This window comes from Bradyrhizobium sp. Gha (assembly GCF_900113735.1).
Lineage (GTDB): Bacteria > Pseudomonadota > Alphaproteobacteria > Rhizobiales > Xanthobacteraceae > Bradyrhizobium.
In genome coordinates this window covers 1-113313 of sequence record NZ_FOQM01000001.1, presented here as the reverse complement: position 1 = coordinate 113313, position 113313 = coordinate 1, and the positions used below count along the sequence as shown (strand labels likewise).

Sequence of the window (113313 nt, the reverse complement as noted above, 5' to 3'; positions counted from 1 at the left end):
AGCGCCTGCTCTATCCCATGATCAACGAAGGCGCGAAGATCCTCGAGGAGGGGATCGCGCAGCGCGCCTCCGATATCGATGTCGTCTGGGTCAATGGCTACGGCTGGCCGGCCTTCACAGGGGGACCGATGTTCTGGGCGGACGGCATCAACCTGCAAACCATCGTGGCCGGGCTCCAGTCCCATCAGGCGCGGTTTGGTGCCGAATTTGCGGTTTCGCAGCTGCTTCAGCGCAAGGCCAGTAATGCTGGCCGCTTCAACTGATCGGGAGCGACACTTCCATTTTGCCATAGACGGGTGATGTCCGATCGGCGCCTTTGGACGCGAGTCCGCACCCACATCGGCGATGCGGTTCGGTGGACGACAGACGCGGAAATCGGGCTTAGCGAAGGCCTGATTGCCGGCCTGAGCTTCGTCGGACCGATCCTGTTCGCTGCGGCGCTCGGAAACCTTCCACTGGGGCTGATCGCCTCGGCGGGGAGCCTGCCGATCGGCCGGGTCGGCCCAGGACGAAGCCTTTTCGATCAAGGGCGGAGCCTGGCGCTGTCCGTGCTGCCCACGATCGTCGCGGCCGCGATCGCGGAATTCCTCGTCGGTGGCGGGCTGGCGGGAAGGCTCCTCACAATCGTCTGCGCGGGCGTGGCGGCCTTGCTCGGCGGTTACGACCGCACCGCGGCAATCGTGACCACCCGTTTCACGCTCTTCCTCATCATCGCGCAGAGCATGTCCGCGGCAACGCCCCACCCTGCTGCGATGATGGCGCTGTTGACTGCCGGCGCGTTGTGGACGGCGCTGTTATGGCTGCTCTTCGGCGCGGTCGTGCGATCGACGACCAGCAGGACGCCGATACTCGCCGAGCAAGGCCCCGCGGCGGCGGCACCTGCGAAACTGGCCCGATGGAGGGCGTCGCTCGGACGGCCGGCCGGCTGGCATTTCACTCTCAAACTGGTTTCATGCCTGGTTGCGGCGGAAGCGTTGGACCAGACCTTTCCGAACCATCATCTGCAATGGATCGCGCTCACCGTGGTGATCCTCGCGCAGCGTCGCACGAACCTGTTTCCGATCAAGGTCACGCAGCGCGCGCTGGGAGCCGGCGCCGGCGTGCTCCTGGCTGGCCTTTGTCTTGCCGCGCATCCATCAGCCTGGACTCTGACCGGCTGTATAGGGTTGATCGCCGGCACGCGTCCACTGCTGAAGTCGCGCCACTATGTTCCTATACCGCGATGATGACTACGCTGATCGTGCTGATGATGGACTTCGATCAGCCGCCCGCTGCGTCGGTCCTGACGGATCGCGTTCTCGCGACGCTTGCAGGCGCCACGCTTGTGATCGCCGCGAACCTCGCCGGGAAGCGAGTTTTCGACCGGGGTGGGTCATGATCCCTTCCTGAGACATGCGGATCTCATATCGCGGACTTGACGGGCGCGCCATGGCGATCGCCTCCTTCCACGAACAGGAGCGTCGCCGCGCCGATGGCGAGCAGGACCGCTACGGGAATCAGGCCGATTGACTGGGAGTGGAAATAGGCGGTGAAGAAGCCGATCAGTGCCGGGGCGATCCACGCCGTCGCGCTCGCGCTGACGTGAAACAGGCCGAAGAACGAGCCCAGCCGGTCCGGAGCGACGATCTCCACGACCATCGCGCGTCCGGACGCCACGGTGGCGACAGCGAACGCCGTCATCGACGCAGAGATCAGCAGAAAGGCGAGTTCAGGAAGGGTCCGGAACACGGGGCCGGACCACAAAGCGGCGTGCGCGCTCGCGTCGTAAGCCCAGAAGAACAGGAGTGTCTTCGGCGTCGTGCCCAGGACCATGACGAGCAGAACGATGGTACAGCAGAGCTCGAGGATGAGTGCGCGCCGGGTTCCGATGCGAACGTTCAGGATGCCGGCCAGAAGGCCTCCACAGCTCGCGAACACGATCTTGACGATTGCGAAGGCCAGCAGGTCGAAGGCGTGCCATCCCATCACGCCGGAAGCGTAGATTCCTTCCAGCTTGATCAGCGTGTGCAGACCGTCGCCATAAACGGTTCTGGCGATCAGGAATTTGAGGATGTTCCTTTGCTTCGGCAGACTCCTGATCAGGACAACGACATCCTTCAGACCGAGACGCACGGCGGAGCCGAGGCTGACACGAGTCGACGGCGCATCGATCGAGAATCCGAGCAGGCCCGCCGCTCCCAGCGATATGAGAATCGCGATGAAGGGCCCGAGCAGGCGCTCCATGTCATGTTGTGACTGTGACAGCCCGAACAGTGGTACGTCCGGCACGCCGAGCCAATGCGTACGCCCGGGTAGCGCAAATCCCCCACAGCAGGAACACCATGATGATGACGCTGACGAGGTTTGCCACGCCGAGACTGATTCCGGAATAGCGGCCGGCGCGTCTGATCCCGACCGCGGTGCCAAGCATCGCGTTGTGGAGGATCTCGGCATAGGTGAAGAGCAACCCGAGCGCAGTCAGAACCACGATGACGGCCATTGCGGACAGTCCGGTTCGGTCGGGCTTCGCCCACCACAGGCTGATCAGCAGCGGCATCTCGAGCAGCACGAAGACCGCGATCCAGGGCTTGCGCGGCCCCATGCGATCGAGCGCCGCTCCGAGAAATGGGACGGTCAATGCCGCAACGATGCCGGCCGTGACTCCAAATGCCGCGAGCAGCGCCTGCGCCGTGACGGCGTCGCCGATAAGCACCTTCGTGACATAGGGCGTGAAGATGTAGATCTTGATCAGGATGACATAGGGGACCCGTCCCACTTCGTAGCCGATCCAGGCCCATGTGCTGAGTGAGAGCGCATGACGGTCGAGCGTCGTGCCGGCGGAGGCCGGGGACGCGACCAACGTTCTTTCTGACATGTGGCGAAACTCTCCCCGATGCGACCGTGACGATGAAATCGTCGGTCGCAACTTTCCATTGAGCGTCAATTGGTATGGTCGTTGTTGTGGGAAGCGAGTCTAAGCGAGCGGCAATCCGATGCACATCGAGACGAGGGCGGCGTGCCTCGTCGACGAATGCGTCGAAGTCGCCGTCATCGCCCAACCGCCGATCGATCTGAAAGTGATCGATCGTGTCGTAGCCATGCATCCTGCTGGGGCCGGTCTTCGCATCGTCCAGCCATCGCGCTCCGCTCCGACAAAGCCCAGCGGATAGACGTGCCACCAGACGGCGTGTTCGATCCAGTCTCTCACATTCCCTCGCCCATGGCGTGGCTCGACGATCACGGAATCACGAAGCTCGCGCCGAACCTGACCGAGGCGGCGTCACCTCGTGTCAATTCGATCTGCTTCTCTGGACCGACCTTGACGCCTCCACCTTCCGTCTTGCGAACTCCATACTGCTTGACCCAGAGCGCTCCCTGCTCGGCAAGCGCATGCCGGATCCGGCTTGCGCCCCTGCCCGGGAATTTCAACAGCTCGTCGCGCTGGATCCCGAAGATGACGAGATCATCGCCGCGACGGTGGTGGAAAAACACGGCTTGATTTGCCTGCCGAGCCGTATCCATCCAGAACACGACTGAAGCAACCAGCACGACGGCGACTTTCACGGCCATTTTCAGGGTTCTGGACATGCGCCAACTGCAGAAGATCCAACAGGCGCATAGCATTATCCTGGATCCGGCCGTCGCCCAGTTAAGATCGCGTCATGATCGGCCAGGGGCGGCTTTTCCATGGATATGGAAATCCTGCGCGCGCCGTGGACTGCATGTTGTTCTCGACGGCGTGTTCAATCATGTCGGTCGCGATTGCCCGGTCTTTCAGCGCGCGCTTGCCGAAGGCCCAGTCTCCAGGGAGGCGTCGTGGTTTCACCTGAGCCGGCCGGGCGAAGGTTCTCCGGCGCAGGAGCCGGGCTATGCGACATTCGAGGGACATAGCCAGCTGGTTGCGCTGAACCATCAGGAGCCGGCTGTCGCCGACTATGTGACGCGCGCCATGACACACTGGCTCGACCGAGGCGCCGACGGATGGCGTCTCGATGCCGCCTACGCGGTCCCGCGACAGTTCTGGAGAAGTGTCCTGCCCGCGGTTCGTGCGCGGCATCCCCAAGCCTACATCTTCGGCGAGCTGATTCACGGCGACTACAGCGGCTTTGTTGCCGAGACGGGGGTGGATGCCGTCACACAATATGAATTGTGGAAGGCGATCTGGAGCTCGTTGAACGATCGCAATCTGTTCGAGCTCGCCTGGGCGCTGAAGCGCCACAGCGAAATGCTCGAGACCTTCGTGCCGCAGACATTCATCGGCAATCACGATGTCACGCGCATCGCGGGCCAATTGCGCGATGAGCGGTATCTCGCCCACGCGTTCGTCATTCTGATGACTTGCGGCGGCACCCCTTCGATTTATGCGGGCGACGAGCAGGGCTTCCGCGGCATCAAGGAGCATCGCGCCGGCGGCGACGACGCGATCCGTCCGCAATTTCCGGGGGCGCCCGCTGACCTGGCGCCGTTCGGCTGGCTGGTCTATCGGCTGCATCAAGAGCTTATCGGGCTTCGGCGGCGACATCCCTGGCTTTGTCGGGCACGCAGCCGCGTGATCGAGCTTCGCAACGCAGATCTCCTGCTCGAGGCGTTTCACCAAGAAGCCCGGCTGCTGGTCGCGTTGAATCTGGCCGATGCGCCGGTCGTCCATGCGATCAATGGAAGCGTCGAAAGACTGGCAGGCGACCTCACGACGCGACGGAGAGGCCCTGCGACCGAGATTGCATTGGCGCCGCATGGCTGGGGAATTCTGGCGTCAGATCCAACGTGATTGCCGCAATGTCAGCGGAATTCGGCTGAGTTCGATTACTTGGGTTCAGGTTCGACAAAACTTCCAACGCCTTCGACGCCTGCATCTCGGTAGCGGATGCCCGACCAGAAGCAGTTAGCCAACGTCCGGACTGGCCGCCGATGTCGCGTTTGAATACACGACCAGTGTTCATTGGAATTCACTGGGCGATTTTCCGCAAATGTGCGCCGTTGGCCTCGAATTGCTCCACCCGGTTTCCTTCGTCCAGCCTGCCAGCTCAGGTGTCATGCACGTGGATCTCCTGGCGGCTGCGAAGCTCCCTCTCACGCCGCGCCCCAGAACCGCGACCATTGGTACGGGATAGGGGCACCGAGCGAGAGTCGGCGTCAGTTTTCACCGTCGGATTGACACGTCCAGATATGTAATATAGTAATTACATCATGACGGAAAAGGAGATGGACGCTGTTTTGCACGCGCTGGCCCACGCGCACCGGCGCAGGATTCTCGATCTCGTCGGAACCGAACCGGGCGTGACGGTGGGCCGCCTAGCTCGCAATTTCGATGTCAGCCGCATCGCAATCATGAACCATCTGACCGTGCTGGAGCGCGTGAGCTTGGTGCTGAGCGAGCGGGATGGCACGGCGCGCCGCCTGTATCTCAACACGGTGCCGATCCGTATGATCTACGAGCGGTGGACCGACGCGTTCAGCGGCCACTGGGCGGGCCATCTCCTCGGGATCAAGCAGGCGGCCGAGAGCGCCGGCAAAGGAGGAAAAGGCGATGGCTGAGCGCAAGCGCCAGATGTGGAAAGTGGTGATCGCCGCGCCGATCGAGACCGTTTGGAACACACTGGTCAGGACCGACGAAGTGCTTCCTTTCTTGTTCGGTTCGGTCTGCGACACTGAGGATGGCTTGCAGGTCGGCAAGCCGATGCGGATGCTGTCCGCGGACGGCAAATTCGTGATCTGCTACGGCGAAGTGCTGGAATTCTCGCCGCCGCATCGCTTCTCGCATGCGATCAATTTCGCGATGGCCGCCGACGAGCCACCGGCGCGGACGACCTACGAACTGAAGAAGGTGTCCGGGGGCACTGAGCTTACGCTGATCTCCGAGGCGCTCGACGGTACCAAGACGGCAAAGATGGCCCGGAGCGGCCAGTTCATCGTCGACAACATCAAGGCCGAGATCGAAACCGGTTGCCCGACCTTTGGCGGGCGCATGATGCTGCTGATGAACCCGCTGGTCGGGCTGTTCACCTCCGCGAGCTGCCGAACCGAGAACTGGCCATTGTCGCGGGTTCCCATCGAGGGAGAAACGCAGGCATGACCACGACAACCATTCGCTTCATGACGCGCCTTCAGCAAACTGGCAACACGGGGATCAAGGTGCGGCCGGACCATCATCGGACAGCTCGGCGGAGGTGCGCGGCCCACGTTCGCGGGGAAGGTCAATGGTTACCGCACGACGGTCGGCATGATGAGCGGCAAGTCGCTGCTGCCGTTCAGCGCAGCCGGCAGAAGGCGGACATCGACAATGTTCTCGGCGCCATGGCGACCGAAACCCGCGCAGGTCGGATCACGGCCATCGTCGCAAGTCTGCAGCAGTGACAACGACAAAGAGCTGAAAGCCGGCAACGTCCGGGAGAAATGCGCATGCGACTATTCATTGTCGGGGCGTCGGGACGGACCGGCCGCCACGTTGTGACGGAGGCGGTGTCTCGCGGACATGGCGTGTCGGCACTGATGCGGCCGGGATCGAAGGGCTTTGCCGATAGCAGCTGCAGAATTCTGGTCGGCGATGCGCTGGACGCGGAGATCCTCGCGCAGTCCATCCCCGGCCATGACGTGATCATATCCTGCCTCGGTCAACGAACATTCAACGACGCCCTGCTGCTGCGCATGGCGACGCAGGCCATGCTGCACGCAATGCAGCGCGCGGATGTCACGCGCTATCTCGTGCTCTCGCAGGGACTCCTGTTTCCATCGGACAAGTTATTCATCCGGTTGCTGCGATGGATCCTGCGCCGGCACCTGCGAGACAGCGAGGCCATGGAGGCAATCGTCCGCGAGTCCGGATCAGACTGGACGATCGTCCGGCCGCCAAGGCTGCTCGATGGTGGCCCACGACGCGGTTACCGGATCTCCGTCGGCGCGCGCGCTGACGGCGCAGCCTCGATGCAGCGCGCCGACTTGGCGGCTTTTCTTCTTGATGAAGCCGAGAAACGCGAGCACGTCTGCAAGATCATCGGGATTACTCAGCAGGATGGCCATGCGTGAAGACACTGTCGTCCCGAACAGATACCACGGCAAATTCTGGAGGCGGCTTACGCCCATCATGGGAGGTTTGCTCGACGGAAACAGCCGATTGTGCCCGGTATGAAACATGGGCTGCGCATCATCCTGGAACACTGCGCCGCCGAGACGGGCACTACACTTGAGTTCGGCATGGAGGCAGGACCTACTCGTACTGAACTATCTCGTTCGCACCGGCCACGGCTGGACGCTCCTGCTGCTCGCTCCGATAGGCGGGTTCGCTTTCGCCGAATCTGATTCTCACGATTGTTGGCAGAATTGATTGTGGTAACGTTCAAGCGGAATTGGGATCGTGATCAAGCGGGGCAAAGCCACTAGGGGAAAGCCATGAATAGAGGGTTAAGGCTTGCTTTCGACATCAATACTTTTCTCACGTTCATGGCGTTCATTCTTTTGGTGCTTCGCCCCACACTCCTTCCCGCCGCCGTCGGAGTTCACGTAGACAAGAGCGGGTATTTCATGGGCTATATGCTGGGCGCCGCGGAATGGGGACTTGCCGCAATGACTTTCTTTGGCAGGAAGCTGACCGATGTTGCCGCCTTAAGAGTTATTTCCATTGCGTGCATAGTCTTCCATGTGTCGTCGGCCGCAGTCATGGTAAGCACGTTTTTCAATGGCGGGAGTGACTTCGCTTTAGGACTTTGGGTAAACGTTCTGATCCCGCGCGGCGGTATTAGCCTGCTTTGCGCATATTTCGGCTTATTCAAAACGTCTGCTAGCTATGGCACTGTTAAGTAGCTTTGATGTCTCTCAAGTTGGGGGCTTCATCGCGTTGTGAATCTAGTGGATTGACTCCAACGCTTGGAACCGTCGGTTTCGAGCTGCGATGATGGTATCGGTACTGACCGCCGGACGAAGGGCTTTGACGTCTGGTTGTGTTCGGCGATGAAGCGATTGATGGCGGCCTGAAGATCCACGGCCGAATCTTCCCATTGAATGGCGGGAATGCGCATGGCCCTTTTCATGCCTCGCTTGACCTTGAAGGAGGTTGGCCCACCTTTATTGGCTGCGCGTTCGCTTTCTGCGCAATGGCGGTCACGCGGAAGGAGTGGGCAGCGCTGGCCGCGGGGTTGGCTGCTGCAGCGACCGCTTCGGCATTAGGCCTTCGACGAACACAAGGTGTCGATCGACCTGCGAAATTTGCGAGCCGATCTCCAGACAGGCAGGTGGGAGTGGGTTTGGGGTGGCGATCTATCGTCTTTTGCAGAATGTGCCGAAGGGGCCTGAAGAGATTGCACTCCTAATAAAGGACGTTGATGAAACTCGGCTTTGTAGACCGCAATGACTTCTGACCGAGCTGGTCAAGAACAGCGCGGTGTGCGCGATCCTAAACAAATCACCGAGCTGGTGGTCGGAGTTGGGCAAAATGAAAGCATCGGTCTCGCCATCGAGCGCATGCCGAACTTAGTGACCTACATCGGAATGGGTGTAGTGTCAGCTATCGTGCGAACCCGCTTCTCGTTCTCCCGCAAAGCCAGTTCTCGAGCTTCGCATCCGACGCACCGAAATACGTGCCGATGAGGCGAATGGGCCGACCGGCAGGAACAGGCTCGCTCGGAGCCGCAACCCGAAGCCATCGCGTCTGGCCGTCGCTGGGCCGAAAATATTCGGCTGTGTAGTCGAGGGCCACCCCGCTATCGAACTATAGAATTGATAATTTACTTCTCGACCCGTGCCTCAAACCCCTGCCAAATCCAAAACTCGTGTGTCAATCGGCCTGCAAATATTGCAAGCCGAATGACAGGGAGGTGAGAGGCGAAGCGTCGCTGCAGCGTCGACTGGAGTCGTGGGCGTCGGCGTGACCTTCCGCGGTCGATCCAGTCTGTCGTTGCTCTCCGGGCCAGAGGCGGAATGATGTGCCACATTTAAGGTGGCGAGGCACCAAATTGAGTCCACATATGCCGCAACGATGGCCCATAGCGCCGCTGAAAGCAGGCGGGTGGTTTTCCGCTTTCAGCAGATAAGATTTGAATATTTGCCCAATGACCGGCCAACCTGATCGGGATTGACCACAGGACTCGGTCGCTCACGAGCTTCTCCCCGAGCGACGTCAACAACACGGCGTTGCCGCCGGGCGCCAGAACGCGCATCGCTTCAGCCACGGCCATGCTCATATTCCCCTTGATGGCCCCTTTGGCGGCGACGCTCCGTCCCCAAGGCAGGTTGGCAACCACGCAATCGGCAAAGCCGTTGCGATAGGGCAAACGTCCAAGGTCTGCCTGGATCCATTGGCATCGTGCACCCCCTCCGTTCCTAGCCGCGGCCAGCAAACGGTCGCGGTCGATGTCGGAACCGATGGTGATGATGTCAGGCATCAGCCGCCTGGCCTCGATCAGCAGTGTTCCGGTTCCGCAACATGGGTCTAGGACATTGCAACCCGGATACGCACCACTAAGCATGCTCATCGCATAAGCCACCGGCGGATGAAGCGCGCCGGGCGCCGACGACATCCTGTAGGCGCGTCGATGCAGCGGGCGGAGCGCGACGCGCAGGCCTACCATGGCCTCCCCATCTCTGATGTGAATCCGCCAACTCACGTCGCGCTCCGGGGCGGCATCGGTCTCGTGGTCGTGGAACGCCATGCCGGTGACCTCGGAGATCACCGCGCCGGTGCAAACTTCGATCTCCGTACGTTTGTAATTTCGCCGTCCCAGAAAACTGGCGATTACCTCAAAACCGGACGATCGGTGGATCGGCCGCAGGCGGCCGACTCTAGCGAGCGCACGAGCCAGGGGAAGCTTGCGCACTCCCGCCGCCAGCTTGGCAAGGCTGATACGTCCGCGATCGATTTCCTCTATTCGTCCACAGAGGAGGAACAGATCGTCGATACTGCCGAGTGCAAGCACGCGGGAATCGAGAGCTGCGCTAAAGATAATTTCCCTGTGGCCTATCGCGAGCACGGATGCGTTCAGACCGGATTTGATTTCCGCCGCGGCGAGCCACTCGAGTCCACGGACCGAGCGGGCGAGAAAGATTGGGGTTTGTGGAGTTGACGAAGTTGCACGCCGATGCCGCGCGCCGCCACGGGCGCGCTCCGGCTGACCTTGGGGTGAAGGCATGAAAACCGCGATATCGCTGCTGCAGCCGCCATCGCCCGTGGACGACGGGTGTGGCCGGGCTGACCTGGTCTAAGACACGTGCTGGCCGCGTTGCGGCAAGGCACGAACTTCCATCCCGCACGGTGCGGGTCGCGCCGTTAGCGGTTCAGGAAGAAGACCGAGGCGATATTGGTACGGATCATCATGACGCACCCAAGATAGCATTACTGCCCGTGGCGGCTCAAGGCGCCGTGTGCCTAGAGGCCGAGAATAAAAATATACGTCCCTCTGTTTTCCGACTGATGATAGTGCAAGCTTTTTATGGCTTCGACATATGCCTTCAGCAAGGATCAAGCAATGTCGTCGGGTGGCGACGCGCTAGGTCTTCATGGGTCAGCGTCCTAGAATGTCGCTGTTAGGCTGTTGATCGTGACCTATCGGGCGGGCTCACGGCCAGCTGCATTCAGCAGATCTGACGGTACTCTTCACGGTGCTCTTCGTGCGCGGCCAACCGTTCGGGAGAAATTCGGTCATCAGTTCAGGCCTGACGGTACTTTTTCTCGAAGGCGAGAATCTCTCCTCGACGATGAGGCGGCGACTGCCGGGGTCAGACAATGCCGTGCCAAGTGTGTGTGATTTTCGACTTGGGTGCTCGCTCGGCGGGCGAGCCGGTGGGTGGTTCACTCCCTACGCTCCGCTGAAACGTCAACGATGCTTCCGACCGGCTGGTAGCGCTCGCCATCGAATCTGATCAGTTGCAACTGCTCGATTGGATAATAGTCGGCTGGACCAGTGTTGATCGTAATGCCGGGAAGGAGCATCTCGGCGCGGTAACCGTGCAAGTTGGCTGCCTGCTTCATTATGTTTTCGCGAGTTAGGTCGTCACCGCACTGTCTGAGTACCTCGACAAGGACCTGGGCGGCGATGTGGGCGGCGACATTGTTGCCGTTTTCCTTGCTACCTTCCGGATAATACTTATCCATGAAGGCGATCCATCTCAGCATCTCGGGATCGTCTTTCCAGGTGGGATCGGAATATCCCTTCATAAACGCGGCCGAGATCACCCCTTTTGCGTTATCGAATCCGGCGGGTCGCAATACCGCAGAGATCGATGCCGATGTGCTCGACTGGAAATAGGTTGGCTTCCAGCCTAGCTCGGCCACCTTTTTGATCGCTTGCGCGGCGGCCTTCGGAGTCGACATAGAAATCATGATGTCGGCGCTCGATGCCTTCAGGCTCGTGATATGAGAGTCCACGGTTGGCTCGACAATCTCATAGCTCTCGCTGGCGACGATCATGTCGGCTCGTTCGCCGAGTCCAGTTTTGACGCTTTGTAGCTGTTCCTTCCCAGCATCGTCGTTTTGCCAGAGGATCGCGATTCTTCCGTTTGGATAACGCTCCAGGATATGCTTCGCAAAGACCCGGCCTTCGCTCCAATAGGTCGGAGCCAGCCCCATGGTCCATGGAAAGTGAGCGGGATCTCCCCACTTGCTTGCGCCCGAGCCAACGAAAAGCTGCGGCACCTTCTTCTGATTCAGGTATTTTTGAACCGCAGTGTTTGTCGGCGTGCCCAGGGCCTGGAAGATGAGCAGCACTTCGTCGCTCTCGACCAACCGTCGGGTTTGCTCCATCGTCTTCGGGGGGCTGTAGGCATCGTCATATGAAATGAATGTGATCTTCCGCCCGTTAATCCCGCCCTTATCATTGATCATCCTGAAATAGGCCGCTTCCGCCGCTCCCGTAGAAGCATATGCGGATGCCGGGCCGCTGTAGGGCATCGTGTTTCCTATCCGGATTTCGGCGTTGCTTGCGCCAGGGCCGTATTTAGGTTCGGCGCTTGATGCTGGCACCGAAACGACAAGGAAAACTAGAAGTGCGAACCCAAGCCGAATTTCACGGAACATCTCTCTTTTCCTTATTGTTTCAGGGCGCCGCTCTGATGTCTTGCAGGATCGGCGATCGAGTATGTCTCATGCCCCGACGAAGCGCCCCGGCCGGCGCTCGACCACCGATCGGACGCCTTCACGGTAATCGGCAGCGGCGAATAGCTTCGTCTGTTCGGCCCGTTCGTGTTCGGTCTGGGCGCTCACCAGTTCGGTAAGGCCTTTGCGGAGCGTCATCCGGGTTGCCGACACGGCAAGCGGCGCCGCTTCGCCAATTTCGGCAGCGATCGCTCGAGCAGCAGGGCGCAACTGATCTTGCTGGGCTATGGCGTCGACGAGGCCCCACAAATCCGCCTCTTCGGCCTTGATCCGACGGCCAGTGTACAGCATGAGAGCAGCACGTTGTTGCCCGATCAGTCGCGGCAGCGTCAGGGTAATCGCGAAGCCAGATGGATGCCAAACTTGACAAAATTTGCGGCGAACCTTGCTTCCGGCGCTGCAACGCGAAAATCCGCAACCGGCGCAAGTCCGAGTCCACCGCCGATCGCTGGACCCTGCACGGCAGCCACGATCGGTTTTGGACACTCAAACAATCGCAACGCGTCCCGATACAGGTCACTCCTCGAGCCCTGGCCACCGCTGCCGGTCCTTTTCGCGAAATCTGCGCCAGCGCAGAACGACTTCCTTCCGACGCCAGCACGATTGCCCGGCAGTTCCGCTCCTCTGCCAAGAGCTCGAATCCCTCAGCGATCCGTTCGATCAGGCCGACATCAAAGAAGTTGTTGGGTCCCCGCCGGATTTCGACGAATCCGATCATGTCGTCGATGCTAGCGACCACTTCGCCTCTTGCGAGGAGTTCCATCTTTCGCTTGCCCTCTCTTGTCTAAGCAGGGAAGCTTAAGCAAGCTCCCGACAAAGGAAAGACATTCTCATTTATAGGTGCGATTTCCATATATGAGGAACCGTCATGAAGGAGAGTCATGGCAAACGCAATTATCAAATCCGCTCGGCGCGTCATCGAGATAATGGAGCATTTTGATCGCAAGAGGCGTCCTCTCGGTCTCAAGAGGAAATCCGCGACGAGCTCGACTATCCCGTGTCAAGCGGTGCAGCGATGCTGAAAAGCCCGGTTACCTCGAATACGACCGAGCGAGCCGAACCTATTTGCCGACCTTGCGCATTGCCGTGCTTGGGCGGTGGGTTTCTGATCAGCTCTTCAACCAATTCAAGATGCTGCCGCTCATGGAAGAGCGATATTTATGGGCAGGTGATTGCGAAGGGTAACGCGCCGGAGGCACGTGAGGTGATGGTTGCGAAGATTGCCGCGGTGGCGATAGGCATCGTCACGGTGGGCCTAGCCATCACGTTCGAGAACCAGAATGTCGCGTTCATGGCCGGCTTAGCGCTATCGGTCGCGGCAAGCTGCAATTTTCCAGTGCTGGCGATGGCGATCTTCTGGCGCGGTACCACCACCCGCGGTGCGGTTGCCGGCGGCCTCGTCGGTCTGTTCAGCTCCCTCATATTTGTCGTGCTGAGCAAGACTGTCTGGGTCGCGGTGTTCCATTTCGCGGCGCCGTTATTTCCCTACGACAATCCCGCGCTCTTCTCGATGCCGTTGGCCTTCCTGGTGATATGGCTTGGTTCGCTAAGTGACCAAACGGCCCGTGCCTCGGCCGAGCGGCGCGCGTTTGATGCTCAGTTTGTCCAATCGGAAATCGGCATCTGGTCCTCTGAAGACAACAAGGCGTTGGCGGGAGCTGCATGATGAAAGCTACGATCGACGAGACCCACGATCCGGCACGCCGCAGTTTTGTGTCGACCGCCAACGACCCCTCCGGCGACTTCCCCATCCAGAATCTGCCGCTCGGCGTCTTCAGCCGTGGCAAGGAGGGAAAACTGTCCGCGGGGGTTGGGATCGGCGATCAGATTCTTGATTTTCATGCGGCACACAGGGCCGGTCTCCTGCCGAGAGAAATTCCCGAGTGGACCGTCGCCGACTCCTCGCTCAACTCGCTGTTTGCGTTGGGGCCTGGCTCGTTGCGAACTTTACGAAAGGCAATCAGTGCCGCGCTTGACGCGGGTTCAAACGGTGAGGCTGCGCGCCGCCATGCGTCGGACCTGCTGGTCCCAATGAGCGCTTGCACGATGTATCGTCCGACCGCGGTGCCGAACTACACGGATTTTTATGCCGGCATAAATCATGCGAAGGCGGCGGGCGCACTTCTCACGCCTGAAAATCCGCTGCCCGCCAACTACAAATGGGTGCCGATTGCCTATCACGGACGGGCGTCTTCGGTGCAAGTCGGGCAGGGTGTTGTTCGCCGACCCATTGGACAGCGGATGCCATCGGTGGACGGAGGCAGCCCCGGCTTCGGCCCTTGCGATCGGCTCGATTTCGAATTGGAGATGGGATTCTATCTCAGCGGCGGCAACGAGCTCGGAAGTCCAATCCCGGTTGCGCGCGCAAGCGAACAGATTGTCGGCTATTCACTACTCAACGATTGGTCGGCGAGGGACGTCCAGCGCTGGGAGATGTACCCACTCGGCCCGTTCCTCAGCAAGAGTTTCGCAACGTCTGTGTCGCCGTGGGTTGTTACCGCGGACGCATTGGCGCCGTTCCGCATTCCGGCGATGGTTCGTCCTCACGGGGACCCCCAGCCGTTGAAATATCTGCTCGACGACGATGATCAGAAAAGTGGCGGGCTGGACATAAGCCTGAAGGTGTTTCTCACGACCGAAAAGATGCGGGCCGCAAGGGACGTTCCGGTCGAAATTCTCAACTCGAACGCCAAACATCTATATTGGACACCGGCGCAGATGGTTGCGCACCACACGATCAATGGATGCAACCTTCTACCGGGGGACCTGATCGGCACCGGCACGATTTCCGGACCTACCGACGCTGAACTGAGCAGCATGCTCGAATTCACGTCTGCCGGAACCCGCCCCATTACGCTTCCCAACGGAGAGCGTCGCGGCTTTCTACACGACGGTGACGAGATCCGATTTGAGGGCGCTGCACTCGTGAGGGTTTTGCATCCATCGGCTTCGGAGTGTGCGTCGGAACGATTGCGGCATCTCATCAGACGGAGCTTGAAAGCAGGGCGGCCTGATCCGCGCGTGTTAAGCGAAGAGTCGCCCCTCGAGCGATCCGCTCCGAGCGGGTTGGTACTGCCCGGAAGACGGCAGAACGATAGCTAGGAGAGGAACTGCCATGGACAGTTGCCACATGATCGCATACGCCATGATCACGATGCCGGACATCGACATGGAAGAGGTCCAGTTTTTGGGCAACTTCTCGTCGTTCTCGTAGCCTTATCGGTCGCGGTGGTGGGCCGCTTGGCTGCGTTTGTCTTCTGAGCCCTCACGAGGTGGTTGATGTAGCCGTGGGGTCAAGCAAACTCGGCAATCGTGTGTGGGAGCCTGCGTGATGGAAACTGCGGCGCTCCCTGTAGATTGTGCGCGAACTTTGAATTGGCCTGCGCGGCAGCGGGTCCCGATTTTGGTCTCTCGGCGCACTCGTTTAGTAGCTGTCAAGCCGCTGCTTCAAGGGACGCTTTTGACGAACTACCAAGGGTCTAGGTCGCGGGTTGGCTGCCCAATTGCGATCCGCGCTGGGCGCTTTTCCATTTGGAAAAGCCTGCTAAGCAATTGATCTCACTAGGGGCCATTTCGCACATTTTTTTCCAAATGCGCCTTGAAATCATTGAACAATCAATCAGATTTTGATTCCGCCATTCGGAGGTTCGATCCCTCCCGCCCCAGCCAGCGCTCAAGCTGCTGAGTTCGTTATATAAGTAAACTCTGTTCCCACCAAATTTTTTGGCGCGTTTGGAAATAGAGCTCCTGATGCTCGTTCGAGAATCGAACTAAACGGCGTCGTGCATTACATCGACCTATTGGTTTATCTCTGCGGTTTCATCGCAACATATACCGCGGAAGCTACTTGGGCACGTCTGTTACGCCCTCATCGTAGAATAGAGTATTACGGCGAACAGATCGTATCGCTCCGGCGAAGACCGCCTTGCGCGGTTTGATGGAGGATGAAGACATAGGCGTGTGACTGACCATATGCCTATGCCGAAGGTTTCCCGACTTGAAGTCGTCTCGACGGGCGCACGGCGCCGTTGGACATTGGAAGAAAAGCAGCGGATCGTCAGCGAGAGCTATGGCGGGTCGCGTCTGGTGTCGGTGACTGCGCGACGTAACGGGCTGTCGACAAGCCAATTGTTCACGTGGCGCCGATTGGCGCGCGAAGGCAAGCTGAGCGGCGATGCCACGCCAGTGCTTTTTCCGGTTGAGATCACGCCTGCGGCGGCTCCGATCTCGAGTGGCGCGCCACAAGCGGTGTCTTCACCGCCTGCGCAACGTGCAAGGGCCGGCATTATCGAGATCGAGCTTGGCGGCTGTCGTGTTCGCGTTGACCGCGACGTGGACGTTGAGGCGCTGCAGCGTGTTCTTGAGCTTCTGAGACGGCGATGATCCCGATCCCGAGCGGCGTCAGGGTCTGGATCGCCACCGGCCACACCGACATGCGCCGCGGGATGCAAAGCCTGGCGCTTGCTGTTCAGGAGAGCCTGAAGCGCGATCCTCATGCTGGCGATCTTTACATCTTCAGGGGGCGCCGCGGCGATCTGGTCAAGATCCTCTGGCATGACGGGTTGGGCATATCGCTCTACGCCAAGCGGCTGGATCGCGGCAAGTTCATCTGGCCATCGGCGTCGGACGGCGCAGTATCGATCTCGGCGGCGCAGATGGCCTATATGCTGGAAGGGATCGACTGGCGGAATCCACAACTGAGTTGGCGCCCGCAGAGCGCAGGCTGAGCCCAAAATCCAGCATATTTTTTTGCATTTTTGGGGAGTCCCAACGCTTCCAATCTGTGATTCACTGTGACGCATGGATGCTGAGCGCGACGCTGTTCCGGATGACATTGCCGCCTTGAAAGCGGTGCTGGCAGTCGAGCGCGCGAGAGGTTTGGAGATTGCCGCTGAACTTGCGGTTGCTCGCGCGAAAGCGTCGGAAGACGAGGCGCTGATCGCCCAGCAGAAGCTGCAGATCGCCAAGCTAAGGCATCAGATCTACGGCCAGCGGTCGGAACGTTCGTCGCGCCTGATTGAGCAGTTGGCTCTGACATTCGAGGAGATGGAAGCCGACGCCACCGAAGACGAGCTGGCGGCGGAACGGGCCGTAGCCAGGATAACGACGGCGGTGCGCGGATTTACCCGCAAGCGCGCCGAGCGCCAGACCTTCCCCGAGCATCTGCCCCGGGAGCGGGTGGTGATCGATGGGCCTACGGCTTGTGAATGCTGCGGCAGCAATCACCTGCGCAAGCTCGGCGAGGACGTGACGCGCACGCTGGAAGTGGTGCCGCGTCAGTGGAAGGTGATCGAGACGGTCCGGGAGAAGTTCTCCTGCCGCGACTGCGAGAAGATTAGCCAGGCCCCGGCGCCATTCCATGCCGTCGCACGGGGATGGGCTGGCCCGAGCCTGTTGGCCATGATCATGTTCGAGAAGTTCGGCCAACATCAGCCTTTAAACCGTCAAGCTGAGCGCTACGCCCTGGAAGGCGTGTCGATCGCGCTGTCGACCATGGCGGACGCCGTGGGATCGGTCAGTGCGGCGCTGGATCCTCTGCTGCGCCTGGTCGAAGCCCATGTCATGGCGGCCGAGCGCCTGCATGCCGATGATACGACGGTGCCGGTGCTGGCTAAGGGCAAAACCGATACGGGACGATGCTGGATCTACGTCCGGGACGACCGGCCGTTTGGAAGCACGGACCCGCCGGCGGCGATGTTCTATTACTCACGCGACCGCAAGGGCGAGCATCCCCAGGCGCATCTGGCGGGGTATGCCGGCATCCTGCAGGCCGACGCCTATGACGGGTACAACCAGCTCTATCTGGCCGGACGCCACCCAGGACCGATCCGGGAAGCGGCGTGTTGGGTCCATGCGCGGCGCCCATTCTTCGCCATGGCCGATATCGAAGAGAATGCCCGTCGCAAGGCCACCGGCAAGAAGGAGATCCCGCTCTCGCCCATCGCGGTCGAGGTCGTGCGGCGGATCGATGCGCTGTTCGAGATCGAGCGCTCCATCAATGGCAGGAGCCCCGAAGGGCGTTTGGAGATGCGACAGACGCTGAGCCGGCCTCTGGTCGAGGATCTTCAGGTCTACATGCGGGAGCAGCTCGCCAAACTGTCCCGCGGTCACGACCTGGCCAAGGCGTTCAACTACATCCTGAAGCGATGGGCGAGCTTCACGCGGTTCCTGGAAGACGGACGCGTGTGTCTATCGAACAATGCCGCCGAAAGAGGCTTGCGAGGCATCGCTCTTGGACGAAAATCCTGGTTGTTCTGCGGCTCTGATCGCGGCGGACGGCGCGCGGCTTCCTTGTACAGCTTGATCATCACGGCCAAAATGAACGGCGTCGATCCGCAGGCTTGGCTCACGGATATCCTTGCCCGCATCGCCGCCCACCCAGCTCATCGGCTCGAGGAGCTACTGCCCTGGAATTGGACGCAGGGATCAGCGATTGCTGCACAGGCGGCGTGATCTGCGAGTTGATGAGGCTGCTGCGTGACGACTATCGTATCATGTTGCCAGCATTGCTAGAGAGCTATTCGCGAAATGTCTCTAGAGGGGGCAACCGGCCATGAGTATCTATGCGGCGCTTCAGGAAATGGTCAAGCTGATCGGTGAGTACGGGTTCTACGTGTATCTCGTTCTGATCGCTGTATATGTCGCTTTCATTGCGAGTATTCGGAGAGCTGCTTTGAACGACATCCGAAATAGCGGAAGCGGCTGGCAGGAAACTAATCGCATTGTTCATGCGATCCTGATCGAGCGCTATTCTAATCGGCGTGCGCCGGCCCTGATCGTGTTTTATGGCATGCCGATCCTCACCTTATTCCTAGCGCTTCTGCCTTTTCTGATTTCCTCGTCAGGTAAGGGCTAACCCGCCTGTGGCCCACACCGGATGCTTACAACAGATCGGACACCTAGTCGAATGATGCACTTGTGCGCAATTCGCGCCGTGCTGCAGTTCGCTCAGCGGATAGCCGCAGGGTTCGAGTCGCTCTCCCGCTACCAATCATACAATTTTGCGCGCCAAACTGCGATCCTCCACGATCTTGCGCTCATAATGGTGGCGCTTGGTCGCCGTGCGAGACTGTCTGGGATCGACTGATCGGCTCTTGAGAGCGGCGGCGAATGTTGCAAGCGGACGCGATTCCAAGTCTCAGGCAACTTCGTGCAGCCTTGTTGCCATCGCGGGATAGCCGTATAGCCACATGTGATCGAATCGAGGGCCGTCGGCAACGGCTGTGAGGAGACGAGGGCCTAGTGGTAAGGGCCTCCCGCTTCGCCTTTCTAATATTTCCCACGCCGATTACGAATTTCCTCGGTCTCGTGCGATAGGCGGGCGAGCTGGTGGCGGCCTGACGCCAACACCGCCGAAGGCTGAAAACATCGCCTGGTCAGATCCAGATATGGAAATGCGGCCGGCCGCGTATCGACCGGTCGCTGACAAATCCGATTTGAGAACCTCGACGGCTCGATCGACCTTACACCTGCAGCGATCGCGCCTTGCAGATATTGTAGTTTTGGTGCCACGGCTGAAGGCGTTCGAATGCTGCACTGGCCGCCAGAACGTCGCTATCGGCGTTTCGGCGACCAACGATCTGCATCCCGATCGGCAGGCCGTCGAATAGTCCAGCGGGCACCGATGCCGCCGGGTGGCCGCTGAAATTGACAAAGTAGGTCATGGCCCAGCCGACAAGCGGGTCGATTTCCACACCGTTGATCGAGCTCGGTCCGACCGTATTGCCGTCCTTCGCATTGTCCACGGGCGGGCAGGCTGTGGTTGGCGTAACAAGCAGATCATAATCGTTCAGTACGCCTTGAATCGCGCTATAGATCTCGCCGCGGATAGCCTGACTCCGGAAGAAATCGAGCCCCGAAAGCCGCTTGGCCTTCTCGACCCACTCAAGATACTGAGGCGGGAAATCCTTCTGATGTTGGCCGAGCAGATCTATGCCGTCCCGCTTCATGTTCTCGAACGCCTGCAGGTTGAGCAGCATGTAGAGTCCCGACCAGGCATCGGTCAGCTCCTTGTGCGAACGCTTGATACCGAGCTTGACCTGCTCGACGTGCGCGCCGGCATCCTCGAAGATGCGAACTGACCGCTCGACTGTTTCCGCCACGCCTCGATCCACGGGAAAGATGTCCAAGTTCGGGCTATAGCCGATCTTGAGGCCGCGGATGGAGCGGCGGGTCGCCGCCGTGAAATCGACTGCCGGCTCGATGATGCTGAAGGGGTCCCGCGCGTCCTGGCCGGCGAGCACGTTCAACGCTATCGCCGCATCCTCCACGTTCCGGGTGATCGGCCCCTCGAAGAGGAAGGGCGAGTCGGTAGCGCCGAATGCGTTGCCACTCACCACGAAGGGCACTCTGCCGAAGGAAGCTTTGAATCCATAGGTGCCACACCATGCCGAGGGAACGCGAATGGATCCGCCTGCATCGGTTCCCTCGGCAATGGGCAGTAGTCCGTCGGCCACCGCCGCAGCGCTGCCGCCAGAGGAGCCGCCGCTGTTCTTGGCAAGATTGAACGGGTTGCGCGTAGGCCCGAACAGATAGTTGTCACAAGTCGCACGGAATCCCATAAGGGCGCTGTTCGTCTTTCCCAGGAGCACTGCTCCACCGCGCTTTTCCATGCGTTCGCAGAACACGCAGTAGGAATTGACCACGTGGTGCTTGAGCGCGCTGAAGCCGCCCAGGCTTGCAGGCCATCCCGGCTTGAAATCGAATAAGTCCTTGAGAGCGGACGGAACGCCATGCAGGGGTCCCAATTGGTCACCAGCCATCAGGGCCCTCTCGAGCTCCTTGGCCCTTTTCCGCGCGCCCTCGAAATCGAGGTAGATGAAAGCATTCAGGCTCGGATTGCGCGCCTCGATGCGCGGAATGAATGCCTCAACGACTTCAACAGGCGACAAATCGCGACGCCGGATCCGAGCGGCAAGTTCCTGGGCCGAGACGTATGCGAGTTCGTCGGAAAGCGAGGCTGTGCTTTGGGTCAACATGACTGTTCCCTTATTGGCTGTCGATGGTCGATGCGGCTGACGGTGAATGTACGAGTTTCACTGGCCGGCGGTCGCATGGTGAGCGCATTGAATTCACCCAAGCCGCCTCCGCTCGGCGATCAGCCGGAGCATGCTTTCGGTTTCGCTTGCTCACAATCTCTCGATTGTGATGGGTGAGCACCGACCTTGGTATGGGTTTCGCGAATGCCGCAGGCCGAGTCGAGTGTGAAATCGCCGTGCCGAGCATCGGAGAGGGCAGAGGCCTCGTCAGGATCGCGCAGACCTATTCAATGCGTCGGAATTGGGAAGGCGATCGTCACGAGTCGGCGCCAATCGGCCGCTTTCGTCTCCGGAGAAGTAGAGGGATAGCGGCCCGGTTCGAACATCAGCGCAACGTGCTCGCGGCGGCTATCCAGCCTTCCTCGAACTCAACCAATTCGAAGTCCATCGACGGGGACTGTAAACTGGAAAATAGCTCCTCGGGGCACATTTGCATCGGCCCAGAGCCTACCGCCGTGCGCAACGATGATTGAACGGCATATCGATAGTCCGATGCCAAAACCGCCCGGTTTGGTCGTGTAGAATGGCTCGAAGAGACGCTCAAAGCTTTCCGGCGCCAATCCCGGACCTGTATCCGCAATGGATACGAGTACGCTATCCGAATCGGCTCCCTCGGTGCGGATCAGAATTTCTCGCGCCCCTTTGTTTGTTTCGCCCATTGCCTCGATTGCATTCAGGATCAGGTTAACGGTGACTTGCTGCAGTTGGACGCGATCTCCGATGATCTTGGGCAAGCCTTCCGCGAATGTAGTTCGGACCGCGACGCCGTTTCGTGCTGCTTCGGTCTGAGTGAGCTCGATGACATTGCGTATTACCTCGTTGAGCGCCAATGAATCCCGTTTGGGCGGCGCTTTCTTTATAAGATCGCGTATTCGTCCGATCACTTCGCCTGAGCGGATGCTGTTCTGCACGACGCGTGTGAGCGCGTTGCGCGCCTGCTCCAGGCCAGGAGGGTCACGCTCCAGCCAACGCAAAGCCGCCTGGGCGCTGGCGATGATAGCGGTATTTGGCTGGTTGACTTCGTGGGCAATCGACGCCGTGAGCTGCCCCGTCACTGCGACGCGGTTTGCGTGAGCCAGCTCCATCTGCGCCTCGCGGTAGCGCTGCTCGCTCTCACGCGCTTCAGCTTCCGCGCGCTTGCGCTCACTGAGATCCAGCACGAAGGCAACACCCTGCTCGCGCTCATCCTCGAACAACGCGCCGCCGGTCAGCACCGGCACTCGGCTGCCGTCCTTGCGAAGGAACTCTTTCTCGAAGGGCTGTGCAACTCCGGTCGCCTTTAATTCCGCCCGGGCGCGAGCGGTGCGGTCTTGCCATTCCGGTGGCGTCAACTCGGCCCAGCACAACCGCCCCGCCTTGAGATCCTCCCGGTCGTATCCGATGGTCTTGAGGAACGATTGGTTGGCCTCGAGGATGTCAGGCGCATGATCGAAGATAAAGATCCCGATGATATTGGAATCAACCAGACGGCGTATCCGAGATTCTCGCTCCTGGAGTTCCCGGTAGAGGCGCGCATTATCCAGCGATGTGGCTGCCTCGGACGCAAGAAACTTCAGAACCGCAACGCGGGCGGGCGTGAACACGCGCGGCGCGAGATTGTTTTCGAGATACAGGAAGGCTACTGCCCGGCCTTGCTTGACGAGTGGCAGACATAATACCGATCGGGCGCGCTTGCGATGAAAGTAGCGGTCTGCGGCAAAGGCGCTGCTGGCCGAGGCATCGTCGAGAATGACACTTTGCTGCGTGCGCGCAGCGTAAAGAACGAGGGAATCCGGTATTTCGGCGCCGGAGATCGGCATTTCGTCAAGATCGACCGCGATCGCCCGGCCAGTGGTTGTCGCTTCCGCCTGGATCCGCAGCTGTGAACCTTTCGGCAAAATCAGAAGACCGCGTTCGGCGCCGGCATGTTCGATGGCTGTGCGCAGCACCGTATCGATGAGCTTCTCCTGTACGATCTCACCCGATACGGCCTCGGATACTTTGAGCACCGTTGCAAGGTCCAGATGTTCTGCCGGCGTCGCGATCGTACGCGGTCCAGCCGGTGTGGCTTCTCTCTCTCGGAGGCTCGGATACATCTCGTCGAGCTGCCGTACTTTCGCCTCAGCCCCCCAACGCAGGTAGCTATCGCGTGCTTTTGCCATATAAGAGAGGACGACCGTTTTCATGCGACGCGCTTCATGGAAGTATGCAGCGCGCTCTGCGGCAATCGCTTCTATCTGCACGAATCCGGCTTCCTCGGCCAACTGGATCGACTCTTCGTAAAGCCGCTCCGCTTCAAGTTCGCGACCCTCGATGCGTGCGATCTCCGCTGCTAGCAGCGCCTGTCGTCCGGCGAAGTTCGCCGGGCAGCGGGCGGACCAGTTTGTGAGCTTGCGGTGATGTTCACGGACTCCCTTGGCGTGCTTTTCACAGTCTTCAGGCAGACATGCATGATAGGCAACAGCATGGGCGAGCCCCGTATAGAATCGATATTCGGCGAACTCCGAATAGGCCCTGACGCACCATGAGAGTTTGTCTGCGCGTTCGGCGAGGGCAAGCGCGAGCTCGTGACGTCCTGCAAGCAGGTTCAGCTGGATTTGCATCGTGTAGTAAAAAAAGGCGCTTAACGGCTCCTTGCCGTCCGAAGGATGAGGCCCGATGCTGGCTGGTACTTCGAAACTGTGTTCCTCATCGTGCCCCATCAGGCCAAGTGCTAGATTTCTTTGTAGGACTGCAAACTCGGTGGATAGCCAGTTGCCCGAGGCTTCCGCGAAGGCAATTGCCTGCTCAGCGTGCAAACAGACCTCCGAGAGCGGATCACCGCAGAAGAGCGCCACTGACAACAGTCCGCGATGCGAGTACGCAGCAAAAGCCAAATCTCCGACCGCCAAGCAAATTTCAAGACTGCGCTGCATGAATGATCGACCGGATCGGATCGGACGAACCCATGGCGTCACATGCAGACCGAATACCAGAAGCGCCCGTCCGCTCAGTCCCAGTTGCGGCTGCTTATCGGCAAGGGCAGCTCCAAATTGTGATAGCCGGAATCCAAGCTCTGCATCGGCTGAATTGCTGGCCAGAACGCCGAATACGGTGGTCAATGGATAGCAGGATTCGGGGCAGATCCCATGCTCGAGCGTAAGCCGCGTGGCTGCCAGAAGCATCATATCGGACAGGTTGCGATCGGTAAGAAACGCTGGCGTGACGAGGTCGGCCAAAACGCCCATGGTTGCATGGTGGCCGGCATCGGTCATTGATGGCAATGCGCGAAGCTGGTCGTCGGACAATTCTCCGGCCAGATTTCGCAAGTGTTGCCGCTCATCGTCTACTTGGCTACGGCTCGGGTGACGGGACCAGTCGATCCCGACCTGGCGCAAGAACGCGAGACAGACATCGACCGCATGCTGAAGCCCACCTTCCACGGTGTAGAGCTGTGCCCGAAGCCGGGTTACATTCGCGCTCGCCTGAAGGTCCGAGCAGCTCTGCGACAGGACGATCAATTCCGCTTCGGCGACGTCTAAGTGACCGACAAGAAATTCGCACTCGGCATGCAGCAACGCGACAGCGAAAGCGGTCCGGCTGCAGCGCGGATGGGCTTCCTCTCCGAGCAGCTTGCGGGCGATTTCAAGGTAAACTATGGCGGCATGGTATGCCGCTGCATTCCGCGCGCGACGGCCGGCAGCGAGATTGACGGCAATGATCTGTTCCCGTTCAGACTCGCTCGACAAAGCGGTGATTCCGCGGTTGAGCTGGTTGGCGACGGCGTAGAGCCTCTCGCTCGTCTCTTGCTGTCCCTGGTCTGCTGCCAGTAATCTGCCAATCCGAAGATGTAGAGCCGCCCGCTTGACTTCGTCCGGCTCCAGCGCATAAGCGGCCTCCCGCACGCGGTCGTGAACGAAGGCGTAGGAGCTATTGAGAAGTCGAACCAACCCAAGACGAGCCGCGTCGCGCAAATCCGCATGAACCTCTTGCTCTGATGTCCCGTGCACGACGAAGAGCGTCGTCACCTCGGCGCCATCGCCCAAGCAAGCCAATTCAAGCAAGGCCTGCCGTGTTTCGCGGCGCAAGCCGCTCAGCTTCTCGACCATCAGGTCCGCGACGTTCTCCGTGTAGCCTTTGGCATGGATGTGCTCGAGATCCCAACACCACAGCGCCTTTTCATGATCGAATGCGAGCAATCCCTCTTCTGCGAGCGCGGACAAAAATTGGATCAGGAAAAATGGATTGCCGCCCGATTTCTCATGCATGAGCTGCGCTAGTGGCGCCGCGCGCGCCGGCTCGCAGCGAAGTGCGTCGATCGTATACTGCTCCACACTGCCGCGGGTGAGAGGTGCGAGGCTGATCTCTAGCACCCGCGCACCGCATTCGCGAACTGCAACGAGTTTTCGTGATAGCGGATGCTTGGCATCGACCTCGTTGTGGCGATAGGCCCCGATGAGGAACAGATATGGCAGATCGGATGGCGCCAATAGACTCTCGATTAAATCCAAAGTGGCGACATCCAGCCACTGCAGGTCGTCAAGGAAGAGAGCGAGAGGATGGCTTGCGGTGGCGAAGACGCCAATGAAGCGCCGAACGACCAGTTGAATGCGTCGGTGCGCGTCTTGTGGCGACGCGTCCGGCACCGGCGGCTGCTCGCCGATGATCAGGTGCAGTTCAGGGACCAGATCGATCATGAGCTGGCCCAGCGGGCCCAGGGCTTCGTTCAGAGCCTCGCGCCAGGGTGCTAGGTCGGCATCGCTCTTCGCCAGAAGGCCTCGAATGAGGCCCTGAAATGCCTGAGCGAGCGTCGCATAGGGCACATCGCGCTTATGCTGATCAAATTTACCCGATGCGAAGAGACCAGGCACCAATGCTTTATGCACTTCGTGGACTAACGCGGACTTGCCAATACCGGAATGGCCAGACACGAGCACCAGCTCGGGGGTACCCTCTCGGGCGACGCGACCGAACGAGGCCAGCAGGTTTCCGATCTCGCGCTCTCTCCCGTACAGCTTCTCGGGGATCAGAAGCCGGTCTGGTGTATCGGCTTGTCCGAGGACAAAGTCTTCGATCCGGCCCCGCGCTTCCCACGTGGCAAGGCAGCGCTGGAGGTCGTGCTTGAGGCCGGCGGCGGTCTGATAGCGCTCCTCGGCTGTCTTGGCCAGAAGCTTCATGATGATCGCAGAGACTGCGCCAGGCACGCCCTGTGTCCGTTCAGCTGGTGCTATCGGTTGCCTCGCGATATGGCAGTGCAGCCATTCCATGGGATCGGCGGCCGTGAATGGTAGGGCACCCGTGAGCATCTGGTAAAACGTGACGCCGAGGGCGTACAAGTCGCTGCGGGAGTCGATCGAGCGGTTCATCCGGCCGGTTTGTTCGGGCGCCATATAGGCGAGGGTTCCAGCGATGGTCTCGGGCGGATCAATCGCCTGTCGCTCGCGTGAAAGGCGCGATGCAATGCCGAATCCCGTGAACTTGATCTCGCCTGCGGCATTCACGAGAATATGTGCCGGCTTCAGATCCTTGTGGATCAGGCCACGCCGGTGAAGTTGCGTGAGGGCTGCGGCGATGGCGATCGCGAGCCGTAAAAAGCGGTCCAACTCTATGGGGACGCCGAACAGGCGGTCGAGGGGCTCGGCGCCTGGATCTTCGAGCGTCAAGATGGTTCGTCCGCGCTCGTGGACCAGCTCCAGCGGCCGCACGGCCCAAGCCTCCTCCAGCTCATGCCTCAATGCGTATTCGTGAGCAAGTTGGTCGAGGCTGGCCGGTATTGGATGCTCGGCGGCGAGCCTCACAACAAGAACCCTGCTGAGCTTGCCGTCCGCATTCAGTCGCCGTTCACGGCAGAAGATGCGTTCGCCGTCCTCCCACAGGATCTCGATGTCTCGATCACCCTTGATGGCAAAGCGAGAGGACACGATCATCTGCAGGTCCCAGATCCCCAGCCCTCTCACCGAAAGAAAGGCCGCTAATTGTCTGCCGACGAGCGTACTCCCTCGAAAAATGCCTTACAATAACCGTTGTTGCGGCCCTTGCCCACGCGCAGCACTCGCAGCTAATCCGGCCGAAGCGCGGTATCAAGCCGCCCTTTGAGACTTGTTTCCGGAAGTGCCGGTACGCTGCAGAAGCTGCGCGATGCCGGATTCCGGCTGTTTAGGCTCACAAACAGGCTAAGCGAGGCGGCTGATCTCGGTCGCTCATCTTAGCGCGTTGAGGAAGCTGCCCATCAGCCGTCCTCCTTTGGACTAGACCGCATGATCTCCACTTCGAACGCGGTACGCGCCTATGTCCGGCGATCGGCGTGGCGGGTGGCTTCGAACAAGAACCAGGTGCGTCGCTCGGCTTCGTCGATCCAGTTCTCCAACAGGCTCGCGGTCGCCACGTCGCCGTACTCGTCGCAGACGCCATGGGCCTCGCGCATACTTGAGGCGAGTTGCTTGTTGTCGTCGCGAAGCTCGGCGAGCATGTCCATCGGGGTCACAAACTCCGCGTCGTTGTCCAGAATCCGTGTCAAACGTGCGATGTGTCCGATCGACCGGAGCGTCGTCCCGCCGATCTTGCGAACGCGTTCGGCGATGGCATCGGTTGTCGCGAAGATCTCGTCGCCTTGCTCATCGAGTAGCAGATGAAAATCGCGAAAGTGCGGTCCCGATATGTGCCAGTGAAAATTTTTCGTTTTCAGATACGCTGCGAACATATCAGAGAGGAGCACGTTCAATGCGCCTGAGATATCGCGGACGGCATCTGGCGGCTGGTCTGTTGGTGTTTGGAGCGGGGCAGACTGCCGTGTTTTTGCATCCAGAATACTCATCCGTTCTCTCCGGTGGGTTGGACGATGAAATGCGAAGCACTATTGCTTCGCTCCTCGCGAGCGATTTCCACGAATTCCATTCGTTCTGGTCGTTCTGGGGCGCTCGCGCCTGCGCGCAGGATATCCTGCTTGAGCAGATAGACCGACGCGGCGAGTAGCACGACGTCCTTCATCAGAAAGAGAAATGGCAACGTGGCAGCGGGAAATCCGCCGGCGGGCGCCGCCCAGGGCTCTGGAAAGAAGGGAATTATGCTGACAGTGGCCAGGCAAGTTACGCATGAGCCCAACGAGCCGAAGATCGCCACCTTCCTATTCCAAAAGCCCAGTAACATGAGGCCGCCGATCACCCATTCTGCGCTGCCGAGAAAGAAGGCGGCGCCGCGTACGCCAAAAGCAGGATAGAGCCAGAAGATCAGGGGGCCATGGCTGATGAACGGGACCAGCGCGTGGGCCTCGTAGTCGAACCACTTCTGGCCACCGAAGACGAAGAAGACGACGACCATGGCCGCCCGAACGAGATGCAGGTCGAAGTCGCCTCTGACTATACCGAGCTTCGAGAGCTTTGCGATAAGCTGATCCATTTAAGTTGCTCGCACGCGCTGCGGGAGGGATTCGGAGCAGTTGCGCATCGGTCCTGGCCTGGGTCGTTGCGCTGGCAAGCGCTAGGTCGATAGGAACTTGCTCAGAAGCTCGGTTGTTTCGGTCGGGTTCTCTTCCGGAAAGAAGTGGCCACCCCTGACGGCCTGCCCATGCACGTTGTTGGCCCACTTCTGCCAGATCCCCAATGGACCGCCATATTCGCCGTAAAACGTGTCCAGCGGTCCGCCGGCGGCCCACAGATGCAGCATGGGGCAGGTGATACGTCGGGATTGGCTCAGATCTGCCTGGTCATGGTCGATATCCAGCGTTGCGGCCGCGCGATACTCCTCGCAGATCGCGTGCACGCGATCTGGATCGCGATACATCTCCGTGTATTCGGCTCTTATCTCGGGGCTGAAAGAGCCTTGGCCAAACGCGTTGTCGAACACCGCGCCAGGCGCACCCGCGAGATATTGTTCCGGCAGCGGTGCTTTCTGGGAGAGAAGACTCCACGGCCAATATGTCCTGGCGAATTTTGCATCGGCGTGGCCCCACGCCTCAGAGATCGGAATGACGTCAAAGACCGCGAGACGCTGCACCTTCTCGGGGTGATCGAGAGCAAGGCGGTACGACACGCGCCCGCCGCGATCGTGTCCGACCAAATCGAATTTAGCGAAGCCGAGCTTGTCCATAACGGCCACAAGTTCGTTCGCCATCGCACGTTTTGTATAGGGATAGTGATCCTCGGTTGAGGCGGGCACACCGCTGCGGCCATAGCCGCGAAGGTCGACACAGATCACCGTATGGTTCCGCGCGAGTTGGGGTGCTACATGGCGCCACATCAGGCTGGTGCGAGGAAACCCGTGAACCATGAGCAGCGGGGATCCATTTCCGTAACGCCTAATGAAAATCGTATTGCCGTCGACCGGGATCTCTGCGGTCTCAAAGTGATCGGAGGCAGTGGAAGCGACGTTTCCAGGTGATTGAGCGACAGCGCGCAGCGATAGAAGCGCTAAGGACAGAGCGGCGCCCGAGGCTGCCGTAATCGCCTGGACGACGGTGCGACGTTGGATCCTGGTCTTGCCTTTCATTGGCGATTTCCTTCGAAAAATCAGCGGTGCTCTCCGTACACGCTCCTCACGACGCTACAGCAGGTAGTAGCACGCGTGCGAGCATGCGCTTTCGCGGGATTGCGGCGTTTAGACTGTTCGTGCTGGATTTACCTTGCGCGATCTGGAATCGTCCGGCGGAGCGCGATTGCCGCCAGCGTTGAGTGTCCCGATCGGGCCCGCGGCAGACCCATACCAAGGTATGGGCCTATCTATCACAACCGAGAGATTGTGAGGAGGCCGTAGTTCAAAGCATGCTCCGGCAGCGCATGCGCAATCATCTGGCGCACGCATCGGAAGTTCCTCACTCGGGGAGACCAGCCATGCATGTTGGTTGGCAGTTGGACGTTGATCTTCGTGACCGCGATTGCCAGACCGATCGTGCGCTGAGTTGCGCTCGGGCCGACTTTGTGTCGACGAAGCTTCGGTGACGGTTCCGCCTTGAGGGGGTAAGTCTGGTGAACGTCCCTTTGGTTGGAGTCGTCGACGATGACGAGGCGCTGTGCCTGTCTCTGGTTGATCTGATGCGATCGATCGGTTATCGCGCGGAGCCGTTTGACCGGGCAGAGACCCTACTGAACTATCCTGACCGGTTCAGCTTCGACTGCATCATCGCCGATGTTCACATGCCCGGGATGGGCGGACTTAACCTCGTTCGAGAGCTTCAGGCGCAGAACATTGCGGCGCCGGTAATACTTATCACGGCTTTGCCTCACAAGCAGCTCGATGACGAAGCGCTTTCGATAGGCGCTTTCTGCCTTTTGAGAAAGCCATTCGAAACTAGCGCCCTGCTTGAGTGCCTCGACAGGAGCCTTCGCAAATGAAAGCGACTTCGGATGATGACAGGGCGTGCTCAGGAGCGAGCTCGATGTTGTCGAACAGCAAGGATGACCGAAATTCTTCGTCCCAGGGATGTGGAGATCCTTTGCGAAAGGAGGAGCTCAAGGCAGCGCGGTGGGAGATGTGGGACGAATGTTCGGAGCGTTGGGGCCGGCTCATGATCGCCGCGCGGGAGGGGGACAGCCGTGCCTATGAGCAACTGCTTCGAGAATTGGATCACTGGCTGCGTGGTTATTACGGGCGTCGGCTTCCTCATCCCGCTGCCGAAGATGCGAGGCAAGAAGCGTTGCTCGCCATCCATGCCAAGCGCCATACCTTCGCATCATCGCGACCTTTCGGCGCATGGGTGGTTGCAATTGCGCGCTACAAATGGATCGATCGCATGCGCGACACAGCGCGGAGCTCCGCGCTATCACTCGATGAGAACATCGCTGTCGAGGATCACGAAGGGTCCGCAATCAGCGCGGTCGCACTGGACCAGCTATTGGCTCGCCTGAAGCCCGCCCAAGAGAGTGTGATCCGTCTGGTGAAGCTCAAGGGCTTGAGCATTGCGCACGTGTCCGATGCGACCGGCCAGTCCGCGGCCCTGGTCAAGATCAATATCCACCGAGGCCTAAGGAAGCTGGCGGCATTGGTTTCCTGAAGTGCGTTTGCATTCCGGGCGTCCCAGCTCGAAGTCTAACAATATCCCCTCAACCGCAATAATTCGGCAACAGTGGGCTCCGACCGATCCTCGCATAATGTGAATGCTCACTGCGGCTTCGTACCAATCAGGCGACATATGTACTTTCGTCCAACGCTTGTCTTCTGTGCCGTAGCTGCCCTGCCGCTCATGGCCCTGGCTGACCCTGCGTCGGCTCCGCCATCGAAAGAACAGGGTTCGGCTGAGAACGTACATGTGCAGCCGCGCGGGAATACATTCATGCCAAGCTCGGCAGCCGAGGATGCGGTGCAGAAGGGTATTACGGATTTCAACGAGAAGCAGGAAGTTCTGGATGAGAAGTTCGACAAAAAGCTGGAAATTTGCCGTGGTTGCTGATCTATGTGATGGTGGTTGGCGAGCTATCCGAGCAAGCACGGGGCCCATGTCGAAAGCAGGAACTGTCGAAGCGCTCTGGGACATTCCAGCCAAGCTTGATGGAGGGCCGCCGCCATTCAATGGCGCATCGAGCTCGACTGCGCTTCTGACGGTTTGGTTCGGCGGCTCCTGCTCGAACTAGGTCGATCGCTGGTGCCGACCGTGATTGTCGGCTAGACAGGGCAAGCGGTCGCGGCGCTTTGCGCTGGTGGCGCCCTCCTAGCGGAGGGTTGCGGCCATAGCGCTTCCGATGAATCCGACAACCTTGTCCGGCGCCGTGATGATCGGTGTATGATCGACTTCAAAGCGCTGCATCTCTGCCTTCATCCGTGTCGCCATGAACTCCTGTGTCCTCGGATTGATCATGCGGTCTTGCTCAGCAAGGAAATACCAAGACGGCACGCTCTTCCAGAGCGGTGTTTGAACCTTCTCCTGAATACAGGCGACATTTATCGGACGCTGCACCGCCGCCAGGACGGCATTCTCCTCGCTCATCGCGTGTTGTGCGAAGGCGGACGAATAGCCGGAATCGGGCATCCAGATGTATCCATCAGTGTCAGGTGCCAGCCGCGGCGCCTGCGGATGTGGGGACTCACGATAGAAGACGTCCGCCACGGTCTCTCCATCGTCGGGCGCCAATGCTGACACGAATACGAGTCCGCGCACACGGTTGCTTTTGGTCGATGCGATCACGGCGCCGGCGTAAGCGTGAGCCGCCAGCAGGACGGGCCCATCGATCCGTTCGAGCATCCGATCAAGAGCTCGAACATCGTCAGAGAGCGTAGTCAGAGGGATGGGTGCTGCCACACTTGCCACACCGCCTGTCCTCAGGAGACGGATGACATGCCTCCAGCTTGATCCGTCCGCCCAAGCTCCATGGACCATAACGACCGTCAATTGCGTATGCGAGATGCTCATGCTGACCTCCGTAGAGTTTGAAACTGATCCAGGTTGAACGATCGTGATGACGACAGCTAAAAACGCGGTCGGTGAAGGCCATTATGCACTCCGGTCTGGGAAATTTCGCGCTCACGAACCTGTTATCGGTTGCCAAGTGGCTCGGCGATGAGATCGCCTCGGTGTGATTCAATATCATTCGGGCCGATCATCAGCCTGGTTACAGTCGTCAGAGGATTTTCGAGAGGAGCCTTGGTTGGCCCCATCCTGCGTGGTCGACCTCTCCCGTGAGCACCTGTCTCTGCCGTTGGAGGCATCCGACGGTAGTTCTAGGTTCCCCACGCCAGAAACTTGGCAACCGTCAGTAGGCCAGCTAAATGTTCCCAACTGCCGGCCGCGCTCCCTGATTGCGCGGGGACGCCAAGGCGCGATGAGATCGGGCAGGATACAAGTCTATCATTCCAAGGCGACCTATCGGGATGCATAGAGATGATAGTTAGCGCGAGACATCTCGGTATGGGGCGCAAGATGGTCAACGTCCATGGAGGACGGCTATGGGTGGAAGAAAACGGGAGGTGTGGGACGAGGTTCGCTTTCAATCTCCCACTCCGCCAGCCGATCGAGATGTCAGCAAGCCGTTGAGTATGCTGTCTTCGGCCATTGTTCATATCGTCGATGATGACAAGCAGGTTCGTGAATCGCTTGGCGACCTTCTCGAATCCGTCGACTATTGTGTCGCTCTGTACGGGTCCGCTTCGGATTTTCTAAAAGCCAAATTACTCGACGCGCCTGCGTGCTTGGTGCTCGACGTCAGGTTGCCTGGTACAAGTGGTCTTGAGCTGCAAGAGTATCTGACGAAAATCAACGTCGGAATTCCAGTCATCCTGATGACTGCGTTTGGTGACATCCCCATGTCGGTGAGAGGCATGAAGTTGGGCGCAATCGACTTCCTCACCAAGCCGATACGGGATCAGGACCTGCTCGATGCCGTCGCGGCCGCAGTGCAAAAAGATAGAGAGCGTCGCGCCGATCTTGCTCAGCTCGCAGAATTGCAGGAGAAATACGCGCTTCTGACCGTTCGCGAGCGACAAGTGATGGCACTGGTTGCGGCAGGTCTGATGAACAAGCAGGTCGCCAGCGAGCTGTCGATCAGCGAAGTCACCGTCAAGATGCATCGTGGTAGCCTCATGCGAAAGCTGGGAGCCAGGACCACTGCGGCGCTCGCGCGCATGGCTGAGGCGCTCGACCTCAAAAGGTGAAGCGCGCCGCGCGAGAGACGGTCTCATACGACGGCGTGGCGGAGCAAAACCCATACCAAGGTATGGGCCAGAGTACCACAACTGAGAGATTGCGCGTGTCGGTCGCGAAAAGCATGGTTCGCCGAGCTTGGCTGTCGGCCGGTGCTGATAGCTGGCTTTCACCCATGAGGTGATGCCATGGATATCATTCGTCCTCATCCTGCCTGCGATGCCCTGAGATCGTCTCGGGTCTGCGGAAGTCCCGTCGCGAACGGACGCACCCTTCCGGCGCGAGCGGGTAGAGGACGATAGCGATGGGCTACGTGTCAAATTCGAATGAACAACGGAGCGGCTCCGGCCCTTCTTTCGCCGTGTCGTCGAGCCGATCAGAGGGCGAGGCGCATTCCCTGGGGTCGGCTCGGGTGGTCGGCTTTCATCAAACCGTCAGGATAATGCCCTCAGAGCCAGTAAAGCGCCTCGGAACGGGTTGGCACTGGTGGTTTTCGGAAAATATTCACGTCCCCGTCAGTAAAAGGATTGAGTTTCACTTTCAAGGAGCGAGGCATCTCCTCGCGCTGTACAACGAGGGAGCGCGAAAGGACGGGGAGACCTCGATCGACGGGGTATATGCGTCGAAGCTTCGGGGTTTCGAGCATCGGCTCACCTTTGTGCCAGCTGGACACGCCTTTCGCGAATGGCATGAGACCGTTTCGTCCACGCGAGTGACGTTTCTCTACGTGGACCCGGCTGCCTTCCAGAGGCCGGACGACGCCGAAGTCAGTTTCCTGCCTAGAGTCTATTTCGAGGACTCGTTGGTCTGGGAGACGGCATCGAAACTGAAGAACGCAATCGAGGGCGGCGAGACGAATCGTGTGCCATATCTGGAGGCGCTCTCCAGCGTGCTCGCGCACGAGCTATCCCAGCGGAACCAAGACCTCTTTCGCGAGTCAGCGCCCATTAATCGTGGAGGTCTCGCGAGCTGGCAGAGGCGCATCGTGATTGAGTACATTGAGGAGCATCTTGGAGAGCAAGTGTGTCTTCTAAAGCTTGCAGAACTCGCGCGGCTTAGTCTTCACCACTTTTGCCGCGCGTTCAAACAATCGTTCGGCGTCCCGGCCTACCAATATCAGGTGCAGCGACGCATGGAGCTCGCCAAGCTGCTGCTCGCTGACCATGCAATCTCGATTACAGACATCGCGCTCAGTTTGGGCTATGCGCAAACGAGCTCGTTCAGCTCGGCTTTTCGAAAGACAACAGGATGGACGCCGACGACATTTCGCAGGGAGTTCAAATAAGCTGATGGCGGCAATTGGTCGGCCTTGGCAGGTCAGGCATCCTGCGCGTCCCGGATGCGACGAGCACGAGAAATAATTCCTGGACCTTCTGTAACCGGATCCCACGGACCCGCGAATTGTTGGTCTGACGTCGGATCTGCTCTCTACGGGCACAATCGTATCCAGTGAGCAGGACGGGGCTAGATCGGGAGAAGTGACCTATGAAGACTATTCGATACCGCAAGGTCAACGTCGACGGGCTGAATGTGTTTTACCGGGAAGCCGGCCGGGCTGATGGGCCTGCGTTGTTGCTGCTTCACGGATTTCCGACTGCCGGCCACATGTTTCGGGATCTGATCCCGGCACTGTCCGATCGCTTCCGTCTTGTTGCGCCGGATCTGCCCGGTTTTGGCCAGTCGGACATGCCGGCTCGCGAGCACTTTACTTACACCTTCGCCGCGCTAGCCCAAGTGATGGAGCGGTTCACCGAGGTGATCGGGCTTACTCGCTTCGCAATCTACGTCTTCGACTATGGTGCGCCGACCGGCTTTCGGATGGCGCTTTCGCATCCTGAGCGGATCACCGCTATTATTTCCCAGAACGGAAATGCCTACGAAGAGGGGCTGAGCGACGGCTGGAATCCAATCCGCGCCTATTGGCGGGATCCGTCTGAAGCGAATAGGACGGCGCTTCGATCGTTCCTTTCGCCCGAGACAACCATCTGGCAATACACGCACGGCGTCCCCGATACGTCACTCGTTTCGCCCGACGGGTATTCGCTCGATAACTCTTATCTGGCGCGCCCGGGCGCCGATCAAGTGCAGCTGGATCTTTTCGGCGACTATAAGACTAACGTCGCTATGTATCCCGAATTCCAGGCCTACTTTCGGAAGCACAGGCCGCCGTTCCTAGCAGCCTGGGGAAAAAACGATCCGTTCTTTTTGCCGCCGGGTGCGGAGGCTTTCAAGCGCGACATCCCGGGTGCCGAAGTGCGCTTCTTCGATACCGGACACTTTGCGCTCGAAACTCATAGCGACGAGATAGGCGCGGCGATCCACGAATTTTTCGATCGGTCGCGGTGAGGGCGCGCGGACCCTGCCGCGCACGCCGCCAGAGAACGATAGCGTCGGTTCCGGAAGAAATGCGGTTGTGCCGGACTGATCTGGTAGCTCGCAAAGGAGAACTCCAACGATGAAGTCGGTCGCGATCGTCACGGGCGCGAGCCAGGGCATCGGCAAGGCCACCGCGGTGCGTCTGGCGCACGATTTCTCTGCGGTTGTGCTGGTTGCACGGAGTCGGGCCAATCTTGAGGGCACTGCGGAGGCAGTCAAGCGCGCCGGGTCCGAGACTCTGGTCATCGACGCCGATCAAAAGATCGTCGATCAGACACTGACGGCGTTTGGCCGAATTGATGCCCTGCTCAACATCGCAGGCGCGGTACCTCAAATTGATCTGTTCGAGATGACTGATGCACAGTGGGAAGGTGGATTGGCGTTGAAGCTGCACGGCGCCCGCCGCCTCACGATCGCTGCCTGGCCGGCGCTGAAGGCAGCAAAAGGCGCTGTGGTGTTGATGTCGGGCAACTCCGCCTTGGTCCCGAAGGCTCCTTATGCAGCTGTCGGTACGATCAATGCTGCCATCATCGCGCTGGCCAAGGCGTTCTCCGGTCGAGGCATCAGCGACGGCGTACAGGTCAACACCGTCCTACCCGGCCCCGTCATGACGGAGCGGCGCCGTTCATACCTCAAGCACTGGGCTCCGTTGCACAACATGACTGTCGAGGAGGCAACGGCCAACTTTCCGAAAGAAGCGGGCATCGCGCGCTACGGTGAGCCAGAGGAGATCGCCGAGTTGATGGCGTTTCTCGTGTCGCCTGGCGCGCGCTGGATGACCGGATCGGCGTTGCGAATGGACGGCGGGGAAGTGAAGTCGATTTGACTGGTTCGCGGCGGCGCCAGGATCGTCGAGGGGCCGACTGCAAAGATCACTCGCGATGGCGGCGCCAGACGGGCTTGCAATGGCGAGATCATCATCGTCAAGGAAAGGAGATCACCATGGCTCATCCCGAACATTTCGACGTCGTCATTCTCGGAAGTGGCCAGGGTGGAAAGCTGCTGGCCTGGGATCTCGGCCGGTCGGGCAAAAAGGTTGCTGTCGTCGAGCGCCGCTGGGTCGGTGGGTCGTGTCCTGCCGTCGCATGCCTTCCCTCCAAGAACGAGCTGTGGAGTGCTCGTGGCCCATCTTGTCCGGAACGGAGGCCGGTTTGGCACGCTCGCGCAGGACATCAAAATCGATATGGCCAAGGTACGGCACCGCAAGCAGGTTATGGTCGAGCGTGAGATCGCGTTCCACCTTCACGCTTACAAGGAAAGCGGTGCCGAGCTCATCATGGGCAATGGCCAGTTCGTGGGCCCGAAGACGATCGAGGCGAAATTGAACGACGGCGGTGTGCGCCTGCTGGCGGCCGATCAGATCGTGATCAACGTCGGCTCGCGCGCCGCTATCCCGGATGTTCCAGGCTTGCGCGACGCGCGCCCGCTGACGCACATCGAGGCACTCGAGCTGGATGAGGTGCCGCCGCACCTCATTGTGCTGGGCGGCGGCTACACCGGGATCGAGCTGGCGCAAGCCTATCGCCGGTTCGGCAGCCGGGTCACGATCGTCGAACCAGGAACGCAAATCATGGGACGCGAGGATCCTGATGTAGCGGAAGAGATCCGTGCAATTCTGAGCCGCGAAGGAATCGACGTCGCATTGAAGGCGCGGCCCTGGAGCGTTCACGGCCTCTCCGGGGACGCCGTGATTGTCACGGTTCAAACAGAAGGCGGCAAACGCCCGATCGAGGGCAGTCATCTGCTCGTAGCGGCCGGCCGGATCGCAAACACAGCGGATATTGGCCTCGATAAGGCCGGTATCGGGTTGGACGATCGCGGATTCCTCCGGGTCAACGATCGGCTTGAGACGACGGCACCTGGCATATTTGCTATTGGCGAATGCGCAGGTAGTCCGCAGTTTACGCATGTCTCGGTCGATGATTTCAGGATCGTGCGGGACAACATGGCCGGAGGAAATCGCGGCAAAAGCGGCCGGCTGATTCCCCATGTGGTGTTCACCGATCCTCCGCTCGCGCGTGTCGGGCTATCGGAGACCGAGGCGCAGCGCGAAGGCGTCTCAGTGCGTGTGGCAAAGCTGCCAATGCGGAATGTCCTGCGCACCGAAGCAACCGATGAAAAGGACGGCTTTATGAAAGTGCTGGTCGGAGCGACGCATGACCGGATCCTGGGCTTCACGATGATCGGGGCTGAGGCGGGCGAGGTCATGGCGATCATGCAGGTGGCGATGCTGGCTGAGCTGTCCTATTCGAGTATCCGTGAAGCGGTCATGGCTCATCTGACGGTAGCGGAGGGGCTCGGGCCTCTGTTTGGAAATATGCCGGCGCGGCTGCAGAGCCAATCGTAGCGGGCTATCAGATGTGAGCAGACTATCTGTGTTCCCGGCGAGCCTTCGCGCGCTCGCCGGCCCTAACGTTATCCTCCCGATGGTCCAAAGCGTTCGGTTTTGATGCTTAAGGGCTCGTAGCCCATCGTCACGAGCATGCTTGAGATGCCCTCGACGAATCCCGTCGGTCCGCAAACATAAAACGTCGGATTTTGTTCGCGCGGGAAGCAGTTGTTTGCGAGCAGGGTCTCGTCGACCCGCCCCCGATGACCAGGCCAATCGCGTGGCTGTTCGCGGGTCAGCGCGTAGACCAGACGGAGGCCTTTGTCACGATCTGCCATGCCGTCGAGTTCATCGCGGTAAATCACGTCGGGAAGGCTGCGGGCAGAATAGATCAAATACGCAGGTATTCGGTCGAGCGACCTTTCGCGGTGGCGAAGCATGGACATTAGCGGCGTAATTCCTGCCCCGCCCGCGATAAGACAAATTGGGCCGCGGAGACTCCGGGTCCAGACGAAGTAGCGCCCGATGGGGCCGCGGAACTCGAGGTGGTCACCAACGCGCAGCTCGTCGAGAAGATATGGGGAAACCTCTCCCTCCTTGACCCGCTCCACGGTGATAGTGAGCAGTTTGTCTTCCGGAGGGGACGCGATGGAGTAGCTCCGTTCAGCTTGATAGCCGTCATCGGCCGTGAGGCGTATGTCAACGTGCTGGCCGGGCCAGTGTCCCAACCAGCTCATTGGCTCCAAAATGATACTCTTGACCCGGTCCGTTTCGGCCACAACAGCTTGCACCCGACCGAGCTGCCACTCGATTTTGTGCGGCGAGGCATGCGCATCAGTCACCATCATATCTCTGCTCCCGCCACGGATTGCCATAGTTGTGATATCCGCGCGATTCCCAGAAGCCGGGCTCGTCCTTGGCCATGAAACGAAGCCTTCGCAGCCACTTGGCGCTCTTCCAAAAATAGAGATGCGCGACAAGAAGGCGTGCTGGGCCTCCATGTGAAGGCGCGATCGGCAGGCCCTCGCAACGGGTCGCAATCATTCCTTGTCCTGCGATCAAATCGGCAACGGGGACGTTAGTCGTGTACCCGCCGTCGCAGTGGGCCATGACAAAGCCTTCCGGCGGTTCCTGCAGGCCGACTGCCTTCAGAAGATCGTCGAATGTGACGCCCTGCCAGGTTGTGTCGAGCTTCGTCCATTTGGTGACGCAATGGATGTCGGTTTTGATCGTGGTTTGCGGCAGCGCCTCGAACTCTTCCCAGGTCCACGATCCCAGAATCGATCCGCCAAGCTGAAGCCCCAGCTTCCATTCCGCGGCTCGAATGTCCGGAGTAGGTCCGGCTGAAAGAACCGGAAAGTCGGTCGTCAGATACTGTCCGGGTGGCAGCCGCGTCTTCACAGAAGTCGGTCGCTTCGATTTGAAGCCGCGAGAAACAGGAGGCTCATTTTGATTCATGGAATCGTGCCCTTGTTCGCATGACTGTCGCACTGAAGTTCTGGCAGTACGCTGGCCCGCCGTGCGGGCGGCAGGGTTAGACATGAAGCTTGGTCGGTAGTTTGTCGACGGGGTCTTCGCCGAATGCGTCAAGATAGAAAAAACCGCAGCAATCATCGAAGTGCGCGATCCACAGCATCTCGCTATCACGTTGACCGTCTACGCCCGGCAGGGTTTTCGTCGATCGCCGGCACCGCGCGTACGGCTAGAATCGCAGGAGAGGGTGATGCGTTTGGGAGCCCAGGCAGCAGCGGTGGTCATTGCAGGCAGTGCAGTTGCAACGATCCTGTTTTTTGGATCGCTCAAGACCGGAAAAGCGCAGAGCAACACGCGCTACTTGCCGGAATACACGGCCGATGGGCAACTGATCTTGCCGAAGAATTTCCACAAATGGGTGTACGTCGGCTCGCCCCTGACTCCAAATGCCCTCAACGGAGGCCAGGCGAATTTCCCGGAATTTCACAACGTCTATATCGAGCCGGGCTCGTACGAAATTTATAAGAAGACTGGCCTATTCCCGGAGGGGACGATCCTGTTCAAGGAGCTGCAGCTGACGTTGCCGCAACAAAATGCCGATGGATCACGAACGGAGCCATCGGGGCAGGGGTACTTTCCGGGTAAATGGAATGGCGCCGACGTAACCGTGAGGGACTCGAAACGTTTCGCCGATACCAACGGGTGGGGATATTTCAACTTCAACCACCATGAACCAAAAGCGCCGACCGCCAAGGTCAAGTCGAAAGACGAGTGCGCTTACTGCCACATCGCCAATGCCAAGAAGGACGAGGTGTGGACCCAGTTTTATCCGCTGCTGGACGACAAGGACGTGCAATGACTTCCGGTCTGCGCAGCGCCCGGCATCACCACTATCGTGTGACGGGCATCGGCATCTTGATGGTGCTCGTGATCGCGAGGCTGCTCAACCAAGCCTCGATCGAGGCAGTCGCACGGGATCCGCGTCGATGGATGTGCGTCATTGTGGCGTTAGTTGCGGGTCCTTGCAAGTCAACCGAACCGGGCCAACGAGAGGAGTGAGAGATGGCAAAAGAGATGACCATGATGGCGGATATGGCAATGTCAAAAGGACGAAGCGGCCATCTCTATATCCAGACCAACGAGATTGAGAACGCAGTCATCCATTACCGGCGCGGCGTGAATGGCACGTTGACGGAGCTGGAGCGCGTACGCACGGGCGGCGCGGGTTCCGGCGAATTCAAGCCAATCAGTGGGCAGGAGAGTGCGCCCAACGCATTCGAAGGCGCAAGCAGCATCATCATAACGCCTGACCGGCGCTTTCTGTTTACGACGAACGGCGGCGACAACTCGGTCTCGAGCTTCAGCATTGGTCAAGACGGCGAGCTGAAGCTTTTGGACATCAAGCCAACCGGAAATCCGGTCGAGGGGAGAAGTGGTACCGCGAAGTCGGTTTCTTACAGACCTTCGAGCAGGACGTTGTATGTCCTTCACTCCTTTGGACCGGATCACCTTCGTCTGATGTCGGTCGGCGCCGATGGCAAGCTTGCGCCGCGCCCCGAGCGACACACCGTGAACACCCACGACAAGACCAACCGTGTGGCGACCATGGTGGTGACATCGCCGAATGAAAAATTTCTCTTGGTCGGCACCACCTTCGACGAACCCATCGTTACCACAGGCTTGTATCCCGATGGTTCGCCTATTCTCTGGGTCCAGCGCAATGGAGGTGCATACCATTCGATCGCCTCGAATGCCCCGGATCCCGATGGTCTTGCCATCTTTCCGATCGGCGAGGACGGCGCCCTTGGGACGGGCAGGTTAGTCGACGCGAAAGGTGGCTCGCCCTTCTATATCGCCTTCCTGCGCAGTCGGCCGAATACGTTTATCATCGGGTATGCCGTCGGTGATGGCGTTAGCATGGGCACTATCGGGGACGATGGTCGGGTCGAGATTGGCCCGCTGGTCAAGATTGATACGAGCGCCGGCGTACCGACGGAGCTCTGCTGGGCATCGGTGTCGTCGGACGACAGAATGGTGTACGCCACAAACTTCGGCTACAGCAATATCAGCAGCTATCACATCAACGGCAATGGTCTGGAAATCGCAAGCGATCCGGCATGTCCGAAGGTTTCAGGAGACGGCACCGCCAGAGCGCTCAACGGGACGGTGACCAGCGGCCCGGCCGATAATTGGTTGAGCCCGGATGATGCGTATCTCTATCAGATATACGGCAACGCGGCGAAGCTGGTTTGCTACGCCACGCAAACGGATGGCTCTCTCAGGGAAATTGGTAGCGTGAAGATTCCCTACAATAGTCCACAGGGCCTGGCGGGCTTCTGATCTGCCGTCGGGTCCCAAAGGGGCGTGACTGACTATTCAGTGGTCACGCCCCTTTGCTGGCCGGCGCCTTTTGCAACGTGACTGCGAACTGAGCGCGATGTTTTGCCACCCGTCCATCTCATGACAACGTCTCGGCACGTTCCGTCATAACGAACACATTGGTACGCGATCGCGACCTTCGGGAGCAAAATATGAACGCGCGGCCAGATGTCGAGAACGTCACCGCAAAACCTGACGCTGACGTTCTGCACTGGCTCACAAATCATACGCGGGATCAGCGATACCTCGACGATATCTTCGCCGAACTGTGCTGCCGGCTGCAATGTGCGGGAATCCCCGTCAAACGAGCATCGCTCCATCTGCTGATCGAACATCCGCAATGGCTTGGCGCGTGCATCAGGTGGGTCGATGGGATGAGCGGGGCGGAGATTACGAGGGTTGACTACGATGTCAGGGAGCAAGCCGAATATCTCGGAAGTCCGGCCAATGAAATCCACGGTGGTGCCACTGAGGTGCGCGAGGGCCTCGAAGGGGATCCATCGCTGGGCCGCACGCACATGCTTTATGAAAAGATGCGGGCGCAAGGTCTGACGGACTATGTGGCATGGCCGCTGCACCATACGCTTGGCAAGCGGCATATCGTAACCTTTGCGACCGACTGCCGCGGTGGCTTCGACAACGCGCATATCTCCGGTCTATTAAGGCAGCTGCCGGTGCTTGCGCTGGTCAGCGAAATTCGCATGAAGAACCGGCTGGCGCGAACCCTGCTCGAAACCTACGTCGGATCTCATGCTGGCGAACTCATTCTAGCCGGTGCCACCAGGCGCGGAAGGGGAACGACGGTTCGCGCCGCGATCATGATCTGCGACCTGCGTGATTTCGCCCGGATTTCCGATAATTGGCCGCGCGACGACGTCGTCAATCTGCTGAACGACTACTTCAATGCGATGTCCGGACCGATTGAGCGATATGGCGGCGAAATCCTGAAATTCATCGGTGACGGTCTGCTCGCGATCTTTCCAGTCAGTCAGCCGTCGGCCTGCGCAAATCTTCTGCGCGCTGTACGCGAAGCCAGAAAGGCCATGGCCGTGTTAAACGAAAGGAACAGCGGCACCGGCGCTGCACCACTCAATTATGGTATCGGCGTTCACATCGGAGACGTGATGTACGGCAATATTGGGTCACGCACTCGGCTCGACTTCACCGTCATCGGCCCTGCCGTCAGCATGGCCTCGCGCCTGGAAGGCCTCACCAAGCACTTGGGAAGAACCGTGCTGCTCTCCCGCTCGTTCGCCGACCTCGTCAGCGGCGAGTTCGAGCTCGAAGCTATCGGAAAATGTCCGGTCCGTGGCTTCAGCGAGCCCGTCGAGCTATTTGCATATCACGGCTGAACAGCCTTGGAGCTGCGGCTAGCTGGCTGCACCCGTATCTCGTCGCGTGCGACTTTGCGATACTCCGACGGATCGCAGCCGTATGCCGTTCGAAAAGCCCGGACGAAGCTGCTTCGACTTTGGTAGCCGGCAGCATTGGCCGCCTGTTCGACTGAGACACCGTCCGCCCGCAACAGATGCGCCGCGTGCTTCAGACGTAACTGGCGCAAAACCGCCATCGGCGAGCGCCCCAATACCGTCGTGAAGCGCTCGACGAATCCGGACCGGCTGAGGCCGGAGAGTTCGGCCAGCGATTGCAGCGTGTGTGGCGCGGCGGGCCTTGCCACCATTTCGGCCAGAGCCCTTGCCACATGAACATCGCGCAATGCGGAAAATCTTTCGATCCACAGCTCGGTCGAACTCATCGATCGGCGAAAGACCGCGATCAGAACCTGCTTCAAGAGGCTCGCGGTCATCGCACCCGCGCCGATCTCCTGCGCTGCGAGTTCGTCGAGTGCGGCTCGCAGCTTTTGGTCAAGCTGATCCTTGCTGTCGAATTTTTCAAATATCGGCGCGCCCTGGGGCGAGAACAGATTGAGCGATGTGCCGTAGGACGCGCGAAAATATCCACAGATCACCAACATCTTTGGCTCGTCTTCGCCGGCGATGATCCTTCTGACCTCGCCCGCAGGCACTAGAGGCCACTTGAGCGGGTCATATTCGAGCGTCGCGACAGGGCGATGTTCGACCATGTTGTCCATTTGAAAGGCCCTGCCTGGCGGAACAATGACGAGGGAATGCGGCTCGAGATCAACAGAGAAGCTATCCCCAATGCCGAACCGGCCGCGGCCATGAATCGTGTAGTGAACGGCTGGCAATTCCTCCGGCTTGAACAGCAGTCGCCAGCCCGGGCTGATGAGGCATTCGGTCAGCTTGACGAAATTGACCTCCAACGTCGAAAGCAGCCGATCCAGTTCGTGCGCCGGAATTCGCGGGGCGGGACGCTTCACCGTCTATTGTCCTTTGTAAACTTGCATCGTGCGCGTGGGAAAACTCCCGTTTTTGACCCCGGCAGGTGCAGCTGGAAAAAAATCGCGGCGCAACAGAGATTCCGCGCCCCACAAAGCTACTTTCGGGCATCTGCAATACGAGGTTACAGCGACCGCCGGGTGATTTGAAGTTTGAGGTCGCCGGACCTGGTGCATGCAGTCCGCGAGATATCGCCCTCATCTTCGACCGAAAGAATTGGACGCCCGGCGACATTTCTTGGACTCCAGGACTCATGGCATGGCGTATACCACCGCGATCCATGCCACGCATTGTTTGCCATTCACAGCCATCCCGCGGGTCTCACCCATTCGGCGTGATCGAGCGGCCTGGTCATAAAAAAAACCGGGGCGCGCAGCGCCTTCGGTCGGACGCTGGGATGCCCGACCGCGCCTGTCAGTGAGCGAAATCCAGCAATGCGACTTGAGACCGAAACGCATGAGTTGGAGCGGCTAGCCAAAGCGTTTCAGATCATCTCGAAGGAGACCAGCTACCGAGGGCTAGCCGAGGCTCTCCTGGCAGAAGCGCTCCACCATTCCGGGGCAGGTCGCGGCGGGATATTGCTGAGCGAGGGAGGCGAACTCCTTGCCAAGGCCGACGCAAGTTTCCCGCGCGAAAAGGCCAGGTTCTTTGTCTCTCACCCGCCGGCGGCCGAATTCCAGTTGCCGGCTGAGCTCATGGAAAGGGTGCTTCGTCGGCAAGAAGCCGTCGTAACACAAGCTCCTCGAGAGAAATCGGCGCTGATCGATCCGAACGAGCAGCCGACGCAAAACATAAATCAATTGTGCCTGCCCCTCGTTCATCAGGAGTGCACCGTCGGTGTCCTCTATCTGGAATCGGAACGGGACGAGCACATTTTCACGCCGAGGTGTGTTTGGGTGATGTCCATGCTTGCGTCGCAGGCGGCCGTCTCCTTCGAATCCGTGCGACTCTTCGAAGCGCTGCGAGAGACCAACATGTGGATGGTCAAGGGGCAGGAGATCGGATGCATGGGCAGCTACCGGTGGAACACGCGAACGTTGCTCTCCCGAGGCTCACGGGAGTGGTACCGAATTTTAGGACTCGATCCCAACGTCAACCCGGTGCCGTTCCAAGCGCTTCGGGATCGCATCCACCCCGATGATCTCCCTGCACTGGAGCACGCGCTGGCGGAGGCGACTAGCAAACAGTCGTCATTTTGCGGGGAATACCGCGTCATTCACAACGATGGCGTGACCCTGCATGTCGTCGCGGTTGGGCAATTCGACACTGGTCCGACAGGCGATCTCGAGCTCGAAGGCATTATCTGCGATGTCACGGCGCAGAAGGCGGCCGAGCAGGCGCTCACGGACGCGCGCGCCGGACTAGCGCGCGCAGCGAGCCTGGCATCAATCGGCGAACTCGCGGGTTCCATCGTTCACGAAATCAACCAGCCGCTGACCGGAATCATCATGAGCGCGGAAGCTTGCCTGCGATGGCTCAGGCGAAATCCCCGCGAGCCGGAAGAGGCTTGCAAATCCGCTATGCGGGTCATCGAACAGGCGACGCGAGCGACGGATGTGATCTGCGGGTTGAGATCATTGGTGCGGGACGCGCAGCCAAGATTCGCCGAAGTCGACATCAATGAGGCCGTCGACGAGATCCTGCTGTTATCAAGGCGGGAGCTCGAACGCGCCCGCATCACGCTCCGCACCGAGTTCGGCAAGTCATTGCCAAATATCGAAGCCGATCGCGTTCAAATTCAACAGGTCGTTTTCAATCTCGTGCGTAATGCCATCGAGGCCATGGCGGGGCTCGAGCGGAAGAGCCACGTCTTGACCGCCCGTACGACGCTGAGAGATGATCGCATGCTCGTAGCGATCACGGATACGGGCGCGGGCATCGATCCAGCAAAAAGAGAGCGCCTGTTCGACGCGCTGTACACGACGAAGCGGAACGGGATCGGCTTGGGACTCTCGATCTGTCGCAAAATTATCAATCTCCATGGCGGGCATCTGTGGGTGGAGGACAACAAGACCTCCGGTGCAACGTTCGCGTTTCTTCTGCCGGTCCGCCAGCCCAGTCAGACGCCAGGACGCGTTTGAGGATGTCGGCTTTAGCCTTCGTTCGTATCGTCGATGATGACAAGGGCCGTTCGCCAGGCGGCGATTGGTCCAGTCGACAGACTATAGCGGCGCAAACCTGACCGTCTGGCATCATGGCTGGAAGATCGACGATCATCCGCCGTGCCACCGGTCCTCCGCGCGCATCGATGGGTCCTATCCAAAGGTATGGGCGCAGCCATCACAACCGAGAGATTGTCGCTGCGCGTCGCCAAAAGCATGGTTCGGGAGCTACGGCGTCGGCGGCTTTCCGACAATGCAGCAAAGGCTCAACCGTGGCAGTCAGTGGAGGTACACATGATCAACATTCGGCGACACCTCTTGGTTGCCGCGTCTGCAGCTGCTCTTGTCGCCGCTCAGTGTGGTGGGCGCGGAGTTAACGCGGAGGTCGTCGTCCGCGGCATCGAGGGCAAACCTCTCGACGAAGTGCGCCCGGCTCCCGAATTCTTCAGGCCAGATCTCAACATGATCACAGCTCAGCCTTCGCCATCCGAAGCCAATCCAGCCTTTCTGGGCCCGGTTCTTCTCATGAAGCAGGCACAGGTGGACCTGGAGAAGGGCACGGCAAAACTTCCGCTCCGTAAGGGACGGTTGCGAACGGGCGAAACGGTGTGGTTCGTGATCACAGATACGACCGATGAAAATCTCGCCAACCTTCACGGCCTGGTGTACTCGCCGAAGCTCGCCTACGGCTTGACCGGGAAGGCGTCGCGCGAAGCCACGATTGATCCGGATGGCACCTTCGTTTTCAACGCCGGCAAAGTCGACTTCTCGCCAAACCACAGCGTGACCCCCGGCGCCGCCCCCAACTTCTTTCCTCCAAAAGCCTTTCAACCCGGATCAGTCGGAGACGCCGACTACTCGCCGTTGGTTCACGTCAAGAACGCTGCCAAGGACGTGATCTTCAACGCCCCGATGCTGGCTTTCAACGTCGGCGAGGAAAAGCTCAACGAGTTCTGCAACGGAAACGCGGACCACAGGCTGACAGAAGACAAGGTGATTGCGATCTGCCCGCGCGATGGGACGGTTACGCTGGCGCTGACGCTTGGGTTCACGTTCTCGAAGCCCATCCTGTATCTGTCAACGGAGGCAAACGATCCCCTTGTCGCCACTCTTGAGGGTGCCACCTACGCGCCGGCGCTCAAGGACGTTCCCTTCGCGCTGGAAGATGCGTCGCCGGGAGAGTCCGCCGAGCGCATCTATGTCTTCGCAAACGGTCCAAGCGGGCGCGACAATCCGCAACGTCAGGGACTGGACAGCGCGCTTTCCGACGGTCGCGGACCGCTCAATGTTCTCGGCGGTATTCCAACGATCAATCTGGATTATAGTCCGCTGTGGCGGCTTTTCCCGGCGAAATGGACGAACGCCGCGATCGAGCACGGCTACCGTTCGCGTTTGACCGATGCGATTGAAATCGCGAACTTCCAGGCCAAAGGACTCCTTACCGGTCTCGACGACCACGAACTCAGGCCGGTGGGTTTCATCGTGAATTGTCCGGTTGTCTATCGCGTCAACTGACCCGCCAGGCGCCGGGCTGTGGAAACATCGTCCGGCGTCGCTCGCCAAGAGCATCAACACGCAATTGCTCGCACGCACCCGAATCTTGGTTGCGAGCACCGACCAGCGATGGACGCTGTCGGCCCTTCCGCAGGCTGGAAGTACGAAAGTCACCGTCAGGCCGGGCTCATATGAGGTTCGATTGGCTTTCCGCGCCGCGGAGCGTCGACACAGGTCGTTGGAAACTCCGCAGGATCGAGAAACTGGCGATTAGTCGTTATCTGTGGTTTTGGCTCCTGGATTTGCAGCCTGCAATTTGAACCGTGCGAAATTCTGACCAGATACACCGCGCCTACAATACGACAGCGGCATCGAAAATGCGTTCGCTCGCGAGTTTTCGCGATAATTCCGCTTTCTGCGATCTAGTACCCCTGAAGCTAGCGTCGCGTCGTAGCCACCCAAAACGTGCGAATTGAAAGTTTCGCAAAAAGCCTCGCTGAATTCTTCAGCGCTGGGCTGATGTCGGCTTCTGGCTCCCAAGAAGCGGACATGAAGCGGACATGGAGGCTAGGTCCTGCTAGGTCGGCCTCCTCCCACACTCATTTGGAAACAATTGCCAAGCTACTGATATTGTTGGGGCGCAATTCTGCGCTTTTTTCCAAATGCGCGTTCAAATCGTTCAATAATCAAACTGATTTTGATTCCGCCATTCGGAGGTTCGATCCCTCCCGCCCCAGCCAGCATACAAGCTGTTGAGTTCGTTGGGTAAGCAGCTCCATTCCTGCCAAATTTTTTGGTGCGTTTGGAAATTGAACTTCTGATGCTCCGTGCAGAATCGAACTAAGCCACGTCCTGCATCACATGGACAATCTTGGGGTCTCTCCGGGCTTTGATCGCAATATAAACAGCAGAGGCTACTTGGGGAGGCCTCTTACGCGTTGTCGTAGAACAGAGGGTTATGGCAAGCAAATCGGATAGTCAGTCGAACTGATGCGCTTCTGCACCAAGGGGCGTCAAGCTGTAGTTCACCCAGCCGATGGCGCAGATTTAGCCATCACGAGGTAACCTCGCTACTAGCACACTCCAAATCGAACTAAGCGGCTGAGGCGGCTACGACTGGCGGTTTTGCGAGAACCGGCCCATCGCCCGACGCGCGTCAGACGATGGGCCGTCCCGGGTGGATGGCGGGACCTTAGGCCGGTATCGCCACAGACCAACTTTCAAAATTTCGGTGGCGGAGAGTCGTTCCTATCAGAGGCTTTACGGCCCCGGTCGGCTGGAACACTGGAAGGGGCAGACGAGGCACCAACAAAAACGCCGCCCGCTTAAATAAAGCGCAGGCGGCGGTTTACCAGCCCCGGGAGGGTGAGAGCAAATCCCGATAAGAATTAGTCTCCAAGCGTCGCGCCTAGGTTCATCGCTCCGCCCAAAAAGCTTAGATTGGCGGCTGTAGACCACGGGAGGTCAGCCACTTGTTAACCTCTCCGGCAGCATCGATTTGCCTAGCCTTTCGCAAGAGTTCCGTGCGGCGGATGCCAAGGGGCATCCCGCGGGCCTGTTGCCGCAAATTGATCGCCTCTTGCGCGAGACGGTACTCGAACGTCGATGATTGTTTCAGGATACGTCGGGGCGACATGTTTGGTGCTCCGCTGTAAGGTTGAGCGGGAGCGCTATTCGCGTCCTCACCACCGATAGATGCTGCGGGCCGATCGGTGGCGATGGACCGTGCGCCTTTATTTGCAACATAGCCAGCGCTTTGCTTATTTCCTCGCACACGATCTGCAAACTGGCCAGGGTTTCGCAGCCGCCCAAATTACTCGTCGCGCCTGGACCTCTTATCAGAACGATCAACGCGGTCCGCTCGAAATTCCGCGGGGCCTTCGAGCAGACGCTGCTTTCTCGTCGATTGCACCTTGGAGCTCGCGGAGGCGTCAGCTCTTTCATCTATCGCAGTGCCAGCCAGGTGGAGAGCACGCTTCCGCTGGCGGCCCACGCGACGACCTTTAGCATCCTCTTTCGTCATTTTACTGGCTCTCTGAGTTGGAGCTATTTGAAGTACAACGTGAAACTCAGCAGCCGCGGCAAATGTTGTTTAGCTTCGCTGCGGTGCGTGCTTCTTCCGCGCGGAAAGGGTCCTTTTCGACTGGCGATGCATCGGTACTGCTCGCGGAGGGCTTCCTCGCTTTTGGAGGAAAGGCTGCATCGTAACAGAAGAGGCGCGCTCCGGTGCCTTCGATTGAGCGGCAGTTCGGCTCCGCCGCAAAAACCGGTGATGCTGCGCCGCATATTGATGCGAGCAAAAGTGCCGCCGTCCGTGCACCCGTTCGAGCCATTGTCATGCGAAGGTCCTTCTCTATTTGATTCTCGAGAGAGTTTGCCGCTCCCCATGTTCCGAAGTGGGTATCAGGACCAGTTACAGCCTTTCCACTCCACTGCTGGGTGTCAGGTCCCTGCTACTTCTTCTTTGCGGGCCCGAAATCCGGCTGCCAAGCGGGATCCTTCCGGCTCGGCGCCGCAGCGATCACTTTCGCCTTTTCTTTCTGCGGCTTCTTGGCTTCCGGATTGCCGCGTTGCTGGCCTTTCGCCATGTCGTTCTCCTTTGATGGTTCGAGTTCGTCGAGTTCGTGGGATTTCAGCACACGTCCACGCGGCGTGCAGACCCTGACGTCCATGTAGCCTTCGCGCAGCAATTTTCGCGCAAGGCGCAACGCGACCTTCGCAGTGCCGCGGTCGACATTGAAACCGCCGTATTCGTTGGTCCCACTGACCAGATAGAACACGCGTGTTGCCCTAGCCATTGAGGATGGCGACCGCACACACAAGAAGCAGTAGAAACAGCGGAACAACCACCGGCGGCACGATCCATTCAGAGATCCGACCACGCGACATCGAACGCTCCTGCAAACCCTTTGGCGGGAGCACACGTGACCCTCAGTCACCGGTCGAAGCCGTTAGAAGTGCGGTGATGCCAGCGACCCTACGCCAGTGCTGAACTAATAGCGAGGGTTAAGTGCCGCGCGGGTGCCGGCTCCGCTGTGACAACTTCGTCTGCGGGCAGGTCACAATAGTGCTGGCTATTGCCGCGCGAGCGGCGCATGGTCGCGACTGCGAGCATCGGTTGGGCTTCACTTGCGAAAGGCAGCGTGCATGACCATCCGCTCGCGGCGAGAAACCGTCACCTTCAAACATCCGTTCCGCATCCGCGGCATCGAGCGCGTCTTGCCACCGGGCGCTTATGAGGTCGTCACAGATGAGGAGACGATCGAGGGGCTGACGTTCTCAGCCTATCGCCGTATCGCGACAATGATCACCGTTCCCGCTGAAACCGGCTGCGGAACGACGGAGATGTTGTCAGTCGGCTCGATCGATCTTGCGAACGCACAAGCTGCGGACGCGAGTATCGTCCATGACTGACCTGCCGGTCGATCTCGACAAGCTCCGAGGCATGGCCGCGCAGAAGGCCACCGAGCTGCGCCGCGCCTTGGCTGATGTCGAAGCCAACCTCCGCGAGGTGCGTGTTCGCGAGGCTGATCTCGAAAACCGCATGATGACCGTTCCTGCCGCGTCCTGGCCGGAGGCGGCTGTGAAGGCACGCCATGTGCTCAACCTCTATGCTGCAAGTCTGCCTGCCCAGGAGACGCGTCACCGCGCACTGGTGGCCGCGCTATTCGACGATTTCGCTCGGCTGTCGGACGAGAGCTGAGGCGAACGTCGGCCGTTAGCACTCGCGACTGGGAAGCGGGAGCCCACAGACGATGATTGGAGGAAGGCCGTGCCGGGTCCCAATCACGTAGCTAAGAGCCAAGCACGACGTTGACCCGCGAAGACCCAGATATGCGTTCAGGTCATCTCGCGCCGACGCCGATATGCTCTAAACGGGGCGCTCATGATGATCAGATATTTCTTCGATATCAGAGACGATCAGGAGCTCTACCCTGACGAAGATGGAATAGAGTTTTCCACGCAGCGAGAGGCGGAAATGGAGGCGGCTCAAACGTTGAAAGGATTGGCACGCGATTTGGCGGGTCAGGAAGACCGCCCGGACGTTGCAGTGGAGGTCCGGACGGAGGCGGGCCGCTTATTTCAGGCGGCACTGATCTTCGAGGCCAATAAGTCCAAGTAACAGACCTCTCCTCGTTGCGCGTTTGGACCGTGAGGGATTCTGTTCCGGGCTTGTGGCGGCAGTTGCATGGCCCAACTCGGCGCTGCGGCGTCTCAACAGACGAGTTCGTCGGTCCAAACCTTGAAGCTGAGTAACGTATTGGGGCCGAATGTTTGGGTGATTGGAACGTCCGCAGCATCGCGGCCCTGTGCGATTAGCACGCGACCGATCCGCGGAATGTTGTTACGCGGATCGAATGTGTACCAGCGCCCGCCGATATAGGCTTCGAACCAGCCGGCAAAATCGCCGGCGGCATATGGAGGTGCCATGCCGATGTCACCGAGATAGCCCGTGCAGTAGCGCGCGGGAATGTTCATGCAGCGGCAGAACGCAATAGCGAGATGTGCATAGTCTCGGCAGACGCCTTTGCCTTCGTTAAACACTTCCCAGGCAGTCTTGGTGGGGCGGGCGTGTTCGTAGCCGAAAGCGATGTGGTTATGGACGAAGTCGCAAATGCCCTTGACCCGTGCCCAACCAGGCGCGGTCTTCTCGAACAACTTCCACGCCACGTCGGTAAGTCGGTCGGTCTCGACATACCGGCTGCCGAGCAAATACACGATAGTGTCCGGAGGAAGATCTTCCACCGCATGTTGCTGCGCTGATGGTACGATCAGGTCGGCCAGACCGCTATCTCGTACGATGCCGTCCGCTGTGAGGCGCATGCGGCCGGCGGGCGCAACAAGACGGCTACACCAATTTCCGAAACCGTCGCGATAGGGCGTGATCGGTACTGACGGCTCACTGACAAGATAATCGGGCACGACGATGTCGGATGCCCGCGTGAAGTGGGTGCCGACAACTGCAATCAGGGGCGTTGGTTGCGGAAAGTCGTAGATCATCTCGAAGCCAACGCGGATTTTCATGGGATTTGGCTCCAATGAGACGATTGAAAACGTCGCATGACCTGTCTGCGCATCGTCACCGACGAATGCCGCGAGCGCTCAGGCGCGAATGGTATGACATCGCAGCTACGATCGCCAGCAGCATGCTCGTTTGCGACGGACCAACCGTCCAATAGCTGACCGGAACCCATTTCTAGCTGAGGGCTTTCTAAAGGATGAAAATGCGATCCAGAAACAAACCCATGTCCGTTCAGCCGGTGCAAGACTGGCTGGCCCAGCCCGTGTCCGACAAGGCGTCCTATCAGGGCGGGCGTCGCACTGTGAGTGCAGCCGACGCTGACATTCTGAGGAAGCGCGCATTAAAGAAGCAGCGCGCATTGATCGGCAGCCTCAATGAACGTGCGCGACCATGAGAGAGTTCAAATGTCCTCATTGTGGGCAGCTATCGGCTTTCGAGGACTCCGAATGCAATGGGTGTAAGCAGCCCTTGATGTTCGATCCTGAGAAGATGGCAATGGTTGGCGCGGAAAGCGCCCTGGAATGCGTCAACCGAAATATCATCGGTTGCAATTGGTGCGCTGTTGCGACAATGCCCTACTGCCTATCCTGCTCCCTGACCCAGGTCATTCCTACCACGCAAAATTCCCATAATGTGTTCCTGTGGACGCGCGTGGAGGAAGCAAAGCGCAGACTGATGTACGACCTGCGAAGGCTCCGCCTGCCCATCGCATCCGCGGGTGGATTTCAGCTGGCATTCGAGATTCTGTCCGACGAGCATGGACCGGTCCTGACCGGGCACGAATCCGGCCTGATAACAGTGAACCTTGCGGAGGCCGACGATGTGCAGCGCGAGATCAGGCGCGTTTCATTTCGCGAACCCTATCGCACCCTTCTTGGTCATTTTCGACACGAAATAGGCCACTTCTACTGGAATGCACTGATACACGAAGGAGGCTTCCTATCGCCCTTTCGGCTGGTGTTCGGCGACGAGACCGAGAATTACCAGGCTGCGCTTGCCGCCTACTACGCCCGTCAAGGTCGGTCCGACGATCCGACAAGTCACATCAGCATGTATGCGACATCTCATCCCTGGGAAGACTGGGCAGAAACCTTCGCCCACTTCTTACATATCGTTTCGACCCTGGATTCGCTGGCGGGACTTCCGCTGTCCTTGGACGCGCGCGCTCAGCACACGCTAAACGACCCCTATCTCGAAAGCGATTTTGGCGCACTTTTGGAGCTGTGGGCCCCGCTCGCACTTACGATCAACCGCCTCAACCGCTCGCTAGGTCTTGCCGACGCGTACCCATTCGACATTTCGCCTGCAGTTAAAGGCAAACTACACCTGGTCCATATGTCGATTTCGGCTTTTAGAAATCGGCACGTATCAAGGGCGACTGGGTAGGTTGTCGATCGTCGGGAGCTCTATCGGATCTGCTCGCGCTTCCAGCGCTCGAGCAATCTCGCTTGCACAGAGGCACGCTTATCATGGCTCAACAAGCCACGCTACGAAGCAAACACCCAGGCTATTCACTATTTTGAAGTTGAGGCTTTCTTAATGATGGCTCGCGGTGCCAGACTTGAGAACAATGCTCGTAAAGCTGCTCATCCGACAGCTTTAGCCGCTCTCGAAGACTCTTTCTCCCGGAGCCTCTAAGTACGGCGCCGCGCTTACACGCCGCCTTGTCGCCGGGCGAAGAGAGCGAGGCTTCTTGGGCTCCGACCTACACACGAGCTGGACGTTTGCGGCTCCATGCGAGACAAGCTCAAGGCCGCCAATAAGGCTAAGCGCACACGCCTCGGCCGGCGCGTAGAATATGTCCGTCCGGCATCCGCTTGCGCATTTCACAGGAATGACTCTCCAGTCCCGAGACTGAAATCGGTCTGTGGCGCGACACCTAAACCGTTCCAAGCTGTGTCATCCACGCGGAACGACCAATCGTCTGATCCGCGTAGGCGACGGGCGGGTTCTCGCAATTCTTGACTTTCTCAACTGCTGGTGTAGGGTCTCGCCATCGATACTGGCCGAACAACTGTTCCGCTTTCGCCTCAGATCCTGCGGCGCGCACGTTTCAGACATTCTCCAACATCGACTAATTGGACACTGGCCGCAGCTCGGCGCGCCGGGTCCTGCGCGCACGCGAAAGGAAAACCTTATGAACACGGGTACAGTGAAGTGGTTTAACACCCAAAAGGGCTTTGGCTTTATCCAGCCAACGAACGGCAGCAACGACGTCTTCGTTCACATCAGCGCTGTCGAACGCGCCGGTATGGGGACTCTGAGCGAAGGTCAGACGCTGTCTTATGACGTCGTGGCAGACCGTCGTACCGGTAAGTCCGCTGCCGAAAATCTTCGTGCTGCTTAAAATAACAGCACGACGACCTGTCGCTCCAGCCACGGATGTACTGGCAGAGCTTGTGGTTCTGCCCCGCGCCCGAGCCATCGGGGGCGGGGTTTTTCATCGAATCCGGCAAAGACATTCAACGGGCTCGTCTGTGGCTTCGCTTCGGCGATCGGCCCTCATGTCGCTGAGTTACGATTAAGCAGAACCGAGGTCTGCTTCGAAGCTCATCGCGCAAATTCATTTCGGAGTGGCTTGTTCCGTCTTTCAGGTGCATAAATCGGTATGCACGATTCTGATCATCGATCTTGTCGGTGCGGCGCCGTCTATAGCCGAACCGAGGCGATGGCACCTAGCCGGCAGATCGCCAGCTTCGAGTGCTCGGTTTGCGGCGCTACGATGGAATCATGGAACACCGCTTGGGTGCCCATCTACAGGCTGATAGTCGGCCCAGTTCGACATTCCTCATCTGAAGGATGACTTCACCTCGCAAACCGAACCGCGGCCTGTGGCAGGAATTGTTCATCGCAGAGTCGTTCGGCAACTTGTTTACTAGCGTTGACGTGACCGCGGACGATCGTCGGACCTTACACAAGCCAAGTCAGGCGCCGACGTTGGTACTCGCAGCCGTTTCCGAAGGCTGGACGGCGGAACTCGTGCTTCAACTCTGAGGGAAAAACAGCAAAGGCTTTTCGAGGAGCTGCACCTCAAGCCGCGCGATGTTTACGGGCTGCCCCGGTCTGGCTCAACGAAGTGCGACCACGCCGGCATGTTGACTAGACGCAGCTACATCCGGAACGTGCTATCCTTGGTGCCAAGCAGGAGATTCAATGAGCATCGTAAAACGTCATCTGGCCGAACAAGAAGAACGTCTGGTACTCATCGAGGAAATTTGCATCGATACAGGAGCGCTCGTCTTGGATACGGCTACAGACGAAGTCTACTTTTCTGCAGACGAAGCGGCTTACAAGAACGCCTACGTCACCGTGTTTCAAGCCTGGGCGAAGGGCACGATCAAGGGCACAGCGGAACAGATATTCGAGGCTACGAAATCCATTCTTGAGGACTAGGGACTCCCGCCCTGGACACCAGGGGAGTCAGACAGAGTCGTGAGCGATGAGGAAGAATTATGCCATATGCCTACAAGCTGAATGAGGACGTTTGCCACCAAGCTCAAGGTCCGCAAGGACGCGCCGCAACTGAACCGCAGATGATCTACACGATCATACAGCACATGCCCATCGAGTCTGATGGACGAGTTAGGTATCGTATCAGGTGCAAATCCAAGAATATTGAGCGCGTTGTTACGGAAGATCAGCTTTCGTATTTTCAGTGATCGCAAGCGTCCGTTCGGACTCCTACACCGTCCGGAGGCGCAAGGAGGAAAGAATGTCAGACCGGCGGGAGCTCTATCGGAGCCCAAATGGCGACGCATGGTTCATCGCACGCGAGCCAACAAACGGTCACGCCTTCATCATCCACCAGCCCAATTCGCCCTCTGGCGGCCGGCTATCTCATGTAGAGTTGGGCGAGTTCTTGCGTGAGGGGAAGGGGCCCGAACAGCAAGCATTGTTGCGCTTGATCGGAACGCTGGTCGAAGTGCCGCCCTTTGCCTGGGATGCACCCGTTTATCATCGCCGCGTCGCCTTGTAACGCAAAGGTCCGCCTTCAACAGCTGTGGACGCGAGTATCGTCCATGACTGATCTGCCGGTCGATCTCGACAAGCGCCGCGGGATCGCCACGCAGAAGGCCACCGACCTGCGCCGCGCCTTGGCTGACGTCGAGGCCAATCTCCGGGAGCTGCGCGAGCGCGAGGCTGATCTCGAAAGCCGCATGATGACCGTTCCTCCCGCGTCCTGGCCGGAAGCGGCTGTGAAGGCACGCCATCTGCTCAACCTCTATGCTGCAAGTTTGCTTGCCGAGATGCGCGCCATCGCGCACCGGTGGCACCGCTGTTCGACGATTTCGCCAACTGTCGACCGGGATCGCAATCACGTAACGGATTGACCAGCGGACGATTCATCAGCCACGAATATCACCGGATGATCATCCGGTTCTCGATGCATGGCGGCGTTAGGCAGGTTACTGCGTCATCTCCATCTCTGCGATGGACTACCTGGAGCGCGGGCCGCAAGTCAGGCCCGAGCAGCGGGAAGCCCAATTCACCCGCCTAAGGAATTGCATCGAAGCGCAAGCTGCGAGCAAATATCGTGCGACCGAGTTCGAAGGCACGCCGCCGGGCATCGTGCTGCGGGGCATCGATTTCAGATGATAGCTCAAGGGCACTCGATGACTGAGTTCACCGTTGACTTGATCTTGGGACAGGGCCTTGCGCGCGGGCCCGACGCCGCCCCATAGGGGAAGTGCGTGCATAGTTGCTTTAGATCCCGGAAGAGACCAATAGAGCGACGCACGCGATCACGGTTGCGGTGCTTAGAGTCACCACGACAAGGGCTTGTTCGGTGCGTGCCTTGAGTTCTCCGTCATCCATCCCGCTCAACGCCGCGCTACCTCAGCGGTTTCAAACTTTGTCCGTCAGTCGTTCTACGGCGGTAAAATCACGACACCGCGAAATGATCCTGGGGAAAGGGTTTAAGGAACATACCCTGCGCCCTGCCTTGTTCGGGCAAGGGCCCGTTCAGAGTGTTCGTTGAAAACACCGTGCTTTGTTCTGCGAGGAACCCCAGCGGCAACACTTTCGTTGTGCTGATCTTCCGGACAGCAAAGGATACGATCATGGACCGCGAACATGTGAAGGGCGCCGCCGACAAGGCAAAAGGCGCCATCAAAGAAGGTGCTGGCAAGCTCACTGGCGATAAGGACATGAAAACCGAAGGCAAGATCGATAAGGCCAAGGGATCCGCCCACAACGCCGCGGGGGACGTAAAAGATGCAGCGCGGGACGCCGCTGACGCCCTCAAGAAGTAAGCAGAAGAAGCGAAGATCAAAAACTAGCCGCCTCCGGGCGGTCTTTTTGCGCCAATTGAGACGGCGAGCGGGCGTTCAGTCGGAGATCAGAGGAACGAAGCGGACCTCCTCTATCCTTTCCTCGATGAAACTACCGTCCGGCTCGCGTGTCAGCTTCGTCAGCCACTGCACACCGTCCGGATCGCCGAGCGGGATGAGAAGTCGTCCCGACGGAGCTAGTTGAGCCTTGAGGACGACGGGTATCTGCGCGCTGGCGGCCGACACCAGGATCACGTCGAACTCGCCGCCTTCCGGCCATCCTGTGGTGCCGTCGCCATGACGAAGATCCACATTGCGGCAGCCGAGATGCTGAAGGCGCGACCGGGCGCGCTGCCCCAATGCCTCGTGGCGTTCGAGCGCGCAAACCTCCCGCCCCAGCTTGGCGGCGAGTGCCGCCAGATAACCCGAACCCGCGCCGATCTCCAGAACCCGGTCCGATTTGGCGATCGCGGCAGCCTCGAGCATCCTGGCGACGATGTAGGGCTGAGAAATGGTCTGCCCTTTCGGGATCGGTACCGCGCAGTCTTCGTACGCGGCTTCCGCGAACCGCCGCTCGAGGAAAATCTCGCGGGGGAGCTGCCGCATCGCCAGCAGGACGCGCCTGCTGCGAATGCCGCGGGCGGCAATCTGCACGTCGACCATCGCGTCGCGGAGGAACCGGGACCTCTTGGACCGTTTGCTCTCCTTGACCGCGCGCACGACCTCTCCATGCATGAACGATTTCGCTCCAGCGGAGGGAAAACTCGGAGGCCCGCGACTTGCTCCTTGACGAGACGACGCCGACTTCGCTGCCGATGAGTGAATTGCGGAGATGCCGTCAGGAACGTGCCCGCAGCGGGAACGACCGCCTCCGGACGGAATTGATCTCGCTGAAACCGAGCTCATGAAGTGGATCTGCATGGCGGCATGCGTGGCCGCAATGGCGCTCGCTTCGGTCTCTGGCGCGGACGCCAACGGCTGCATCAAGGGCGCCATCGTCGGCGGCGTCGCCGGCCACATGGCAGGCCACGGTAAGCTCGGCGCTGCCGCCGGCTGCGCGATCGGCCATCATGATGCCAACAAGCAGAACCCGAACAATTCGAATGCCCAGGCGCCGTCGGGCCAGAAGTGATTTCCGGATCGGGCCTCCATAGTGTTGGAGGGAGACGCGATTAAATCGGCAGTGTCGGCGCTCGTTCTCGGACTTGTCGCCCCGAACTCCACGGTCTCGGCGCAACCGGTGAGATGGACGACGTATTCCATCCCGCAGACAGGCACCTCTGTCGATTTCCCGGCCTCGATCTTTACCGAAGAAGCGGGCCGTCCGGACGGGTACGGACAGCGATTTCGGACGGCTGACGGCCGAGCCGACCTTACGATACAGGCCACGCCCAACGTCTCGAACGATTCACCAGCTGCATTTCTCGCAAAGAAGCATCCGCCCGCGCGCATTCAGTACAAGCGAACGACGCCTCGGTTTTTCGCAGTGTCCAGTTATAAGGGCGACAAGGTCTGGTACGACCGGTGCAACTTCTCGAGCGGATTGATCCACTGCGTCCTGATCAACTACCCGGCGAGCGAAGAGCGCCAGTGGGACCAAGTCGTAACGCGCATCAGTCTCTCGCTGATGGGCAGATAAGGCCGATGCGGGGAGGCCCTCGCGGGGGGTGGGCGCGAGCCTATGCCCGTGGCTTCGAGAACACGGAAGTCCGAGAGGCCGTCGCCTTTGGCTATCCTCGCGAGCGCTAGTTCTGAATAGCGGGTCGTGAGACCTTTGGCTATCCGCGACAGGCGCCGTAGTTCAACGGCGGGCGACGGTCCCTGCAGTTCAATAGGGCGGCAAGGCTATCGTTCCTCCGATCTGCCCGCGGCTCGCCGATCTGTGGTTCACGCGGTAGCCGCCGCCCGTCCGGCCTCGGTCATGCGATACTCGATATCTCCGGATGGAAGCGGTTCGGTTTCCACGAGACCGAGCTCCACGAGCCGCGCCACGATTTCATGGTCGAACGTCGGCGGGCTGACCCGGGATTCGCCGAGGAGCTTCCTCAGAAAATTTCGCTCCAGATCGGTCAGCTCCATGCTCTAACTCCGCTCGCCGACTTCGTCCGGCACATTGCGGCGCGTCATCCGATCCGGCCGCTTCATCCCTGGCAAATCAACATTTCGCCGCGGATTGTGCCAGGAACAGAGGCATCGTGGCCCCGTTGATTCCCGAAGACAACACCCAGGAGGTCAACATGACCATGGAAGATCGCGAGACGTTCAGCCTGATCGGCAGCGACAAGGTCGAGGGCACGAACGCGTACGACGCAAAGGGCGAAAAGGTGGGCTACATCGAGCGCGTCATGATCGACAAGATCAGCGGCAAGATGTCGTACGCGGTGCTCAGCTTCGGCGGCCTGCTCGGCATCGGCGACGATCACTATCCGCTGCCATGGCAGACACTGAAATACGACACCAACCTCGGCGGCTATGTAGTCACCGGCATTTCCCAGGACCAGCTCCGCGACGCCCCCAAATACGCCGACGAGAGCAGTTGGAATTGGAGCGACCCGGCGACGACGCGCTCGGTGAACGCCTATTACGGTGTGCCGGTGGCTTGACACGGCTCATTACGTTGCCTGGCTGGCTGACGGCGGAGGTCGCTCTTCCGCCGGACTGCGGACCAGCGCACTGCCGCACGCGAGACGACCCGGGTCGGTCGCCGAGGAGATTTGAAAGTGAGTGATGCCGTTCGTGTTCTGGTCGTGGAGGATGAAGTTCTCATCGCAAGCTTCGTCGAGGACGCCTTGTCCGACGGCGGTTTCGACGCCTGCTCGGTCCATTCGGGGGAGGAGGCCATGTGCACTTTTTGCGATGGCCGCGAGGGATGTCGGGTCCTGGTGACGGACATCAACCTGGGTGATGGCATCAGCGGCTGGGAACTGGCGCGGCAGATCAGGGAAATCACGCCTGGCTTTCCTGTGGTCTACATGACGAGCGCGAGCGCGCCTGACTGGCAATCGCAGGGCGTCGACGGCAGCGTCCTGGTTCAGAAGCCCTTTGCGCCGGCGCAATTGGCTGCCGCCGTCTCGCAGCTCCTCGATACCGGGACCTCACCTGCTTGAACCGGGCCGTTGTGAGTTTCCTCTTCGATCCAGCCCGTAAGAGTGGCGGCTGATCGTTAGCGTTCTTTGACCTGCGTGCGGCCGCGGCGCGGCCAGCGGCGACCGTCATCCAGTCCCGCAGCAGGCCTCTGTCCTCTCTCGAAAACGACGCACGCCGCTTGAGATCCTCCAGCGTCTCGCCGGGATGGCATCGCTCGAAATCCTCGCGGATTAGCGACTCGAGGTAGGTCCGGTCCCAAACGCCGGCTGAATCGAGATGCTGGTGCGAGTAGGTCTTCATGGTTGCCGTTTCGGGGCACGCGCAGTCGAGGCGTCCGGATGCCGGCACAACGGCAAAAGCGATTGTTGGTTCACGAATGGACGTGTCCGTGCCGGCAGACGGCGAGGCAGGAACCTGTGCAAGTGCAGGCCGTTCGCAACCACGGGGCCTCGCCTTGAAGGAACCGTCACGATGATCGAAACCGAGACCCTCTTGGAAAAATGCCCCCGCTGCGGCGCTTGGCCCATGGCTGCGAACCTGCAGCGCACGTCATCCCCGCAGTCGGATATCCGGTTCAGGTGCCCAAGGTGCCACGGTGACGAAGCCGGCCGGCTGCGGCGCCCGTCCGTGCAGCGCGATCCCCCTCGGACTCTTGATGCGGCCTGATGAAGATCCGCTCCCATTCCGAGAGCCACATCGTCGAGCTCGAGGACGGCTCGCGCTGGCAGATCTTTCCGGGGGATCTCGACCTGACGCTCAATTGGAAGCCGGAGACCGAACTGACGGTCGTCGAAGTCGAGGACGAGGTCGCCACCCATGAGCTGGTCGGTGGCGGCGGGAAGGTGCGCGTCAGGCCTATGGGCGAGAGCTGGCCCGTGAGGGACATCAAGGACGCGCTGAAGGACGGCTGAAGGCGCCGGCGCAGCCTCACAGTCGCTCCGTTGCTATTTCAGGAACGGATGCGACGTGGCCTCGGTTAAGCGTTTCGCTTCGATCAGCCGGCGGGAAAAAGTGGAAGTCTTCCTGCCGGACTGCGGAACGATTGCCATCATTCATCGGTTCATGCAGCGCCGCATCCTGCGGCGAGGAGAGACTTATGAAGAAGCTGCTGCTGATGTCCGCGGCCGCCGCGCTGATCTCGACCGGCGCGTTCGCTCAGTCGACGGTGGTCACCACCACCGGCGCCGGCCACGCTGCCGTGCAGATCGAGCCTGAATACCGCACCAAAATCCATACCTACGTGACCGAGCACAAGATCCGTCCCGTCGAAACACGCGAGAAGATCGTCGTCGGCCAGCCGGTGCCGCGCGATGTCGAACTCGAAGCGGTGCCCGCGGAGTGGGGTCCCTCGCTCACCAAGTACCGTTACGTTTACTCGGGCGAGCGCGTCATGCTCGTCGATCCGTCCACGCGCACCGTGGTCCAAGAGGTGGACTAAGTCCGCCGCGGCGGGTCGCGCTGGAGGAGGCGCCCCGCCGCAAGCCGGCGCTCGACAGTCGCCGAGAAGCGATTTCCCTTGATTTGCGAGCGGCGGTTCTTCCATGCCGATTTTTCGGTACTTCGTATTTGTGGGCGGGATTCTGCTCGCTCTGCTCTTCGCAGCCGACCGGTACCTACCGGCCGCCGTCGTGCGTACCGACGAGACTGACCTCGACAGGACCACGATCAGGATCCGCTCGGCGAGGAGCCTTCCGGAGAAGATCGTGTTCGACACGCGTCCGCGCGCCGACATCCCGGCGGTCACGTCGGCAGAACCCATTCCAGAAGAGCGCCGGGGTTCAGCGCGGGAGGCGCTCGCCGCAATACCTGCAACGCCGCTTTCCGAGATCAAGGTCGAACCGCATGCGGCCAAACGTGTGGAAGCTCGTCCGAAGAAGAAACGGTGGGCGAGATTGCGGAGAAAGTCGCCTGAACCACGGCTCGCTTTCGATCGGCAGGACGCCTTCGCGGGCAGCTGGTGGTGATCCGGAGCGTCGAGCCTCACGCACTCGGGCTCTCGGAGACCGCCACCTCCATCCCTATCCGAAGGCAGGCAGCGGCCTTGCCTCGATGCCGACGGGCAATGGGTACTCGGCACTGAGGCCGGCGTCACTCGAAGGTTCTCAGGGCCTATCAGACCTCGCTCGGGTTCTACGATCTTACGATCGCGGCACCTTCTAAGAAGGCCGCGCGCGACGCGTGGGGGGAGGCAGCAATCTGTTCCATAAGGCCGTCGCGCGGGAGACAGCTTGGACCAGCGCGCCGAAGCCGAAGCGAGGCGCTGGGACAAGCAGAGAGAGAAGCTGGAAGAGGTCCGGGCCCGGGCGTAGGTCCGGTGTCAGGCCTCGCCGGAGCCGGAGAACAGCGCATTCGGCGGCGTGGCGCGCGGTGCCGGCGCCCGCCCGTAGCTCGAGCCGGTGCTCTTGATGTCGTACCTCTTGGCGAGGTCGAGCAGCCGCCGCCTAGTGAACGGGTCCGCCTTCTCCGCAAGATCGCGTGCCCGCTGCGCGAAGCCCCTGTAGAACTCTTCCACGACGCCACCCCCGCAACATCACTGAAAGCTGGATTTCAATGTCCGGCGGCGGCGAGGTCAAGAGCTTCGGCGCTCGTCCAATATTTTATGCGACACTGTTGCGCTGGCGGCCTAGATCGAAATACGCTGAAGCCGGCAGGGGAAATCCGATGGCAGTGCTCTACGCGAGCCGCAAGCTGTGCCCGACGTGCGGCAAGCCGATGACGGCCGTTGCGGACGCTGCGGCGGGGCGGCAGCGCTATGTTTGCGCAGCGTGCGATCATGATCCGATGCGTTCGCCGACCGTCCGAGGTTGGCTCGACGGACCGCTAAAGCCGCCGACCGATCCGAAATGACGTGATTGCCCAGTCCGGATCCGGTCTGGACGCAGTCGGGAACGGCCCTTCGCCGGCGAGCCGCGGAAGTCCGGAGTTGAGGGGCTACGTGCTCCGGACTTGCGTGATCGAAGTGGTTTTGGTTTGGGCCAGCAACCGACTGGAGCGCCAAATCATCTCCTGAGCAACCGCAAGGCGCTCGACGGTCTCGGATCTGGCATCGAAGCGTAGGCAGGCCTGACGATCCAGCTCCCCGGTGATGAGCAGTTCAAGGATTCTGGGGAGAGGGAAGGTCTCCATCGGATTCCTCTTCGGTTGCTGCCTCAACGCCGCACGGGTTCCGCCGGTTCCATTCCGCTCGCGCTTGGGCTCGGGCTATTTCGCTTGCGGCGACCGCGCTTCGCACTTTCGCGGCCATGCCGCTGAAGCGCTCCGCGAGGGCGTGGCGGTCGCGCCGTAGCGAAGTGCTCTCTTCGATGGCCCGTTCGGCTCGCTCGAACAATGGATCCGTCATGCCGTGAGTATCGCGGCACCGTGGCGGCACGCCAATCGGCTATGTTAATTCGCGTGCTTCTCTTCTTGATTGCCGGAGCTAGTCGGTCTTCTGACTCGACAGCAACTCTTCGATGCACCTTTGAAGCTCGGCGGCTTCGAACGGCTTTCGCAGGATTGGCCGATCCTTGAAGCGCTCGGGCAGACCGCCCGACCCGTAACCGCTCGCGAAGGCGAAGGGGATGTTTCGGGCCGTCAGCAGATCGGCGATCGGTTCGCTGCTTCCGTCGAGAAGCTGCACATCCAGGATCGCGACATCGAAGCTCGTCTGGGCGGCGTGCTTCAGAGCTCCCTTCACGTCGCCGATTTCGGCCGCGATCCTGTGGCCGAGGTCAGTCGCCATGTCGGCGATCATCATCCGGATGAGGACTTCGTCTTCGACGAGAAATATCGCAGCCATCGGGCGTCGTTCCGTTTCTGGAACACCATATCGCAATTGCCGCTGTTAGCTATCGGCTGATATAGAATGTTCGCAGCGGCCGGGCATCTGCCGGGAGATCATCGCACCTTCTAAAGGGCGCTGAGATCGTCCGGCACCTCGCCCATCTTCCGGATCAGCTTGGCGTCGCGGAATTCGCCGCTGGACGGGTCGCCAGTCCGGGAAAAGGCGACCGCGCTGCGCAGCCTGGTTTCCGCGAGAGCGCTTCGGCGCGCAGCACGGCGGCGTTGGCGCTGCGACACTCCACCGCCTCGCCGGTTGCGACCTCGTCGTCCGCCATGACGAACGGCAGTGCCACGTAGTAAGTGTCCTCCATCGCAGTCGCTCCTGACGTTCGCGTTGCGGGGCCTGCGTATCCTTTCGAGATCCCCGCCCGCAGCTCGCTGGTCTCGGGCTCGAGCAAATCGATGGCGATCGACACCGCCTTGACCGCTTGCCTGGCATCCCCTCCGCAGGCGGCGCGATCGCTTGGTCGGCGGCGGCCAGCAGGTTGTCCTCGGCCGACGCGGCGGGCAGGGTTTATGTTCACTTTCCGTTCGTGCAGAGTCAAGCTCCGCCTCGGGCGTGGGCGCCTTGGAACGGCTGCCGCCGCAAGCGGTTTTGGTGAATGCCTCGCTATTACTTTGATACCTCCGACAACGAGAAATTCGTCCCCGACGACGTCGGGGTGGAGATCGCTTCCTTCGAGGACGTGAAACGGGAGGCGTCCCGGGCCATGGCGGACTTCGCTAAGGACGTACTGCCAGGGTCCGTCGTTCGTACTCTCGCGATCGTAGTGCGGGATGGCGGCGGGCCCGTTCTCCGGGTGGGCCTTCGCTTCGAGATCGAACATGCCGCCGTGCGCTAACGCCCTGGACGTCCTCGGAGCGAGCCCCCGCAGGGTGAAATGGTCTGCTGCCTGGCGGCCCTGGGCCGCCTCGTCCGTCTTGAATCCACGCCCGAACGGAGTTTTGCGTACACCGCACCGCGCGCCAACTGGAAAGGGTTCCTGCGTCTGTCCATGGTGACCTGTCCGGTCGCGCTCTATCCGGCCATCTCGGAGTCCGAGGAGCCGCGCAAGGGTAGATGACGCTTCCGGACTCGGCGGGCATTCTGGGCATGTGTCGCCGATCGACTCCAGGGACAATGCTCACTTCGGCGGCGGCATCGTCCCGAGAGATCCCCGGCAATCCGCACCTTGGCCCATTTCAGTTTCGGTGTGGGCAATGCGCCAGCTTGTGGGTCGGTCACTCACGGGGCAGTAGAATATTTCCGTTCTCGCCGTTTAGTCGGCGACCAGTGACGGCATTCAGGAACAGTTGCGCGCCGGGGACGTTGGGGAAGGTTCGGCGGGCCAACGGGGGCGTCTGCCCATGTCCTTTTTCAAACAGCGGGTTCGGACCGGGCCCTCCGTCTCTCGCCCCGAGAGCAGTTTCCATGTCAAATGTCGAAGAATTTCCGCTCTCTGCTCGTCGGCAGCCGACGGAGTTTGAGGCGCTGGCCGCGGCTGGGGCTCCCGCACTCGATGCCATTCCCGGCGCGGTGTGCCTCTGTGACGCCGAAGGATGGCTCGTCGCCTACAACAGTGAAGCGGTACACCTGTGGGGACGAACACCTGATGTCGCGAAGAAGGAGCGTTTCTGCGGCTCGCATCAGCTTTATCTGCTCGATGGATCGCCGCTTGCGCGCGCCGACTGTCCGATGGCCACCGCCATTCGCCTGGGTGCGCCGACGCGCAATGCCGAAATCATCATGGCGCGGCCGGACGGCTCTCGCCTTACAGCCCTGGTCAATATCCGCGCCTTGCGCGACCACTCAGGCCGCATCCAAGGCGCCATCAATTGCTTCCAAGACATCACCGGACGCAAGCGGGTTGAGGAGGAAGTCCGCCGGACAACGCAGGATCTGGAGGACTTTTTCGAGAACGGTGCCGTGGGGCTGCATATCGTCAGCAGCGAAGGCATCATCCTTCGTGCCAACAAAGCCGAACTGGACATGCTGGGATACAGACCCGAAGAGTACATCGGCCGCCATGTTGCCGAGTTCCATGCCGACGCTGCGACAATCGGAGATATCCTTCAGCGCCTCTCATGCGGCGAGCGGCTCGATCGCTATCCTGCACGGCTTCGGGCGCGTGACGGCTCGGTCAAGCATGTGCTGATTACATCGAACAGCCGCTTCGTGGAGGGCAAGTTCGTCAACACGCGTTGCTTCACGACTGACGTGACCAAGTTGCATGCTTCTGAGGAAGCGCGACAAGCCAGTGAAACCCGGCTCGCTGCGACTTATGAGGCGGCCAGCGTCGGCATTTCCGAGATCGATGAGAACGGGCGCTTCTTGCGGGTGAATGACTCTCTTTGCCGTATCACCGGACGCTCACGCGACGAGCTGCTCGGAATGACCTTCTTCGACTACACCGATCCGGATGACCGGGCCGAGGATGCCGAGCTGTACGCGCGGCAGGTGCACGGTGACATCGCGAACTACACCATTCGCAAGCGCGCACTCCGTCCTGACGGGTCGGTGCGGCATCTCGACATCTTCAGTTCATCGGTGCGCGACACGGAAGGGCGCTTTCTCTACGGTGTGCGGGTTGCCCAGGATGTCACCGCCACCAAACAGATGGAGGACCGCCTGCGTGAAGGCGAGCAGCGCATGCGCGATCTTCTCGAGGCGCTGCCGGCTGCGATCTACACGACCGATGCGAACGGCCGGATCAACTTCTACAATCGCGCCGCGGTGGAGATGGCTGGGAGAACGCCACAGCCGGGCGACGAGTGGTGCGTGACCTGGAAACTCTATTGGCCTGATGGCACGCCGCTGCCGCATAACGAATGCCCGATGGCCGTAGCGCTCCGCGAAAACCGGCCGGTTCGTGGTGCCGAGGCGGTGGCCGAGCGCCCGGATGGCGGACGCGTGCCGTTCATTCCTTATCCGACGCCGCTGCGAGATGCCGCGGGCAACCTCGTCGGAGCTATCAACATGCTGGTCGACATCAGCGAGCGCAAGCGCGCTGAGAACGCTCAGAAGGTCCTTATTGACGAGCTGAACCACCGTGTGAAAAACACTTTGGCAACGGTGCAGTCGCTCGCGAGTCAGACCGCTCGCCATGCCGCTGATCTAGAGGAGTTTCTGCCGACGTTCACGGGACGCCTCCTTGCGTTTGCCCGAGCGCACGACCTGCTTACTCAGCGAAACTGGCAGGATGCCCCTTTCGAAAAGTTGGTTGACGATATCGTCGCACCGGTGTCTGGCGGGCGGGTGGTGACAGAAGGGCCGCACGTGGATCTGGACGCGCGCACGGCGCTGAGTGTTACCATCGTCTTCAACGAGCTTCTGACCAACGCGGTGAAATACGGCGCGCTCTCCCTGCCGGATGGATCAGTGTCACTCACTTGGCGGGTGGGCAGGGACAACCAAGGTACGCTCGAGTGCGAGTGGCGCGAACGTGGGGGACCACCGGTTACGCCTCCCAAGCGGCGTGGATTTGGCACCCGGCTGATGGAGCGTTGCATAGAGCATGACCTGGCTGGCGAGTTCGATCTGGTCTTCGAGCCCGAGGGCGCACGCTGCCGCATGGTTTTTCCCATTATGCTTCCGGCAGCCAATGGCTGAGATCTCGGGTACCAGAGTTCTCCTCGTTGAAGATGAAGGCTTAGTCGCCCTCATGATCGAAGACATGCTCGAGGAATTGGGATTGAAGGTGGTCGCCTCAGCGGCGCACGTGTCCAAAGCCTGCGAACTCGCGACAAAGACATCCTTCGATCTGGCGCTCCTTGACGTGAATCTCGCTGGAGAGCTGGTTTTTCCTGTAGCTCGCATCTTGCGCGATCGAAAAATTCCGTTCCTGTTCAGCACGGGCTATGGCGGACCGCCGCTGGAGGAGGAGTTCCGGGATGCGCCCGCGCTCGGTAAGCCGTTCTCGATCGAGCAATTGAGGGAGAAATTGGGGACACTTCTGCGTCACCCCAAGCTCTGACAGGCGGGGCGTGGCCCGAAGCTGGACACAGGCCTGATTGTGGGCGGCCGGAACGCCAGCCCCGGGCACAAACCACTCGATGAGCTCTTCGTCCCAAAGCCGACCTCCCTAGCGCGCGCGGGTCGGGCGGACCCGGCGTTTCCGGCTTCCAAAGCTCATTGCGTGAACATACGAATAGATTGACACCGCGTGCTCCTCTGCCTCGCAGCTCAAACGAGGATGCCGACCGCAGCCCAACGGAAAGCCCAGAAGGTGTTTCGCGAAACGCGCGCGGAGGCACCCGTCTCCGAGCATGAACGGGTCCAACAGGCATTCCATGCAAACCGGGAGCGCCTGAAGGCGGAGCGGATCGCTCGAGAGACTGCAGCGGAACAGAAGCCGAAGACCTGATTGGCTTAAAGGTCAGACGATTCATGCCAAAGGGCTCCCGCTCGGTGGAGGACGATTGCGACGTCCGCTTCCCATCACCGAGATGAAAAGCGGATGCCACCTCAATTCCGCCCCTGCCGCAGCGAATGCTCGAGAAAGAAACGCAGCATCTCCCTCGTTGCATCCGGCCCGTCCGGATCGGTGTAGGAGCCGGCGGGGCTGCCCCCCGACCATGCGTGTCCGGCTCCGTGGATTTCCCAGTGTTCGAGGATTCCGCGCCCGCCGGCGTCGGTGTGGACCGTGCGGGTGTAAGCATGCCCTCCAGGTACCCGCCCGCGATGGACCTTCGCCTTCGTGCGGGAGCCGCCGATCGATTGTCGGACGATCCGAGCACCGTTCTTGGAATGCACGGTGGTGTCGCGATCGCCGTGAAAGACGATTGTCGGCACGGGCGGGCCGTCGCTCGGCGTTGCCTCCTGTCCGCCGCCTTGCTTCATGGCCATCAGCGCGGAGGGAAGGTCGCTGGCTGATCCGCAGGCCAGTCCGGAATGAATGCCGATCGCCGCGTACAGATCGCCGTACGTCGATCCCATCACAGCGGCAGCTGCCGCTCCGGCGGACAGTCCGGCGACGTAGACGCGTTCCGGATCGACCGAATGGTCGCGCATGATCTGGCGGGTGATGCCGGCGATGAGCGAAGGCTCGCCTCCGCCGCGCTGTTGGTCGGCCGGACGAAACCAATTCCAGCATTTCGCCTGGTTTGCGTCGGCCCGCTGCGCGGGATAGGCGACGAAGCAGGTCTGTTCTTCGGCGATGAAGTTCATTCGCGTGCCGGCGGCGAAATCCTCCGGCGACTGCGTGCAGCCGTGGAGCATGATCACCAGCGGAATGGGCTGGCCATGATAGCCGCTCGGGATGAAGAGCCGGTAGGCGCGGCTTCCCGCGCCGTTTGCGTAGACGCCTTCGACGAACCTGACGCCGTCCGGCACGATGTCCGCCATGGGAGGCGGCGCACGCCTCAAGGCTCCTCCCAGTCCGAGCCCGCGGAGGTTTTTGGCGATATCCACTGCCGGCTGGGCCGCCCGACGCGGACGCCTCGTCTCGGCGGCGTTCGCCTTGGCGTCGATGGTTGGCGGCTCTCGTCCTGACGCAAGGGCGGCGTGGTCGACCGTCGGTGCGGTAGCGCCGCGCTCTCTCTCGCCCCGAAGCATGCGCTGAAGCAGCGCGGTGGCCTCGACGAGTTGGCCCGAGCGTGTGAGGCGTGTGGCTTCGCGAATGATGTCCTGGTTCAACATGACCTTACCTCGTTCTGTCGGCGAGAGCGGACTTGACCGCCGGACTGGCATGCAGGGCCCCCAGCACAGAGACCGATGTAATCGTCGCGCGGGCCAGCTCGGGCGTGACGTCCTGCGCGATGGTGGCGAGACCCAGAACATTGATGTGCAGCATCTCGCCCGCCCGCCGCGCCGCCTCGAGATCCTCGCGGCTGTAGTTTCGCAAGCCCAGGTCCAGGCTCTTTCGCGCCGTGGACTGCTTGACCACGTCGGCATGGCGTTCGAGCTGGTTGCGGATGGCCGTCCGGATGAAATCCGTGCGGTTCGAGTAGAAGCCTTCCTGCACCATCAAATCGACCTGACCGAGATCGACAAAACCAAGATTGATCGTGATTTTTTCCGAGTCGGAGGGCTTTGGTCGGATTTCGTGCACATTGCTGGCCATCGTTAGTACCATCCCATTGCCATCTCATTAGATGGTATACGGATGGAATTCGTCAACTCGCAAGGCCCCGCCTTGCCGCGTTTGCGAAAAGTGCGATCCGTCCGGGGGCGGCCAGCGCTACCCGCATCGCCTTCTGCAGTAGCAGCGCTGATCCAGAGCCTCGCGAGCGGCTCATCGACAGATTCTAGCAGGAGAGGCGAGACGCTCCGGAGGGTTAGGCCCGCGATCGCGCTCGTGGCGGCCCCGGATTCCTACGGTCGCCTCGCTGTGTGATCGTTTACGACCCGCGATTATGTTTCAGCCCATGGACGTCGAGTACGATCCCGAGCGCGAGGCGTTTGCGGCCATGAAGCTCGCCGCCGAAGCCGATGGAGCTGAACGGCAGAGATGGATCAACGCCGCGCTGGCATGGATCGAACTCATTCGCCTTCGTGCCTCGGCTTGCTGCGAGCTCGGCATGACGGACGAGGCGGCTTAGTCGGCCTCGGGCGGGCACTCCGGGCAGGTATCGCCGATCGAATCCAGAACATCGCGGATCTCGGCGACGGCCTCCTCCGGAGCGACATCGGCCGGCGAATCCCGACGTGCGATGTCGAAGGCCCGCTCGCGAGCGTGCGGGTCGGCGCGGTCCTGCATCCACCCGTGCTCTTCGCACTCGCGGATGGCGCCAGCTTCCTGCAGCACCGAGATCGCCCAGCCGCGCGGCGTCCGGATCGGGGGCCGCCTTTCCTTCGTCATCAGCATCGAGATAGCTCCTGCCGGGACGAATCCTTCCGCCCGCCTGCTCGTTCCGGCGGTTAGCACGGGGCAGGGATTCGCAATCGACAGGGCTTCGGCTTGTCCACGTGTTCCGCAGCGCCTGTGGAGAACGCTACGTCGCTGGCGCGGGATCTTCCTTCACGCCGCGCGCGACAATCTTCAATGTCCCGTCCGGAAGCGGCCGCTGCAGCTTGAGCGCTTCGTCCGCCGGCGCGGTCATCCAGGTCTCGACCTCTTCGGGGGGCGACAGGATCACCGGCATCGCTTTCGGGTGGATGGCGAAGACTTCGGCGTTGGCGTCCGTCGTCAGGAATCCGTAGAGATCGTTTGTCGTCTCGCTTTCCTTGACCTTCCGGACAGTCGTCCAGTTGGTCCAGATGCCGGCGAAGCAGGCGAGCACCCGCTTGATAAGTGCCGTGACGTTCTGCCGACCGGCGGGGCCGACAATGCCAAACTCAGCCGCATAGCTCCTAAAGGCGTTGGAAAGCTGCGACTTCACCGGCCTCGTGCTAGCAAATGTCATGCTGGGATTACCTGACGTCGTCATCTCGGTGCTGGCGCGCCTGCAGAGCTTCGATCCGGCACAGGAGATGGTGGCGCGCAGCTTGGGCATGACCGCCTGCGCAGCTTCTTTGCGGTGACGCTGCCGCAGATCAAGTGCAGCGTACTCGCCGGCGGCATCTTCGCCTTCATCTCGGCGATGGACGAGACCATCGTCGCGCTATTTATTTCCGGCGGCCGATATCAGCCGCTGACCAAGCGCATGTTCACCGCGCTCCGCGACGAGATCGATCCAACCATTGCCGCGATCTCGACGCTGATGACGGCAGCGTCCTTCGTGCTGGTTCTGCTCGCAACTGGGCGACGCCGCAGGAATGCTAATGTATCGCGAACATGGAGATAGCCGGTCGTTAGGCGCAGGAGTCTAACTCATCGCGAAATGGGCTGAATCCGACGGCTTCAGCAGCCTTTTGCTGGAGTAGGAATGCGCCAGGCCCAAATTTGCGGTTGCGGGGCATCGGTATCGAGGGAGCGTTCCCTGATCCAGGTGCGGTACCTCCTGGCGGGTTTGCCCAGTTCAAAAAGGATTGCAGGAGCGGCTTCTTCATTTGGAAAGGTCGGCTAAGCAATTGATATTACGAGAGGCAAATCTTGCGATTTTTTCCAAATGCTCGTTGAAATCGTTGCATAATCAAACTGATTTTGATTCCGCCATACCACGGCTCGCTCAAGCTAAGGCGCTGCTGCCAAGTCCACGATCTTGCGCTCAGCTGAGATCGTTCATTTGGAAGCCGGCATTTGGAAATGCGCTTCGTGCATCCAAGCCCCCGGGGTAATCTCAGATCTTCGGCACCTCTCGTTCGCGTCTCTGAAGGCGCAACGATATCGCAACGAATTGGGTGAAACGACCGTGAACAAAATGGGATGGTAACCCCCGTCACCTCGATAAAAATCAATAACTTAGAAAATGTTCACTGCGTTCGGGACGCAGGAGGCGGCCTTGATCAGATCGCAACTTGAACTGAATGCGGGTATCGGTGGTTGCGCCTCCGAGATTTAACCACGCGGGACAATTTAGGCGGCGACAAATCACGCGAGAACGGCGGTTCCTGCCAGACTGTCACGAGATGGAGCGCACCGGGAGCAGCTGCGGGCCGAGCAACTGGCAGATCGACCGCGAGCTCTGTCTCGAAGCTGCGCAGCGTTGGGACCATTCATATGGGTCAGCCACCGGCCGTGTGTAAGCTTCGTGTCGCTGAGCGACCACGTCATGGTAGCGGTTGGCCATGCATGTGTGCGGTTATGCCCGTGCTGAGGGGGTCCGTGGCCGGCATGGTGGTTCGGGATGGCTCGACTTAGTTTCTTCAGAGCCGATAGCTTGCCGCCCATCTTTAGGATCTCCGTTGGTACAAGCGTGACTTTGATTCGCGCGTACTATTCAAAGAACTGGATAGCAGCACTTCAAGGGCAGATCGACGCGTCGATGCCTCAACCCATTACGTTTGGTTGCGCTTGGTTGCTCACCACCGAAAGCCACTTCCAATTCGCATACTTATCGCCTGTTTGACGGAGGTGCGTGTAGCGCTTGAGACTTGACCAGGAGCGATGGCCAGATACGGCAGCCACTTGCGGTATATTTCGTCCCATCTCGAACAACCTTGAAACGCCCTCGTGACGTAGATCGTGAAAGTGCAGATTGTTGATTCCTAGAATCTGACATGCACGCGTGAAGCCAGCTCCGATTGCGTCAGTAGTAAAGGGAAAGATTTCTTCTGCGTCGGACGGCATGGAGGCAATGATCTGAAGCGCCACGGCTGGCAGATCGCACCAGACGTCATTTCCTATCTTTTCGCCGGGATTTTTCATATCACGTACCAGAATTCGGCTACCGTCCTCGTCCAGATCCGTGCGCCGAAGGCGTGTGATTTCCTCAAGGCGACGTGTCGAGAACATTGCGAAGGCAATAACCTTCTGCATTGGCACGGAAGAGGGGCGTCGCTTTTGTCGTTCCCCAAAATGAGTCATCAGCAGGTCCAATTCGTCGACCGTGGGGCGCCGATCGCGCGAGCGGCTCTTGCTAGTGACCCCAAGCCGCTTCGCGACAACGAACGCGTCTTTCATGGCGTCCTGATCAAGCGGATAGCCCCACGCTGGTCGTGCGATTGCGAAGATCGACGCCAGATGCGAGAGATAATTGCTGACGGTTTGCGGCTGAACTCTCTTGACCAGCTCGTTGGCGAACGCGACGAGATCAGTGCTGGCAATTTTGGAGCATCGTAGGCTCGCGATGTCGTAGCGCTTTATCGCGTTTAGTACCTGCGCTTTGGTGCGTCCGATCTTCTTCTTTGATTCAGCGACGTAACGATCGATAACGTCAGAGAGGACGGGATCTTGCTGATCGAGAGCGCCCGGTGCAGCGAGTTCCTTTTCCCTTCTTTCCAGCCAAGCGGCCGCTGCCTGTCTTCTATCGAATGTTCTCGCTTCCCGGCGCACAATAAGGCCGGCCTTCTTTATTAAGACCTGAGCAAGATGCGCTGTGCTGCCGTCTTTGCGCTTGCGGGCGATGATAGTTCCCATTACGTGCCTCTCCGAGACGAGAAATTCGGTACAACATGGAGGCCCGCCTGTACAACATTGTTGTACTTGGTAGCGAAAAATGGGTCAAAATAGGCGGAAATCGGCATAAATCGGCGGCCCTTGGAGGCTCCTAGAGTAGCATCTAAATGACTGATATGAAAGAAAAATACGAAAAATCAATTACTTGTCGTTTTTCCGTGGCGCCCATGATGGATTGGACTGACCGGCACTGCCGGGTGTTCCACCGCCATCTGTCGAAGCGGGCCCTGCTCTATACGGAGATGCTGACCACCGGCGCCATCATTCATGGTGATCGGGAGCGGCTGCTTGGGTTCGACGCGAGCGAGCATCCGGTGGCGCTACAGCTTGGCGGGTCGGATCCTGGCGACCTCGCGAAGGCTGCGCGGATCGGCGAGGAGTTCGGCTATGACGAGGTCAATCTCAATGTCGGGTGCCCATCCGATCGCGTGAAGGACGGCCGCTTCGGCGCTTGCCTTATGGCGGAGCCGGAGCTCGTGGCAAGGTGCGTCGAGGCGATGAAGGGCGCGGTCGCCATTCCGGTCACAGTGAAGTGCCGCATCGGCATCGACGATCAGGATCCGGAAGTGTCGCTCGACGCGCTTGCTCGTGCCGTCGTGGCTTCGGGCTGCGACACGCTAATCGTGCATGCCCGCAAGGCCTGGCTCAACGGTCTGTCGCCGAAGGAGAACCGCGATATTCCGCCGTTGGACTATGATCGCGTCTATCGTCTCAAACGGGCGATGCCTGACGTGCCCGTCATCATCAATGGCGGTGTCCTGAGCGTCGAGGAGGCGAAGGCACACCTCGATCATGTCGACGGCGTAATGCTCGGCCGCGCCGCATATCAGGAGCCGTGGCGGTTGCTCTCCGTCGATTCCGACATCTTCGGCCAAACAGCGCCGCATGCGACCATGCAGGACGCATTCGAGGCGATGATGCCCTATATCGAGGCGCAGCTCGCACGCGGCACGCGCCTGCACGCCGTCACGCGGCATTTCGTTGGCGCCTTTCATGCTGTCCCCGGCGCACGAGCCTTCCGCCGCCATCTCGCCGAACAGGGCGTGAAGCCCGGAGCCGGCGTCGACGTCTTGCGCGATGCGATCGCAAGAGTCGGGGGCCGTGCGCCGGTGGCTGCCGTGTTCAATGGCGAGTCTCAAAATGGGAGTGACTGCGCGCGGACAGAGCCCGCCGCGGAGCGCGTTTAATCGACCGCCGTGCGCGAGCGGCGATGGCCGGCCTGAAGTTCCGGATAGCCGGTGAGCATCAGCTTATCGGACCGCACACCCCAGCTCTCGAGCCGATCAAGGAAGCTCATGCCGAGCAGATTGGTCTTCATCTGCCCACGCTGGACGACGAGGGCTGGCACCGACTTCTCGACGAGATGGCCGACGGCGAGCCGGTCGATCGTGAGCCGTGCCGCCTTGGTGTGACCGCCTGCGGTTTCGAGGTCGACGTCGTATTCGAGCATCTCGAGCGGAAGCCCGATTGCCTTCGCGGTCTCCCAGGTCAGCACCACGGACGTCGCGCCGGTGTCGATCACCATCGGAGCAGCCACGCCGTTGATCTTGGCGCGCAGCGCGAACTCGCCGCCCTGGCCGCGCTCGATCTGTACGGCGGGGGCGGGCGCCGCCGTCTGTGCACGAAAAATGTGCGAGACCTTGTGGCCGGCGCGCGCGATCTGATCGGGATCGCCATAGGCGACGACGGCGCCGGCCGTGCCGGCAAGCATCATGAGAACGAGCAGAAAGCGGATCATCGCGCGCCTCCGATTGCACGCAGGCTAGTCAGGCGCGCTTTGGCGATCCCGAGATCGGCTGCAAGCCCGCCTCCGCCATGCGCGCCGGCAGCAACGCCATGACTGAGAGCCGTTCCGCGCTTTCCATCGCGTGCCAGCGCGCGATCTCCGGCAAGGTCCGGCCGCAGCCGAAGCACAGCTTCGTCCCGGGATCGATCATGCAGACGGCGACGCACGGCGTTTCTTTGCTCATAGGGATATAGTGGGGGATCGGCGGGCATCTCTGCAAGCATGTGTTTACGAGCCCGTGCCCGCGCTCATGATCGGCTTGTGGCGCGGCCTGCGCTTCTCGTCCGGGACCATGGAACTCTCGGGCTGGAGCGGCGGCGCATCCTCCGAAAGCGGCGCCAGCGCACTCATCACGCGCTCCGGCGGGAAGGTGACGATCACCTCGGTGCCGATGCGGAGCTTCGATTTCAGCGTGAATGTGCCGCCATGCAGATCGATCAGGTTCTTGGCGATGGGCAGGCCGAGGCCTGCGCCTTGTTCGGCCGACTTGATCGAGTTTGAACCCTGGCCGAACGAGGCGAGCACGACCGGGATCTCGTCCTGGGGGATGCCAGAACCGGAATCCTTCACCGATAGATACTGTCCGCCTGACGCCGTCCAGCCAGCCTTGAGCCAGATCTCGCCGCCTTGCGGCGTGAACTTGATCGAGTTGGAGAGCAGGTTGAGTACGACCTGGCGGATCGCACGCTCGTCGGCCCAAAGCCGCGGCATGGCCTGCTCGAACACCTCGTGGATGGTGATGCCGCGGCTGGAGGCGCGCAGCTTCATGAGATGATGGCAGTCGGCGACGATGCCGACCAGCGACACCGCCTCCTCGTTCAATTCATAGCGCCCGGCCTCGATCCGCGACAGGTCGAGAATCTCGTTGATGAGGTTGAGCAGGTGCACGCCGGAATTGTGGATGTCCGCCGAGTATTCCTTGTAGACCGGCACCGCATGTGCGCCAAAGATCTCGCTCTTCATCACCTCGGAAAAGCCGAGAATGGCATTGAGCGGCGTGCGCAATTCATGGCTCATTTGCGCGAGGAAACGCGATTTAGCGACGTTGGCGGACTCGGCGCGGTGGCGCGCTTCGTCCGAGATCGCCTTGGCCTGCTCGAGCTCTCCGATCAGCGCGTCCTTCTCTGCGCGCGCCTCGAGCGTAGCGAAGGTCGAGGAGTGCAGGCGGTGCGCCAGCAGCACGAAATAACCTTCGGCGCCAAGCGCGAGGGCGGCCAGGATGTAGTTGTCGAGCGAGCCGCTCATCGCGAAGCTCAGGGCCATCGCGACCGCAACCGGCGCGGTCGCGGCGAGAGCTGCGATCGGCAGATTGGCGGCGAGCATGCTCGACACTGCGATCACCAGCAGCATCAGGAACATCATCAATGTTTCCGTGACGGTGTCGAGCACCGGATGGATCAGGATCGCCATCCAGCACAGGCCATAGAGCAGGTCGAGCACGACAAAGCGTGTCCGCCAGGCGCGCGTTGCGGTGGGCGAGGCGGGCTCGGCCAGGAAGCGGCTGCAACTGCGGATCATCGCGGCATGAATGCAAATCATGCCGGCGGTCCAGGCTGCGGCCGGGATCGGCTGCATCCATAGTCCGAACAGCACGCCGGTGGCGACCACCAGCAGCATCACGACATAGGAGGCAGAGAGCCTCGTCTGGGCATATTGGCGCAACAGCTCGGCATCGAAGGCCGGTCGGGTTCCGCTGGTCGACGTTAACTTGTCGCGCGCCTCGCGCACCCGCTGCGCCGCAGCCCTTCGGCTGCTCGCTGATGGAGCGCTGACCGGCTCGGCCGGGAGCTGCACTACCTCAGGCTTTTCAGCGGGGTTACTCATCAAGCAACAACGATTCCTGCCCACGTCGGACGCGGGCCTTCTGCATTGTCTATCTCTGGCAAGAAATCCTTAAGAGGTGACTTAAGGAGCTAAAGAATTACGTTAACCGGGCGTTAATTTGGATCGGGCAGCCCCGCTCAGTGCAGCCACGTATGCTGCGCGACATAGACCACGGCGCCGGCCAGATAGCCCGCAAGTGCAGGCACGGCGATGCGACGGGCATACCAGAGGAACTCGATCCGCTCGAGCCCCATGGCTGCGACGCCTGCGGCTGATCCGATGATCAGGATCGAGCCGCCGGTGCCGGCGCAATAGGCGATGAACTCCCAGAGGAAGCTGTCCGGCGGATAGTGTGCGAGGTCATACATGCCCATGGTCGCAGCCACCAGGGGCACGTTGTCGACGAGGGCGCTGAGCAGGCCGAGCACGACGACGATGACGTCCTGGCGCCCGATGCTCGCCTCCAGCCACCTCGCCAGCATCGTCAGAAGGCCGGCATGTTCGAGGCAGGCGACCGCGAGCAGAATGCCGACGAAGAATACGATCGAACCCATGTCGATCCGGGTCAGCGCATGCGCCAGCGAAAGGGGGCCGCGTACATGCTCGTCCTTGTCGCGGTGAACGATTTCGCCGACCAGCCAGACGATGCCGAGCCCGAGCAGCACGCCCATGAAGGGCGGCAGTTGCGTGACCATCTTGAACGCTGGCACCACGATCAGCACGCCGAGGCCGAGATAGAACATCAGGTTGCGCTCGAACCTGACGATGGCGAGCAAGCCGCCGTCCCTTTGCGGCGCCGCGATGCTCTTGCCCCTGAGCGACAGGCTGATGAATGCCAGCGGCACGAGCAGATTGACCAGCGAGGGCAGGAACACCGCGCGCATGATGTTCAATGGCGTGATTTGTCCACCGATCCACAGCAGGGTCGTGGTGACGTCGCCGATCACGGTCCACGCGCCGCCGGCATTGGCGGCGATGACGATGACGGAGGCGAACAGCAGGCGGTCGTCGCGCCGGGCGATCAGCCGCTGGATCAGCGAGACCATCACGATGGTCGTGGTCAGATTGTCCAGGATCGCGCTCAGGACGAACGACACGAAGCCGACCAGCCACATGAGTGTGACTTGACTCGTGGTGTTGATGCGCGAGGTGATGACCTCGAAGCCGTCATGCGCGTCGATCACCTCGACGATCGTCATTGCGCCAATCAGGAAGAACACGATCTGCGCGGTCGAGGCGACGGCTTCGTCGAGCTGATGGTTGACCAGCGCATGATCGCTGATCGTGACTGCGTAGACTGTCCAGAGCAGCCCCGCGCCGAGAAGCGCGGTTGCGGTCTTGCTGATCCCGAGGGGATGCTCGAGCGCGATCGCCGCATAGATCAGGACGAAGATTGCGGCGATCGCGGTCAGCAAGGCAGTATCAGGTCAGCGATTGAGGCGCGCGAGCAGGCTCGACGTATCCCAGCGCTTGCCGCCCATGTTCTCGACCTCGGCGTAGAACTGGTCAACCAGCGCGGTGACTGGCAGGTTGGCGCCGTTGCGGCGGGCCTCGGCCAGCGAGATCGAAAGATCCTTGCGCATCCATTCGACTGCAAAGCCGAAATCGTACTTGTCCTCGTTCATGGTCTTGTAGCGGTTCTCCATCTGCCACGACTGCGCCGCGCCCTTGGAGATGGTCTCGATCACGGCCGCGACGTCGAGACCCGACTTTTTGGCGAAGTGAATACCCTCGGACAGACCCTGCACGAGGCCGGCGATGCAGATCTGGTTGACCATCTTGGTCAGCTGGCCGCTTCCGGCGGGCCCGAGCAGCTTGCACATCCGCGCATAGGCGCCCGTGATGATCGGCTCGGCGCCGGCATAGGCATCCTGGGCACCGCCGCACATCACCGTCAGCACGCCGTTCTCGGCGCCGGCCTGGCCACCTGAGACGGGAGCGTCGACGAACTTGAAGCCGGCCTTGGCCGCGGCCGCATCGAGTTCGCGCGCGACCTCGGCCGAAGCGGTCGTGTGGTCCACGAAGGTTGCGCCCTTCTTCATGCCGGCAAAGGCACCGTCGGCGCCGATCGTGACCGCGCGCAGATCGTTGTCGTTGCCGACGCAGCACATCACGAAGTCCTGGCCTTCGGCCGCAGCCTTTGGGGTCGCCGCGGTCTTGCCGCCGAACTTGTCCGCCCATTCCTTCGCTTTGGCGGCGGTTCGGTTATAGACGGTGACCTCATGGCCTCCTTTTTTCACGAGGTGTCCGGCCATGGGGAAGCCCATCACGCCGAGACCGAGGAATGCGACTTTAGCCATGTGTGGTATCCGTAGCTTGAGTTTTACGGTTGCAGCCGGGCGGGGGGCGCCAGCCGGGGGGTGCTTAAGGTTCCGCCTGATGGGGAACGCGCGCACCATAAACCCTTAAGGGCGGAGGGCAACGGCTTCGTTTGGCGGCCTCCTGTGCTAGGATGGCGGACCTCAAGGACTTGCATAAAAAAGGGAGTGAAGCATGGGCGGCGTGAGTGTTGGCGTGCTCGATCATTTCAACATCCGGACCCGGAATCTGGCTGAGACGGTCCGCTTCTACGAGGACGTGCTGGGCCTGGAAAAAGGCGCCCGGCCGAATTTCGCCTTCCCGGGGGCCTGGATGTACAGCGAGGGCAAGCCGGTGGTGCACCTCGTCGATATTTCCCCGACCTCCGAGCCACAAAAGCCGGATTCCGGCGTTGTCCACCACGTCGCCTTCGCCAGTCGCGGCTTCGACGGCATGAAGGAGCGTTTGACGTCCAAGGGCATGAAATTTGATGCCCGCCAAGTGCCCGGCGGCGAGCTCTGGCAGATCTTCGTCCACGACCCCAACGGGGTCATGATCGAGCTCAATTACGAGGCGGCCCAGGAGGAGCAGGGGGCCGCGCCCGCCGAGATGGCTGACGATATCGGCAGGCAGTAGCCTTTTGGCCGTTTCCGCTCTAATGGGGCATCCTGATGTCTTGAGCATGATCGGGCCGGAAAACCGCTTCACACGTTCCGGATCATGCTCTCTCTGGGAGATGCGCTTTGAGCGTGACGCAGCAACAGGTCCTCGACAGCCTCGCCAAAATCAAGTCGCCGCGCGGGGTCGCGCTCACCAATGCCAATGTGCTGAGCGCGATCAGCGCGTCAGACGGCAAGGTGTTCTTCTCGATCAATGTCGATGCCGCCGAGGCTCGGGCCTGGGAATCCGTCCGCGCCGAGGCCGAGGCCGCCGTGCGCGCCTTGCCCGGTGTCACCACCGTGATGGTCGCTCTGACCGCCGAGCGCAAGGCGGGCGCTGCACCGCCGCCATCTCCGCAGCCGGGCCGTGCCACCCCGGGCGTGCAGCCGGTCCACGCCCACAAGCCGCCGCCGCAAGGCGGCGCCCAATCGCCGATGGCGCGGCAGTCCGAGATTCCGGGCGTCGCCGCCGTGATCGCGGTGGCTTCGGGCAAGGGCGGCGTCGGCAAGTCGACGACCGCGCTCAATCTGGCGCTGGGCCTGCGCGACCTCGGCCTCAAAGTGGGGTTGCTCGATGCCGATATCTACGGCCCCTCGGTGCCCCGTCTGACGGGCCTGCACCAGAAGCCGGAGCTGGACGGCGAGCGCAAGATGATTCCGCTGCGGCGCTTCGGCCTTGCCATCATGTCGATCGGCTTCCTGGTCGAGGAAGAGACAGCGATGATCTGGCGCGGCCCGATGGTGATGTCGGCGGTGACGCAGATGCTGCGTGACGTCGCGTGGGGCACGCTCGACGTGCTCGTCGTCGACATGCCGCCGGGTACGGGCGATGCCCAGCTCACGCTGGCGCAGAACGTGCCGCTCAAGGGGGCCGTCATCGTCTCGACCCCGCAGGACCTGTCCTTGATCGACGCGCGGCGCGGGCTTGCGATGTTCAAGAAGGTCAACGTGCCCGTGCTCGGCATCGTCGAGAACATGAGCTACTTCCAGTGTCCGCATTGCGGCACGAAATCGGACATCTTCGGCCATGGCGGGGCGCGCCACGAGGCTGAGAAGCTCGGAGTACCATTCCTGGGCGAGATCCCGCTGCACATGGCGATTCGCGCCACCTCGGACGCCGGCAATCCCGTCGTCGACAGCGAGCCTGATGGGCCCCATGCGGCGATCTACCGCGCCATCGCGGGACAGGTCCGCGACCAGCTCAAGGGCGTCATCGCAGCGGCTTGAAGCGATTGCTGGGGACATGCGACTTTCGTCGCCCCCCGTCATGCCATTGTCGCGTTCCGCGGAAGTGGCTTCCGTGTTAAACGCCGGGCGCAGCGAAGCCCCCTTCGGTTTGACGCAGGCCGGGCCCCGCGTCGCCGGAATGCGCGGCACCAAAGAGGAAGTTCGGGGAAACGCCCCAACAAGGAGAGACCTGAAGATGAAGCGTCGTGATTTCCTGAAAGTGTCGGCAGCGGGTGCGGCGGCGTCAGCCGCGGTGGCCTCGCCGGCGATTGCGCAGTCCTTGCCCGAGATCAAGTGGCGCATGACGTCGAGCTTCCCGAAGTCGCTCGATACCATCTATGGCGGCGGCGAGCAGGTGGCGAAGTACGTCGCCGAGATGACCGACAACAAATTCCAGATCCAGGTGTTTGCGGCCGGCGAAATCGTGCCCGGCCTGCAGGCGCTCGACGCGACCTCGAACGGCACGGTCGAGATGTGCCACACGGTGTCGTATTACTATGTCGGCAAGGACCCGACCTGGGCGATCTACGCCTCGGTGCCGTTCGGCCTCAACGCGCGCCAGCAGAATTCCTGGTGGTACCAGGGCGGCGGCGAGCAGCTCGGCAACGAGTTCTTCAAGAAGTCGAACGTGATCGGATTCCCCTGCGGCAACACCGGCACCCAGATGGGTGGTTGGTTCCGCAAGGAGATCAAGACCGTTGCGGATCTGTCCGGCCTGAAATTCCGCATCGGCGGCATCGCCGGCCAGGTGCTTCAGAAGGTCGGCGTGGTGCCGCAGCAGCTCGCCGGCGGCGACATCTATCCAGCGCTGGAGAAGGGCACCATCGACGCGGCCGAGTGGGTCGGTCCGTACGATGACGAGAAGCTCGGCTTCGCCAAGGTCGCCAAGTACTATTACTATCCGGGCTTCTGGGAAGGCGGTCCGATGGTCCACGCCTTCACCAACCTCGACAAATGGAATTCGCTGCCGAAGAACTACCAGGCGATCCTCACCAACGCGACGGCCAACGCCAACAGCTGGATGGCCGCGCGCTACGACATGCAGAACCCGGCCGCGTTGAAGCGTCTGGTGGCCGGCGGCACCCAGCTTCGCCCCTTCACCAACGAAGTGCTCGAGGCCTGCCTCAAGGCGACCAACGAGCTGTGGGGCGAGATCTCGGCCAAGAACGCCGACTTCAAGAAGTCGATCGACGCCATGCAGGCCTACCGCTCCGACGAATATCTGTGGTGGCAGGTCGCCGAATACACCTACGACAGCTTCATGATCCGCTCGCGCACCCGCGGCTGATCTTCACCTGAAACTGTCAGACTGAATGGCCCGGCCGCGTTCGCGAGGCCGGGCTTTTTTTTCGGCGATGTGGCAGGGCGCATCCAAAATCCGCAAAACAACCCCATGCACAGTAGACGCCTACGAGCGCACGTTGCGCAGTGGATGCTGCCGAAAATCTTTCCGCGGAGGGACTCCGGATTGCTTCCGCCTTCGCTGAGGCTCCGGCGGACAAGCCGCCCCGCTCGCAATGACGTGGGATAGAGTTGAGCTTGACCCGTCGGGCAAAACAGTGGCATGAATCCATAATCGCTTAATCCGAATTCTGTTGGGCCAATGTTCAGGGCGATGAGCTTCGGCGCGCACCTCTAAGGCTTTAGTCGCAAGACCGGGCCGCCTAGCCCCGTGTAGAACCCGGCTTTTTCTTTGCCGCAGTGCGATCACGATGGCATTCGGCCCGGCGCTGCGTCATGCTCTCCTCCAAGCCTCGGCAAGAAGGCTCACAATCACCGATACATCAGGGGCAGGAAACCATGAAGAGAAGAGATTTCATCAAGGTCACGGGGCTTGCTGCGGCCGGTGCCGCCACGCTCGCGGCGCCCGCGATCGCGCAGTCGATGCCGGAGATCAAATGGCGCATGCCGACGAGCTGGCCGAAATCGCTCGATACGCTCTATGGCGGCGCCGAGATGATGAGCAAGATGGTTGCGGAAGCGACCGACAACAAATTCCAGATCCAGACTTTTGCGGCCGGCGAGATCGTGCCGGGCCTTCAAGTGCTGGATGCCGTGCAGAACGCGACCTGCGAGATGGGCCACACCGCATCATACTATTATTTCGGCAAGGACCCGACTTTCACCTTCGGCTCGTCGGTGCCCTTCGGCCCGAACATGCGCATCAACCAGGCCTGGTACATGCAGGGTGGCGGGCGCGAGGTGCTCAACGAGTTCTACAAGAGCTACAACGTCATCTCGCTGCTGGCGGGCAACACCGGCTGCCAGATGGGCGGGTGGTTCAGGAAAGAGATCAACACGCCCGCGGATCTCAGCGGCATGAAATTCCGCATCGGCGGCTTCGCCGGCCGTGTGCTGCAGAAGCTCGGCGTGGTGCCGCAGCAGCTCGCCGGCGGCGACATCTATCCGGCGCTGGAGAAAGGCACCATCGACGCCGCCGAATGGGTCGGCCCCTATGACGACGAGAAGCTCGGCTTCTACAAGATCGCGCCGCACTACTACTATCCCGGCTGGTGGGAAGGCGGGCCGATGCTGCTCGCCTTCGTCAACCTCGACAAATGGAATGCGCTGCCGAAATATTACCAGAGCGTGCTCGAGCAGGCCGGTCACACCGCCAACAACTACATGATGGCGCGCTACGACCAGGCCAATCCGCTGGCGCTGAAGAAGCTGCTCGCCAGCGGCACCAAGCTGCACGCGTTCTCGCCCCCCATCATGGATGCCTGCTACAAGGCCGCCAAGGAGCTGCACGCCGAAGTCGGCGCGACCAACGCGAACTTCAAGAAGGTCCACGACAGCCTCGCAAAGTTCTCCAGCGACGGCTATGCCTGGTTCCAGGTCGCCGAGGTCGGCTACGACGTCTTCATGGCGCGGCACGCGCAGAGCTGAGCGCGGCATCTCGCGACTACGGGCCCCGGACCGAGAGCTCCGGGGTCTTCGCAATGATCTGGAAACGACAATGAGCTTTGAGCCCGACGAGATTCAGAGCGCGCTGCGCAGGGCATGGTCGCTGTCGACAGCCAGCCAATGGACGCCGAACAATCCCGCGGCCGGGCAATGCAGTGTCACGGCGCTGCTCATTCATGAGCTCTTCGGTGGCGATCTGCTGAAGACGCCGCTCCCGGCGGGCGATCATTTCTACAACAGGATCGAGGGGCGGCGATATGACTTCACGGACAGTCAGTTCGATCGGCCGATTGCTTACATGGATTTTCCGACCAATCGGACCGAGGCGGAGCGGGGAGCGACGAGCGGCCAGCTAGCCGAGCTCAGAGCCGCTTTTCGGGAGCATCGTTCCAAATGAGTTGCGGCATGGGATCTACACTCGCCTTCGACCGAACACCGGAGCTGAATGCGCTGCGTTCGGCGGCGGCTGGGCACGCCATTTGAGCTGCTCGCCCCTGGCAAGCTGCTCGCTCCTGGCAATCAACTCGGCCTCACTGACGTCGGCCCAGCGCGGCTTGCTACGGTCGATCTCGTGCGACTCGGCATGGCCGAAGAGTTTTCCGAAGAATCTTCGATAAAGCTTCCGTTTGAAGATCGCGAGCGCGACGAGACCCAACACCAAGACGCGCAAGAAGCCTGATGGCTCCGTCGGCAGATGTCCGTTCTGCTCAGATGAATGACTGCCGCCGAAACTGGATTGTCCGGCGGGAGGAGCGGAAGCATCCTTTTGTCCGATCTGCTTGAAGACACCTGCCGGCGGCCCGGAATTCACCTGTCGCATGAGATCCACGATCCTGACCGGGTTCATCACTTCCGCCAGCCTGGACAGGTTTCCATCCTTCGGCCAGTAGATGAAGAGCATTGCCGCGAAGGCTAGGCCGAGCGGGATCATCATCTTGGGCATCACGCCCAGGATGTGGCGCTCGTTCAGTTGCGCTTCCGCCCAGGTCTCGCAGGCATTCTGCCACTGCATGAACAGGTCGCGGTCGGTGAAACAGAGGAGCAAGGGAAATGGGCTTGGCGGGCGTGGCCGCTCCAACGGCACGCCTGACGCATGACGCGGGTAGGCCGTCGCGGCGGCAAATTCCCGCGTGCGCCGGCCGAACACGGGCTGCGTGGAAACGCGCGTATCGAGGCGCTGCCGCGCGGGATTCAACAGTTCGCCGCCAAGGCTGCGGATGGCGTCGAGCCGATCCGCGATGGCGGGGTGGGTTCCGCCTTCATGATCGGCGCGCCCGTCAAACAGCATGCCTTCGACGCGCTCGCTGCCTGCAAAGGCGCCGCGGCCACCGATCTTCGTGATCGCGCTCAGCAACGCCTCCGGGAAATGCGTGACGCGAATGGCTTCGCCGTCGGCGATGTGGTCGCGGCCAAGTTTTAGCCCCCGCCGCGCGGCGCGCGAGAGCTGCATGGAAAATGACGTCAGGGCGCTGCTCACGAGCAATAGCAGCAGCATGGGTGGCACCAGCACGACGAGGACCACCTGCCGCCAGTCTTCCAGGCGCAGCGGATTATTCACGTGCAGGATGACGGCGGTACGCATCAACGCGTGGTTGGCCGCCAGAAGCCTGGTATCGCCGTGCCGGATATGGGAGGCTTCATGGGCCAGAACTGCGGCAAGCTCGTCGTCGTCGAGCCGATCGAGCAGGCCGCGTGTGACCGCGATCAGACCTTTTGTCGGCCCTTCGCCCGCGGTCACCGCGTTGGGCTCGCTCACCTCGATGATCCCGAAGCGCGGCAGGCGAACGCCGAGTGCGGTGCATTGCTCCTCGGCGATCTGAACGAAACGAGGCTCGTCTTGGCGGGTCACGATCCGGACGTTGAGCGCCTGCGTCACGGCCTTTGCGTGACCCCTGTAGATCCGCCAGAACACCAGTCCGGCCACGACGGCAATCGGCGCCGCGTAGCGCAGCGCATAACCAGCCGGATCAGTCAGAATGGTATGCTCGTGGTCCCAGTAGAGTAGGCCCATCGTCAGAACGAAGGCGCCGATGACCTCGAAGGCCAGCACGTAGCCCAGCACCAGCAACGCCGTCCACCGCCTGTTGTGCGCGGCGTGGGTGATGTAGCCGTGAACCGCCATGGCTCGACCCTTCCTGCGCGCCCTTGGGCTCAGAGTGCGATCTTGACCGGCTCCGTCAGCTCCGCGCGACGCTCGCCGAGCGCGAATTTCTGGCGCGGGGGATTGTGCCCGATCATGGCGATGAAGTTGCCGGGGAAGGCGCGACGGACCGAGTTGAGTTCCTCTACGGCCAGATTGTAGAACTTGCGCGCGGCGGTGATGCGATCCTCGATCCGGATCAGGTCGGAGCGCAGCGTGCTGTAGTGAGCAGCGCTGGCAAGGCTGGGATAGTTCTCGCTGACCGCGAAGAGATTTTGCAGGACATTGGCGATCTGCGTCTCGGTCTGCATCACGCCACCCTTGGCGCTGATCGCTTCCAGCGCGTCGACGCGCGCATCGAGCACGTCCCGGATCACCTGGTGCTCCTTGGCCGCGAAGGCGCGCACGATTTCGACGAGATTGCCGACCAGCGTGTGGCGCTCGACCAGCAGCGCGTCGACATCGCCGAAGGCCGCGTCCGCGCGTTCGTCGAGCTGGGCGAGCAGCGCATGCTGCGAGCGGATTTTCAGCGTCAGCCAGATCGCAGCGGCGGCCAGGGGCCATATCCACCAATGATCCAGCGTGAAATTGGTGATGTAAATCAGTCGGCCCGGCAGATCGATGGCTTGAGAGAAATTCTGTTCGGCTGCAGCCATAATACGCCCCATTGAAAATCTGGTTTGCAGGAGGTCTTTACAGGGGCGGCGCTAAGATTCTGAACCGCAGGCAATTAGAATTTTAACGAATGGCTGCGGGTCTCCCGCGCAGCCAGAATGACCACGATCCATGCGGAGATGAAGACGATCGCAATGGCGCCGCCAGACCGAACCGACCGTAGTTTCGTTTTCCAATGATGTTGCGTTCAGCCCGGTCGCACCGATACTGACCGCGCATGCAAGGCCTGCTGGGCCAGCGCCGACAATGATGACGTCCGAATTGGTCAACCTGCCTCATGCAGTTGTGATGCCGTGCCAAGCATGCCAAGACGAGGGTATGTTCGACAACAAGGAAGCCGGAAGCCTCGATGCCGAAGTTCACTAAGATCACGGCGATCATTTCGCTGGTCGTGAGTGCAAGTTCGCTGCTGATTTCGCCGCACGCTCTGGCGCAGTCCCTGCCTGACGACGAGATGTTCGATCCAGTCAAAGTCATCAACGGACTGCAGATTTCGCGTCAAGCCTGCAAGGAGATGGAGGGGCGTCAAACCGCCGTCTGGGTCAGCGTAGAGGACACTGGCTATTGCCTCAGATACTACGCCGCCGGGTTGAAGACCGACGGACAAAACTCCCTTGCCATCGTGTGGATGCCGGGGGACGTGATGGGCGGGCCCAACGGTGTGCGCCACCAGGCTGGCCTTGGCGTCGCAGCGATGATCGAGCAATCGAAAGTGCAATCCGGACGATACGGAGTGCCGTTCATTTTCCTGGCCAGACCGGGTACGTACGGAAGTGCAGGAAAGCACTACGACGTAAGGCATACGCCGCTGGAAGCGAAGCTGATGGCCGCTGCAATCGATACTTTGAAGTCACGCTATGGCATTGCCAGCTGGGTGCTCGGAGGCCACAGTGGAGGCGGGACGCTGGCGGCAGAGCTGCTTGCTCGGCGCAACGACCTTCAGTGCGTCGTTCTTTCGTCTCCGGCTGCAGCATATCGCGCGCGATTGAAGGCGAGGGGATGGGTCAGTCGCCTCAAGACGGAAGTCTTCTTTGATCCTTATGACTCGCTGAAGCAAATACCGGATCAACCTGCGCGCAGGATTTTTCTCATCTCCGATCCGCGTGACTCGAACATCCCGTTCTCAACGCAGGAGTTGTATTTCAAGGGGCTGGAATCGCGTGGACATGCTGCCTGGCTTGTTCCGCTCATGAAGGCCCGGGGACCAACATATCATAGCCTCGTCGATTTCGGTCAGGCGGCGGAAGGAATGTGTGCGGATGGGGTGGCGACTGACGTCATGCTGAAAACCTTGCGTGCGAAGCCAATGGAGTCGGATCGCATATCAAATTGATCTGACGCTGCGGCCCAGAAAAAAAGCGTTCTATGCTCAAGACTGGTCCACGGTTGGTCTGCAGGACAAGCTGGTCCGCGATTGTGATATCGACCATGCCTTCCTGTGACACGGGCGCTGAGTACACTGATCAAGCAACTCGCGTTCCTGTGCGACGAGATTGCTGCATTGGCTTCGGCGAGGTTCGCGATGTCGCGATGTGTCAGGTACTTTGCCGCGCTGTTGCTGTTCAGCATTGGGGCGGGATGGCCGGCGCGCGCGGCGGAGCCGCAGGTGTGGATCTCCAGCAATGACCCGACCTATGGCGGGGCCGCGGATTTCTGGCAGATGTTCGTGCCGGACGCGCCCTGGCAATCGGCGAAGCAGCACGTTGCGGTGTTCAGCATCGACCAGAACCTGGTGACCAATGGCCCCCCAGACAAGCTCCGTCAGTTCTACGCCTTCCTGAAGCAGAACCACATTGCGCTCGCCATCGGCATCGGCATGCTGACGGGGAACGAGCAGTGGGAAGCATGTCGAAGGCTACGTCGCTGATGGTGCGTGGTTGGCGAGTGCGGAGCAGAACATCGATGCCATCCGTGCCCTCCACATGCACGCTCCCGATCATCTCGTGTTCGCCAGCTGGCACGTGCATCCCACCAAGAATCTGCCGGAGACCTCGCCCGAGGCGTTCACGCACTTGGTTGTCTATTATTTTGGCGGACATTGAGGCTGCGCGCTTGTACCGGACCCCATGGCCGGTCCGGGGACGGGCGGCTGGGTCCGGCACCGAATGATATTGCACCGAGATCAATGTAGTTATTGTCCTCACCTTTGCATCGGAGCATATTCAGGGCAATCAGGAAATTGCACCGGGTTACCCCGGAACCGTAGAGCTAGAACGATGCACCCCAGTTATCTCGACCTGTTCCTCGCCTTCATCGGATTGTCGTTTGGCGTTCCCTCCGCGCTGCCCCGCCTGTTTTTCCGGAGCGAAGCTACGTCGCGCCGCAAGACTTCATAGAGGGACGGATCGCCAGGCGGCCGCGGAGGCGAATATGGATCTGACCGTCAGCACCGTCCTCATCGCTTTCGCCGGCGTGTTTCTGATCTGTTTTATGAAAGGGGCGTTCGGCGGTGGCTTCTCGATCGTCGGCATCCCGCTGCTGTCGTTCGTCATGGACCCCGTGACGGCTGGCGGCCTGCTCGCGCCGTTGTTCGTTGCGATGGACCTGTTCGCGCTGCGCTACTGGAAGCCCTCGACCTGGTCGAAACCAGATCTTGCGCTGCTGTTGCCCGGACTCGTGATCGGCATCGCTCTCGGCTATTTCCTGTTCCGTGTGCTGGACCACCGCGCCGTCGCGATCGTTATGGCCGTCGTGACCTTGATTTTCGTCGGCCTGTGGTTTTTTGGCGATCCGAAGCTGGTCATTGCGCCGCGCTCGAGGCCGAAAGCGATCGCTGCAGGGCTTGCCTCCGGCCTCACGACCATGGTCGCGCATTCCGGGGGACCGCCGCTGGCGATGTACCTGCTGCCGCTTGGTCTCATCAAGGAGGTCTACGCCGGGACGACCAGCCTGTTCTTCACTGTCGGCAACGCGACCAAGGCGGTGCCATGGCTGCTGCTGACGCGGCCGAGCGGCAACGAATGGATCGTGATGGCGATCTGCCTCTTCGCCGTTCCCGCAGGCGTCTGGCTCGGCTGGCGCCTGCACGCGCGGCTCGACCAGCGGCAGATTTTTCGCGCTTGCTACGGCTTGCTCGTCGTCACCGCGCTGAAGCTGCTGTGGGACGGCGTGTCCGGCTATCTCGGATGAGCGGCAGTTGCTGCTCAAGCCTGCGATGAGTTCTGCTTCAGAACGGGAACGGCAATTCGCGGGCACCGAGACTGTCAAACCCGACGCCGGTTGCGGGTCCGGTGCGGTAGTGACCGTTGTAATCGCCGAGGGCAGGGCGCTCCGTTGCAGGCTGCCGACAGGCGAGATCAGGGCGATCGGCGAGCAGCGGCCGGCGTTCCCGATAGCGCGTTGGCCAGCAGTTGCAGGTCTGGTCGCAGACCATCCGCACTTCGACGATCGGCGGCGGATCGCCATGATTGAGCGCACCTCAATTTTTCTCAAGCGAGCGTGGTAGCGACCCTCGTTCGAGTGTGATGCTTTTTCGATGTGACTGGCAGATCGGCACTTCCATTCACGTCGAATGGGAGTAGCAATATGCGTCCCACCGCCCGAATGACAATTGTCGGAACCCACGTGCAATGCGCCTTCTGATCGTCGAGGACAATGTCGAGCTGTCGCGGCTCGTTGCCAGCGGGCTGGCGGCGGCCGGCTATGAGAGCGATATCGTCGGCGGCACCGAGGAGGCGCGCGAGGCGGTACACAATGTCAGCTATGCCGCGATGATTCTCGACCTCGGCCTGCCCGACGGCGACGGCCTGTCGGTGCTGCGCGAGCTGCGCCGGCAGATGGAGCCGCTGCCGGTGCTGGTGCTGACCGCACGCGGCGGCGTGCAGGACCGCGTCACCGGCCTGCGCAGCGGCGCCGACGATTATCTCGCAAAGCCGTTCGCGATGGAGGAGCTGGTTGCGCGGCTGGAGGCCATCCTGCGCCGTCCGGGCCAGCTGCTCGGCCGCTCGTTGCGGCTCGCCAATCTCGTCTACGACACCGAGAGCCGCCAGATCTTCATCGACGACAAGCCGCGAATCATTTCCTCGCGCGAGACATCGGTGCTGGAGATCCTGTTGCGGCGGCAGGGCCGGGTGGTGCCGAAGAAGAATGTCGAGGATCATATCTTCGGGCTCGAGGGCGAGGTCGCCTCCAATGCGGTCGAGGTCTATGTCTCCCGCCTGCGCAAGCAGCTCACCGAGCACGGCGCCAGGGTCGTCATCCATACCATCCGCGGTGTCGGCTACATGATGGCCGAGGAGAAATAGCGTGGCCCGGGTCGGATCGCAGAACGGGTCCAGCACTGGATACGAGGCCGGAGCCAAAGCCCGCGCACCGTCGTTCAAATCGCTGATCTCGCGCATCGTGTTCCTGCACATCATCGCGGTCGCAGTGGTCGCGATTTTCCTGCCATTGGTCCTGTTCTGGCTGCTGAACTCGGAGATCGATCAGCTGCATCGCGCTGCGATGCGGGCCCAGGCCGAGGCGCTGGCCGAGCGTATCGCGGTCCAGGGCGACGGCAAGGTGACGTTCAATCTGCCGGAGAGTCTTCGCGGTCTCTATTCGGAGGCTTACGGCCGCTACCAGTACGACATCCGCGATGGCGACGGCCGCCTGCTATTCTCCTCGCACCGCAAGACCGGCGACGTGGGGTCGGACACGATTTCGGGCGCGGGTGTGACGCAGACGATCGGCGGCACGACCGTGCACATCAGGGTTGGGGAAGATCTGTCCCACCGCGACGTCATTACCGACGACATCGTGTCCAACTTCTTCCGTCGGGTCGGATGGATCACCATTCCCATTCTTCTGATCTTGCTCGCCATCGACATCATCATCTTCCGCCGCGCCATCGCGCCGCTGTGGAAGGCCTCGGAACAGGCCAGCAATATCGGCCCTGCCCGCACGGACATTCGCCTGCCGATCGAGCGGATTCCGCGCGAGATCGTGCCGCTCGTCACGGCGGTCAACCAGGCGCTCGACCGCCTCGAGGACGGTTTTCGCGTGCAGCGCCAGTTCACGGCCGACGCGGCCCATCAGTTGCGCACGCCCCTTGCGATCCTGCGCACGCGGATCGAGATGCTTGGCGATCGAGAGGCCAGGCAAGCGCTGCATGACGACATCGCGGGCATGAGCCGCATCGTCGCCCAATTGCTGGAGATCGCAGAACTCGACACGCTGGTGCTCGATCCCGGCGAGACCGCTGATTTGCGTGCCGTCTGCGCCGAAGTGGTCGGGCGCGATCGCGCCGTTGGCGATTGCGCAGCACAAGGACATCGCGCTCAAAGGCGCGGACGCGCCCGTGCTGATCCACGGCAATTCCGAGATGCTCCAGCGCGCGGTGTTCAACCTCGCCGAAAACGCCATCAAGTTCACCGCGAAGGAGACCTCCGTCGATGTCGAGGTCGGCGACGACGGTTCGGTACGCGTGCGCGATTGCGGCCCCGGCGTTGCCGAAGCCGAACGCGAGCTGATCTTCCAGCGCTTCTGGCGCAGCGATCGCCAGCGCACGGACGGCGCCGGTCTCGGCCTTTCGATCGTGCGCGGCGTCGCCGACGATCATGACGCGACGGTCGCGGTGGGCAACCTACCCGGCGGCGGTGCCGAGTTCACGCTGCGGTTCAGGCTGGCTGAGGAGGGCCTTGAGTCAAGAGTCGCGCGGCAGTGACGGTGTACCCTCTCCCCTTGCGGGAGAGGGTGGCTTCGCGAAGGCGAAGCCGGGTGAGGGGTCTGTCTCCGCGAGTCCCGCTCTCACTTGAATGCGCTGAAACGACCCCTCATCCGGCGCCATAGCCGATGCGAAGCATCGGCGTTCTTAAGAACGGCAGCCGAAGGCCGCCTATGCCACCTTCTCCCGCAAGGGGAGAAGGAAGAAGGGGCCCGCTATTTCAGCTTCGCGGTGGACAGATCCATGATCATGCGCGTGGTCAGGTAAAGACGCGGCACGATGCTGTTGATCTGGACATATTCGGCGTCGTTGGAGTGCGCGCCGAAGCCTGACAGGCCCATGCCTTCGACGACGGCACCCTTGGTCTTGAGCGCGGCGAACGCGGCATCGGTGCCGCCGCCGGTCGCCTTCTCGTCGACCTTCAGCGGCAGTCCGATCTCGCCGTAGATCGTCGTGCCGTAGGCGGCCACGCGGCGCGAGGCGTCGTTGGCCTCGAGCGGCGGGCGGCGCACTTCGAATTTGAGCTCGACCTTGGAATCCGGCAGCAGGCGATTTTTGATCTTCTCCTGCAATGTCTTTTCGAGCTCGTCGAAATCGGACACCTTGAGCGCGCGCGCATCGGCCTGCGCCGTGGCTTCGGCCGGAATCACGTTGCGGTTGGTGCCGGCCTTGGCGACCGTCCAGTTCAGCTTCAGGCCCTGCTCCGGCCTGGAGAGGTCCTTCATCTGCAGCACCTGGTGCGAAAGCTCGTAGAGCGCGTTGATGCCGCCTTCGGGCCTCGCGCCCGCATGCGACGACTTGCCGTGGACCGTGAGATAGGCCGAGCCGATGCCGCTGGTGGCGAGCCGCAGCGTGCCGTCGGCGCCGCCGCTCTCGAACGAGAACACCACGTCCTGCTCGGAAGCAAGCCTGGTGATGGTGCTGCGCCAGCCGGGCGAGGAGATTTCCTCGTCACCATTGGTCAGGACCGTGAGCGTGCCGTAGTCTTTGAAGTTCAGCTTCTGCAGCATCGCCACGGTATGGAGAACGAGGGCGACGCCCTGCTTGTCGTCGGCGATGCCGAGGCCGTAGGCCTTGTCGCCGTCGATGCGGAACGGCTGATCCTTCAGCATGCCCTTCAGGTACACCGTGTCCATGTGGGCGATCAGCATGATCTTCTTGGTGCCGGTGCCCCTGAAGACGGCATGGACGGCCGGGCCGATCTTCTCGGGCGTGTCGTCGAGGCGATAGATGTCGGCGGGCTGCAGGATCTCCACGGTGCCGCCGAGTTGCTTGAGCTGGTCGGCGACGCGCCCTGCAATCACGTTCAGGCCCTCGACGTCCCTGCTGCCGGTTTCGATGTTGACGAGGTCGCGCAGCGTGTCGAGCAGCGGCTGCTGCTCCTTCTGCGCCAGCGCCTGGACGTCAGCCACCGGATCGGCCTGCGCGATGCTTGCCGCACAGGCGAGCCAGAACGAGGCGATCAGCGGACGAACGAGCGAGCGAGCGGGGAGCGATCGGAGCATGCGCGGCATTCCCAAATTGAAGGAACGTCCGGTATGCCCGTCTTTGCCGCGCCTGTCACGCGCGCCATGCTCCGCGGAGGCGGAGCATGACCGCGAGGGCCGTGGCCGCTACTTCTGCGGCGGGCCGAGATCCAGCGGTGGGAGATCGATCTGCGGCACCTCGATCTTGACCTTGTCGAGGTCGACGTTGACAGGCTTGTCCAGCAGGCCCGTCACCGTCACCGGGAAGGCGATCACGATCAGCACCATGATCATCTGCAGTCCGATCCAGGGCATCGCGCCCCAGTAGATGTCGGAGCTCTTCACTTCCTTCGGCGCCACGCCGCGCAGGTAGAACAGCGCGAAGCCGAACGGGGGATGCAGGAACGAGGTCTGCATGTTGACGCAGAGCATGACGCCGAACCAGATCAGCGCCGGTCCGTCGCCGACGACGGGGCCGAGGATCTTCTGTGCGATCGGCGCGATCATCGGCAGGATGATGAAGGCGATCTCGAAGAAGTCGAGGAAGAACGCCAGGAAGAAGATGAAGAGGTTGATGAAGATCAGGAAGCCCCAGACGCCGCCGGGCAGCGAGGTCAAAAGGTGCTCGAGCCAGACGCCGCCGGAGACGCCGAGGAACACCACCGAGAAGCAGGTCGAGCCGATCAGGATGAAGGTGACCATGCAGGTGAGCCGCATGGTGGATTCGTATCCCTGCTTGATGAGGTCACGCAGCTCGGGGATGCGCGCGGCCGAGATGCAGATCCAGGCCACGGCGAGATAAGTCAGCGCGAACGAGACCTTGAAGATCAGGTTCTCGGTGAACAGCATCGCCACGATGGTGCCGATACCGGCGGCGATCACCCCCACGATCAGGATCTTGCGGTCGGTCGAGGAGAAATCCTTGTGATGGATCGCAGCGAGCACGATGGCGCCGACCGCACCCATGGCACCGGCTTCCGTCGGGGTCGCAAGGCCCATCATCATGGTGCCGAGCACGACGAAGATCAGCACGGCCGAGGGGATGATGCCCATCAGGCACTTCTTCCACAAAGCCCAGCCGGTCAGCGTGCGCGCTTCCTTCGGGACCGGCGGCACGTGGTCGGGCTTGATCAGGCCGAGAACGAAGGTGTAGCCGGCGAACAGCAGGATCTGGAACACCGAGGGACCCCAGGCGCCGAGATACATGTCGCCGACCGACTTGCCGAGCTGGTCGGCGAGCACGATCAGCACCAGCGAGGGCGGCACCAGCTGCGTGATGGTGCCCGAGGCCGCCAGCACGCCGGTGATGTAGCGCATGTTGTAGCCGTAGCGGATCATCACCGGCATCGAGATCAGCGCCATGGCGATGACCTGGGCCGCCACCGTGCCGGTGATGGCGCCGAGGATGAAGCCGACGATGATGACGGAATAGCCGAGGCCGCCTCTGACAGGGCCGAACAGCTGGCCCATCGAATCCAGCATGTCTTCGGCCAGTCCACATCTCTCCAAGATCGCGCCCATGAAGGTGAAGAACGGGATCGCGAGCAGAAGCTCGTTGGAGAGCACGCTGCCGAACACGCGGCCGGGGATCGCCTGCAGGAAGTTGAGGTCGAAGAATCCGAGATGGATGGCGAGGAAGCCGAAGGAGAGACCGACGGCGGCAAGCGTGAAGGCGACGGGGAAGCCGATCAGCATCGCCAGAACCAGGCCGCCGAACATCAACGGCGGCATCATTTCCAGCGTAATCATTGGGTCGGCCTCTCGTACTTGGCGTCGATCGTCACATAGCCCTGGAGAGCCGCGATACGCTTGATGACTTCGGAAATGCCCTGGAGCGCCAGCATCACGAAGCCGGCGGGGATCACGAACTTGATCGGCCAGCGGATCAGGCCGCCGGCATTGCCGGACATCTCGCCGACGTCATAGGCCTGCATGAAGAACGGCCACGACAGATAGGCGAGCAGCAGGCAGGAGGGGATCAGGAAGAACAGCGTGCCGATCAGGTCGAGCCAGAGCTGGCCGCGCTCGGACAGGGTCAGATAGAAGATCTCGACCCGCACATGCTCGTTGCGCTTGAAGGTGTAGGACGATCCGAACATCACCAGGACCGCGAACATGTACCATTGCAGCTCCAGCCAGCCGTTCGAGGAGTAGCTGAAGGCGTAGCGGATCATGGCGTTGGCCGCGCTGACCAGGCAGGCGAGGAGCACGAGCAGGTTACAGACGTACCCAATCTTTTCATTGAGGGCGTCGATGGCGTTGCTCAACGCCAGCAAGGGACGCATCTTACTTTCTCTCCGTCGCGGCCTAACACTTCTGCGGGAGGCTTCGGCGCGCAACGCCCGGTCAGCGTGCGATCAACACGCGATCGCACGGGTCCGGAAGCGATTGCAGCGTCAGTCCTCCCCTCGTGCCTTGCCGTCTTGACCGCGACCGCCAACGGGGCGGGCCGGCTTATCGTTGCCGGGCAAGCAAAGGCGGTCGCACCAAACCAGCGGGCTTGTGCGCCGTCAATCGGAAAATGGGCAAATTATCGGCGCGTCAAAAGCTTAAGTCGCAAAAGCTCAAGACAGACCGTGCGGGCGCGAATCCTCAGCCGCCGGTGACGCTCATATGCCTGGAGACGCTGGGCCGGTCGTGGCGACGGTCGATGATGAAATCGTGGCCCTTGGGCTTGAGTCCGATGGCACGGTCGATCGCAGCCGCCAGCAGCTCATCGTCGCTGGATGCGCGCAGCGGCTTGCGCAAATCGGAGGCATCCTCGTGGCCGAGGCAGGTGTGCAGCGTGCCCGTGCAGGTGATGCGGACGCGGTTGCACGATTCGCAGAAATTGTGGGTCATCGGCGTGATGAAGCCGAGCTTGCCGCCGGTCTCCGCGACGCTGACATAGCGCGCCGGGCCCCCGGTGCTTTCGGCCAGATCCGTCAGCGTGAATTGCTGGGCGAGACGGGCGCGTACCAGTGACAGCGGCAGATATTGGTCGATGCGGCCCGCGCCGATCTCGCCCATCGGCATCACCTCGATCAGGGTCAGCCCCATGCCCTTGCCATGGGCCCAGCGCAGGAGACCGGGGACTTCGTCCTCGTTGAGGTTCTTCAGCGCCACCGCATTGATCTTCACGGCGAGGCCCGCAGCGCGCGCGGCCTCGATGCCTTCCAGCACCTTGTCGATCTCGCCCCAGCGCGTGATCTCGCGAAATTTCTTGGGATCGAGCGTATCGAGCGAGACGTTGATGCGGCGGACGCCGCAATCGGCGAGTTCCCTGGCATGCTTTGCCAGCTGCGTGCCGTTGGTGGTCAGCGTGAGCTCGCCCAACGCCCCGCTGGTGAGATGGCGCGAGAGCGAGCGCACCAGCGACATCACGTTGCGCCGGACCAGCGGCTCGCCGCCGGTGAGCCGCAGCTTCTTCACGCCCTTGGCGATGAAGGCAGAGCAGAGCCGGTCGAGTTCCTCGAGCGTCAGCAGGTCCGCCTTGGGTAGGAATGTCATGTCTTCCGACATGCAATAGAAGCAGCGCAAATCGCACCGATCGGTGACCGAGACGCGCAAGTAAGAGATCGTCCGACCGAACGGATCGGTCATCGCGCTCGACAGCGCGGCGCGGGGGCTCGCCGAGGCGAGGGAGGTCGCGGGAGATCCGTTCATACGAGCTGCCTTGTCACTTACGGCGACGGGCGCACCTTTGCTTCAGCCGTGCTGTAGATGCAATCTAAGCATCGGACGCGGCTGAGACAATCGGGTGGTATACGAAGATTGAAACCTGGATCAGCGCTTGCCCGCGTTCGGATCGGGGAACGCCGAGCCCGCAGCGGGCGGCGGCGCAGCGTCGGCCGGCGCCGCGGCGGGTGCGGCCGCGGCCGGTTGCGGCCGCTTCGGCCGGTGCAGCTTCTTCTTCACGGGCTTCGGCGGCAGCGCCGGCTGGAGCTCCGCGAAAACGGGATTCGGATCGGTGGTCACCGAAGCAGGCGTGGTGAAATCGCCGGCATTCTTGATGACATTCACCGGTATGCTGGTCGGCTGGTATTTTGGTAGCGCGAAAGCGACCGTGAACGGAGCGTCGGGCGCGGCTACCGAGACCGAGCAGGGGGTCTTGCAGCCCGGACCCAGCGAGGTCGTGGCGTCAGCACCCGGCGGATTGGATTCGAGCCGGACCTGGGCGGTCGGCGGCGTCGATTTGAACATGTCCCAAGACATCGAGGAGCAGCCACCGAGGCTTGTTGCTCCCAGGAGGCTTCCCCCCGCTAACGCAATCGCGATGACACGACGCATGACCATCCACTTCTACTGCGACGAACCGCCACATAACCCCGCGGGGACCATAGGGGCGTCGTTTCAGGCAAGCAACCGGCCGGCTGCGCATAGTTAATAGATGGTTAATGCGCGATTCCTCAGGATATCCGAGCTCTCTCAGAGCCTTGCCGATGCCCGGGCCGCCATCAGGCTGTGGGCGGCAGGCGGCAGCTCCCGCATGTGATGGATCAGCCTATCAGGCTTCAGCTCGGCGATCGGCACATCAGTATAGCCGAAGCTGACCCCGATCACCGGCACCCCGGCGCGCCGGGCCACCCCGACGTCGGTTCCGGCGTCGCCGACCATGATGCTGGCTTTGACCTCGCCGCCGGCCCGGGCCACGGTCTCGCGGAAGATGGCCGGATCGGGCTTCTGGACGCCAAACGTATCCGCGCCGCAGATCGCTGCAAACCGCCGGGTCAGGTCGAGCTGATCCAGGAGCCGCTTCGACAGCCATTCCAGCTTGTTGGTGCAGACCGCGAGGCGATGGCCCTGCGCCGCCAACAGGTCGAGCGCGTCGAGCAGCCCCTCGAACGGGCGGGATTCGACCGCGATATGGTCGGCGTAATAGCTGATGAAATCAGCCGTCAGTCGGTCCATGGCGGCAGGCGTGACCGTGCGGGCCTCGGCCTCCAGCCCCCGCTCGATCAGCTTGCGCGCACCGGCGCCGATCATGTTGCGGGCCGAGGCCATCGGCACCGGCGGCAGGCCTTCGCGGTCGAGCACATAATTCAGGGCGGTGATCAGGTCGGGCGCCGTATCCACAAGCGTGCCGTCGAGATCGAAGACGAGGGTGTAGGGCGAGGTCATGCAAGAAGCGCTATCGGTCCGGCCAGGCCGACGCAAGGGGCGGGGCTATAAGATCCGCTTGAGGCCTGTTCCGGCGAGGAAAACGAGGCTACATAGGCCGCCGCAAGCCGGTTTGCCGGCGGCATTCCTGACTTTGAGAGGCGGGCGCAAACGTGAACATGGACCAGTTGAAGCGGCAGGCTGCGGCACGCGCCCTGGACGAGGTGCGCGACGGCATGCAGCTCGGTCTCGGCACCGGCTCGACCGCCAAACACTTTGTCGAACTGCTGGGCGAGCGCGTCGCCGCCGGGCTGAAGGTGATCGGTGTTCCGACCTCCGAGGCGACCCGCGCGGATGCGGAGCGCTGCGGCGTGAAGCTGACCACGCTCGATGAGATCGACCATCTCGACATCACCGTCGACGGTGCCGACGAGATCGATCCCGAGCTCAACCTGATCAAGGGTGGCGGCGGTGCGCTGCTGCGCGAAAAGATCGTGGCAGCCGCCTCTGATCGCATGATCGTCATTGCCGATGACACCAAATGGGTGCCGATGCTCGGCAAGTTTCCGCTGCCGGTCGAGGTGATCCCGTTCGGGCTTGGCGCGACCCGTCGCGCCATCGAGAAGGCATTTGCGGAATGCGGCGTTTCCGGGCAAATGGCGGTCCGCAAAGCCAAAGATGGCCACGTTTTCGTCACCGATGGCGGCCACTGGATCGTCGATGCCCAGCTCGGACGTATTGCCGATCCGGCGAGCCTCGCCAAGGCGTTGAGCGCGATCCCCGGCGTGGTCGAGCATGGATTGTTCATCGGCTTGGCCAGCTCGGCTGTTTTGGCGGGTGGCGAGGGAATCCGCGTGATTGAACGGCGTAAGCCGAAAGGAGACTAGGAATGAAGAGCGTCTTGAAGATCGTGCCCGCTGCGTGCCTCGCCTTCGCATTGGCTCTGGGGGCAGCGCCTGCGATCGCGCAACCGCAGGCGGCCCCGGCAGCACCGACCCCGGGGGCGATTGCCGCGGCAAAGGAGATTTTGCAGCTGAAGAATGCCAGCGCGATGTACGCCGGCGCCGTGCCCGGCATGGTGGAGAAGGTCAAGACCACGCTGATCGGACAGAACCTCAACTACCAGAAGGATCTCAACGAGCTCGCTCCCATCATCGCCAAACAGCTGGCCGGCCGTGAGTCGGAGATCGGCGATGGCATGGTGGGGGTCTACGCCGGCGAGTTCACCGAGCAGGAGCTGAAGGATCTCGTCACGTTCTACAAGTCGCCGCTCGGCCAGAAGCTGCTCACCAACGAGCCCAAGGCCATCAGCCTCAGCATGCAGGTCATGAACGACTGGGCGCGGAATTTCTCCGAGGTCGTCGCGAGCGCGTTCCGCGCCGAGATGAGGAAGCGTGGCAAGGAAATCTGACGGTACCTATCTGATCAGAATCGGGATCACGCTTTAGGAGAGGTCGGAGTGGACAATGGCTGAATTCGACGTCGACCTCTTTGTCATCGGTGGTGGTTCGGGCGGCGTGCGTGCCGCCCGCATCGCCGCCGGCTACGGCGCCCGCGTGATGATCGCGGAAGAGTACCGCATGGGCGGCACCTGCGTGATCCGTGGCTGCGTGCCGAAGAAGCTGTTCGTGATCGGCTCGCATTTCCGCCACGAGCTGGAAGATGCCGCCGGCTTCGGCTGGACCGTTCCGACCGCGACCTTCGACTGGCCGACCTTGATCGCCAACAAGGACAAGGAAATCGCGCGACTGGAGGCCGCCTACACGACCAATGTCGAGAAGTCGGGCGCGCAGATCGTCAAGAGCCGCGCGGTGATCGAGGACAAGCACACCGTCCGCCTGCTCGCGGACGACAGGAAGATCAGCGCAAAATACATTCTCATCGCCACCGGCGGCGCGCCCAACCACGGCGCCGCAATCCCCGGCATCGAGCATGTGATCTCTTCCAACGAAGCTTTTCATCTGAAGAAGCTGCCGAAGCGAATCGTGATCCAGGGCGGCGGCTATATCGCGCTGGAATTCGCCGGCATCTTCGCCGGCTTCGGTTCCGACGTCACCGTGATCTATCGCGGCGACAACATCCTGCGCGGCTTCGACGAGGACGTTCGCGCCCACGTCCGAGCTGAGATGGAGAAGCAGGGTATCACCATCCTCACCGGCTGCACGGTCAACAAGGTCGATCGCCACGGCGAGGAATTCACCACGCACCTGTCGAATGGTTCGAGCATTGCTTCCGACCAGGTGATGTTCGCGATCGGCCGGCATCCGGCGGTCGCCAATCTCGGCCTGGAGAACGCCGGCGTCGCCATCAATCCGAAAAACGGCGGCATCGCGGTCGACCATTTCTCCAAGAGCTCGGTCGACAGCATCTACGCGATCGGCGACGTCACCCATCGCTTCAACCTGACGCCGGTCGCGATCCGCGAGGGCCATGCCTTCGCCGACACCGTGTTCGGCAAGCGTACGGTGCAGGTCGATCATTCCTCGATCCCGACCGCGGTGTTCTCGCAGCCGGAGGTCGGCACGGTCGGTCTGACGGAGACCGAAGCGCGTGCGCAATTCAGCCACGTCGACATCTACAAGACGACGTTCCGCCCGATCAAGGCGACGATGTCCGGCCGCGACACCCGCGTGCTGATGAAGCTCGTCGTCGACGGCGCGACCGACCGCGTGCTCGGCTGCCACATCGTCGGCGATTGCGCCGCCGAGGTCACGCAAGTGGTCGCGATTGCCGTGAAGATGAAGGCGACCAAGGCCGATTTCGACGCGACCATCGCGCTGCATCCGACCGCGGCCGAAGAGCTGGTGACGATGCGCACCCCGACCGCGCGCCACGTCCGCCAGGCGGCGGAGTAGGGCGCCGACGGGGAGCCGTGACCGGCTCCCCGCGGTCTTGTTCCCGGTCAGAAGTCGAACGTCATGCCTGTCGTGACCGCTTCGGCCTTGTTGCCGGCAATGACGTTGTTGTTGGCGTCACGTCCGCACACTCCGTAGCCGTGTCCGCTGACACCGAGGCAGTAATGCGCGCCCGGTCCGTTGCGCAAGTAACTGCCGACCATGTACCAGCTCACGAACGGGCTGAAATGGTACTTCACGCCGATCGCGTACTGGTCTGCGCTGGAGTCCACCGCGTTGAGCGCGAAGTCGGCGGCACCCGCCGGCGCCGAAACCGCGACCCCCGGAGTGGGATACGCGTTGAGGACGCCGGTGCCCGGCGAGCCCGGCGAGGCGTTGGCATGAGCCCAGGATGCACTGACGTCCCACTTCTCGACCGATTGGGTCGCGCTCAGGAAGTAGCCGTCGCGCGAACGCTCGTTGAAGGCGGCGACCGTATGCTCGCGGCGCATCACTTCGTAGATGCCGTAGAGCTGCAGGCTGCCGATCATGTCGTTGAACTTGTAGCCCGCGCCCAGCTTTGCAGCCCACTCGTTGGCGATGCCGACCGCACCCGCCGGCACGGTGAGAACGCTGCCATTGCTCAGCGCGGTCACCGCCTCGTCGCCGGTCCGGTTGGTTCCTTCGTGGAATTCGTAAGCGGCGATGCCCGTGAACCCAGCCTGGTTGTAGGTCAGCGATGCGCTGTAAAGATTGCCGTAAGAGCCATCGGTACAGCCCTCCGGCGCCGATGTGAGCGGGAAGCCCGAGCCGCTGCCGCGCGATGACGTCGCCGGGCAGTTGAAATCGCCGAGCGCGTAGTCGCTGTTGTCCTTGGCGGTGTTCTGGCCCGGCGAGACCATGACCGAGGCCTGGAAGCCGTTCCATACAGGCGATTCATACCAGACCGCATGCCCCGCGCGCCAATCGAACTCCGCGCGCAGATCGCCGCCGGTGTTGCCCATGATCGAGTTGTAGTCGCCGAGCGTGGCCGAGAACGGATCGAACTTCGCCGTGGCCTTCTTGTAGGGCGTGTCCGCCTTGCCGGCCTTGATCGTGCCCCACGGGCTCTCCATGCCGAGGAAGCTGTCGCGCGTGCCGAACGCCGCGCGTTCGGTCGGAACGGCTGCGACCTCCACGAGCGATTCGAATTGCGCGACGGCGGCCCATCCGGGATAGCCGTAGGGGTCAAGATTGTGCCGCGCGCGAATGCCGAAGTAGGTGAGGTTGCTGGAGACGCCGAACTTCGTGCCCTGGTCGTAGACGCCGGCATTGAAGACGTCGCCGGAAAGATCGACATGGCCGTAGAGCGTCACGGTGGTGTTGTCGATGAACGGATTGGATCCGGGCGCCTTGCTGTAGAGCGGAGCGCCGCCGATGCTGACGACGGTGTGCTCGGGCGCCGCGGGCGCCGGTGAGGGAGCAACCGCCGCATGCAGAACGGGATTGCCCTTGGGTGAAGCCGGCGCCACCGCCGTCGCCGCAGCCCTGGGCGCGCCGATGTGATTGACGCGTTCGCGAAGCTGCGCGTTCTCCTTCGCGAGCTTGGCGTTGCTGCGCTCGAGCGCATCGAGGCGGGCAACGACATCCTCGATGGTTGCAGCTCGCAAAGGTTGGCTGATTGTGGTTGCACACAGGGCCGCAAAGCCCGTGCTGAGCAAAAAGGCCTTCCTCATCTGGTTTCCCCTTTATCGCCGCGGACTCTCAGATGGGGTCCGGGATAAAACGGAAGCTAATGTATGCCAGATGCCATATACAATGAGGCTGGTAGGTTAGCGTTCGCTTTCGCCACCGACTGTGTCCGGAAAGCAACTATTTCTGACAAACCATGTCGCGCGTCGATCTGCCGCATTGCGGTGAACCGGATGCAGCCCGAAAGGGCGAATGATTTCCGCGGCTTGCTTTAATCGCCCCAGGGCGTTTCGCCGCGTCCGAGGCGGCCGGCGATGTCGGTCTGAAACGCCGGCGGTCCGAACGCGAACCATTCGTCGCCGCTCTGATAGACCAGCAGCCGTCTCTTCTCGGTGCAAAACCGCATCAGCCAGTCCATGGCCTTCTTCTTCGGCTGCTCGCCGACCGGGACGACGACGTCGACCGGGAGGCCGCGCCAGAAGAAATTGGCGGCCAGCATGATCATGCTGGATTGATCCGGCCGCATCCAATCCGGCAGCGGGCTGGAAGCAACCAGCCAGCCGCAGACGAACTCGCGGCAGGGATGCTGCGGGCGTTCCGGATAGATTGTGCACCGATGCGCGACGCTGAACGGGCAAGGTTGTCCCTTGCGCACTTTGTGCCCACGCACCTCGATCTGCAGCCAGCCATCGCAACAGGCAGTGCAGCTTCCGCAGGTTCTGGTGATGTCGGGACTCACGGGCGAAGCAGGTGCTCCAGGCGCATCTCGGTCGCCTATGAAGTACCAGCAGCATTTGCGGACGGGCAAGACCCGCAACGGAGGAGAAGCTGCAGCGTTCTCGGCTACGCGTAGAGATATCCGACCGGCTTGCCTTCGGTGCGCAGGGGACGAATGTCCTTCTGCGTGATGATCTGACCGGCGAGGCCGTCGATCTCGTCGCGCTGCGTCGGCGTCCAGCTGCGAAGGTTCTCGATGCCCTTGAGAAGACCGAGCCGGAGCACTTGCGTGTTCTCGCCGACAGCGATGAGACTGATCGAGCCGTTGCCGGCGGTGACGACATCGCCGGCGGCGAGCTCGAACGTCTCGGACGACTTGTTCTTGAACTCGGCCGTGCCGCGAATGACGCGGTAGATGACGACCTCGCCCCTGGCGAACGTGGTGGCGTGCATTGATGCCGATGTGCTCTTCGGCAGCAGCGACTGGCCGCGCGGATCGGTTGCGATGATGTGACCGGTGACGAGGTGACCGCTCGGTGTCTCGATGCCGATATCGCGCACGTACACCGGCATGAGGGATTTGACGGAGCCGTCGCTGAGCGGCTTGAACATTGCATCCAGCGCCAGCGGATCCTGAAGCCAGAAGCCGGCATTGGCGGGCCGATCGTGCAAAGTGTGGCCCCAGGCCACGCGCGGTGTCTCGGCTTCGTCGATCTGACCCGGCCCGACGATGGTCGGATTCGGAAAGGTGGTGGGATCGGTGATGAAGGCTTCGAGGAATTTGCCCGAATAGCCCATCGAGATCGGATCCGGCACCACTGTCTGCGGCGTCTTCAGGTTCTCCTCGGTCGACAGCCCCGACCAGGTGTAGAACAGCTGGCGATGCACGATCGCGCTTTGTAGCATCACGGCGCCCGGGCCGACATTGTAGAACCGCCCGTCATAGTCGAAGGTGAAGGCCCCCGAGGTGACCAGAACGAGCTGAAAGCCGCCTGGCGGAAGATGCAGATGGAAGTCGGTCGGTCCGGTGTCGGGCCGGTAGATCGGCAGGTTGGTCGCAACTTCGTGGAGCAGGAAGGTTTCGTTGTTGGCGTGAAAGCCTTCATTGGCCCGGTTATAGAGCGCCTGCGGGCGATACGTCGCCTCGAACCTCGCATTCTTGTTGCGATCGATCGCGACGAAGTCCTTCGTGTTGAGGCGGAGCGGCGTGCCGTTCGGATGGGTGAGGCCGACTGTCTTGAGATCGCCCGCAGCATGCACGTTCATGACGTTCTCCGCTCTGCGCCATTGCCAGCTTGCAACGTCGTTGCGAATTTTGGGCCAGTTGGTTTGCGCAGCGGCAAGCAAGCCTGGCGCGTCGCTTGCGCTGGGGAAAATCCGGTGGCTGCACTGGAGGTTAGATCACCCGTGGCCCTGATCGCCCGTCGGCGCGGTCGGGCGTTGCGATTCCCGGCCGGTGATGCTCCTTGTCTAATTTGTCGGCAAGCCCTGCCAGACCGCGCGCAGTTGCCGATTGACATAATGTTCATGTTTTGTTCTTATGTTGCAGCCGAGAGGGAGGCAGCCATGGACAATCGCATCAACGAACTCCGCAGAACCATCAGAGCACTCCGCGTCAGCATGCGCGAGGCCGAATCGATCATGCACGAGCAGATCAACCGCGATGAGGATTGCAGCTTCGTGGCGCAGGAAGTCATCAAGATGCGCTCGGTCATGAGCCTGCTCGTGAAGGAGCGAACCGCGCTGGGCGATTTCGAGCCGATCCTCGTGAACAGCTTCTTCAACCCGCGGCGCCGGTCGGCGCGAAAGCTTGCTGCTGCGCCGGTGCCGATCATCGAATCCGTGTTCCGTCCGCGCCTGGTGGCGCGGGTTTGAGGCGACGCGAAACGCATAGAGATCGCGGCCGTTCGCGATCGCGCTGGTGGTATGCGATCCAGCGGTACATGCGACCTTCGGGGCGGATGTGTCGTCGGGTCCATCAACGAGCGTTCCCGCATCGAGGTTCCTCGTCCGAGACTTGCGTTAGTCTGCTTGCCGTGTAGAAGAGGCCTCGGGTGCTCGCTGCAAGTCGCAGCGACAGGTCAAGCGATGGTCGGGCCGCCACGCAGAAAGCGTGCGCCCGTGAACGATCAGCTGCCCGGCAGGAACCTGTCGAAACTCCCGTCCTTCGTCGAAAGAACGCTCGATACGCTGCGGCATTTCCTGCATGTCGAGGCCGTCAGCGGCGTCGTGCTGCTCCTGGCTGCGGCTGCCGCATTGCTCTGGGCCAATTCGCCCTTCGCCCATTCTTATCATGACGTTTGGCACCTGCCGATTTCACTGCATCTCGGCGGGTTCGTCTTCGTCCGGTCGCTGCATTTCTGGATCAACGATGCGCTGATGACGGTGTTCTTCCTGGTCATCGGCATGGAAGTCCGCCGTGAGATCCACGACGGCGCGCTCAGCAGGTTCGATCAGGCCATTCTGCCGGTGCTGGCGGCCGTCGGCGGCGTGGTCGTTCCTGCGCTGTTTTATCTCGGCTTCAACAATGTCGCGGGCCGCAGCCAGGGCTGGGCCGTTCCGACCGCGACGGATATCGCCTTTGCAATCGGCGTGCTCGCGCTGCTGGGGCGATCCGTTCCGGCCAATGTCAGGGTGTTTCTGCTGGCGCTGGCCATCATCGACGACATCATCGCCGTTCTCATCATCGCGTTGTTCTACAGCAGCGGGATCAATCTCGATGGCTTCGTCGTCGCGGCGCTCGGCGTGTTGCTGGCGCTCGGATTTCAACGGATCGGTGTGGGCTCGGCATTTGCCTACGTCCTGCCTGCCTTCGTCGTCTGGGCGGGCTTCCTCGCGGCTGGCGTCCATCCGACGCTTGCAGGCGTCGTGCTGGGCTTGATCACGCCGGTCCGCTCCGCGCGGCCCGAGATCGTGCCGCCGGTGATCCGCGTGGAAATGGCGCTGCATCCCTGGGTCGCTTACGTCATCATGCCCCTGTTCGCGCTGGCCAATGCTGGTGTCGATTTGAGAACCGTCGAGTTCAGCGGTGGCTCGCAATTCGTGACGCTTGGTGTCGGGCTTGCGCTTTGCGCGGGAAAGCCGATCGGCGTGATCGGTGTGACCTGGCTTGCGGTGCGTGCGGGCGGATGTCGGTTGCCGCCGGGCATCACATGGGCCGGCGTCGGACTCATCGGCCTCCTGGCGGGCATCGGCTTCACCATGTCGATCTTCATCGCCATGCTGGCGTTCACCGATGAGAGCTTGCTGGCCGCAGCAAAATTCGGCGTGCTGCTCGGCTCGCTCATCTCGGTGACGCTTGGGCTCGGATGGGGGGCCGAACAGGCCCATCGGCAGCGCGAGCAGGATAATTGACGAGCCGCGCCGAGCGCCTCAGCGCGGCAGCGGGATCAGCGGCGCGACCTCGCGATCGGCATGGTTCTCGCTTGCCGCAAGACCGGCAGCGACGCCGATGCGATCGGCCTCGGGCCGGTTCTGGCTCATCTTGCGCTTGCCCTCAAATCGCATCACGCGGATGCGCACGCCGACGATCCCGCGCAGCTGCGCGGCGATGAAGTCCGCGGGCGCGTCCCCGACGGCCCAGGGATTTGCGCGGGTTCCTTCGTGCTTCCCGGTCAGCCGTGTCACGACGTCGAGCAGGCGCTCCGGCTCTTGAAAGAATTCAACGGGGCCATAGGCGTGCACGGCGATGTAATTCCAGGTCGGCACGACCTTCTCGGTTTCCTGCTTGGTCGCGTACCAGGACGGCGTCACATAGGCGTCGGGACCTGAGAAGATCGCCAGCGCGTCGCCGATCGGCGGCAGCCTCCATTGCGGGTTGGCCTTGGCGACATGCCCGTACAGCACACCTTGCTCGCCTTCGCTCTCGTCGAGGAACAGCGGCAAGGGTGTGGCGACCGGACCGTCGGTGGTGGCGGTGACGAGGCTCGCGAGGCGGGCCGCGCGGATCGTCGCGCGGATGCTCTCGACGTCGTCGTCCCTAAAGGCGGGAGGAATGTACATGGCGTTTCTCCGTTCCGGTACGGCAATAGCCGGAATATGGCCGGATTGTATATCTTCTTTCGCCGGGGCGTCGGCTTCAAGAGCGGAGACTGAGATGGACGACCAAGCCAAACTGGCGGCGCTGCAGCGCCATTGGGATGCGTCGGACGCGAATGATTTCGAGGCCGAGCATGACATCTATCGCGAAGATGCCGTGCTCGACTATCCGCAGTCCGGCGAGCGCATCCGCGGCCGCCGGAACATTCAGCAGAGCCGCTTCGTGCAGCCGAACAAGAAGCGCTTCACGGTCCGGCGGATGATCGGCGCCGGCGATCTCTGGGTGAGCGAGTTCGTGCTGACTTATGACAACGTGCCGTCCTACGTCGTCAGCATCATGGAATTTCGCGACGGATTGGTCGCGCACGAAACGCAATATTTCGGCGACCGGTTCGATCCGGCACCGTCGCGCGCGCATCTCGTGGACCGAGTGGGATAGGGCGCGCGCTCTGTCATTGCGTGTTGATGCAGTCGTGCATCAAACGTGCACGGCTGCTTGACGAATCCGCTCACGCGGAACCGGATGCGGCGGCTAGCCGCACGCTGTTGCCTTGATTCCGGCTGACCTCCTCTTATTTCTGGAGCGAACAAGAATCCGGGCCCCTCTGGCGAGGACGCTGACCATGTCAGCAAACCTCGCGATGTCGGATGACCTGTCCCGCGCGAATGCGATGGATCGGCCGATTGTCGGGCCTTCTTGAGTTCTCTCCGACCCAATCGTCCCCATCGCAGCTCCGCGCGGCCGTTTCGCAAAAAAAGGAGCAACGATGTCTGACGCCAACACGTCCACCCCGATCGAGATCGAAATCACCGAGCCGCGCAGCTTCAACGAGCAGGCTGCGGTGGCGCTGGTGATATCAGGCGCGCTGGTCGCCGTGGCCGACCGGCGCGTGTCGCCGGTCGAACGCGACGAGGTGATCCGCTTCATCAGGGAGCGCGGATTGGCGCCGCATATCGAGGATGATCGCCTGTTTGCGATGTTCGATGAGCTCGCCGAACGGCTCGAAGAGCCTGATTTCGCCAATGTGGTCATCGAGACGCTGCGGCCGGTCTCGGACCTGCCGCTGTCATCCCATCTCATCGCGCTGTCGGAGCGCGTTGCGGCCGCGGACGAGGACGTGCATCCGCACGAGGTGCAGGCGATCAAGCTGTTGCGGCTGCTGACGCTGGCGCTGCCGCGCGCGAAGCCGGTCGGTCCGGTGGCCGTCAACGCGGCCGCCAAGGCGTGAGCATGAGCACGGCTTCGAACGAGCAAAGGACGAGATCCAAGGGCGACAGCGGCGAGCCGGCCGGTGGAGATCCGCGGCTTGACGCGCTCGTCCGTCGGCTGCCGCCGCGTCTTGCCGGCGCGGTCGACTATCTCCTGCAACCGTCCAGCCGCTGGGTCCGGATTCCTTCGGGCGTGCTGCTCGTGGTCGGCGGCGTGCTGTCCTTCCTGCCGGTGCTCGGCATCTGGATGCTGCCGCTTGGTCTCGCGCTGCTCGCCGAGGACGTGCCGGCGCTGCGTGGGGCGCGCGCGAAGGTGTTCGACTGGATCGAGCGCCGCAAGCCGCACTGGCTCGATCCCGCCGCTGCCAAAAATGACCGAACATGATCGAAGTCATCACCGCCGACGCCCTGGGCGCGCTGCTCCAGGTCGTCCTGATCGACCTCGTGCTCGCCGGCGACAACGCCGTCGTCATCGGCCTCGCGGCCGCAGGCCTTCCGGCCGAGCAGCGCCGCCGCGCCATCGTCGTCGGCATCGTTGCGGCCACCGCATTGCGCATCGTCTTTGCCGGTGTCGCGGCCCAGCTTCTGCAAGTGATCGGTCTGCTGCTCGCCGGCGGGGTGCTGCTGCTGTGGGTCTGCTGGAAGATGTGGCGCGAGCTGCGCGAGCAGGCGACGCATGCGAACCAGCTTGTGCCCAGCCTTGCTGGCGGCGCGACCGGCGCGGCCGCGCCGCGCAAAACGTTCAGACAGGCCGCGTTGCAGATCGTTGCCGCCGACGTCTCGATGTCGCTCGACAACGTGCTCGCGGTTGCGGGCGCGGCGCGTGAGCACCCCTATATCCTCGTCTTCGGTCTGGTTCTGTCGGTTGCGTTGATGGGCGTCGCCGCCGATCTGCTCGGCCGCGTGCTCCAGAAGCAGCGCTGGATCGCCTATGTCGGCCTTGCCATCATCGTCTACGTCGCCTTCGAGATGATCTATCGCGGCTCGCTCGAACTCGCGCCTGTCATCGCAAGTCTCTGAGTCCTATCTTCGTCTTCCCGCCTCGCTTTCTGGAGTGATCGATGTCGTCTGAACCCCAAGCATCCCTGGCGAGACCGCCGATCGGCCCGTTGCCGCGGCTGATCTTCGGCTCGCGCTGGCTGCAATTGCCGGGGAGCCCGCCTGACTCGCCCGGTCAGGCGGGCTCTCCTTTTCGAGATCGATAAAATCGTCTGCAATCCACTCAGCAGCGGCAAACCGTGCGGACAAGAAGCAGGCCGCCTTAAACCTCGGCTTTGGAACCGGCGTGCATCCTCACGACAAAAGGGCGAGGCATCAGCATGTCGGTTCTCAAGGAGATCGTCGTGGCGGTCGCGGGAGTCTATGCACTCCTGTTCGTCTGCGACGCATTGTTCGGCGTCGGCGAGCCGCGCTTCGACGACGCCTATTACAGCGCAAGCTTCTACGCACCGAAGCCGCGGCAATTCCGTTTCGCCGGCGATACGCCGCCGGCGGTGCGCGTCAGCGACGCCTTCGCGCAATTCTCGGCGGCTGAGGCGAGGCCGAACAGGCGCTACTCGTCGCTGACGACGATCATCCGCTAGAGCGTTTCACATTTTGACGGAAGCATAACCTGCGTTGGCGAAGTAGTTGGCGCATTCGCGAGGCTGGATGCCCTGGATGAGGTGACCGATGTGGCGCCAAGTGTCCTCGATGGTGCGCTTCTGAGCTTGCCGCATCCAGTGTTTGATCTTGGAGAATGCCTGTTCGATCGGGTTGAGGTCGGGCGAGTATGGCGGCAGGTACCAGAGCCTGGCGCCAGCAGCTTGGATCATTTGCCTGACAGCTTTCGACTTGTGGCTTCCGAGATTGTCGAGAATGACGATGTCGCCTTCGCGCAGGGTTGGCA

110 protein-coding genes and 10 pseudogenes (1 of these 120 only partly in view) are annotated in these 113313 nt (G+C 61.2%); 74 read left to right on the top strand and 46 right to left on the bottom strand.

What is annotated here, in order from left to right; all coding sequences use genetic code 11:
* Positions 1–263 carry the 3' portion of a 3-hydroxyacyl-CoA dehydrogenase NAD-binding domain-containing protein gene (locus BM222_RS00640; RefSeq protein WP_244546972.1) on the top strand. The gene continues 1789 nt to the left of window position 1, outside the view, so the window shows 263 of its 2052 coding nt (coding positions 1790–2052); its start codon lies beyond the left edge, outside the window; the stop codon is at positions 261–263.
* 285 nt (positions 264–548) lie between these two features.
* Complete coding sequence (locus BM222_RS00635; RefSeq protein ID WP_177242932.1) at positions 549–1226, top strand: FUSC family protein; 678 nt, start codon at positions 549–551, stop codon at positions 1224–1226.
* 175 nt (positions 1227–1401) lie between these two features.
* Here the strand turns inward: BM222_RS00635 and BM222_RS00630 are convergent, their stop codons facing one another.
* The 3 genes from BM222_RS00630 to BM222_RS00615 all read right to left on the bottom strand — a co-directional run bounded on the left by BM222_RS00630 (position 1402) and on the right by BM222_RS00615 (position 3567).
* A complete protein-coding gene (locus BM222_RS00630; protein WP_177242931.1) occupies positions 1402–2223 on the bottom strand; it encodes an MFS transporter in 822 nt (273 codons plus the stop codon).
* A 1-nt stretch (position 2224) separates the two neighbouring features.
* A complete protein-coding gene (locus BM222_RS40785; protein WP_177242930.1) occupies positions 2225–2854 on the bottom strand; it encodes a hypothetical protein in 630 nt (209 codons plus the stop codon).
* A gap of 362 nt (positions 2855–3216) precedes the next feature.
* Complete coding sequence (locus tag BM222_RS00615; protein ID WP_143105880.1) at positions 3217–3567, bottom strand: hypothetical protein; 351 nt, start codon at positions 3565–3567, stop codon at positions 3217–3219.
* Here BM222_RS00615 and BM222_RS00610 point away from each other — a divergent pair.
* The 5 genes from BM222_RS00610 (at position 3566) to BM222_RS00590 (ending at position 7776) form a co-directional block, all read left to right on the top strand.
* On the top strand, positions 3566–4747 hold the full coding sequence (locus BM222_RS00610) for an alpha-amylase family glycosyl hydrolase (protein WP_092226247.1): 1182 nt from the start codon (positions 3566–3568) through the stop codon (positions 4745–4747). The genes BM222_RS00615 and BM222_RS00610 overlap by 2 nt on opposite strands.
* Before the next feature lie 434 nt (positions 4748–5181).
* Positions 5182–5514 carry an ArsR/SmtB family transcription factor gene (locus tag BM222_RS00605; protein WP_177242929.1) on the top strand — a complete coding sequence of 111 codons (333 nt, stop codon included), beginning with the start codon at positions 5182–5184 and terminating at the stop codon, positions 5512–5514.
* Positions 5507–6052 (top strand): SRPBCC domain-containing protein, encoded by a 546-nt coding sequence (locus BM222_RS00600; protein ID WP_092226243.1) that lies wholly within the window; start codon positions 5507–5509, stop codon positions 6050–6052. Before BM222_RS00605 ends, BM222_RS00600 begins: the two co-directional genes overlap by 8 nt.
* A 326-nt stretch (positions 6053–6378) precedes the next feature.
* Positions 6379–7002, top strand: coding sequence for an NAD(P)-dependent oxidoreductase (locus tag BM222_RS00595; protein WP_177242928.1), 624 nt, complete (start codon positions 6379–6381; stop codon positions 7000–7002).
* A 363-nt stretch (positions 7003–7365) separates the two neighbouring features.
* Positions 7366–7776, top strand: coding sequence for a hypothetical protein (locus BM222_RS00590; protein WP_092226239.1), 411 nt, complete (start codon positions 7366–7368; stop codon positions 7774–7776).
* A 42-nt stretch (positions 7777–7818) separates the two neighbouring features.
* On the opposite strand, the pseudogene BM222_RS41800 reads toward BM222_RS00590, so the two are convergent.
* The 4 genes and pseudogenes from BM222_RS41800 to BM222_RS00575 all read right to left on the bottom strand — a co-directional run.
* Positions 7819–7961 (bottom strand): annotated as a pseudogene (locus BM222_RS41800) (IS630 family transposase); the annotation flags it as partial.
* Positions 7962–8903: 942 nt separating this feature from the next.
* A complete protein-coding gene (locus BM222_RS00585; protein ID WP_092226236.1) occupies positions 8904–10097 on the bottom strand; it encodes a methyltransferase domain-containing protein in 1194 nt (397 codons plus the stop codon).
* Positions 10098–10756: 659 nt separating this feature from the next.
* The gene (locus BM222_RS00580; protein ID WP_092226234.1) at positions 10757–11980 is read right to left on the bottom strand and encodes an ABC transporter substrate-binding protein; all 1224 of its coding nucleotides are present in this window, start codon (positions 11978–11980) and stop codon (positions 10757–10759) included.
* Positions 11981–12046: 66 nt separating this feature from the next.
* A pseudogene (locus tag BM222_RS00575) lies at positions 12047–12776 on the bottom strand (enoyl-CoA hydratase/isomerase family protein).
* Positions 12777–13211: 435 nt separating this feature from the next.
* Between BM222_RS00575 and BM222_RS00570 the strand changes: the two are divergent.
* The 6 genes and pseudogenes from BM222_RS00570 to BM222_RS00545 form a co-directional block, all read left to right on the top strand.
* A pseudogene (locus BM222_RS00570) lies at positions 13212–13724 on the top strand (sodium:solute symporter family transporter); the annotation flags it as partial.
* Positions 13721–15160 carry a fumarylacetoacetase gene (gene fahA, locus BM222_RS00565; RefSeq protein ID WP_244546970.1) on the top strand — a complete coding sequence of 480 codons (1440 nt, stop codon included), beginning with the start codon at positions 13721–13723 and terminating at the stop codon, positions 15158–15160. The pseudogene BM222_RS00570 and the gene fahA, both read left to right, overlap by 4 nt.
* Positions 15161–16036: 876 nt before the next feature.
* A complete protein-coding gene (gene tnpA, locus BM222_RS00560; RefSeq protein WP_244546969.1) occupies positions 16037–16441 on the top strand; it encodes an IS66-like element accessory protein TnpA in 405 nt (134 codons plus the stop codon).
* Positions 16438–16785 carry an IS66 family insertion sequence element accessory protein TnpB gene (gene tnpB / locus BM222_RS00555; RefSeq protein WP_092226229.1) on the top strand — a complete coding sequence of 116 codons (348 nt, stop codon included), beginning with the start codon at positions 16438–16440 and terminating at the stop codon, positions 16783–16785. The genes tnpA and tnpB overlap by 4 nt, the downstream gene beginning before the upstream one ends.
* A 73-nt stretch (positions 16786–16858) precedes the next feature.
* Positions 16859–18511: an IS66 family transposase gene (gene tnpC / locus BM222_RS00550; protein WP_092226227.1), complete on the top strand. Its 1653-nt coding sequence runs from the start codon at positions 16859–16861 to the stop codon at positions 18509–18511.
* Between the two features lie 100 nt (positions 18512–18611).
* On the top strand, positions 18612–18914 hold the full coding sequence (locus BM222_RS00545; RefSeq protein WP_092226225.1) for a hypothetical protein: 303 nt from the start codon (positions 18612–18614) through the stop codon (positions 18912–18914).
* Positions 18915–19521: 607 nt separating this feature from the next.
* Here BM222_RS00545 and BM222_RS00535 read toward each other — a convergent pair.
* The 5 genes from BM222_RS00535 to BM222_RS00515 form a co-directional block, all read right to left on the bottom strand.
* A complete protein-coding gene (locus BM222_RS00535; protein ID WP_092226220.1) occupies positions 19522–21036 on the bottom strand; it encodes an amidase in 1515 nt (504 codons plus the stop codon).
* A 428-nt stretch (positions 21037–21464) separates the two neighbouring features.
* Positions 21465–26981: a trifunctional serine/threonine-protein kinase/ATP-binding protein/sensor histidine kinase gene (locus BM222_RS00530; protein ID WP_244546968.1), complete on the bottom strand. Its 5517-nt coding sequence runs from the start codon at positions 26979–26981 to the stop codon at positions 21465–21467.
* A 359-nt stretch (positions 26982–27340) separates the two neighbouring features.
* Positions 27341–27868 (bottom strand): Dps family protein, encoded by a 528-nt coding sequence (locus BM222_RS00525; RefSeq protein WP_092226217.1) that lies wholly within the window; start codon positions 27866–27868, stop codon positions 27341–27343.
* Entirely contained in the window at positions 27865–28449 is a 585-nt protein-coding gene (locus BM222_RS00520) for a YkgB family protein (RefSeq protein WP_092226213.1), read from the bottom strand. The genes BM222_RS00525 and BM222_RS00520 overlap by 4 nt, the downstream gene beginning before the upstream one ends.
* Before the next feature lie 81 nt (positions 28450–28530).
* A complete protein-coding gene (locus BM222_RS00515) occupies positions 28531–29538 on the bottom strand; it encodes an alpha/beta fold hydrolase (RefSeq protein ID WP_092226210.1) in 1008 nt (335 codons plus the stop codon).
* Between the two features lie 476 nt (positions 29539–30014).
* Between BM222_RS00515 and BM222_RS00510 the strand changes: the two genes are divergently transcribed.
* The 3 genes from BM222_RS00510 (at position 30015) to BM222_RS00500 (ending at position 31435) form a co-directional block, all read left to right on the top strand.
* Entirely contained in the window at positions 30015–30380 is a 366-nt protein-coding gene (locus BM222_RS00510) for a response regulator transcription factor (RefSeq protein ID WP_092226207.1), read from the top strand.
* A gap of 44 nt (positions 30381–30424) precedes the next feature.
* The gene (locus tag BM222_RS00505) at positions 30425–31039 is read left to right on the top strand and encodes a sigma-70 family RNA polymerase sigma factor (protein ID WP_244546967.1); all 615 of its coding nucleotides are present in this window, start codon (positions 30425–30427) and stop codon (positions 31037–31039) included.
* Positions 31040–31177: 138 nt separating this feature from the next.
* A complete protein-coding gene (locus BM222_RS00500) occupies positions 31178–31435 on the top strand; it encodes a hypothetical protein (protein WP_092226205.1) in 258 nt (85 codons plus the stop codon).
* 258 nt (positions 31436–31693) lie between these two features.
* On the opposite strand, the gene BM222_RS00495 is transcribed toward BM222_RS00500, so the two are convergent.
* Entirely contained in the window at positions 31694–32392 is a 699-nt protein-coding gene (locus tag BM222_RS00495) for an alpha/beta fold hydrolase (protein WP_349509839.1), read from the bottom strand.
* Positions 32393–33015: 623 nt separating this feature from the next.
* On the opposite strand from BM222_RS00495, the gene BM222_RS00490 reads away from it, so the two are divergent.
* The 6 genes from BM222_RS00490 to BM222_RS00470 all read left to right on the top strand — a co-directional run bounded on the left by BM222_RS00490 (position 33016) and on the right by BM222_RS00470 (position 38342).
* A complete protein-coding gene (locus BM222_RS00490) occupies positions 33016–33630 on the top strand; it encodes a response regulator transcription factor (RefSeq protein WP_177242973.1) in 615 nt (204 codons plus the stop codon).
* A 293-nt stretch (positions 33631–33923) separates the two neighbouring features.
* Positions 33924–34904, top strand: a complete 981-nt coding sequence (locus tag BM222_RS00485; protein WP_092226202.1) for a helix-turn-helix transcriptional regulator — start codon at positions 33924–33926, stop codon at positions 34902–34904.
* Between the two features lie 200 nt (positions 34905–35104).
* Entirely contained in the window at positions 35105–35965 is an 861-nt protein-coding gene (locus BM222_RS00480) for an alpha/beta fold hydrolase (RefSeq protein WP_092226201.1), read from the top strand.
* Between the two features lie 109 nt (positions 35966–36074).
* Positions 36075–36821, top strand: a complete 747-nt coding sequence (locus BM222_RS00475) for an SDR family oxidoreductase (protein WP_092226200.1) — start codon at positions 36075–36077, stop codon at positions 36819–36821.
* Between the two features lie 116 nt (positions 36822–36937).
* Entirely contained in the window at positions 36938–37222 is a 285-nt protein-coding gene (locus BM222_RS42770; protein ID WP_283810211.1) for an FAD-dependent oxidoreductase, read from the top strand.
* Positions 37116–38342, top strand: coding sequence for a dihydrolipoyl dehydrogenase family protein (locus BM222_RS00470; protein WP_244546966.1), 1227 nt, complete (start codon positions 37116–37118; stop codon positions 38340–38342). Before BM222_RS42770 ends, BM222_RS00470 begins: the two co-directional genes overlap by 107 nt.
* Positions 38343–38410: 68 nt before the next feature.
* On the opposite strand, the gene BM222_RS00465 is transcribed toward BM222_RS00470, so the two are convergent.
* Together BM222_RS00465 and BM222_RS00460 are read right to left on the bottom strand one after the other, a co-directional pair.
* Positions 38411–39172, bottom strand: coding sequence for a ferredoxin reductase (locus BM222_RS00465; RefSeq protein ID WP_092226197.1), 762 nt, complete (start codon positions 39170–39172; stop codon positions 38411–38413).
* Complete coding sequence (locus BM222_RS00460) at positions 39159–39782, bottom strand: sulfite oxidase-like oxidoreductase (RefSeq protein WP_092226195.1); 624 nt, start codon at positions 39780–39782, stop codon at positions 39159–39161. Before BM222_RS00460 ends, BM222_RS00465 begins: the two co-directional genes overlap by 14 nt.
* 265 nt (positions 39783–40047) lie before the next feature.
* Here BM222_RS00460 and BM222_RS00455 point away from each other — a divergent pair, with 265 nt between their 5' ends.
* The 3 genes from BM222_RS00455 to BM222_RS00440 all read left to right on the top strand — a co-directional run bounded on the left by BM222_RS00455 (position 40048) and on the right by BM222_RS00440 (position 43528).
* Positions 40048–40656 (top strand): cytochrome P460 family protein, encoded by a 609-nt coding sequence (locus BM222_RS00455; RefSeq protein ID WP_092226194.1) that lies wholly within the window; start codon positions 40048–40050, stop codon positions 40654–40656.
* A 203-nt stretch (positions 40657–40859) separates the two neighbouring features.
* The gene (locus BM222_RS00445; protein WP_092226191.1) at positions 40860–42137 is read left to right on the top strand and encodes a beta-propeller fold lactonase family protein; all 1278 of its coding nucleotides are present in this window, start codon (positions 40860–40862) and stop codon (positions 42135–42137) included.
* Positions 42138–42328: 191 nt separating this feature from the next.
* On the top strand, positions 42329–43528 hold the full coding sequence (locus BM222_RS00440) for an adenylate/guanylate cyclase domain-containing protein (RefSeq protein ID WP_092226189.1): 1200 nt from the start codon (positions 42329–42331) through the stop codon (positions 43526–43528).
* Here the strand turns inward: BM222_RS00440 and BM222_RS00435 are convergent.
* Positions 43519–44517, bottom strand: coding sequence for a helix-turn-helix domain-containing protein (locus BM222_RS00435; protein WP_092226188.1), 999 nt, complete (start codon positions 44515–44517; stop codon positions 43519–43521). The two genes, BM222_RS00440 and BM222_RS00435, sit on opposite strands and share 10 nt — an antisense overlap.
* Positions 44518–44970: 453 nt before the next feature.
* On the opposite strand from BM222_RS00435, the gene BM222_RS00430 reads away from it, so the two are divergent.
* Positions 44971–46617, top strand: coding sequence for an ATP-binding protein (locus BM222_RS00430; RefSeq protein ID WP_092226186.1), 1647 nt, complete (start codon positions 44971–44973; stop codon positions 46615–46617).
* A 315-nt stretch (positions 46618–46932) separates the two neighbouring features.
* Positions 46933–48153: a DUF7482 domain-containing protein gene (locus tag BM222_RS00425; protein ID WP_143105879.1), complete on the top strand. Its 1221-nt coding sequence runs from the start codon at positions 46933–46935 to the stop codon at positions 48151–48153.
* Between the two features lie 2432 nt (positions 48154–50585).
* Here the strand turns inward: BM222_RS00425 and BM222_RS00410 are convergent.
* Positions 50586–50930 carry a hypothetical protein gene (locus tag BM222_RS00410; protein WP_177242920.1) on the bottom strand — a complete coding sequence of 115 codons (345 nt, stop codon included), beginning with the start codon at positions 50928–50930 and terminating at the stop codon, positions 50586–50588.
* Positions 50931–51279: 349 nt separating this feature from the next.
* On the opposite strand from BM222_RS00410, the gene BM222_RS00405 reads away from it, so the two are divergent.
* The 3 genes from BM222_RS00405 to BM222_RS00395 all read left to right on the top strand — a co-directional run bounded on the left by BM222_RS00405 (position 51280) and on the right by BM222_RS00395 (position 52255).
* On the top strand, positions 51280–51546 hold the full coding sequence (locus tag BM222_RS00405) for a hypothetical protein (RefSeq protein ID WP_092226175.1): 267 nt from the start codon (positions 51280–51282) through the stop codon (positions 51544–51546).
* The gene (locus BM222_RS00400; protein WP_092226174.1) at positions 51539–51835 is read left to right on the top strand and encodes a hypothetical protein; all 297 of its coding nucleotides are present in this window, start codon (positions 51539–51541) and stop codon (positions 51833–51835) included. The genes BM222_RS00405 and BM222_RS00400 overlap by 8 nt, the downstream gene beginning before the upstream one ends.
* Before the next feature lie 183 nt (positions 51836–52018).
* Positions 52019–52255: a DUF6894 family protein gene (locus BM222_RS00395; protein WP_502690856.1), complete on the top strand. Its 237-nt coding sequence runs from the start codon at positions 52019–52021 to the stop codon at positions 52253–52255.
* A gap of 92 nt (positions 52256–52347) precedes the next feature.
* Here the strand turns inward: BM222_RS00395 and BM222_RS00390 are convergent, their stop codons facing one another.
* On the bottom strand, positions 52348–53157 hold the full coding sequence (locus tag BM222_RS00390) for a transglutaminase-like domain-containing protein (RefSeq protein WP_092226172.1): 810 nt from the start codon (positions 53155–53157) through the stop codon (positions 52348–52350).
* Positions 53158–53545: 388 nt separating this feature from the next.
* Between BM222_RS00390 and BM222_RS00380 the strand changes: the two genes are divergently transcribed.
* The 7 genes and pseudogenes from BM222_RS00380 to BM222_RS00340 all read left to right on the top strand — a co-directional run bounded on the left by BM222_RS00380 (position 53546) and on the right by BM222_RS00340 (position 58407).
* Positions 53546–54541, top strand: a complete 996-nt coding sequence (locus BM222_RS00380; protein WP_092226169.1) for a zinc-binding metallopeptidase family protein — start codon at positions 53546–53548, stop codon at positions 54539–54541.
* A gap of 751 nt (positions 54542–55292) precedes the next feature.
* Entirely contained in the window at positions 55293–55502 is a 210-nt protein-coding gene (locus BM222_RS00375; RefSeq protein WP_092226167.1) for a cold-shock protein, read from the top strand.
* 806 nt (positions 55503–56308) lie between these two features.
* Positions 56309–56548 (top strand): hypothetical protein, encoded by a 240-nt coding sequence (locus BM222_RS40780; RefSeq protein ID WP_016839771.1) that lies wholly within the window; start codon positions 56309–56311, stop codon positions 56546–56548.
* Positions 56549–56867: 319 nt separating this feature from the next.
* Positions 56868–57131: a hypothetical protein gene (locus BM222_RS00360; protein WP_092226790.1), complete on the top strand. Its 264-nt coding sequence runs from the start codon at positions 56868–56870 to the stop codon at positions 57129–57131.
* A 43-nt stretch (positions 57132–57174) separates the two neighbouring features.
* A pseudogene (locus BM222_RS00355) lies at positions 57175–57449 on the top strand (hypothetical protein); the annotation flags it as partial.
* 72 nt (positions 57450–57521) lie between these two features.
* Positions 57522–57751: pseudogene (locus BM222_RS00350) on the top strand (DUF1488 family protein).
* Positions 57752–58215: 464 nt separating this feature from the next.
* On the top strand, positions 58216–58407 hold the full coding sequence (locus BM222_RS00340) for a CsbD family protein (RefSeq protein ID WP_092226162.1): 192 nt from the start codon (positions 58216–58218) through the stop codon (positions 58405–58407).
* A gap of 75 nt (positions 58408–58482) precedes the next feature.
* Here BM222_RS00340 and BM222_RS00335 read toward each other — a convergent pair whose 3' ends face one another.
* A complete protein-coding gene (locus BM222_RS00335; protein ID WP_177242927.1) occupies positions 58483–59145 on the bottom strand; it encodes a protein-L-isoaspartate(D-aspartate) O-methyltransferase in 663 nt (220 codons plus the stop codon).
* 184 nt (positions 59146–59329) lie between these two features.
* On the opposite strand from BM222_RS00335, the gene BM222_RS00330 reads away from it, so the two are divergent.
* Positions 59330–59557: a hypothetical protein gene (locus BM222_RS00330; protein WP_092226789.1), complete on the top strand. Its 228-nt coding sequence runs from the start codon at positions 59330–59332 to the stop codon at positions 59555–59557.
* 39 nt (positions 59558–59596) lie between these two features.
* Positions 59597–60064: a hypothetical protein gene (locus BM222_RS41795; protein WP_092226788.1), complete on the top strand. Its 468-nt coding sequence runs from the start codon at positions 59597–59599 to the stop codon at positions 60062–60064.
* Positions 60065–60312: 248 nt separating this feature from the next.
* Here BM222_RS41795 and BM222_RS39725 read toward each other — a convergent pair whose 3' ends face one another.
* Complete coding sequence (locus tag BM222_RS39725; protein WP_143105878.1) at positions 60313–60504, bottom strand: hypothetical protein; 192 nt, start codon at positions 60502–60504, stop codon at positions 60313–60315.
* Between the two features lie 158 nt (positions 60505–60662).
* Between BM222_RS39725 and BM222_RS00315 the strand changes: the two genes are divergently transcribed.
* The 6 genes and pseudogenes from BM222_RS00315 to BM222_RS43190 all read left to right on the top strand — a co-directional run.
* The gene (locus BM222_RS00315; RefSeq protein ID WP_092226787.1) at positions 60663–61028 is read left to right on the top strand and encodes a PRC-barrel domain-containing protein; all 366 of its coding nucleotides are present in this window, start codon (positions 60663–60665) and stop codon (positions 61026–61028) included.
* Positions 61029–61145: 117 nt separating this feature from the next.
* Positions 61146–61532, top strand: coding sequence for a response regulator (locus BM222_RS00310; RefSeq protein WP_092226156.1), 387 nt, complete (start codon positions 61146–61148; stop codon positions 61530–61532).
* 645 nt (positions 61533–62177) lie between these two features.
* Positions 62178–62423 carry a hypothetical protein gene (locus BM222_RS00300; protein WP_092226154.1) on the top strand — a complete coding sequence of 82 codons (246 nt, stop codon included), beginning with the start codon at positions 62178–62180 and terminating at the stop codon, positions 62421–62423.
* A gap of 185 nt (positions 62424–62608) precedes the next feature.
* A complete protein-coding gene (locus BM222_RS00295) occupies positions 62609–62950 on the top strand; it encodes a DUF1236 domain-containing protein (protein WP_092226152.1) in 342 nt (113 codons plus the stop codon).
* A 103-nt stretch (positions 62951–63053) separates the two neighbouring features.
* A complete protein-coding gene (locus tag BM222_RS00290; protein ID WP_092226150.1) occupies positions 63054–63476 on the top strand; it encodes a hypothetical protein in 423 nt (140 codons plus the stop codon).
* A gap of 137 nt (positions 63477–63613) precedes the next feature.
* Positions 63614–63738 (top strand): annotated as a pseudogene (locus BM222_RS43190) (cell envelope biogenesis protein TolA); the annotation flags it as partial.
* Positions 63739–63829: 91 nt separating this feature from the next.
* Here the strand turns inward: BM222_RS43190 and BM222_RS00285 are convergent.
* Complete coding sequence (locus BM222_RS00285; RefSeq protein ID WP_092226148.1) at positions 63830–64024, bottom strand: hypothetical protein; 195 nt, start codon at positions 64022–64024, stop codon at positions 63830–63832.
* Positions 64025–64972: 948 nt separating this feature from the next.
* On the opposite strand from BM222_RS00285, the gene BM222_RS42970 reads away from it, so the two are divergent.
* Positions 64973–65350, top strand: a complete 378-nt coding sequence (locus tag BM222_RS42970; protein ID WP_177242926.1) for a hypothetical protein — start codon at positions 64973–64975, stop codon at positions 65348–65350.
* 50 nt (positions 65351–65400) lie between these two features.
* On the opposite strand, the pseudogene BM222_RS00265 reads toward BM222_RS42970, so the two are convergent.
* Positions 65401–65645: pseudogene (locus BM222_RS00265) on the bottom strand (hypothetical protein).
* Between the two features lie 291 nt (positions 65646–65936).
* Here BM222_RS00265 and BM222_RS00260 point away from each other — a divergent pair.
* From BM222_RS00260 to BM222_RS00245, 3 genes are all read left to right on the top strand, one after another.
* Positions 65937–66176: a DUF6894 family protein gene (locus BM222_RS00260; protein ID WP_092226140.1), complete on the top strand. Its 240-nt coding sequence runs from the start codon at positions 65937–65939 to the stop codon at positions 66174–66176.
* A gap of 569 nt (positions 66177–66745) precedes the next feature.
* Positions 66746–68923 (top strand): PAS domain-containing sensor histidine kinase, encoded by a 2178-nt coding sequence (locus tag BM222_RS00250; RefSeq protein ID WP_092226136.1) that lies wholly within the window; start codon positions 66746–66748, stop codon positions 68921–68923.
* The gene (locus BM222_RS00245) at positions 68916–69287 is read left to right on the top strand and encodes a response regulator (protein WP_092226134.1); all 372 of its coding nucleotides are present in this window, start codon (positions 68916–68918) and stop codon (positions 69285–69287) included. Before BM222_RS00250 ends, BM222_RS00245 begins: the two co-directional genes overlap by 8 nt.
* Positions 69288–69778: 491 nt before the next feature.
* Here the strand turns inward: BM222_RS00245 and BM222_RS00235 are convergent, their stop codons facing one another.
* Both BM222_RS00235 and BM222_RS00230 read right to left on the bottom strand, forming a co-directional pair.
* On the bottom strand, positions 69779–70951 hold the full coding sequence (locus BM222_RS00235; RefSeq protein WP_092226131.1) for an extracellular catalytic domain type 1 short-chain-length polyhydroxyalkanoate depolymerase: 1173 nt from the start codon (positions 70949–70951) through the stop codon (positions 69779–69781).
* 4 nt (positions 70952–70955) lie between these two features.
* The gene (locus tag BM222_RS00230) at positions 70956–71375 is read right to left on the bottom strand and encodes a ribbon-helix-helix domain-containing protein (RefSeq protein ID WP_092226129.1); all 420 of its coding nucleotides are present in this window, start codon (positions 71373–71375) and stop codon (positions 70956–70958) included.
* A gap of 292 nt (positions 71376–71667) precedes the next feature.
* On the opposite strand from BM222_RS00230, the gene BM222_RS00225 reads away from it, so the two are divergent.
* Positions 71668–71853, top strand: a complete 186-nt coding sequence (locus BM222_RS00225; protein ID WP_143105877.1) for a hypothetical protein — start codon at positions 71668–71670, stop codon at positions 71851–71853.
* Here BM222_RS00225 and BM222_RS00220 read toward each other — a convergent pair.
* Together BM222_RS00220 and BM222_RS00215 are read right to left on the bottom strand one after the other, a co-directional pair.
* Positions 71850–72119: a hypothetical protein gene (locus tag BM222_RS00220; protein ID WP_092226127.1), complete on the bottom strand. Its 270-nt coding sequence runs from the start codon at positions 72117–72119 to the stop codon at positions 71850–71852. The two genes, BM222_RS00225 and BM222_RS00220, sit on opposite strands and share 4 nt — an antisense overlap.
* Positions 72120–72246: 127 nt before the next feature.
* A pseudogene (locus BM222_RS00215) lies at positions 72247–72537 on the bottom strand (SOS response-associated peptidase family protein); the annotation flags it as partial.
* A gap of 97 nt (positions 72538–72634) precedes the next feature.
* On the opposite strand from BM222_RS00215, the pseudogene BM222_RS00210 reads away from it, so the two are divergent.
* Positions 72635–73038: pseudogene (locus tag BM222_RS00210) on the top strand (ABC transporter permease); the annotation flags it as partial.
* A gap of 1085 nt (positions 73039–74123) precedes the next feature.
* Here the strand turns inward: BM222_RS00210 and BM222_RS00205 are convergent.
* Positions 74124–75212, bottom strand: a complete 1089-nt coding sequence (locus BM222_RS00205; protein ID WP_092226124.1) for a tyrosine-type recombinase/integrase — start codon at positions 75210–75212, stop codon at positions 74124–74126.
* A gap of 146 nt (positions 75213–75358) precedes the next feature.
* Between BM222_RS00205 and dusA the strand changes: the two genes are divergently transcribed.
* Complete coding sequence (gene dusA, locus BM222_RS00200; RefSeq protein ID WP_502690855.1) at positions 75359–76438, top strand: tRNA dihydrouridine(20/20a) synthase DusA; 1080 nt, start codon at positions 75359–75361, stop codon at positions 76436–76438.
* On the opposite strand, the gene BM222_RS00195 is transcribed toward dusA, so the two are convergent.
* The 5 genes from BM222_RS00195 to BM222_RS00175 form a co-directional block, all read right to left on the bottom strand.
* The gene (locus tag BM222_RS00195; RefSeq protein ID WP_092226122.1) at positions 76435–76989 is read right to left on the bottom strand and encodes a TIGR02281 family clan AA aspartic protease; all 555 of its coding nucleotides are present in this window, start codon (positions 76987–76989) and stop codon (positions 76435–76437) included. The two genes, dusA and BM222_RS00195, sit on opposite strands and share 4 nt — an antisense overlap.
* 28 nt (positions 76990–77017) lie before the next feature.
* On the bottom strand, positions 77018–77221 hold the full coding sequence (locus BM222_RS00190; RefSeq protein ID WP_092226121.1) for a DUF1289 domain-containing protein: 204 nt from the start codon (positions 77219–77221) through the stop codon (positions 77018–77020).
* Positions 77222–77265: 44 nt separating this feature from the next.
* A complete protein-coding gene (locus BM222_RS00185) occupies positions 77266–78861 on the bottom strand; it encodes a sensor histidine kinase (protein ID WP_092226118.1) in 1596 nt (531 codons plus the stop codon).
* 137 nt (positions 78862–78998) lie between these two features.
* A complete protein-coding gene (gene nhaD, locus BM222_RS00180; protein WP_092226115.1) occupies positions 78999–80276 on the bottom strand; it encodes a sodium:proton antiporter NhaD in 1278 nt (425 codons plus the stop codon).
* A 12-nt stretch (positions 80277–80288) separates the two neighbouring features.
* A complete protein-coding gene (locus BM222_RS00175; protein ID WP_092226113.1) occupies positions 80289–81161 on the bottom strand; it encodes an NAD(P)-dependent oxidoreductase in 873 nt (290 codons plus the stop codon).
* A 193-nt stretch (positions 81162–81354) separates the two neighbouring features.
* On the opposite strand from BM222_RS00175, the gene BM222_RS00170 reads away from it, so the two are divergent.
* The 5 genes from BM222_RS00170 (at position 81355) to BM222_RS00150 (ending at position 86349) form a co-directional block, all read left to right on the top strand.
* Positions 81355–81795 (top strand): VOC family protein, encoded by a 441-nt coding sequence (locus BM222_RS00170; protein WP_092226111.1) that lies wholly within the window; start codon positions 81355–81357, stop codon positions 81793–81795.
* Between the two features lie 107 nt (positions 81796–81902).
* Positions 81903–83045 (top strand): Mrp/NBP35 family ATP-binding protein, encoded by a 1143-nt coding sequence (locus tag BM222_RS00165; RefSeq protein ID WP_092226109.1) that lies wholly within the window; start codon positions 81903–81905, stop codon positions 83043–83045.
* Between the two features lie 196 nt (positions 83046–83241).
* A complete protein-coding gene (locus BM222_RS00160) occupies positions 83242–84333 on the top strand; it encodes a TRAP transporter substrate-binding protein (protein WP_092226108.1) in 1092 nt (363 codons plus the stop codon).
* Positions 84334–84845: 512 nt separating this feature from the next.
* On the top strand, positions 84846–85934 hold the full coding sequence (locus tag BM222_RS00155) for a TRAP transporter substrate-binding protein (protein WP_092226105.1): 1089 nt from the start codon (positions 84846–84848) through the stop codon (positions 85932–85934).
* 70 nt (positions 85935–86004) lie between these two features.
* Positions 86005–86349 carry a YunG family protein gene (locus BM222_RS00150; protein WP_092226102.1) on the top strand — a complete coding sequence of 115 codons (345 nt, stop codon included), beginning with the start codon at positions 86005–86007 and terminating at the stop codon, positions 86347–86349.
* 15 nt (positions 86350–86364) lie between these two features.
* Here BM222_RS00150 and BM222_RS00145 read toward each other — a convergent pair whose 3' ends face one another.
* Genes BM222_RS00145 through BM222_RS43185 form a run of 3 tightly spaced genes read right to left on the bottom strand, consistent with a single transcriptional unit; the run spans position 86365 to position 89036 of the window.
* A complete protein-coding gene (locus BM222_RS00145) occupies positions 86365–88074 on the bottom strand; it encodes a M48 family metalloprotease (RefSeq protein WP_092226100.1) in 1710 nt (569 codons plus the stop codon).
* A 29-nt stretch (positions 88075–88103) separates the two neighbouring features.
* Entirely contained in the window at positions 88104–88748 is a 645-nt protein-coding gene (locus tag BM222_RS00140; RefSeq protein ID WP_177242925.1) for a LemA family protein, read from the bottom strand.
* A gap of 51 nt (positions 88749–88799) precedes the next feature.
* Positions 88800–89036 carry an FAD-binding protein gene (locus BM222_RS43185; protein WP_143105876.1) on the bottom strand — a complete coding sequence of 79 codons (237 nt, stop codon included), beginning with the start codon at positions 89034–89036 and terminating at the stop codon, positions 88800–88802.
* A gap of 80 nt (positions 89037–89116) precedes the next feature.
* Here BM222_RS43185 and BM222_RS00135 point away from each other — a divergent pair, with 80 nt between their 5' ends.
* The 7 genes and pseudogenes from BM222_RS00135 (at position 89117) to BM222_RS00110 (ending at position 94502) form a co-directional block, all read left to right on the top strand.
* The gene (locus BM222_RS00135; RefSeq protein WP_092226095.1) at positions 89117–90100 is read left to right on the top strand and encodes an alpha/beta hydrolase family protein; all 984 of its coding nucleotides are present in this window, start codon (positions 89117–89119) and stop codon (positions 90098–90100) included.
* Positions 90101–90289: 189 nt separating this feature from the next.
* On the top strand, positions 90290–90634 hold the full coding sequence (locus BM222_RS00130; protein WP_143105875.1) for a hypothetical protein: 345 nt from the start codon (positions 90290–90292) through the stop codon (positions 90632–90634).
* Between the two features lie 10 nt (positions 90635–90644).
* Positions 90645–90809, top strand: a complete 165-nt coding sequence (locus BM222_RS40770; protein WP_177242924.1) for a hypothetical protein — start codon at positions 90645–90647, stop codon at positions 90807–90809.
* A gap of 328 nt (positions 90810–91137) precedes the next feature.
* A complete protein-coding gene (locus BM222_RS00125; protein ID WP_092226090.1) occupies positions 91138–91896 on the top strand; it encodes a sulfite exporter TauE/SafE family protein in 759 nt (252 codons plus the stop codon).
* 7 nt (positions 91897–91903) lie between these two features.
* On the top strand, positions 91904–92212 hold the full coding sequence (locus tag BM222_RS39710) for a hypothetical protein (RefSeq protein WP_143105874.1): 309 nt from the start codon (positions 91904–91906) through the stop codon (positions 92210–92212).
* A 124-nt stretch (positions 92213–92336) separates the two neighbouring features.
* A complete protein-coding gene (locus BM222_RS00115) occupies positions 92337–93011 on the top strand; it encodes a response regulator transcription factor (protein ID WP_092226086.1) in 675 nt (224 codons plus the stop codon).
* Positions 93012–93093: 82 nt separating this feature from the next.
* A pseudogene (locus BM222_RS00110) lies at positions 93094–94502 on the top strand (sensor histidine kinase).
* Positions 94503–94626: 124 nt separating this feature from the next.
* Here the strand turns inward: BM222_RS00110 and BM222_RS00105 are convergent.
* From BM222_RS00105 to BM222_RS00080, 6 genes are all read right to left on the bottom strand, one after another.
* Positions 94627–95916 (bottom strand): M20/M25/M40 family metallo-hydrolase, encoded by a 1290-nt coding sequence (locus tag BM222_RS00105; RefSeq protein WP_092226784.1) that lies wholly within the window; start codon positions 95914–95916, stop codon positions 94627–94629.
* 108 nt (positions 95917–96024) lie between these two features.
* Complete coding sequence (locus tag BM222_RS00100) at positions 96025–97626, bottom strand: TRAP transporter large permease (protein WP_092226084.1); 1602 nt, start codon at positions 97624–97626, stop codon at positions 96025–96027.
* Positions 97623–98162: a TRAP transporter small permease subunit gene (locus tag BM222_RS00095; RefSeq protein ID WP_092226082.1), complete on the bottom strand. Its 540-nt coding sequence runs from the start codon at positions 98160–98162 to the stop codon at positions 97623–97625. Before BM222_RS00095 ends, BM222_RS00100 begins: the two co-directional genes overlap by 4 nt.
* Positions 98163–98469: 307 nt before the next feature.
* The gene (gene moaA / locus BM222_RS00090; protein WP_092226081.1) at positions 98470–99522 is read right to left on the bottom strand and encodes a GTP 3',8-cyclase MoaA; all 1053 of its coding nucleotides are present in this window, start codon (positions 99520–99522) and stop codon (positions 98470–98472) included.
* A 120-nt stretch (positions 99523–99642) separates the two neighbouring features.
* Positions 99643–100146: a hypothetical protein gene (locus tag BM222_RS00085; protein ID WP_092226783.1), complete on the bottom strand. Its 504-nt coding sequence runs from the start codon at positions 100144–100146 to the stop codon at positions 99643–99645.
* A 138-nt stretch (positions 100147–100284) separates the two neighbouring features.
* The gene (locus BM222_RS00080; protein WP_092226079.1) at positions 100285–100977 is read right to left on the bottom strand and encodes an HAD-IA family hydrolase; all 693 of its coding nucleotides are present in this window, start codon (positions 100975–100977) and stop codon (positions 100285–100287) included.
* Positions 100978–101129: 152 nt separating this feature from the next.
* Here BM222_RS00080 and rpiA point away from each other — a divergent pair, with 152 nt between their 5' ends.
* The 3 genes from rpiA to gor are packed head-to-tail and all read left to right on the top strand — an operon-like array spanning position 101130 to position 103811.
* Complete coding sequence (gene rpiA / locus BM222_RS00075) at positions 101130–101843, top strand: ribose-5-phosphate isomerase RpiA (protein WP_092226077.1); 714 nt, start codon at positions 101130–101132, stop codon at positions 101841–101843.
* Positions 101844–101845: 2 nt separating this feature from the next.
* Entirely contained in the window at positions 101846–102367 is a 522-nt protein-coding gene (locus tag BM222_RS00070) for a DUF2059 domain-containing protein (RefSeq protein WP_092226076.1), read from the top strand.
* 55 nt (positions 102368–102422) lie between these two features.
* Positions 102423–103811, top strand: a complete 1389-nt coding sequence (gene gor / locus BM222_RS00065) for a glutathione-disulfide reductase (protein WP_092226074.1) — start codon at positions 102423–102425, stop codon at positions 103809–103811.
* A 47-nt stretch (positions 103812–103858) separates the two neighbouring features.
* Here gor and BM222_RS00060 read toward each other — a convergent pair whose 3' ends face one another.
* The 3 genes from BM222_RS00060 to BM222_RS00050 form a co-directional block, all read right to left on the bottom strand.
* Entirely contained in the window at positions 103859–105505 is a 1647-nt protein-coding gene (locus tag BM222_RS00060; protein WP_092226071.1) for a porin, read from the bottom strand.
* Positions 105506–105732: 227 nt separating this feature from the next.
* Positions 105733–106131, bottom strand: coding sequence for a hypothetical protein (locus BM222_RS00055; RefSeq protein ID WP_143105873.1), 399 nt, complete (start codon positions 106129–106131; stop codon positions 105733–105735).
* Between the two features lie 173 nt (positions 106132–106304).
* Positions 106305–107444, bottom strand: coding sequence for a hypothetical protein (locus BM222_RS00050; protein WP_092226782.1), 1140 nt, complete (start codon positions 107442–107444; stop codon positions 106305–106307).
* Positions 107445–107744: 300 nt separating this feature from the next.
* Here BM222_RS00050 and BM222_RS41780 point away from each other — a divergent pair, with 300 nt between their 5' ends.
* Both BM222_RS41780 and nhaA read left to right on the top strand, forming a co-directional pair.
* Positions 107745–108053 (top strand): hypothetical protein, encoded by a 309-nt coding sequence (locus tag BM222_RS41780; protein ID WP_349509842.1) that lies wholly within the window; start codon positions 107745–107747, stop codon positions 108051–108053.
* Between the two features lie 246 nt (positions 108054–108299).
* Positions 108300–109532, top strand: coding sequence for a Na+/H+ antiporter NhaA (gene nhaA, locus BM222_RS00040; RefSeq protein ID WP_244546963.1), 1233 nt, complete (start codon positions 108300–108302; stop codon positions 109530–109532).
* Between the two features lie 18 nt (positions 109533–109550).
* Here nhaA and BM222_RS00035 read toward each other — a convergent pair whose 3' ends face one another.
* Entirely contained in the window at positions 109551–110180 is a 630-nt protein-coding gene (locus tag BM222_RS00035) for an FMN-binding negative transcriptional regulator (RefSeq protein WP_092226067.1), read from the bottom strand.
* Positions 110181–110274: 94 nt separating this feature from the next.
* Here BM222_RS00035 and BM222_RS00030 point away from each other — a divergent pair, with 94 nt between their 5' ends.
* The 5 genes from BM222_RS00030 to BM222_RS00010 all read left to right on the top strand — a co-directional run bounded on the left by BM222_RS00030 (position 110275) and on the right by BM222_RS00010 (position 113008).
* Positions 110275–110655 (top strand): nuclear transport factor 2 family protein, encoded by a 381-nt coding sequence (locus BM222_RS00030; protein ID WP_092226065.1) that lies wholly within the window; start codon positions 110275–110277, stop codon positions 110653–110655.
* A 328-nt stretch (positions 110656–110983) separates the two neighbouring features.
* Positions 110984–111445, top strand: a complete 462-nt coding sequence (locus BM222_RS00025) for a tellurite resistance TerB family protein (protein ID WP_092226062.1) — start codon at positions 110984–110986, stop codon at positions 111443–111445.
* A 2-nt stretch (positions 111446–111447) separates the two neighbouring features.
* Entirely contained in the window at positions 111448–111810 is a 363-nt protein-coding gene (locus BM222_RS00020; protein ID WP_177242923.1) for a hypothetical protein, read from the top strand.
* Positions 111807–112445, top strand: coding sequence for a TerC family protein (locus BM222_RS00015; protein ID WP_092226059.1), 639 nt, complete (start codon positions 111807–111809; stop codon positions 112443–112445). Before BM222_RS00020 ends, BM222_RS00015 begins: the two co-directional genes overlap by 4 nt.
* A gap of 299 nt (positions 112446–112744) precedes the next feature.
* On the top strand, positions 112745–113008 hold the full coding sequence (locus BM222_RS00010) for a hypothetical protein (protein ID WP_092226056.1): 264 nt from the start codon (positions 112745–112747) through the stop codon (positions 113006–113008).
* A 6-nt stretch (positions 113009–113014) separates the two neighbouring features.
* Here BM222_RS00010 and BM222_RS00005 read toward each other — a convergent pair.
* Positions 113015–113313 (bottom strand): transposase (locus BM222_RS00005; protein WP_143105872.1); only part of this gene is annotated, 299 nt, incomplete at its 5' end.

Excerpts from the sequence above, each read along its gene's own strand:
- BM222_RS00290 (WP_092226150.1), top strand. The coding sequence starts at position 63,054 with ATGCCGATTTTTCGGTACTTCGTATTTGTGGGCGGGATTCTGCTCGCT.
- BM222_RS00205 (WP_092226124.1), bottom strand. The coding sequence starts at position 75,212 with ATGGGAACTATCATCGCCCGCAAGCGCAAAGACGGCAGCACAGCGCAT.
- BM222_RS00375 (WP_092226167.1), top strand. The coding sequence starts at position 55,293 with ATGAACACGGGTACAGTGAAGTGGTTTAACACCCAAAAGGGCTTTGGC.
- BM222_RS00535 (WP_092226220.1), bottom strand. The coding sequence starts at position 21,036 with ATGTTGACCCAAAGCACAGCCTCGCTTTCCGACGAACTCGCATACGTC.
- BM222_RS00030 (WP_092226065.1), top strand. The coding sequence starts at position 110,275 with ATGGACGACCAAGCCAAACTGGCGGCGCTGCAGCGCCATTGGGATGCG.
- BM222_RS00085 (WP_092226783.1), bottom strand. The coding sequence starts at position 100,146 with ATGCGTCGTGTCATCGCGATTGCGTTAGCGGGGGGAAGCCTCCTGGGA.
- BM222_RS00480 (WP_092226201.1), top strand. The coding sequence starts at position 35,105 with ATGAAGACTATTCGATACCGCAAGGTCAACGTCGACGGGCTGAATGTG.
- BM222_RS00485 (WP_092226202.1), top strand. The coding sequence starts at position 33,924 with ATGGGCTACGTGTCAAATTCGAATGAACAACGGAGCGGCTCCGGCCCT.
- tnpA (WP_244546969.1), top strand. The coding sequence starts at position 16,037 with ATGCCGAAGGTTTCCCGACTTGAAGTCGTCTCGACGGGCGCACGGCGC.
- BM222_RS00125 (WP_092226090.1), top strand. The coding sequence starts at position 91,138 with ATGGATCTGACCGTCAGCACCGTCCTCATCGCTTTCGCCGGCGTGTTT.
- BM222_RS00515 (WP_092226210.1), bottom strand. The coding sequence starts at position 29,538 with ATGAAAGGCAAGACCAGGATCCAACGTCGCACCGTCGTCCAGGCGATT.
- BM222_RS00060 (WP_092226071.1), bottom strand. The coding sequence starts at position 105,505 with ATGAGGAAGGCCTTTTTGCTCAGCACGGGCTTTGCGGCCCTGTGTGCA.
- BM222_RS00010 (WP_092226056.1), top strand. The coding sequence starts at position 112,745 with ATGTCGGTTCTCAAGGAGATCGTCGTGGCGGTCGCGGGAGTCTATGCA.
- BM222_RS40780 (WP_016839771.1), top strand. The coding sequence starts at position 56,309 with ATGAGCATCGTAAAACGTCATCTGGCCGAACAAGAAGAACGTCTGGTA.
- BM222_RS00500 (WP_092226205.1), top strand. The coding sequence starts at position 31,178 with ATGTACTTTCGTCCAACGCTTGTCTTCTGTGCCGTAGCTGCCCTGCCG.
- moaA (WP_092226081.1), bottom strand. The coding sequence starts at position 99,522 with ATGAACGGATCTCCCGCGACCTCCCTCGCCTCGGCGAGCCCCCGCGCC.
- BM222_RS00185 (WP_092226118.1), bottom strand. The coding sequence starts at position 78,861 with ATGAGTAACCCCGCTGAAAAGCCTGAGGTAGTGCAGCTCCCGGCCGAG.
- BM222_RS00475 (WP_092226200.1), top strand. The coding sequence starts at position 36,075 with ATGAAGTCGGTCGCGATCGTCACGGGCGCGAGCCAGGGCATCGGCAAG.
- BM222_RS00190 (WP_092226121.1), bottom strand. The coding sequence starts at position 77,221 with ATGAGCAAAGAAACGCCGTGCGTCGCCGTCTGCATGATCGATCCCGGG.
- BM222_RS00580 (WP_092226234.1), bottom strand. The coding sequence starts at position 11,980 with ATGTTCCGTGAAATTCGGCTTGGGTTCGCACTTCTAGTTTTCCTTGTC.
- BM222_RS00495 (WP_349509839.1), bottom strand. The coding sequence starts at position 32,392 with ATGAGCATCTCGCATACGCAATTGACGGTCGTTATGGTCCATGGAGCT.
- BM222_RS00100 (WP_092226084.1), bottom strand. The coding sequence starts at position 97,626 with ATGATTACGCTGGAAATGATGCCGCCGTTGATGTTCGGCGGCCTGGTT.
- BM222_RS00330 (WP_092226789.1), top strand. The coding sequence starts at position 59,330 with ATGAAGTGGATCTGCATGGCGGCATGCGTGGCCGCAATGGCGCTCGCT.
- BM222_RS00400 (WP_092226174.1), top strand. The coding sequence starts at position 51,539 with ATGACTGACCTGCCGGTCGATCTCGACAAGCTCCGAGGCATGGCCGCG.
- BM222_RS00440 (WP_092226189.1), top strand. The coding sequence starts at position 42,329 with ATGAACGCGCGGCCAGATGTCGAGAACGTCACCGCAAAACCTGACGCT.
- BM222_RS00505 (WP_244546967.1), top strand. The coding sequence starts at position 30,425 with ATGTTGTCGAACAGCAAGGATGACCGAAATTCTTCGTCCCAGGGATGT.
- BM222_RS42770 (WP_283810211.1), top strand. The coding sequence starts at position 36,938 with ATGGCTCATCCCGAACATTTCGACGTCGTCATTCTCGGAAGTGGCCAG.
- BM222_RS00115 (WP_092226086.1), top strand. The coding sequence starts at position 92,337 with ATGCGCCTTCTGATCGTCGAGGACAATGTCGAGCTGTCGCGGCTCGTT.
- BM222_RS00295 (WP_092226152.1), top strand. The coding sequence starts at position 62,609 with ATGAAGAAGCTGCTGCTGATGTCCGCGGCCGCCGCGCTGATCTCGACC.
- BM222_RS00300 (WP_092226154.1), top strand. The coding sequence starts at position 62,178 with ATGAAGATCCGCTCCCATTCCGAGAGCCACATCGTCGAGCTCGAGGAC.
- BM222_RS00380 (WP_092226169.1), top strand. The coding sequence starts at position 53,546 with ATGAGAGAGTTCAAATGTCCTCATTGTGGGCAGCTATCGGCTTTCGAG.
- BM222_RS00340 (WP_092226162.1), top strand. The coding sequence starts at position 58,216 with ATGGACCGCGAACATGTGAAGGGCGCCGCCGACAAGGCAAAAGGCGCC.
- BM222_RS00490 (WP_177242973.1), top strand. The coding sequence starts at position 33,016 with ATGCTGTCTTCGGCCATTGTTCATATCGTCGATGATGACAAGCAGGTT.
- BM222_RS00025 (WP_092226062.1), top strand. The coding sequence starts at position 110,984 with ATGTCTGACGCCAACACGTCCACCCCGATCGAGATCGAAATCACCGAG.
- BM222_RS41780 (WP_349509842.1), top strand. The coding sequence starts at position 107,745 with ATGGACAATCGCATCAACGAACTCCGCAGAACCATCAGAGCACTCCGC.
- BM222_RS00445 (WP_092226191.1), top strand. The coding sequence starts at position 40,860 with ATGGCAAAAGAGATGACCATGATGGCGGATATGGCAATGTCAAAAGGA.
- BM222_RS00545 (WP_092226225.1), top strand. The coding sequence starts at position 18,612 with ATGAGTATCTATGCGGCGCTTCAGGAAATGGTCAAGCTGATCGGTGAG.
- BM222_RS00070 (WP_092226076.1), top strand. The coding sequence starts at position 101,846 with ATGAAGAGCGTCTTGAAGATCGTGCCCGCTGCGTGCCTCGCCTTCGCA.
- BM222_RS00590 (WP_092226239.1), top strand. The coding sequence starts at position 7,366 with ATGAATAGAGGGTTAAGGCTTGCTTTCGACATCAATACTTTTCTCACG.
- BM222_RS40785 (WP_177242930.1), bottom strand. The coding sequence starts at position 2,854 with ATGTCAGAAAGAACGTTGGTCGCGTCCCCGGCCTCCGCCGGCACGACG.
- BM222_RS00455 (WP_092226194.1), top strand. The coding sequence starts at position 40,048 with ATGCGTTTGGGAGCCCAGGCAGCAGCGGTGGTCATTGCAGGCAGTGCA.
- BM222_RS00615 (WP_143105880.1), bottom strand. The coding sequence starts at position 3,567 with ATGTCCAGAACCCTGAAAATGGCCGTGAAAGTCGCCGTCGTGCTGGTT.
- BM222_RS00175 (WP_092226113.1), bottom strand. The coding sequence starts at position 81,161 with ATGGCTAAAGTCGCATTCCTCGGTCTCGGCGTGATGGGCTTCCCCATG.
- BM222_RS00405 (WP_092226175.1), top strand. The coding sequence starts at position 51,280 with ATGACCATCCGCTCGCGGCGAGAAACCGTCACCTTCAAACATCCGTTC.
- BM222_RS00260 (WP_092226140.1), top strand. The coding sequence starts at position 65,937 with ATGCCTCGCTATTACTTTGATACCTCCGACAACGAGAAATTCGTCCCC.
- BM222_RS00145 (WP_092226100.1), bottom strand. The coding sequence starts at position 88,074 with ATGGCGGTTCACGGCTACATCACCCACGCCGCGCACAACAGGCGGTGG.
- BM222_RS00235 (WP_092226131.1), bottom strand. The coding sequence starts at position 70,951 with ATGTTGAACCAGGACATCATTCGCGAAGCCACACGCCTCACACGCTCG.
- BM222_RS00600 (WP_092226243.1), top strand. The coding sequence starts at position 5,507 with ATGGCTGAGCGCAAGCGCCAGATGTGGAAAGTGGTGATCGCCGCGCCG.
- BM222_RS00140 (WP_177242925.1), bottom strand. The coding sequence starts at position 88,748 with ATGGCTGCAGCCGAACAGAATTTCTCTCAAGCCATCGATCTGCCGGGC.
- fahA (WP_244546970.1), top strand. The coding sequence starts at position 13,721 with ATGATGAAAGCTACGATCGACGAGACCCACGATCCGGCACGCCGCAGT.
- BM222_RS00315 (WP_092226787.1), top strand. The coding sequence starts at position 60,663 with ATGACCATGGAAGATCGCGAGACGTTCAGCCTGATCGGCAGCGACAAG.
- BM222_RS00465 (WP_092226197.1), bottom strand. The coding sequence starts at position 39,172 with ATGATGGTGACTGATGCGCATGCCTCGCCGCACAAAATCGAGTGGCAG.
- BM222_RS00195 (WP_092226122.1), bottom strand. The coding sequence starts at position 76,989 with ATGATCCGCTTTCTGCTCGTTCTCATGATGCTTGCCGGCACGGCCGGC.
- BM222_RS00050 (WP_092226782.1), bottom strand. The coding sequence starts at position 107,444 with ATGAACGTGCATGCTGCGGGCGATCTCAAGACAGTCGGCCTCACCCAT.
- BM222_RS00430 (WP_092226186.1), top strand. The coding sequence starts at position 44,971 with ATGCGACTTGAGACCGAAACGCATGAGTTGGAGCGGCTAGCCAAAGCG.
- BM222_RS00520 (WP_092226213.1), bottom strand. The coding sequence starts at position 28,449 with ATGGATCAGCTTATCGCAAAGCTCTCGAAGCTCGGTATAGTCAGAGGC.
- BM222_RS00080 (WP_092226079.1), bottom strand. The coding sequence starts at position 100,977 with ATGACCTCGCCCTACACCCTCGTCTTCGATCTCGACGGCACGCTTGTG.
- BM222_RS00230 (WP_092226129.1), bottom strand. The coding sequence starts at position 71,375 with ATGGCCAGCAATGTGCACGAAATCCGACCAAAGCCCTCCGACTCGGAA.
- BM222_RS00135 (WP_092226095.1), top strand. The coding sequence starts at position 89,117 with ATGCCGAAGTTCACTAAGATCACGGCGATCATTTCGCTGGTCGTGAGT.
- BM222_RS00410 (WP_177242920.1), bottom strand. The coding sequence starts at position 50,930 with ATGGCTAGGGCAACACGCGTGTTCTATCTGGTCAGTGGGACCAACGAA.
- BM222_RS00595 (WP_177242928.1), top strand. The coding sequence starts at position 6,379 with ATGCGACTATTCATTGTCGGGGCGTCGGGACGGACCGGCCGCCACGTT.
- BM222_RS00425 (WP_143105879.1), top strand. The coding sequence starts at position 46,933 with ATGATCAACATTCGGCGACACCTCTTGGTTGCCGCGTCTGCAGCTGCT.
- gor (WP_092226074.1), top strand. The coding sequence starts at position 102,423 with ATGGCTGAATTCGACGTCGACCTCTTTGTCATCGGTGGTGGTTCGGGC.
- BM222_RS00015 (WP_092226059.1), top strand. The coding sequence starts at position 111,807 with ATGATCGAAGTCATCACCGCCGACGCCCTGGGCGCGCTGCTCCAGGTC.
- BM222_RS00130 (WP_143105875.1), top strand. The coding sequence starts at position 90,290 with ATGTCGCGATGTGTCAGGTACTTTGCCGCGCTGTTGCTGTTCAGCATT.
- BM222_RS00530 (WP_244546968.1), bottom strand. The coding sequence starts at position 26,981 with ATGATCGTGTCCTCTCGCTTTGCCATCAAGGGTGATCGAGACATCGAG.
- BM222_RS39725 (WP_143105878.1), bottom strand. The coding sequence starts at position 60,504 with ATGGAGCTGACCGATCTGGAGCGAAATTTTCTGAGGAAGCTCCTCGGC.
- BM222_RS00610 (WP_092226247.1), top strand. The coding sequence starts at position 3,566 with ATGCGCCAACTGCAGAAGATCCAACAGGCGCATAGCATTATCCTGGAT.
- BM222_RS00155 (WP_092226105.1), top strand. The coding sequence starts at position 84,846 with ATGAAGAGAAGAGATTTCATCAAGGTCACGGGGCTTGCTGCGGCCGGT.
- BM222_RS00170 (WP_092226111.1), top strand. The coding sequence starts at position 81,355 with ATGGGCGGCGTGAGTGTTGGCGTGCTCGATCATTTCAACATCCGGACC.
- BM222_RS00160 (WP_092226108.1), top strand. The coding sequence starts at position 83,242 with ATGAAGCGTCGTGATTTCCTGAAAGTGTCGGCAGCGGGTGCGGCGGCG.
- BM222_RS00395 (WP_502690856.1), top strand. The coding sequence starts at position 52,019 with ATGATGATCAGATATTTCTTCGATATCAGAGACGATCAGGAGCTCTAC.
- BM222_RS00525 (WP_092226217.1), bottom strand. The coding sequence starts at position 27,868 with ATGAGTATTCTGGATGCAAAAACACGGCAGTCTGCCCCGCTCCAAACA.
- BM222_RS00360 (WP_092226790.1), top strand. The coding sequence starts at position 56,868 with ATGTCAGACCGGCGGGAGCTCTATCGGAGCCCAAATGGCGACGCATGG.
- BM222_RS00390 (WP_092226172.1), bottom strand. The coding sequence starts at position 53,157 with ATGAAAATCCGCGTTGGCTTCGAGATGATCTACGACTTTCCGCAACCA.
- BM222_RS00630 (WP_177242931.1), bottom strand. The coding sequence starts at position 2,223 with ATGGAGCGCCTGCTCGGGCCCTTCATCGCGATTCTCATATCGCTGGGA.
- BM222_RS00020 (WP_177242923.1), top strand. The coding sequence starts at position 111,448 with ATGAGCACGGCTTCGAACGAGCAAAGGACGAGATCCAAGGGCGACAGC.
- BM222_RS00225 (WP_143105877.1), top strand. The coding sequence starts at position 71,668 with ATGTTTCAGCCCATGGACGTCGAGTACGATCCCGAGCGCGAGGCGTTT.
- BM222_RS00220 (WP_092226127.1), bottom strand. The coding sequence starts at position 72,119 with ATGCTGATGACGAAGGAAAGGCGGCCCCCGATCCGGACGCCGCGCGGC.
- tnpC (WP_092226227.1), top strand. The coding sequence starts at position 16,859 with ATGGATGCTGAGCGCGACGCTGTTCCGGATGACATTGCCGCCTTGAAA.
- BM222_RS00250 (WP_092226136.1), top strand. The coding sequence starts at position 66,746 with ATGTCAAATGTCGAAGAATTTCCGCTCTCTGCTCGTCGGCAGCCGACG.
- BM222_RS00105 (WP_092226784.1), bottom strand. The coding sequence starts at position 95,916 with ATGCTCCGATCGCTCCCCGCTCGCTCGCTCGTTCGTCCGCTGATCGCC.
- BM222_RS00605 (WP_177242929.1), top strand. The coding sequence starts at position 5,182 with ATGGACGCTGTTTTGCACGCGCTGGCCCACGCGCACCGGCGCAGGATT.
- BM222_RS00095 (WP_092226082.1), bottom strand. The coding sequence starts at position 98,162 with ATGCGTCCCTTGCTGGCGTTGAGCAACGCCATCGACGCCCTCAATGAA.
- BM222_RS00460 (WP_092226195.1), bottom strand. The coding sequence starts at position 39,782 with ATGAATCAAAATGAGCCTCCTGTTTCTCGCGGCTTCAAATCGAAGCGA.
- BM222_RS00585 (WP_092226236.1), bottom strand. The coding sequence starts at position 10,097 with ATGCCTTCACCCCAAGGTCAGCCGGAGCGCGCCCGTGGCGGCGCGCGG.
- dusA (WP_502690855.1), top strand. The coding sequence starts at position 75,359 with ATGACTGATATGAAAGAAAAATACGAAAAATCAATTACTTGTCGTTTT.
- BM222_RS00150 (WP_092226102.1), top strand. The coding sequence starts at position 86,005 with ATGAGCTTTGAGCCCGACGAGATTCAGAGCGCGCTGCGCAGGGCATGG.
- tnpB (WP_092226229.1), top strand. The coding sequence starts at position 16,438 with ATGATCCCGATCCCGAGCGGCGTCAGGGTCTGGATCGCCACCGGCCAC.
- BM222_RS00035 (WP_092226067.1), bottom strand. The coding sequence starts at position 110,180 with ATGTACATTCCTCCCGCCTTTAGGGACGACGACGTCGAGAGCATCCGC.
- BM222_RS00245 (WP_092226134.1), top strand. The coding sequence starts at position 68,916 with ATGGCTGAGATCTCGGGTACCAGAGTTCTCCTCGTTGAAGATGAAGGC.